This window comes from Roseibium sp. LAB1 (genome assembly GCF_054658235.1).
This window is the reverse complement of sequence record NZ_BAAGIB010000001.1, coordinates 1,326,496-1,439,384: the sequence shown is the minus strand read 5'-3', so window position 1 is coordinate 1,439,384 and position 112,889 is coordinate 1,326,496. Positions and strand designations below refer to the sequence as shown.

Below are 112,889 nucleotides of genomic sequence, written 5' to 3'. Positions count from 1 at the left end.
GCTTTGTCAGCGCCTCACTGCGGTTTCAGCTTGACGTTTTGACGTGCCAGGAAAGCAGGTCATCGCCCCGGCTTTTCGGAGGCGACTGATCGATCATGCGCCCTCTCGAAGGGTCGATTGGCGCTTGGAGTAGGAGGAGCGAGGTGCTGAAACTTTGCAGACGAAAATCACATCGATCATTAGGCAAGTGAGAAGCAACGCTCACACGGTGACGGCCATGCGTGAGGAAACAACCAGCAGACTGACATTGCGCAGAAGAAACCCGAAGAACTGAGCTAAACGCTCTTCACCAACCCCGGGCAATTCCAAAATGAGGTTCACCGAACCCGATTGAATTGCGTGGTGTCAGATCAAGTTGGATTTGGTAGCGGAGGAGGGACTCGAACCCCCGACACGCGGATTATGATTCCGCTGCTCTAACCGGCTGAGCTACTCCGCCATCCTGTGCGATCCGGGCCTGGGCGGCCCGCGCAACGTGGGGTGCTTATAGTGAGGCGGCGGGCGGGCGTCAAGCGTTGAATTGGCGTCCGGCCGCAAAGTTTTTTGTTTGGCTTCAAGCCGCAGAAACCGGGGTTTTAGCCTGTGGAAAATCGAGCGCCCAGTCGCCCGTGCGTTCGGTCTTGTGGATCCAGCCGCCGCCCAGAACGCGGGCCGTATCGTCGTCCGTATCGAAGAAGACGCAGGCCTGGCCCGGGGCGACGCCGGTTTCGCCATTGGCGAGATCCACGAAGCCCTTGCCGTTCAAAATGCGCAAGGTGGCTGATGCCGGCGGGCGCGTGGAGCGGACCTTGGCGAACAGCTCGATCTCGTCGCCTTCATCCAGCGGCTGGTCGCCGATCCAGTTCATCTCGCGCAACAGGATGGTGCGGGTGGCCAGGGCCTCGCGCGGGCCGACGACGACACGGCGCTCGTCCGGATCAAGGCGCACCACATAAAGCGGGTCACCGGTCGCAACGCCAAGGCCGCGACGCTGGCCGATGGTGTAGTGGATGATGCCGTCGTGCGTGCCCAGCACGCGTCCGTCCATATGAACGATCTCGCCCGGTTCGGCCGCATTGGGGCGCAGCTTGCGGATGACCTCTGCATAATCGCCGTTGGGTACGAAGCAGATGTCCTGGCTGTCCGGCTTGTTGGCGACGGTCAGGCCGAATTCGGCCGCAAGCTCACGCACCTTCGACTTGGGCATGCCGCCCAGCGGAAAACGGATGAAATCGAGCTGGTCCTGCGTGGTGGCGAACAGGAAATAACTCTGGTCGCGGTCGAGATCGGCCGGACGGAAAAGCGCGCGCTTGTTGCCCTGCTGGGCAGAGCGGACATAGTGCCCGGTCGCCAGTGCATCCGCACCGAGATCCTTGGCGGTCTTCAGAAGATCGGTGAACTTGACCGTCTGGTTGCAGGAAACGCATGGGATCGGTGTTTCGCCGGCGATGTAGCTGTCGGCGAAACGGTCCATGACCTGTTCCTTGAACCGGCTTTCATAATCCAGCACATAATGGGGAATGCCGATCATTTCCGCCGCACGGCGGGCATCGTGAATGTCGACGCCTGCGCAGCAGGACTTTGCCTTGCTGACGGCTGCGCCATGATCGTAAAGCTGCAGGGTGACCCCGATGACGTCGTAGCCTTCCGCCTTCATCAGGGCGGCCACGACCGAGCTGTCGACGCCGCCTGACATGGCGACGACAACGCGAGTGTCTTCCGGGCGGCCGGGCAGATCCAGACTGTTTCGCATCCAGTGTACTTCCAGAAGTTTTCGGCCGATCGCGCAGGCGGGGCGGTTGTCCGTCCCATGCCATCCGCGCCCCGTCGGGCGGGCGGCGATCAAGGGCCCAATTCAAAGTTGGCGGCACTATACAGATAAGGCGAGCTGCTGCCAATTGCTTCCCCTGCATGGCAGGCACGCTTTGCCTGACCGGCAAAGCTTGCCGCCCAGATGCCGGATAAATCCGCGTTGGATTGGGAGAAAGGCCAATGGTTTCAATGAGTTTTTCCGGTTTCTGCATTTGGCCCGATGTTTGCTTTCAATCTCGGTGACGTAATGTGCCCGCCGCTGCGGGCCAGGAGCTGGGGGCAAACGTGCTGCCATTTGGACTTACAACGGATGTATCTGCCGGGGCGCTGGCGGCAGGCGCGGGCAGCGCGCTTGCTGGTGGGCAGGCGTCTGCCGGTGCCGCGGGTGCCTCAATCGGGGGCAAGGCAAACGGATTTGCCGAGGAACTGAGTTCGGTTGCCGGGCAGGGTAAGGCGCAGGTCAGTGCTGTGGTTTCCGTCAAGGGGAGGCGGGCAGCCGAACCAGTGACGCCGGGCGCCGTTGCCGCGCAGACCCAGGCCAATGTTGTTACCGGCGAACTCGTGCCGCCTGTTTCAGCGGAATCGGCTGTTCAGGCAGTTGGTTCGGTTGTCACCAGCGACGTGGAGACCGGAACCCTCCCGGTGACCCTGCCGGTGAACGACGCGCAACCGGGCGAGGCCGAGACAGATCCGCTTCTTGCTGATGGTGAGGATACGGCGGAAGCGGGTGACGCTGCCCTGGGGGCTGAACTTGCACCGGTCGCGGCTGCTGTGCCGCCCGTTCCGGTCGTGACCGGAGACGGCGCTGTGGTTGCTTCCGTGTCGGCTGATGGTGTGCTTTCCGGTGCCGGGCCTGCTACAGGCGGCGCGCCATCGGCTCCGTTGTCTGGCACTGCAAACGGGACTGCGCCTGTACCGGCAGCCGATGCCGACGCCAATGCAAATTCCAGTTCGGCTTTGCCGGCGGCAGGGTCGAATCTGGGCGGAACCGCAACCGGAGCAGAGGCAGGCGCCACGCAGCCGGCAACGGCCGGAGATCAGAAACCGGCAGTCGGCGCTGAGCTTCAGGCGGCCGGGACCCGGCCAGCGCCCGTGACGACTGAGCGCCGCTGGCAAAGCGAACTGCCGAAAGAGTTTCGGGCGCAGGGAACGCCATTCATACAGCCGAAGGGTCCGCAATCAGCCACAGGGCTGCCGAACCAGGCTGCGGCCCAGACGGGTGCTCCAGGTGCTGCTCAGGCGGCAGCTAACGCACCGGGCCTTCAGGTGGCCGCGGCCACACCTGCCGGAACTGTTGCAGCTTCCGTTTCTGCTGTTGCCGCGACTGTTGCTTCGGCTGACAGTGCCGGGACATCCACAGCTCCCGCCACAGTTGTGACGGAGGGGCAGGTCTCCGTTCAGCCGGCTGAAACGCCGGTGACAGTGAATGCGGAAACAGGTGGGGCGGCAGCACAGGCAGGCAACACCACGGGCGCCTCAACGACACAAAGTACGGCAGCCGCGAATGCGGGAACCGTGCCCGTGCCGCAGGCAGCTCCGGCAACGCCTCAGCCGGTTCCGGCCGAGCAGCTGCTTTCCGGTGACGGGGCAGATGAAGCCGGGGTGGGTCCTCTAAAGGTAAACACTGAGACTGCTGCCGGCCCGCAGACGACCGGAAATACCCAGAACCTTGCCGAAGGACCGACTGCGAACGGTCCTGAGCGGGCAGGGCCGGAACCGCGCGGAGCTGTGTTGGCGGCCCCTGTTGCGGCGGCAGCGCTTTCGAATATCGCCGCGGAAGACGCGGAACTGCCGGCAGATCTGCCGGAGACAAGTATCTCCGGTGAATTCGGCACGGCCACGGTGCGGGGTGGCGATCTTGCCGGAGCGATGCGGACCGAGAGCCTGCAAGCGCCCAGCCAGAGCCAGTCCGGTCAAGTTGCAACCCAGGTGGCTGCCGAAATTGCACGTAATCTGAAGGACGGTCAGACCCGTTTCCAGATGCGTTTCGACCCCCCGGAGCTAGGCCGGGTAGACGTCGAGATGAAGGTATCTCACGACGGCAAGGTGCAGGCCCATCTGCGGGTCGACCGCCCGGAGACGCTGGACATGTTCCTGCGCGACCAGCGCGGTCTGGAGCGGGCACTGGAAGCGGCCGGTCTCAACCCGGATTCAGACAATCTGCAATTTTCCCTGAGGCAGGACGGTGGCCAGCAGTTCGGCTCCCAGCAGGGTGAAGGCGGCCATCAGCCGGCTTCCAATGGTGGCGGAGGCACGGTTTCCGCGGAAGCCGATCCGATGCTTGAAGACATTGTCAGAATGACCATCGCCGAACAACGCGGCGGTCTGGACATGAAAGTTTAACGGGGCGGGTTGCCGCCTCAGGAGTGAAAAATGACAACTGTTTCTCCAGCTTCCTCGGCATCGTCGCAGACCGGTTCGGCTAACAGCCAGGCTGGGCTTATCGCGGATTACGAACTGTTCCTGAGCATCCTGACGACGCAGATTCAGAACCAGGATCCGCTGGATCCGCTGGACTCGGCCGAATACACCAATCAGCTGGTCCAGTATTCGAGCGTCGAACAGGCCATCAAGCAGAACCAGAACCTGGAAGAGATCATTGCCTCGCTGACCAGCAATCAGAGCATGGGCTACGTCAGCTACATCGGCAATGAAGTCACCGCAGATGCCTCGACCACGACCCTGTCGGGCAGCAAGGCAAGCTGGAGCTACAATGTGGCGGAAGATGCGACAGGCACCTTCGAGATTCGCAACACAAGCGGCTCCATCGTCTTCAGCGGCGATATCGAACTGGCTGCGGGCGAGGGCACCTTCTTATGGAACGGCCAGACCGATTCTGGCCAGCAGGCGGTCAACGGGCTCTATACCATCTCGTTCGACGTGAAGGACGCGTCCAGCCGCCCTGAAACCGTCAAGACAACCGTTTCCGGTATCGTCGACAGCGTGGACTGGTCGAGCGGCGAGGCGGTGCTGAAGGTCGGAAGCCAGGAATTTCCGGTCAGTTCCGTGGTGTCGGTCGCTCGTCCGTCCTGAATTCCGCGTCAATTGAATTTTCTTCAAACCGCTTCGGAGCTGTTCCGGGGCGGTTTTCTGCGTTTTGGGATCATTGTTTCGACCGTTTTCCGCAGACCGGATGTTTGCCGGCACATAAATTACACGATTTAGGTGTTCATGCAGATCTCTGCAATTTTCAATTTAATCGAATTGCCTTGCAAATTGCACGGTCAGGTAAATATGGTTAACGAATTCATATAATACTATTTAGAATTGGACCCTTTATCTTTGCCAAATCCTAAATATCATTCACTAAATTTAGATTTTATAGTTAATAAAAACACAATTTTGCTTTAGGCGTTTGTTAAGCGTCATCTTGTAGTCTCAATTGAGCCTTGGTCATGGTTAGTGTGAGAGTACAATGACCGAACACATTCGTTCGCGTGTAAAATATGTCATCGGACCGGACGGGAGCCCGCTAACCATTGCGGACCTGCCTCCGACTTCGACAAAGCGGTGGGTTATCCGCCGCAAGGCAGAGGTGGTTGCCGCAGTTCGCGGCGGCTTGTTGTCCCTTGAAGAAGCTTGCCAGAGGTACACTCTGACAGTTGAGGAGTTTCTCTCCTGGCAAAGCTCGATCGAAAAGCACGGTCTTGCCGGGCTTCGAGCTACCCGGATCCAACAATATCGAAATTGATCCGGAATACAGTTTCTGCACCGCGCTCAAAAGGCGCAATCAAAGGGTCGGCTCTGCCGGCCTTTTTATTTGTCTTGCTGTCCGTACGGAACTTATCCAAAAATTAATGAGGTAGGCAGTTTTTCCCCACCTCAGTTGCAGTTTGCATTAATGAAAACGGCGGAAACCCGCCAATCCACCCCTATTGGAAAGGTTTTGTTAACCACTTGTTAACCACCTGGGCGGCAAATTTTGCCCATCGAAGGTGTGGCGTGCCCGGCCGACTCCAATAATAACGGCAAGGGCATGTTTCAGATGCGGGCGGGCATTCGTGAACGGACTTGTTGAATTCATAAGAACATTGGGGGCGGCGCGCATTGCCGCAATGGGGGCGGTTGCCGCCATCCTCGTTGGTGTCTTCGCGTTTATCATCTTCCGGGTGACAGCCCCGCAGATGACGACGCTCTACAATGAGCTGACGCTTGAAGATTCCGCGGCGATCGTGTCCCAGCTGGAGAGCCAGGGCGTGCAGTTCGAGATTGCACGTCAGGGAGCCTCCATTCTTGTTCCCAATGAACAGGTCGCCCGCCTGCGCATGCAACTGGCAGCCGAAGGCCTGCCGACCGGTGGGTCCATCGGCTACGAAATCTTCGACCGTTCCGATACGCTGGGGGCCACCAGCTTCGTTCAGAACATCAATCACCTGCGTGCCATGGAAGGTGAGCTGTCGCGCACGATCGGTTCCCTCGACCGCATCCGCGCCGCCCGCGTTCACCTGGTGATTCCGGAGCGCCAGCTTTTCCAGAAGGATCGCCGTCCCCCGTCCGCCTCCATCGTGCTGAATGTGCGTGGTGCGCTCGGGCCTGGTGAAATCCGGGCCGTGCAGCACCTGGTTGCCACTGCGGTGGACGGACTGGACCCGGACCGGGTTTCCATCGTGGATGAAAGCGGCCGCCTTCTGGCCTCCGGCGTGGGCAATGATGAAGACGGTCTGATGTCGAATTCGTTGCAGGAGCGGACTGTCGAAGTCGAAGGACGGCTGCGCAACCAGATCGAGGAAATCCTGAACTCCGTCGTGGGGCCGGGCCGGGCAAGGGTTCGCGTCAACGCGGAAGTCGACTACAATCGTCTGACGGAAACCACCGAGACCTTCGATCCGGACGGGCAGGTGGTGCGTTCGACACAGTCCAAGGAAGAAGCGTCTTCCGCTGTTTCCCGGAACGGGCAGGTCACCGTCGCCAACCAGCTTCCGAACGCGGATGCCGGTCAGGGCGGCGCGGAACGCGACACCTCGTCCATCACAGAGGAAATCGTCAACTACGAGATTTCCCATTCAACCCGCACCGAAGTGGTCGAGGCGGGCAATATCAAGCGGCTGTCCGTTGCTGTGCTGGTCGACGGCACCTATCAGCCGGACGACAATGGCGGCAGCACCTACACGCCGCGGTCGCAGGAAACCCTGGACCGGATAGCGGTTCTGGTGCGGTCCGCCGTCGGGTTCAATGCCGAGCGCGGTGACGTCGTTGAAGTGGTGAACCTGCAGTTCGCCTTGCCGCCGCAGGACGACCTTCTGGTCGAAAGCGACAGCCTGTTCGACTTCACCCGCAACGACATAATTCGCTTTGCGGAGCTTGGCGTGTTGTTCCTGATCGCGGTGATGCTGCTGCTCTTTGTGGTTCGTCCGCTTCTTCGCCGCATCGTGACACCGGAAGAAAAGCAGCCGCAGGAGCTGATGATCGGCCCGGACGGTACTCTGGTGGTGGAAACGGAAGTTCCGCAGGAAGAGTCAGCCGAAGACGAATTCGTGATCGAATGGCTGGAACAGGCCAAGCAGGAAGGCGCAATGCAGGCAAGCTCGATTGCCAAAGTGGGCGACATGATCAAGGACCATCCGACCGAAGCGGTGACCATCGTTCGCGGTTGGCTGGATGAACAGGCGGCCTGACGGTGAGCGATCAACTCCAGAAACAGCTGCAGGTCAGCGCGGACGAAGAAGAGCGCGAGCTGAAGGGAGCGGAACGGGCAGCCGTTCTGCTTCTCGCGCTTGGCGAGTCCCATGGCGCGCCGATCTGGGCAAAGCTTGACGAGATCGAAGTGCGCCAGGTTTCGGCTGCGATGGCCAACCTCGGCCCGGTCACGCCGAACATGCTGGAGAACCTGTTCAAGGATTTCGTGCGCCGTGTCAGTTCCAAGGGGTCGCTGACAGGGAACGTCGATGCGACCGAGCGGCTGCTCGCCAGCTTCCTGCCGGGCGAGAAGGTTTCCATCATCATGGAGGAAATCCGCGGTCCGGCCGGGCGTAACATGTGGGAGAAGCTCTCCAACGTGCAGGAGAACGTTCTCGCCAACTATCTGAAGAACGAATATCCGCAGACGGTCGCGGTGGTGCTGTCGAAGATCAATTCCGACCACGCCGCACGGGTGCTGGGCATCCTGCCGGAAGAACTGGCGCTGGAAGTGGTCAGCCGCATGCTGCGCATGGACGCTGTCCAGAAGGAAGTTCTGGAAAAAGTGGAGCAGACGCTGCGCGTTGAATTCATGTCGAACCTCACCAACACCTCGCGGCGCGACAGCCACGAGATGATGGCGGAGATCTTCAACAACTTCGACCGGCAGACCGAAGCCCGTTTCCTGGCGGCGCTGGAAGAGGACAACCGCGAAGCCGCCGACCGCATCAAGACGCTGATGTTCACCTTCGACGACCTTCTCAAGCTCGACGCGGCAAGTGCCCAGACGCTGCTGCGCCACGTGGAGAAGGATCAGCTTGCGATCGCGCTCAAGGGCTCCACGGATACCGCGCGCGAATTCTTCTTCGGCAACATGTCCTCGCGCGCTGCCAAGCTCCTGCAGGACGACATGGATGCACTCGGACCGGTGCGGTTGCGCGACGTGGACGAAGCGCAGACAAGCATGGTGAACAAGGCCAAGGACCTGGCGGCCAAGGGCGAGATCATGATCTCCAAGTCCAAGGGCGAGGATGAAATTATCTACTGATGCGGCAAGCGGCAGGCACTTACAGCAGAATGGGAAGCATGACCAACCCGTCGAAATTTCTGTTCAACGTTGACTTCTCCGAGCCTGAAGAGCCGGAAGAGGTCGCTCCAGTCGAGCCCGAAATTCCGATGATTCCCGTCGCCCAGCATGAAGAGCTGCTGAAGAAGGCCAGGGCTCAGGCGTTCGAGGAAGGCCGGGTGAAGGCGTTGCAGGACCTGCAGACCAAGCAGGAAACCTTGCTGACGGCGGAGGTCAACAATCTGGTCGGCGCTGTCTCGCGGGTCCTGGATACTCTGGACGGCCAAGTGGCTGATCGCGAGAAAGATGCCATCAGCCTCGCTTTTCTTGTGGCTAGACGCCTGTGTGCCCATCTCATCGCACGCCAGCCGCTGGCCGAGACGGTGGCTTTGGTGTCAGAATGCCTGGGACCGCTGCGCAAGGCGCCGCATCTTGTCATCCGTATCGCCGAGAAGGATGTAGAGGTGCTGAAGGCCCAGGTGGATCCGATCATTCACGAAAAGGGCTTCGAAGGGCGGCTGGTTATCCTCGGCGAGCCGGAAATCGGTCGAGGCGATTGCCATATAGAGTGGGCCGACGGCGGCATCAGACGAGATCGCAAGGCCATCGAAGCCGAAATCGATGCCAGCATTCGCTCCTACCTGCGGGGGCGCAGCGCCGAAAGACGAAGCAAAACCTCCGACACGTCGGCGGAAAAGGAAACTGACGCATGAGCGACGAGCAAGATCACAACATTCCGCTCGACGAGCTCGAGGCGCCTCAGCGCCGGCTCGACGACGGCGAAATGCATGTCCCGCAGTCCGCGGCTGACCTTGAGGCCGTGTTCGACGTTCCCGTGCGCATCTCCGCCGTCCTGGGACATTCCAGAATGCATGTCGCGGACCTTTTGAAGCTGGCCTCCGGAACGGTCCTGGAACTCGACCGGAAGGTGGGGGAAGCCATCGATATCTACGTGAACGACCGGTTGGTTGCCCGCGGCGAAGTCGTCCTGGTGGAAGACAAGCTCGGCGTGACCATGACTGAAATCATCAAGACGGATCGATAGGGAAAGTAACGGATGCGGCTGTTAATTGTCGGAACGCTCGGCGGTCAGCTGACGACGGCTTCCAAGATCGCGATGCAGGGGGGAGCCCAGGTTACCCATGCGGACGATATCGAAGGCGCCCTGAAGGTTCTTCGGTCCGGGCGCGGGGCGGACCTCCTGATGGTCGAGGTTCACCTCGACATTGCAGGATTGATCCAGAAACTCCAGAACGAGCGCGTTCATGTGCCCGTGGTGGCCTGCGGCGTAGAAACGGACGCGCAGGCTGCTGTCTCCGCAATTCGGGCCGGCGCGAAGGAATATATTCCGCTGCCACCCGATCCGGAGCTGATTGCTGCCGTTCTGGCGGCCGTTGCCCAGGAACGCGGCGACCTGATCTACCGCGACGACGCCATGGCGTCGGTGGTCAAACTGGCCGAACAGATTGCTCCCTCGGACGCCTCTGTGCTGATCACCGGCGAATCCGGCACGGGTAAGGAAGTCATCGCCCGCCATGTGCACAAATGTTCGAACCGAGCCTCCAAGCCGTTTATCTCGATCAACTGTGCGGCCATTCCCGAGCACCTTCTGGAATCAGAACTCTTCGGCCACGAAAAGGGTGCCTTTACGGGTGCCGTTGCCCGCCGGATCGGCAAGTTCGAGGAAGCCGACGGCGGCACGTTGCTGCTCGATGAAATCTCGGAAATGGATGTCCGCCTGCAGGCAAAGCTGCTGCGCGCAATCCAGGAGCGGGTGATCGACCGCGTCGGTGGTACGCGCCCGGTGCCGGTCAATATCCGCATTCTGGCAACGTCCAACCGCGATCTTGCAGAGAGCGTGCGCCAAGGACATTTCCGGGAAGATCTGCTGTTCCGCCTCAATGTGGTGAACCTGAAACTGCCGGCGTTGCGCGAGCGACCGGCGGACATCATGGAACTGGCCCTTTTCTTCATCAAGCATTACTCGGAAGCCAACGGTGTGCCGGTGCGGCCGCTGTCCGTCGAAGCACGCCAGGCGCTGATGTCCAACCCGTGGCCGGGAAACGTGCGCGAGCTGGAAAACACCATGCACCGCGCCGTGCTGTTGGCTTCTGGCGGTGATATCGGCGTTGAGGCAATCCGCATGCCGGATGGCTCGCCGTTGACCGTTTCCAAGGGTGCTGCGGAGCGGGCGGCGCTGACCGCGGAAGCCGTGACGCGATCCTTCGTCGGCAGGACTGTTGCCGATGTCGAGCGCGACCTCATTCTCGACACGCTCGATCATTGCCTGGGCAACCGGACCCATGCTGCAAAAATTCTGGGTATTTCAATCCGGACGCTGCGCAACAAGCTGAATCAATATACCGATGAAGGGATCAGCGTTCCCGGACCGGGTGAAGCCCGGGCCTGAATGGGCCGGCAGGACACATAACGGAAGACAGCCCGCGCACTGACCCGGGCGGTGGCCACAGGAAACCAGAATACAAATGTCGGACACGGCAGCAGGCGAACAAGGCAGAACGGAACGCCCGGCAGGGGAGCCGCAGACGGCTGCGCCCGCGGCGGCCACCGGTCTTGCGGGTTATCCTGTTCTCCAGGAGATCGTAGATACCCTTCGCCGGGGGGACGTCGGTCTTGCGACCGGCATCCTTGTCATTCTGACACTCCTGATCCTGCCGATGCCGCCCATGATGCTGGACGCGTTCCTGGCGGTATCCATCATCTTTTCCGTCATGATCCTCATGACGGGCCTGTTCATCCAGCGGCCGCTGGAATTCTCGTCTTTCCCGACGGTGCTGCTGATCGCAACCATGCTGCGGCTTGGTCTGAACATTTCCTCCACACGGCTGATCCTGGCAAACGGGCATGAAGGCACTGCGGCGGCGGGCAACGTCATCCAGTCCTTCGGCAATCTCGTCATGGGCGGGAACTTCGTCATCGGGATCATCGTGTTCGCGATCCTGGTGATCGTGAACTTCGTCGTCATCACCAAGGGTTCCGGCCGTATCGCGGAAGTCGCGGCGCGCTTCACCCTGGATGCCATGCCCGGCAAGCAGATGGCGATCGACGCAGATCTTTCCGCAGGTCTCATCGATGAAGCGGAAGCAAAGTCTCGCCGTAAGGCGCTGGAGGACGAAAGCGCCTTCTTCGGTGCCATGGACGGTGCATCCAAATTCGTGCGCGGCGATGCCATCGCCGGCCTTCTGATCACCTTCATCAATATTCTCGGCGGCATCTTCATCGGTGTGGCGCAGATGGAGCTGACCTTCACCGAGGCCGCCAACAACTACACGCTCCTGACCATCGGCGACGGGCTCGTCTCCCAGATTCCGGCGCTGATCGTGTCCACGGCCGCAGGTCTTCTGGTGTCCAAGGCAGGGGTACATGGTGCTGCCGACAAGGCTCTGACCAGCCAGTTCACCGGCTATCCCAAGGCGCTTGGCATGTCCGCGGCGGTGATGATGATCCTGGCGCTGCTGCCCGGCATGCCGATGGTCCCGTTCTTCGGTCTTGCCGGCCTTGCTGGCTATCTGGCCTTTTCCGTCGGCTCGAAAAAGAAGAAGGAAGCTGCCAAGGCCGAAATGGTCAAGGCCGTGGAAGCTGCGCCGAAGCCGCCGCCCGAGCCGCCGATTACCGATGCCCTGAAGATGGATGAACTGCGCATCGAACTCGGCTATGCCCTGTTGCCGCTGATCAACGGCAAGGCGACGGGCGACAACGACGTTCTGACCGAGCAGATCAAGGCCCTGCGCCGCCAGATTGCGGGCGACATGGGCGTGATCATGCCGCCGGTGCGCATCCTCGACAACATTCAGCTCGGCGCGAACGACTACGTCATCAAGGTGAAGGAGGTCGAAGCCGGCCGCGGCGTGCTTTACCCGAACCACTTCATGGTGATGGATCCTGCCGGAGGGCAGGTCAAGCTGCCGGGCACACATACCACCGAGCCGACTTTCGGATTGCCCGCGACCTGGGTGGAAGCCCAATACCGCGAGGATGCTTCCTTGCGTGGTTACACGGTGGTGGATCCGGCAACCGTTCTCTCCACCCACCTGACCGAGACGATCAAGGGCAACATCAGCGAACTGTTGACCTATGGCGACGTTCAGAAACTGCTGAAGGAACTGAGGGGCGAGCAGGCCAAGCTGGTCGAGGACCTGATCCCCTCCCAGATCACCGTTTCCGGTGTCCAGCGCGTGCTGCAGACCCTGTTGGGCGAGCGGATATCGGTTCGCGATCTAGGCACCATTCTGGAAGGCGTTTCCGAGGCGACCGGCATGACCCGGAACACGGATACCATCGCCGAGCATGTCCGCACCCGGCTCGGCAGGCAGATCTGTGCCGCCAATCTGGCGCCGGGTGGATACCTGCCGCTAATCGCGCTGTCGCCGCAATGGGAGCAGGCATTCCTGGAATCGATCATAGGTGAGGGGGACGACCGTCAGCTCGCCATGCAGCCGAGCAAGCTGCAGGAATTCGTCGGCAGGGTGCGTGATGCGTTCGAGCAGGCTGCCCAGCAGGGCGAGGTTCCCGTTCTGCTGACGTCACCGCAGACCAGGCCGTTCGTACGCTCCATCGTGGAGCGCTTTCGCGCCCACACGACGATCATGAGCCAGGCGGAAGTTCATCCGCGGATCAAGCTGAAGACAATCGGTTCGATCTGAGGTGGCGTAGTCGCCGAAGCGCTCAACAGGGGCTGTTGAGCGCCTGCGCTCTTGTCACTCTGTGCTTCAGACCACCACGTTGATCCTGGCCATGGCCGCCGTCTGGCTGGCGTAAGTACCGAGCCGTCCCTGGTTCTGCATGACGAACAGCGTATTGGCCTGCGAGGCCTGCGTGTTGATCGATTGCATCACGTAAGCAAGATTGTTCAGCTGATCAATGCGCTTCGCGGCCATCTGACGCCGCTTCATCCAGGCCTTGTTGTAGTCAGCCAGGGTTGGCTTGCGATTTGAGCCGAAACGTTTGGAATAGTCCCTTTGGAAGTAGTTCCCGATCTTCGCCATGCGATTGCCTTTTCAAAAGACCACATCAGCATTGCTCCTCGAGGAATTAACAACTTCTTAATGCCAAGAAGCCGCGTAATACGCGGCGTAACTTTTCTTGAAAATAACTTTCGCCGAGGCATTCGCCCGGCGGTCCATAAGGGAAAATCTAGACGAGAACGTTGATGCGGGCCATCGTCGCCGTCTGATTGCCGTAGCCACCCAGCCGGCCCTGGTTCTGCATGACATACAGGGTGTTGGTCTGAGAAGCCTGCGTGTTGATGGATGCGAACGTGGACGCCAGATTGCGAAGCTGCTGCATTTTCTGCGTGGACGCCTGGCGACGCCCGTTCCAGGCCTTGTTGTAGTCAGACCACGTCGACTTCCGCTTGGTGCTGAAGGTTTTGTGGTACTCCCGCTGGACGTAGTTTCCGACCTTTGCCATGGCAGCTCCTTTCTGGAGATCTGAACAGACTGTGTGCCAAGATGGTTAACAGGCTCTTAAACGAACGCATTCTGCACAGAGCGTCTTGGCGATGAGCGCTCCAGCTGTTAAGCCCGTGCAGATACGCGAAATTCTGGAGTTTTCATGTCGACTCAAGCGCTTAACCTCGATGGCTACACGGATATCCCGGATGGCAAGATTGCCTTCGTCGTGACCTATCTGGAGATGCTTCAGGCTCCCGAACAGCCACTTGCACCGTCCCGCGGCGACGTGATGCTGGAACGATGGACGACACCGGATGTAGATGGCTACCGCAAGCTGTTCCGGCAGGTCGGCGAGGACTGGATCTGGTTTGGCCGGCTGGTTCATGACGATGCGGAACTGGCACAGTTGCTTGCCGAACCGACTCGCGAGAATTACCTGCCAATGATCGACGGCAAGCCCGTCGGGACACTGGAACTCGACTTTGCCAACCCGGAAGAGCCGGAACTTTCCTATTTCGGCCTGGTGCCGGGCGCTATCGGAGGTGGCCTGGGGCGCTGGCTGATGGCCCAGGCGCTGGACATCGTCTGGTCCCGCCCGGAAACAAAGCGCCTGTGGGTGCATACCTGCACCGGCGACAGCCCTCAGGCGTTGATCTTCTACCAGGCCTGCGGCTTCAAGCCCTACAAGCGCGCTATCGAAGTTGCCGAAGATCCGCGTCTGTCAGGGCTTCTCGGCCGGGAAAAGGCCTTGCATGTGCCGGTAATCGAGTAAACACAGGATCATCCAGGCCTTGAATTGTGATGCGGTGTCGCGAGGGATCAAACGCTCGCGCGAACCCTTTCCGGAAAAGCATCTGAGATGGCCTTGCGGTTTGGTTCCAGCACGCCGCGTTCGGTGATGAGACCGGTGACGAGGCGCGCAGGGGTAACGTCGAAGGCCGGATTGCCGACAGGGGAGCCGTCCGCGACGATATCCACCGTTTCGATTTCGCCGGTGCTGGTGCGGCCGGTGATCCGGCTGACCTCTTCGCCGCCACGCTCTTCAATGGGGATCTGCCTGAGGCCGTCCGACAGGGAGAAGTCGATGGTCGGCGACGGCAGCGCGACGTAGAAGGGCACGCTGTTGTCCTTTGCCGCCAGCGCTTTCAGGTAGGTGCCGATCTTGTTGCAGACATCGCCAGTGGCCGTGGTGCGGTCCGTTCCGGTGATGACGATATCAACCTCGCCATGCTGCATCAGGTGACCACCCGCATTGTCGACGACGACCGTGTGGGGCACACCGTGATGGCCGAGTTCCCAGGCCGTCAGGAAAGCCCCCTGGTTGCGCGGCCGGGTTTCATCGACCCAGACATGAACGGGTATGCCGCCGTCGTGGGACATGTAGATAGGCGCCGTGGCGGTGCCCCAGTCGACGGTGGCAAGCCAGCCTGCATTGCAATGGGTCAGGATATTGACCGGCTCACCGGCCCGCTTCAGCCGGGATATCGCGGCGATCAGCTCCATGCCATGCATGCCGATGGCCATGTTGATGGCGATATCCTCGTCGCAAATATCGTTTGCCAGTTTGAAGGCGGCTTCCTCACGTATCTCGGGCGCCACCCGGACCAGCGTCCTGCGGGCCTTGTCGAGGGCCCATTGAAGGTTGACGGCTGTCGGCCGGGTTTCCAGAAGAGCCGAGCAGGCGGCATGCAGGTTGTCGTCCGACGGATCGTTTCGCATGGCCAGCGCGACGCCATAGGCGGCCGTGGCACCTATCAGCGGTGCGCCGCGTACCTGCATGGTGCGGATCGCATGGGCGGCGTCTTCCATGGTGTGGAGACGCGCGATCTCGAATGTGTGCGGAAACCTCGTCTGATCGATGATCTCGACCGAGCCGCCATCTTCCGCCAGCCAGATCGTGCGATATTTCTTGCCGTCCACGTTCATGAGCGAAACTCCGCAATCGCAATTTGTTTTTGCATAACCCATGAACAGGTCTCAGGCCAGCAGTGCGTTACTGGCACCGGCATCAAAAATACCTTAATCTTCGTTAACCATGTTTGGATCATTGCCAGTGGATAGCTCGCAGGTGAAGGCCATGCAGCTGTTTCACTCACGACAGAGTCAGTTAAGACTTGATTCACCAACGGCAGTACAACGGAGTCACGTGTACCCCATGTCTGAAATGCAGGATAACGTCGTCCCACATACGCGCATGCGGTCCTTGCGCGATGCGATCCGTAAGGTCCAGCTTGGCGAAGTTGAACGGTCGGACGTGGTTGTTGAGCTGCAGGAGACCGAGCGCGCCCGGCTGGACATGCTTGCAGACGAGCTGAAGGATGTTTTCAGGGAAATACCGGAAGACGACGACCAGTTCTCCCTTCAGATCATCTCAGGATCGACGCCGCGTCTGTGGATCGATGCGACCAGTCATGTGGCTGTCGGCGGTGACCGGCGCACCTACCGCTTTCTGAAGGATACCCGCCTTGGCCGGGTGGTCATTCTGGAAACGGCCAACATCGATGACATGGCAGACTGCCTGACCGAATATATCGCAGAGCGCGTGCTGGAGCGGGAAAAGGCGCTGGAAGGCGACTGGCTCAACAATCGTCTGCGTCAGGTTGCGCTCGACAGCAAGGTTGTGCGCGTCAAGGAAAGCCGTACGCCCTGGATGGCGGTTGCCGGCGCATTCGGCATCGGTCTTGCCGCCGGCGTCGTTAGCCTGATCGCCTTTGCCTGGTTCGCCAATCCTCTTTAAGCCAGCCTTGCGGCCGTTTCGCTCCCGCCGGATGACCTGGTTGATTGTCTCGGGTTGCTGTTGAGGCGCATGTGTCCGTCTGTAGCCTTGCAAAAGGCTTGAGATACCGGCGTCAACGTTTGCGTGCCGGTATCTCCACTTTCCTCTCTGCCAACAGTTTCACCGGCTCGTCCGGTGCCGCGAAGCCGTGCTCTTCCATCCGGCAGGACCAGCCTTCGCCGGTCTTTTCGATCCGGAACAGATTGTAACGGGCCGCCGGCTTCTTTCCGCCGGGCGCGCTGGTGGCCGAGGGGACGCCGACAACGGGAACCGGACCAGCCGGCCCCTCGATATGCTCGAAGCTGTCGACATGTGTGTGGCCGTGCAGGATCAGTTCCGCACCGGCTCTCTTGACCACCGCGCGGACTCGCGAAGCATCGGACAGGCGCTTGTGCCAGTGGGTGGCATGCCGAAACGGCGGGTGGTGCAGCATCACGACGCGAAAGAGGCCGTCGCGGCCAAGATCGTCGAGGATGGCTCGCAGCCGTTTGCTCTGCTTGCTGCCGACCCGTCCGGTGGCAAACCACGGCCCGCTGGCACGGCCGGTCGTCACGCCGACCAGCGCAATGCCATCTCGCTTGCGAACATATGGAAAGGTTGCTTCCGATTTGGTGCCGTTGGATGGCTGGCTGCCTGCGCCGTCACCGTTCATGTATGGCCACCAGGCAGCGCGAGCCCTGCGCACGGCGCCAGGCACATAGGCGTCGTGATTTCCTGGAACGACGGAGACATCCTCCGGGGCGCCAATTTCTTCAAGCCAGGTTCGAGCACCGGTAATTTCAATGGGCAGGGCGATGTTCACCAGGTCGCCGGTGACGGCAATATGATCGGGTGCCTGCGCCTTCATGTCCTCGACGAGCTGTTCCAGGTAATTGGCACCCATGATCCTGGACCGGTTGCGATGCCAGTTGAGATAACCAAGGATGCGCTTGGAAAAGAGCTGTAACAGCTTGGGGTCCGGCAGTGGGCCAAGGTGCGGATCGGAAAGATGAGCGAGCGTGAATGAGGACATGGTCGCGCATCTTCAAAACCAAAGGCGCCGCGTCAAGAGGAAATGACGCGGCGCCTTCAAGTGAGTTTCGGAACTGTGCCGGGAAACCGGTTACTTGACCGGCTTGACTGCCTTAGCGGCTTTCGGCGCCTTCTGGGTGTTATTGTCTGCGGAGCGCGTGGTTTCGCGCAGCGTCGCGCCAACAACATTCACGAATCCGAACATGGGTCTTCTCCGTACAGGTCCTTCAACCGGCCTTAGTTGGTCGGGAAAGTGGTCAGGGTTGCGACGATGCGCGGGTTTGTCAGGTCAATAGCCGGCTTCCACTGGTAGTGGCTGGGGTTACGGCGGCGTTTTCCAAACAGAGCGTTCAACATAATCTTTTCCTTCAGGTTCGGGCGGTCAGAAGGGCTGCCCTCGAATTCATCAACTTGCCCGATATATATGCATGCACTGCACAAAGGAGGAGCGTTATTCTCACGGGGCAGCCCTGCGGGGATTGCATGGGTTAAAAAAGTTCTACTCCGCGTTTAGATCCGGTAACGTTCTGAGAATGCTGAAGATATTATCAATCTTGCCGACGTCGGTGACCACGCGCCTGATCCAGGGAATTGGACTGGTTCGAAATCCGTTCACGCTTGGCGTCCGAGTGATCGTCGAAGACGAAGGCAGTCGGGTCCTTTTGGTGAGGCACAGTTATGTCAGTGGCTGGTACCTGCCGGGGGGCGGCGTGGACAAGGGCGAGACCATGGAAGAGGCGGCTTGCCGGGAGGTTCTGGAGGAGGCGGGTGTCTTGTCAGCCACCAGGCCCCAGCTCATCAATGTGTTCCTGAACGAGGAAGCAACCGGCCGGGATCATGTCGGCCTTTATCACATGCCAGAGTGGCACGAAGCCGACAGCTTTCTCCAGCCCAATGCGGAGATTGAGGAAGCAGCCTTCTTTGCCCTGGAAGCCCTGCCGGAGGGGCTTACCCGGTCGACTGCTCGAAGGCTTGAGGAATTTCGGTCGGGGAATGCGTCGGACGGCAGCAGATGGTGAAATCTGCCAACCGCCCGTGTCGGTCACGTCACGTCCCGGGTGAACCGGATCCGGCCAGAACCAGGACCTCGCACCAGATCAGGCCGCAGCCTTGAACCGCTCGCGATCGTGTGGACGAGTAAAGTCCAGGTCAGGTCCGACAGGTACGATGCGGGTCGGGTTCACGCTTTCATGTGAGCCGTAGTAGTGCTGCTTGATGGTTGTCATATCGACAGTCTCGGCAACGCCGGGGACCTGATAGAGCTCCCGCAGATAGTTCGACAGGTTCGGATAGTCGTCGATCCGGCGAATGTTGCATTTGAAATGCCCGACATAGACCGCATCGAAGCGCACCAGCGTCGTGAACAGCCGCCAGTCGGCTTCCGTGAGCCGGTCTCCCGCCAGATAGCGCTGGTGAGACAGGCGATCTTCCAGTTCGTCGAGCGCCTTGAACAGCTCTGTCACGGCTTCTTCGTAGGCTTCCTGGGTGGTCGCAAAACCGGATTTGTAAACGCCGTTGTTGACGGCGTGGTAGACGCGTTCGTTGATGCTGTCGATCTCGCTCCGCAGGGCGGACGGATAAAAATCCAGTTGTGAGCCGGTCAGGCCGTCGAACGCGGAATTGAACATCCGGATGATCTCGGAAGATTCGTTACTCACGATGGTGTTCTGCTGCTTGTCCCACAGGATCGGCACGGTGGCGCGGCCGCTGTAGTGCGGATCTGCCTTGGTATAGACGTGCCAGGCATATTTCGCGCCGGTCAGCGGATCGATTTCCGGGAATTCCCAGCCGTTTTCCAGCATGAGCGGCTGCACGGCGGAAACGGAGATCAGGTCTTCAAGTTTCTTGAGCTTGCGGAATACCAGGGTGCGATGCGCCCAGGGGCAGGCGTAGGAGACGAACAGATGATAGCGTCCGGCTTCCGCCTTGAAACCGCCGTCGCCGGATGGGCCCGCAGACCCGTCTGACGTAACCCAGTTCCGGAAGGCCGCGTCCTTGCGGACGAACCGTCCGCCGGTGGATTTCGTGTCGTACCATTTGTCTTTCCAGACGCCGTCGACCAGCAGTCCCATGATGCGCTCCCTTGTTGTGCTTCGTCTGCATAGGTTGTGCACACAGGCGGAAAATCAATCAATTGAATGCTCTGTTCCGGCTCGGTGAACAATCAGCAGCCTTGTGCGAAACAGGTAAAAAACGCTGGACCGAAGCGGCCATTGCGTGGTAACCGCTTCTCCTCTTTCAGGAAATATCGGCTTTCGAACAGGCCGATATAGCAATGAGACTGGGATAGATGACCGCAGGTCTTACGCTTCGACGACGAACCAGCCGACGAGAAAGCTCTCGTCCGCACCGTCGCGGCTGACCTGATCCTGGATTTCCCTTACGTTTCATCCAGGCACTGGCAGGCGCGCATTTCTCCAAAGACTGCATGCTTGCTGGAACCAGCCAAATGAAACAGACCACATGGGTCATCCGGCCCGAAGACGCGACCGACACCTCCGCAATTGACGACCTGCAGGCCGAAGCTTTCGGCCCCGGACGGTTCGCGAGAACCGCGTTCCGTATCCGCGAAGGCGTGCCGCATCGCCCGGACGTTTCTTTCGTCGGCCTTGCGGGCGAGCACGTGGCAGGGTCCATCAGGTTGACCCCGATCACCATCGGCGAGACAGATGCGCTGTTGCTTGGTCCGTTGACTGTCTCTCCCGACTTCAAGAACCGGGGTCTCGGCAAGGCCTTGATGCGCACGGCGATGGAAGCGGCCGCGGCGGCCGGGGACAAGGTCGTGCTGCTGGTCGGCGATGCTCCCTACTACAGCCCCTTCGGTTTTCAGCAGGTGCCGCTCGGACGCATCACGCTACCCGGGCCCGTCGATCCTGCAAGGCTGCTTGTCGCTCTTTTGAACGACGGCGACATTCCTGGCGGGATGGTGCATGGCGGGACCTCTGCTGCGGCAGTTTCCTGAGCTTCTGTTCTTACGCGGCCCTGTATCCTTGAACAATACGGACGGGATTGCTCCTGTCTGAAGCGGATCAAATTGACGGTGCAAGTGGCCCATCCTTCGAGACGGGCCGCAATGCCTGATGGCCACGAGGGAGGTAGCTCAAGAAGCTACCGACCTTCGCGATACCAGGTGAGAGACAGGGCGCCAAGCAGGAGCGCAAGACCCAGGAGGCCGATCATCAGCGGGTAGCGGTCGATGCCGTTCAGAACACTTGCCTCGGTTGCCTTCAGCCCAAGCCAGCCGTTGCCGGCATAGCTCGCCGAAGGGCGCATGGAGACGATCCTGGGGACGGTCAGATCGCCGCCGACATCACGCAATCGCTCGGACGCTCCGCCCGTTGCTTCGCTGAGCGGGGCCAAAGGCTCGGTAGTGGACAGGACGTCTGTGTATTCACGCGGATTCTGCGGCCCGACGTGAATGAGCGCGCTCATGTCGCCTTCGCTGACGGAGAAGAGACCGGTTTCGCCCGCCGGCATGCCGCCGCGCCACAGGCCCGGTTCCTGTTCGGTCAGGACGATTTGGGACCGGTCACCCGTCGGCGACACGACAGTGACTTCCCCGACGGTCTCGCCCAGGGTCTGGCGTTCTATGACCAGCTCCGGTCCGCGCATGGAAACAGTAAGCGCTTCTTCTTCCAGATCCGGTTCTTTCATCAGCCAATGGGCAAGCCGACGGAGAAGCGGAACATGCGGGCCGCCACCTTCGTAACCGCGTGCCCAGAGCCAGACGTGATCGGACAGCAGCATGGCCACACGGCCTTCGCCTTCCCGGTTGAGAACCAGTAGCGGCGTGTCGCTCGGTCCGGACATCAGCGTCTGACCGGCGTCGAGTTCGGTATCCACCACGCGGAACCAGCGGCTCCATGCCGGCGGGTCCTGCTCGGAGCCGGGTAGCCCCCGGGTCACCGGGTGACGCTTGCCGAGTTCGGCGAGGGTGGCATGGTAGGGTTGTTCGAGAATGGTTCCGGTGGGACGAGCCGGCAGGATCGGCGCCAGCGGCGTGCGATAAAGGCTGCCGCCCTCCGCGTAGTCAGGACCGCCGGCCAGCAGCATTGCGCCGCCATCGCGCACGTAGCGGGCGATATTGTCGAAATAGAGCATCGGCAACACGCCACGGCGTACATAGCGGTCGAAGATGATCAGGTCGAATTCGTCGATCTTGACCGAAAACAGTTCCCGGGTCGGAAAGGCGATCAGCGACAGCTGGTTGATCGGTGTGCCGTCCTGTTTTTCCGGTGGGCGCAAAATGGTGAAGTGGACCAGATCGACCGAAGCATCGGATTTCAGAAGATTGCGCCAGGTGCGTTCGCCGGCATGCGGCGAGCCGGAGACCAGCAGCACCCGCAGATTTTCACGGATGCCATCGATGGTGACGACAGCCCGGTTGTTGAGCGTGGTGAGTTCATCGGTCAGCGGTTCGGCATCGAATTCGAAGATGTTGTTGCCGCCATGGGCGATCTCGACCGGAATGTCGATCTTCTCGCCGGTTCGGGCGGTTCGCTCGCTGATGACGTCGCCGTCACGTTTGATCGTCAGGCGCACCTGATCGCCAGGCCCGGTACCTCGACCCTGATCGACGACAGTCAGGCTGACGATCTGCTCGGAATCAACAAGGCCGAAGCGTGGGGCCTTGTCGAGAACAATGCGCCGGTCGCGCTCGTCAACAGTGCCGGTGATGAGGCCGTGCACAGGGGCGTCGAAGCCCAGCGCGCCGGCGTTGCCGGGGATATCGTGGATCTGACCATCGGTGACGATGATCGCGCCGCCGACCCGGTCAGGTGGGACGTCCGCAAGGCCGTTGGCAAGGGTCTGGAATGCTTCCGTGCCATCGCCTGACCCCGAATTTCGGGCTTCCAGAACACGCAGGTCGAAGCCATCGAGCGAGCCGATGCGGCGTTTCAGTTCCTCAACAGCCTCATCGGTTGTCGACTGGCGATCGGAGAGACGCTGGCTCTGGCTCTTGTCGACCACCAGGGCAACAACGCTGGAAAGCGGTTCCCTGTCTTCCCGCTCGACAGCGGGATTGGCCAAAGCCAGCAACAGCAAGGCCATCGTCAACGTGCGCAGCAACCATCCACGCAGGTTCAGGAAGCCGGAAAAGGCAGTGAGAAGAAGGGCGATGATGCCGCCTGCCACAAGGGCCCAGAGCGGAACGAGGGGATCGAAGGCGAGTGACCAGACCATCTAGTCTCCTATTGTCCCAAACGCTCAAGCAGAGCGGGAATATGCACCTGGTCGGCCTTGTAGTTGCCGGTCAGGCTGTACATGACGATGTTCACCCCGGAACGGAACGCGTAGTCGCGCTGCATGGGGTTGTTGGGCACCGTCGGATACATGAATTCACCCGCCTCGGTGATCGCCCAGGCAGCGGCGAAATCGTTGCCGGTGATCAGGATTGGCGACACGCCGTCGCCTGCACGCACCGGACGGTCGCCGCGGGCTGCAACCTCTTCCAGACTTTCCACCCAAAGCGGGCTGGTGGCGTATCGCCCGGGAAAGGCGTCCAGAAGATAGAAGGCTTTCGTCAGAACGTGATCGGGCGGCACCGGCTCAAGCGGGGGAACGTCCAGATCTTCCAGGATCTCGCGCAGCTTCAGGGTTGCCGGTGTCGAGGCAAAGCTGTTGGCTGACGCGTTGATGTGATCGCGCGTATCGAACAGGATGGTGCCGCCATTGCGCATGAAGGTATCTATGCGGGCGATCGTCTGGTCATTCGGCTTGTCGGCAGCTGCATCGATCGGCCAGTAGAGCAGGGAGTAGAAGGCCAGCTCGTCGCGTTCGATGTCGATGGCAATCGGCGCGCCAGGTTCCAGCGCGGTCCGCTCTGACAGGAATTGTGTCAGGCCCGACAGGCCGGCAGCACTGGCATCGTCTATTTCCGGGTTGCCGGTCAGCACATAGGCCAGGCGGGTTTCCAGGGTCGATTCCAGCGCCAGCAGATCATCGGACGATGATTGTGCCCGGGCCTGTTCGACGCCGTTCGGAGCCAAAAGGCCGGCACCGAAGGCCAGAACAAGCGCAATGGAGGCGGTTCGGCTGCGCAGCCCGAGGCGGCTGAGGCCGCCGGCCAGCAGGAAAACGGCAATCGTGTCCAGGATCATCAGCAGGAATGCCAGCGTGAAGAAAAGGGCTCTCAGGTCGAAGGGATCGGAGGTCGGGTAAGCGGTGCGCACCGTCCTGTCACCCAATGCCGAGAGGTCGAGCGGCAGCAATTCGTCGTCCTGCCGCATGAGATTGAGCGCACGAAAGCCGTCTTCCGTGCCGTAGAGGCCCGGAGGTGTTCTGCGGCTGGCTTCCGCGTCGCGGAAATCAGAGGCACTCACAGGCGTGACTTCCACGGGTGGCGGGCCGAAGCGGCCAAAGCCATCGAGCAGGCGCAAGGGAGGCAACACGCTTTTGGCCGGCGTGCCGTCTTCAGCGGTTTCGGAGGCTGCGGCCACGTTGGAAACCGACAGGATCCGCCGCAACATGTTCAGGAATACCCCCGACAGCGGCAGATTGGACCAGGAGGAGTCCGCCGTCACGTGGAACAGCACCACCGAGCCTGCGCCGATGGGGGCTGCGGTCACCAGCGGCGTGCCGTCTTCCAGCATCGCCCAGGTCCGTTCAGGCAGATCCGATGTCGGCTCGGCCAGCACCTGCCGGGTCACGGTGACTTCCTCCGGCACTCTGAGGCCGGAAAACGGCGAGCCTTCCGGAAAGTCTGCCAGATGCTGCGGCTGTTTCCAGCTGAGCGATCCTCCGAGGGACCGGTCGCCCGCGCGTAGACGCACGGGAATGAGATCGTCGCTGCCACCAGCGGTGCGCGGGCCGGCAAAACGGACCAGCGTGCCGCCGTTCTCGATCCAGTCGCGTAGCGTTTGGGTGGTGGTTTCCGGCAGCCGGCCGACATCGGCCAGAACCAGCACGGAAATGCCTTGTTCGATGAGCGAAGGCACCGCTTCGGCAATGTCCGCATCGCGTGGTCGGCGGATGTCGGAGAAGGGAGCAAGCGCGCGCTCCAGATAGTAGAGTGGAGAAAGCAGCGGCTGATCGAGATCGCCCGACTGGCCGGAAATCAGGCCGACCGTGCGCCGGCGCCAGCTGTCATCCACCAGTTGGACGGCACCTGCGGCAGCCTCACCGGTTATTTCGACCCGGGCGATGTCGTTACGCAATTCGCTTGGCAGTTCAAAACGGGCCTGCGTTTCGGTTTCTCCGGCGTTGAAACTTGCCTGTACTTCGCCCAGGACCAGCCCTTTCAGATCCAGGGCCTGAAGCGTCGCCGATGCCAGTTTCTGGTCGGGATGGCGAACAACCTTCAATGACAGGGCATCGGTATCGTTGTTCAGGTCCTTCAAACCCATTGGAATGTCCAGCCCGGTCAGTACGGTAATCGGAGCCGTGCCGGTGATCTGTGCGAGATCGGTCAGGAACGATCCCCTGGTACTGGTGTTGTCCGACAGCCAGATCACGGCTCCGGGCGGAGTTGCCTGGGCGGCCTTGCGCAGGCCGATGCTCAGCTCGGGCCGCTGCGGCGGATAGGGGCGTGGTTCCAGGGCACGCAGCTTTTCCAGGGCCGTGGTGGCGGCCTCCGGTGTGAAACTCTGACCGGGACCTTCTGCTGACGCTGCAAAGAGGATTGGCTGACCGCTCTGTTCGGCTTCGGTCAGGATCTGCTCGGCGGCGTTGACCTGTGCGGCCCAGCCCTTGGCGGACGTCCAGCCGTTGTCGACAAGAACCCAAAGGACACCTTCACCGGTATCAAGGGGCTCGCTGGAGCGCCAGATCGGCCCGGCCAGGGCGATGATCAGGATCGCCGCCATCAGCAGTCGGAGCAGTGTCAGCCACCACGGGCTGCGCTGCGGCGTTTCCTCATGCTGATCGATGCCGATCAGCAGCCGGGTTGGCGGAAACCGGATCTCGCGCGGACGCGGCGGTGTCAGACGCAGCAGCCACCAGATAACCGGAAGCAATGCCAGGGCGGTCAGGATCCAGGGAGCGGTGAAGGTCAGGGGCAATCCTGCGAACACGGGTCAGATGCCTCCCTTTGGCAACACGTCCAGCGCGCCGGACAGTGCACTGTGAAGCACCAGCAATGGCTCGGATGCCGGGCGGTCTGTGTGGTGCAGGACATATGTCCAGCCGGCCCGTCTTGCGATGTCGCGAATTTCCGCTCGATGGGCGTCCAGCCTGTTGCGGTAATCCTCGCGCCACTTTTCGGCCCGACCGGCCGTCAGCCGGACGCCCTGTTCCGGATCGGTAAATTCGACCCTGCCGTCGAAGGGGAAGGTTTCCTCGATAGGATCGAGCACCTGCACCAGATGACCGCGCGCGCCGGTGCCGGCAACTCGGGCAACCCATGCGGCGATCTCTTCGACCGGATCCAGGAAGTCGGACACCAGAACAACGTCGGCGAAGCGCTGCACGGCGATCGTGTCCGGATAGGCAATTGGCTTGGACAGATGCGTGAGAGCATCCGCCAGCCGCTCGGCGGCGCGCCGGTCAGAGAAGGGTCTTGTCAGGCCCGGTAACCCGATGCGCTCGCCCGTTTCCGCCAGCATGTCGGCCAGCGCCAGCATCAGGACAATGGAGCGGTCGCGCTTGGACACGTCGGCCAGGCGAGAACGAAACACCATGGAAGGCGAAAGGTCCGCCCAGAGCCAGACCGTGTGCGCGGCCTCCCATTCGCGTTCGCGTACATAAAGATGATCATCGCGCGCCGAACGGCGCCAATCGATGCGTTTTGCGGGTTCGCCCATGTTGAACGGGCGGAACTGCCAGAAGCTTTCGCCAGGTCCCGCGCGGCGCCGGCCATGCCAGCCGGCGATGATGGAGCTGGCAACATGGCTTGCCTCGACCAGCAGGTCCGGCAGGGCGTCCGCTACCGAGCGGGCCTCGCCGATGACATTCGGCCAGGTATCTGCATCGATACCTGCCAGCTTGCTGCCCTGAGTACTGCTCGAATCCATGCGGTCGGCTTCCTGGGTGGTAGGGGGGGCGGATCAGGCGATCAGTTCTTTGACCCGGCGGATGATATCGCGGACGGTGTGGCCGTCAGCTCTTGCGGCAAATGTCAGTGCCATGCGGTGCTGCAGGACGGGTTCGGCAAGGGCCAGCACGTCATCGACGGAAGGCGCAAGACGTCCGTCGACCAGCGCACGGGCCCGCACGGTCAGCATGAGCGCCTGACTGGCGCGTGGCCCGGGTCCCCAGGCGATCAGGTTGGCCAGATCGGACGGTGCGGCGCTGTCGTCCGGACGTGCGGAGCGCACCAGCTTCAGGATCGCTTCCACCACAGACTCGCCAACCGGCATCCGCCGCACGAGCTGCTGGTATTCCATCAGTTCTTCCGCGCGCATGGCAACCTGGGCCTTGGCCTGGTCTGCGCCGGTGGTTTCCAGAAGAATGCGGCGCTCGGCTTCAAGGTCCGGATAGTGCACGTCGATCTGCATCAGGAACCGGTCAAGCTGAGCTTCCGGCAGCGGGTAGGTGCCTTCCTGTTCAAGCGGGTTCTGGGTGGCCAGCACGTGGAAGGGCCGCGGCAGGTCGTGGGGGTGGCCGGCAACGGTCACATGGTATTCCTGCATGGCCTGCAGCAGCGCCGACTGCGTGCGCGGGCTGGCACGGTTGATTTCGTCCGCCATCAGCAGCTGCGAGAAAACCGGGCCGGGAATGAAGCGGAACGAGCGGCCGCCATCGGCGCTTTGCTCCATCACTTCCGCACCGAGAATGTCGGACGGCATCAGGTCCGGCGTGAACTGGATGCGTCGGGCGTCGAGCCCCAGAACGGTTCCGAGCGTTTCCACCAGCTTGGTCTTGGCAAGGCCGGGCACGCCGACCAGAAGGCCGTGGCCACCAGCCAATATGGTCACGAGCGACTGCTCCACCACATTTTCCTGACCGAAGATGATCCGGGCGATATCGACCTTGGCATCGCTGATCCGGCTGACGGCGCGTTCGGCTTGTTCGGCGACGGCGGCGAGGTCTTCTTCACTTGGGCTGGAGGGAGAAACAACGCTCATGGATCACCTTTCCCGTAATCTGCGATTGGACTGCCTGTCCGGCCTTCGGGCGATCAGCGCCCCCGACCTTTGTTGCTGCGACTCAAGCAGTCTGACACCATATAAATCAGTAGATAAGGCGCAATTGTGCGCCATACAGTGGAAAGGTCCAAGAATCTTTCCATGCTTTGGGGAAAAGACCGGGCCCGCCGGAACCGGCCGTCGGGCGAACGAGATCCGGGCGGCGGCGGAATTGTCAAAAATTCCGGTGCCTTGATGAAGACGACAAGGGCGAGACATTCATGGCGGAGGAAACCGCAAAAAAGGACGGAACATTACCTGAAGGTCTGAAGGCGCTGATGAGCCGGGCGGATGCAGGCGGCAAGGGACCGCCTCCGGTGGAGAAGTGGAATCCGCCATTTTGCGGGGATCTGGACATCCGGATCGCCCGTGATGGCACATGGTTTTATCTCGGCTCGCCAATCGGCCGGTTGCCTCTGGTGAAGCTGTTCGCCTCGGTACTGCGCAAGGACGAGGACGGCCGGCATTATCTGGTCACCCCGCTCGAAAAGATCGGCATCACCGTGGACGATGCACCGCTCCTGGCCGTCGAGATGGCGGTTGAAGGCGAGGCGGGTGAGCAGCAGCTCACGCTGCGGACAAATCTCGGTGATCTGATTGCCGTCGGAGCGGACCATCCGCTTCGATTTGAAAAAGAACCGGACAGCGGCGGCCTTAAACCCTATGTTCACGTCAGAGGGCGCCTGGAGGCACTGTTTACCAGAGCGCTGATGTATCAACTGGCGGATCTTATGGAAGAACGGGAAACAGATGACGGCACCCGAATGGGCGTCTGGAGCGGTGGCCGGTTCTTTTCGGTCGATCCCGCCCTCCTGAACGTTCAGGACTGACCGAATGACCTGTTGCGAACGACCGGATAGCCTGATTGCATGACTGCCTTCCTGACCAAAACCCCTGCCGATCCATCGGATTGGGCAACGCTGTTCAGGTCGCGGCTGGAGGATGCGGCGATCCGCGATATCGACCGCGACACCGGCGACCATATACTCAATCCCGATCTCGGCCCTTACGCGAGATGGGAGGGCCCGCCACGTGATGCCGCAGTTCTGATCGGGATCGTGGAGCGCGGCGACGGGCCGAATGTGGTGCTTACACAGCGGACCGGTCACCTGAAATCCCACGCCGGCCAGGTGGCCTTTCCCGGAGGCAAGATCGATCCGACGGACAATGGCCCCATCGAGGCGGCGCTGCGCGAGGCGGACGAGGAAATAGGTCTGGCTCCGGACCGTGTCGAGACGATCGGCAATCTGGCACCTTATCTTACGGGATCGGGTTACCGGGTCGTGCCGGTGGTTGGAACCATTCGGGACGGGGTGGCATTCCAGCCCAACCCCGGCGAAGTTGAAAGTGTCTTTGAAGTGCCGTTGGGTTTTTTGATGGATCCCGCGAACCATCAGAAGCTCAGCCGCGAGTGGCAGGGAAAACGCCGCTACTTCTACGCAATGCCCTTTGGAGAACGTTATATCTGGGGCGTCACCGCGGGCATTATCCGCTCCTTATATGAAACGGTCTACCGCTGATGGTTCGTGTGTTCATTCTACATCTTTTATTGTTTCTGCTGCCTTTCATCACCTACGGGCTCTGGCTGTGGCTGAGCAAGCGCAACACCGATCCCGGCCGTTGGGCGGCCAAGCCAATGGCGTGGCTCACACTCGCCGGTCTGGTGCTGGTGATCGGCGGCCTGATCGGCATGGCTTCCTTCGACCATGCACCTGACGGGGCCAACTGGCGACCGTCGGAAATGCGGGACGGGGTGTTTGTTCCAGGCCGGTACGAATAAACTCATGACAGCCAATGCCGATCAGATCCTGCAACAGGCGGACTGGCTGAAGACGCCGGGCATCCAGGCAGTGTTCGCGGCGATCGAGCAGGACGGCGACGAAGCCCGTGTCGTCGGCGGCGCGGTTCGCAACACGCTGCTCGGCCATCCGGTTCCGGATGTTGATATCGCGACGACGGCAACCCCGGAAACGGTGATGGCGCGTGCGCAAGCCGCCGGTCTGAAACCTGTCGGCACCGGTCTGGACCACGGCACGGTGACGGTGGTCAGCAGTGGCTATCCCTATGAAGTCACGACGCTGCGCGAGGACGTGGAAACCTTCGGACGCCAGGCAAGGGTTGTCTTCGGCCAAAACTGGACGCGCGATGCCGAACGCCGTGATTTCACTCTCAATGCTCTTTATGTCGATCGCCATGGACAATTGCATGATCCGCTCGGCGGATTGGATGACTGTCTCAACAGGCGTGTGCGTTTCATCGGCGAGCCGGACAGGCGCATTCGCGAGGATTATCTGCGCATCCTAAGGTTCTTCAGAATTTACGCGGCCTATGGGGCCGGCGAAATGGACGCGGAAGGTCTCGGAGCGTGTCTGCGCCAGCGCGATGGCTTGCGGCATCTTTCGGCCGAACGCATCGGCCACGAGATGCGGCGGTTGCTGCGTGCACCCCTTGCCGCGCCTGCGCTGAAAATGATGAACGACTGCGGCCTGTGGGAAATCGCGACGGGCGGACTGGCCCGGATCGAGGATTACATGGCCTTGCGCAGCCTTGAGGGGACCGCTTCGGATGTCACCGATCCGGAACTGGGGCTGGTGGTGCTTGCCGGCTTCGTGCGTGAGGACGTGGAGCGCGTGTGCGACCGTCTCCGCCTGTCGAATGCCGAGCGCGACCGGATGCGTACCGCCTGGGCGGCGATGAGATGCCTTCGCCAGGCCGGCACCCTGCCGGAAGCCGACCTTATGGTGTATCAGTTTGGCCGCCGGGGCGCGGTCGACGGGCTTCTGGGGCGCTGGGCAGGATTGCGCGCCCAGGGCAAGGATCCCGGCGATACTTTTGCTGTTCTGTTGGAGCGGTTGAGGCAAGTTCCCATGCCGGAATTTCCGCTCAAGGGAGCTGACCTGATTGCCGCCGGCCACACACCCGGACGAGCGCTTGGCGACCGCCTCAAGACGCTGGAAGCCGACTGGCGCGATAGCGGTTTTTCCCTCACCCGGCAGGATCTGCTGACGCGAGCCGGAGCCGCGATTTAAGGAAATTTTAGGTGAGCCACGTCACAACGTGAGCGTAGTTCCTCCTGGGCAAGTTTTCCGGTTAAATTGTCGTGTGAAGGCGTGTGCGGAATATAATGAGGCGATGAATGGAAATAATTCTGATCTCAGACGGCCCGCTTCCACTTGATTCCCCGGTCAGAAAACTGCCGTTCTTCTTTCCGGCGCGCCTGATCGACATGTCCAAGGTGTCTCCGAGAACGGTTGGAGAGGGGCGTGTCGCCGTGGTGGAGTTGCTCGATGCAACGGATGCCGGGCTGACGGCCCTCAAGACATCATGGGCCAGCATTGCCGAGATCCCAGTGATCTGCCTGGCTTCCAGGAAGAACCGGCGCGAAGTGATTCAGGCGTCGGCGCTTGGCAAAACCGAAATCATGGAACGCGACACGCCGCTTGCACTGCTGGTGCGCAAGCTCAAGACGATCCTGAAGAATGATCCTCTTGCCTCCGTTCCGGCCGGTGTTCCGGCAGCGACGCTTGCGGCCTACAAGAAGGGCAATGCCTTTCTGGAAAGCCTCGCCCTGTCCGCCACGGAAGGGTCGAGCATCCAGGTCAGTCTGATGAACGAGAGTGCGGGAGAAATTCTGTCGTCGCTGTCGCTCGACGGGCTGTCCCCCTGGCTCGAAGCTGTACAGACGCACCATAGCGGAACCTATTGTCATTCCCTGATGGTTGCCGGTCTTGCCGGCTCCTTTGCGGAGTATCTCGGTTGGAGCAAGGCTGACTGCCAGGAAGTGATCGCAGGTGGATTGCTGCATGACATCGGCAAGATGCGGATCCCGCTGACGATCCTGGACAAGGCCAACAAGCTGACGGATGCCGAGCGTGCCATCATCGACAAACACCCCATGTTCGGCCGGGAGATCCTGAAGCCGAGGCTGGAAGTGTCGATCGACATCAAGAAAATGGCCATCCAGCATCACGAGTATCTGGATGGCTCGGGGTATCCCGACAGGCTGAAGGGGGAGAGGATCTCGCCCAAGGTCCGCCTGATGACCATTTGCGATATTTTCACGGCGCTGACCGAGACACGATCCTACAAGGAAGGCATGCCGGTTCGCGCGGCCATCGGCGTGATGCTGGAAATGGCCAAAAAGCTTGATCAGACCATGCTGAAACAATTCGCCCAGATGGTCCTGGACCGGGATTTCGGCGAAGTCAGCCGCCAACCGCGGAAGGTGAAAGGCTCCACCACCGCGGTTTAAGTCACGGCCATTTCACCACGGGCGGCATGGACGACAGGATCGAGGCGACGTTGCCACCGGTCTTCAGGCCGAAAATCGTGCCGCGGTCGTAGAGCAGATTGTATTCCACATAACGGCCCCGGCGGATCAGTTGTTCTTCACGCTCCGCATCGTTCCAGGATTTCTGGAAATTGCGGCGGACCAGTTCCGGATAGATGTTCAGGAACGCCAGGCCGACGTCCCTGGTGAAGGCAAAATCGTCTTCCCAGGTTCCGCTGTTGAGGTAATCGTAGAAGATGCCGCCGATGCCGCGCGCTTCGTTGCGGTGCTTCAGAAAGAAATAGTCGTCGCACCAGGCCTTGTAGGCGTCATAATCGGCAACGTCATGTGCGTTGCAGGCCGCGCGCATGGCGTCGTGAAACGCGATGGTGTCCGGGTCGTCCTGCGTCCGCCGTGCGTCGAGCACCGGCGTCAGGTCCGCGCCGCCGCCGAACCACTGGCGGGTGGTGACCACCATGCGGGTGTTCATGTGAACGGCAGGCACATGCGGGTCGTGCGGATGGGCAATCAGGCTGATACCGGAGGCCCAGAAGCGGGGGTCTTCGTTGGCGCCTGGGATCTGCCCGCGGAATTCCGGCGAGAATTCGCCATGGACAGTGGAAATGTGCACGCCAACCTTCTCAAAGACACGGCCATGCATCATCGACATCACGCCGCCGCCACCTTTTGCACCGGTGCTGTCGGTACGCTCCCAAGGTGTGCGCTCGAAGCGGCCGGCCGGCTGATCGGCCAGGGGGCCTTCCAGAGTGCCGATCTCGTCTTCCAGGTCCTCGAAAGCCTTGCAGATCCGGTCGCGCAGCTCCTTGAACCAGGCTGGTGCGGTTGCCTTCTTGTCCTCGATGCCGTCCGGGATGGGACCGCCGCGGTTTTCAGGTTTGGGTGCGTTCATGTGACTGCCTGGACTGGTTGGAGACCCGCAGCTGGCGGGCACGCAAATGATTGCTATCCCTGGCTTTTAGGAAATGTGCCTGATTGCCGCAAGGCTTCACCCAGCACCATGCCGGTTGAGACGGCAACATTGAGCGAACGCATGCCGACGGCCATGGGGATGGTCAGCCGGGCATCGGCAAGCGTGTGCACGTCTTCCGGCACGCCCGAACTTTCCCGGCCCATCATCAGGATATCGTCAGTTTGATAAGCGAAATCCGCGTAGGGCATGTCCGATTTCGTCGTCAGAAGGATCAACCTGCGCTGCTGCGACCGTCGCCAGTCATCGAACGCAGCGAACGAGATATGACGGACCATTGCAGCCCGCTCCAGATAATCCATGCCGGCCCGCTTGAGCGCGCTGTCGGAGATCGGGAAGCCTGCGGGCTCGATCAGATGCACGGTAACACCCATGCAGGCTGCAAGACGCAGGATCGTGCCGGTGTTCTGAGGGATGTCCGGCTGGTAGAGGGCGATATCTGGCATGGTCGTCCGCATTCGGGTTGGAAGTTCGGCTCAATAGCAGCAGGCACGCCATTTGTCACAGGCGGACGGTTTCATCCTCCTGGCATGACTCCGAAGGCTACGAATTGGAAGCAAATCGTTACATATTTTCACTGGGCCAATTTCACGCCCGGCGCGTAGGATGATGTGAAGAATCGCTCCAGCCCCCATGGAGACGCCCCGTGTCCCCGCTCTTTCGCGCTTTTGAAACCTGGATAAATCCTTTCCGGGAACCGCCCAAATCCGACATGCCCCGAGGCGGCTTTGCCTTCCTCATGTATTTTGTTACCCAGGTGCGCTGGCCATTTGTTGCCATGCTTGCGCTCGGCGGTGCTGCTGCTTTTGTCGAGGTGACGATCTTCAACTTTCTTGGCCGGATTGTGGATCTCCTTGACGGAGGCAATCGCGAGACGTTCTTCCAGGACCATTTCTGGACCCTCATGACCATGGCCTTCGTGGTGCTGGTCGTCCGCACGCTCACCAACTCGCTGATGGCGCTGGTGGAGGAGCAGACCATTGTCCCCGGGTTCTTCAACCTGGTGCGCTGGCAGTGCCATCAGCAGGTCATGAAACAGAGCCTTGCCTATTTTCAGGACGATCTTGCCGGTCGCCTGTCACAGAAGGTGATGCAATCGGGCATGTCTGCGGGCGATTTCATGACCAACCTTCTGCAGGTGGTCTGGTTCATCGTCGTCTATGCCATCACGACCCTCGTGCTGATCGCCGATCTGGATCTCTGGCTGGGTGCAATTGTGGCGGTCTGGCTGCTCTGCTTCACGGCAACGGCCGTCATCTTCGTGCCGCGGGTCCGCGCCGCGGCAAAGGACACGGCAAATGCCTATTCGGGTGTAACCGGACGCCTGGTGGATACCTACACCAACATCCAGTCGGTCAAGCTGTTCGGCTCGTCGAAGGAAGAGAGCCGGGGGGCGCGGGTCTCGGTGGAGGCCATGATTGCGAAACTTCATGTCTTCACCAGGCTTTTGACCACCATCCGCATGATCATGACAATGATCAACGGGGTGATGATCGTCACCATCGCGGGCACGGCACTGTCCATCTGGCAGGATGGCGGCATCAGTACCGGTCACGTTGCCTTCGCGCTCAGCCTGATCTTGCGCCTGAATATCCTGCTGAACCGGTTGTTCAATCAGCTCAACGGATTGTTCCGCCACTTCGGCTCCCTGCAGGACAGCATGGAAACCATCGTCAAGCCGGTCTCTCTCTCAGACAAGCCGGAGGCCCCGGATCTGCAGGTGGCTGCCGGAGAGGTCCGGTTCGAAAAGATCCGGTTCCATTATGGCAAGGCAGGAGGCGTTATCGATCATCTCGACCTGACGATCCAGCCCGGCGAACGTGTCGGCATCGTCGGCCCGTCCGGGGCAGGCAAGACCACGCTGACGAGCCTGATGCTCCGGTTCTTCGACGTGGAGTCAGGCCGTATTCTCATCGATGGTCAGGACGTCAGGGATGTGAACCAGGAATCCCTGCGCCGGTCGGTCGGCATGGTGACGCAGGATCCGTCCCTGCTGCATCGTTCGATCCGCGAAAACATCCTCTACGGGCGAACGTCGGCCAGCGAGGAGGAGCTGTTGGATGCTACGCGCAAGGCCCATGCGTCCGGGTTCATCCAGAAGCTTGAAGACAGGCGAGGACGCAAGGGGTTCGATGCCTTTGTCGGCGAACGCGGTGTCAAACTGTCCGGTGGTCAGCGTCAGCGCATCGCCATCGCCAGGGTGCTGCTGAAGGATGCTCCGATCCTCGTTCTGGACGAAGCGACATCGGCTCTCGATTCCGAAGTCGAAGCTGCGATCCAGGAGAACCTGCAAGGTCTGATGACGGGCAAGACAGTGATCGCAATTGCCCACCGCCTGTCGACCATCGCCGCCATGGACCGCCTGATCGTCATGGACAGGGGCAGGATCGTTCAGCAAGGCACTCACGAAACACTGCTGGAAGATGCGGACGGTCTTTACGCACAGCTCTGGCACCGCCAGTCCGGCGGGTTTCTGGAGGCGGAAAAAGAACTTGTCTAAGCGATCACGCGACCTTGCACCGGCGGCATTTCTTGCTGATCCACCTCGGTTTCCATGGCGTAGAACCGTGGAAACCAGTCAGGCATGAAGTCAGGGGGCCAGTCTTGAAATTCGTCACGGCATATATCGCTACAGTGCTCGTTTTCCTTGCCGTGGACTATGTCTGGCTGACCCAGGTGTCCACCAGGTTCTATATCGACCGCATTGGCCATCTGATGATGGAGCGGCCAAACATTGCCGCGGCCAGCGTTTTCTATCTGTTTTACGTCGTCGGTATCGTGATCTTTGCCGTGCTGCCCGCGCTCAAGGCCGAAAGTTTGGCAACTGCCATTCTCATGGGGGCTCTGTTCGGGCTTTTCACTTACGGCACATATGATGTAACCAACTATGCAACGCTCCGGGACTGGCCGATTTCTGTCGTTCTTGTCGACGTTGCCTGGGGAACGGTCCTGTCGGCGGTCTCGGCGACCGCGGGCTTCACGATCACGCGGCTGATGTCCTGAACGGATACATGCGAGCTACAGCGGGTGAAAAGCTCGTAAAAAATATCAAGACTAAGTATTTCCCCGAAGACCGGCCGTTACTGAATTTTTACGTGCAGAGCGGTAATGTTTCGCCTCCCGATAACGGCGCCTTGAAAGGTGCCCGTCGCGGGGGCTGAAACTACTGTCGGGGTTTTCACGTGACGCTTTCAATCAAGGGCCGGTTCGTCGCCATGGTTCTGACGGCTGCTGCCATCATGATGGCTGGTACCGCATTTGCTTTCTATACGTTCCGCCAGGCCTTCATGGAGAAGATCGGCACGCCTTCGGGCGCGCAGGAATTTCTGACCGGGAATGTCGCAGGCAAGATCGACGGCCTTATCATGGATCAGATGATCACCATCGGTCTCGTGGTGTCGCCCGTCGGGCTGGCCTTCCTGGCTTTCGCGCTCATTCTGGCCGTAGGGCTGGCACGGCCGATGACCCGGCTTCAGAACGGCCTCGACATGTTGTCAGAAGGCAATCTCGACATCCAGATCGAAGGCGCTCAGCGCAGCGACGAGATCGGAGCCATCGCGCGGTCCGTGACCGCCTTTCGGGCCAATCTTGCCGAGCGTGCCAAGGAGCAGGCCAGGCAGGAGCTGGCCCACCAGGAAGCACTCAGCGATGAGCGCAAGGCGCTGATGCAGGATGTCGCGGATGATTTCGAAAAATCCGTCATCGGTGTGGTGTCCGCTCTGTCGAACGCGGCCAAAAGCGTCGAAGGCAATTCTGCCGATCTCAACAAGGCGGTTAATTCCTCCATGCAGGCTGTGCGGGAAGTGCATGAGGCAACATCGGAAGCGAGCAGTTCCGTCGCTTTCGTGACGAATTCGGCGGACCGGCTGTCCGGTTCGCTGAGCCGTGTGCGCGAAGATGTCGACCAGGCAACGGACATTGCCAGCACCGCGGTCGCGGAAGCCCGGAAAACCGACGAGATTGTCGGCCGTCTTGCGGAAACGGGCCGGGCCATTGGCGAAATCGTTGAGCTGATCAGCCAGATCGCGAGCCAGACCAATCTGCTTGCGCTCAATGCGACCATCGAGGCTGCACGTGCCGGTGAGGCCGGGCGCGGATTTGCCGTCGTTGCCAATGAGGTCAAGGCTCTGGCGGAACAGACGACCCGTGCCACCGAGGACATATCGGCACAGGTGACCGCCGTGCAGGAGGTGGCCGAACTTTCCGAAACCGCCATCCGTTCGATCGCCGAAACGATTGGTCGTGTCAGCGAGATTTCCGGGAAAATCCGCGAAGCGGTCGAGGAACAGACGACGGCCACTCGCGAGATCAGCAGCAATGCCCTGACGGCACGGTCCAGTTCCGACCAGGTCGCTGAAAACGTCGACACCTTGAGCGACGTAATGGAAACCAGCCGGACGGCAACGGAAGAGATGAACGGGGCCGCCGCAGAACTGGGCCAGTTGTCCAACAGCCTTCAGGAACAGGTGCGTCAATTCCTTCAAAGCGTGCGGGCTGCCTGACGGAGAGGCTCGGCATGCTTAGATTATCGTCATAAATACCAATGCACTAATAAAATAATTTGCAGTTTAGAGTTTGGTTCAGCTTTGCTCTCGTAGAGTAAGAGCAACTAAATATCTGGGCTGCAGACAAGACATGGCGGAATTCTTAGCGAATGTGCCGGAGCAACATCTACTGTTCGTACTGGGAATCGGTCTGGCTTTCCTGGCCGCGGCGTATTTTTGTGGGCGGAAACTGAGCGGAAATGCCACCTCCTCCAACGTTTCCAGGTTCGGCAACGACGCTGCGATCCTTCAACTTGTTGTGGAGCACGCCCACGAAGGCCTGGTCATGCAGGACATCGACGGGCGCATCGAATGGACCAATCCGGCCTATTCCCGGATTACTGGTTTCAGTGCGGAGGAGATTCGCGGTCGACGGCCCCAGGAATTTATCTTGCCGCCGGAAAGCCAGCTGTCCCCGGAGGAGATTGAAACCTTCCGCTTCGATTTGACGAAATTCCGGTCCGGAACGGAAGAGCTGATCCTCAACCGTCGCAAGAACGGCGAGTATTTCTGGAACCAGCTCACGTTCGCTGTCGTTGAAGGGAAGACGCCGGAAGAGACAAAGATCATTCTCATTTGCCGGGATGTGACCAGCCAGGTTGAACATGTGAAGGAGCTGGAAGAGGCGCGCACCCGGTTGAAGCACCAGGCGGAACACGATGACCTGACCGGCGTTGCCAACCGGGCCAAGCTGAATTCCTACCTGAAAGAACGCATTGCGGCAGGCACGGCGGGCGACACCCGTATCGGTATCATTCATTTCGATCTCGACCACTTCAAGGATATCAACGATAGCCACGGCCACGGCGCCGGAGATAGCGTGCTGCGCCATGCGGCAATGGTGATGAGCTGCGTTCTGGGCGAGAAGGGACTGGTTGCACGTATCGGCGGAGACGAATTCGTTGCTGTGGTCGCAGATCCGTCCGGCCCGGGGGAAATGGAAGATCTGGGCAACCGGATTCTGGAAGGGCTGTCCAATCCCGTCCGGGTGGATCGTGACGAATTGCGCGTTGCCGGCAGTGTCGGGCTTGTGCTGGCCGACGCTTCCACCGCGAGCGCGTCCGAGCTTATGAATTGCGCGGATATCGCGCTTTACGCAGCCAAGCGTTCCGGCCGCAGCCAGATCTCCTGGTATACAGACGCGCTCGGCGCGGCGCATCGCCACCGGCGCATGATCCAGGCACAGCTCGATGAGGATCTCGAAAACGGCGGTCTGTCGCTGATGATGATACCGCAATACGATCTGGAGAACCGGCGGATCGTCGGATACGAGGTGGCTACCTGCTGGCTTCACCCTTCCGAGGGCCTTGTCGACCCGGTCAACCTTCTCTCAACGCAGGAAGATGCCAAGAGGATTGCCCAGATCGAGTGTTTTGCGCTGCGCGAGGGCCTTGCGCAGGTCAAGCGCCTCAGGGAATTGTCGAATACGGGGTTCTTCCTGTCGCTGAACCTGAGCGGTGCCAGCCTGAAAAAGGACGGTTTCGTCGAGCAGCTTCGGGACGCCGCCGTTGACGCGGGTTTCGCAACCAGCGACATCGTGGTCGAGCTGGACGAAAAAATCATTCGTTTCGATGAGCCGGACGGACTGGCCGGAGCCGTCGACCTTCTGAAAGGAATCGGCTGCCGCGTCGCGCTGGACAAGTTCGGTAGCGGGCATGGCGGTGCCGGTCAGCTCATTTACCTGAACGTGGATCAATTGAAGCTGTGTCCGTTGCTCATAGCCGGCCTGGAAGACAACGAGGAAAAACGGAAACTGGTACAGTCCGTGATCAGGCTTTCCGGCAATCTGGGCGTGAAGATTTCGGCGGCGGGGGTCGATACCGCAAAGCAGGTCGATCTGCTCAAGCAATTCGGATGCACAACAGTGCAGGGCAAGGTGATTGCCGACCCGCTATCGCCGCATCAGGCGGAAATTCATATGCGCGAGTTCGAACTGCTGGAACATCAGTCGTAAGCCGTCTGCGGTGAGGGGCGTATGCCGATCTGTGGCGAATGGGCAACAGATGGTATTTCGTGCTGCAAATTGACGCATTTTTGCTTTTCAAGTTCTCCGAAAGCAGGTACCAACATTGCCAGTCAACTCATGGTGGTTGACTTTGTTTCCCCAGCAGCCGCCCGGCTGCGCAACCAGGAGGGCACTAAATGACAGATCGTTGCATGATCCACCCATATGCCGCTCTCCAGGGTTGCCGAGGTGTCACTGTCTGCTTCCGCTAGGAAGCCACAGCCCTTCTTCAATTTCCTGACTTTGCGGTGATCGGCTGAAGCCGTTCCACTCGAGCTGCATGCGCTGCCGCGCGTGTCTGCCGTCACCACGTTCACGATCCCATTTCGGAGATGATCCGATGTCATTCCATTTCACGCCGGACCTGTCCCCAGCGACAGGCCGTCCGGATATTGAGGTGTCTTTACCGGAAGAGCCGCGACAGGCTTTCTCGCGCCGTGTGATGCGGGCCACTCTGGCCGCCGGCGTCTTTCTGGGAACCACCTTCGCTATTGCCGTTCTGTTCTTCATTCCGGTGATTGTCTTCAATCTGAGCCGGATCGAGGCTCTGGAAATCGCCGGACGTCATATCCCGGTGACGCAGTTTGCCGATGAACTTGGCGCACTCTTCTGGGGCACCTTCATTGTGGCTCTGGCCTTTACAAGCTTCGTTGCCAGTCTTCTGCTGTTTGCGACTGGCAAGATCATTCGCCCGCACAGCAAACCCGTTCACACCGACGATGCCTTGGTGCATCTCAATGTGCTGCGGTTGAGCGGGGCCGAGAGGTAATCATGTTCGAGCGTTTCGAAAAACTTGTAGACCCCTTCGAGAAAACGGTTCTGGAAGTGCCTCCGAAGGGCTTCTGGGCATTCTGTTGGTACTATACCAAACCTGTCTGGCCGATCCTGGCTGGTGTCTCTGTTCTGGGGGCGCTGGTCGCCATCACGGAGGTGTATATCTTCACCTTCCTGGGCGATCTCGTCACCTGGCTGGAGAGGTCCGATCCGGACACCTTCGTCAGCGACAACTGGCGTATGCTTGTGTTCATGCTGGTCATACTGCTGGTGTTCCGCCCGCTGCTGGAGGTCGCCTGGCAGTTGCTGTTCCACCAGGGACTGATGGGCAACTATCCGATGTCCATTCGCTGGCGCGTGCATCGTTATCTGCTGCGCCAGAGCGTGTCTTTCTATCAGAACGACTTCGCCGGCCGGATCGCCACCAAACTGATGCAGACCGCGCTCGGTGTCAGGGAGGTGGTTTCCCGGATGGCCGATATCATGGTCTATGTCGCCGTGTACTTCACGGCGGCGGTGGTTGTGGTGGCCGGGGCTAATCTGTGGCTGAGCCTGCCGTTCCTGGTCTGGATCTGTGCCTATCTGCTGACGATCCGCGTCTTCATTCCCAGGCTCCGGGATGTCTCGAAGCGACAGGCAGATGCGCGGTCGGTGATGACCGGTCACGTGGTTGATGCCTATACCAACATCACCACGGTGAAACTGTTCTCCCATGCGGAGCGTGAAGAAGCCTATGCACGCGATTCCATGCTGGGTTTCCTCAAGACCGTCTTTCTGCAGATGCGGCTGGTGACAGGGCTGAATATCGTCCTGGTGTTCATCAACATGCTGCTGCTGACCTCCATCGGCGGTCTCGCAATCATTCTGTGGCAGGCCGGAACGGTGACTATCGGCGAAGTCACGATTGCCATCGCCTTCGTGCTGCGTCTTCAGGGGATGTCCCACTGGATCCTCTGGGAACTTGCAGGTCTGTTCGAGAACATCGGCACCGTGCAGGACGGCATCTCGACCATTTCGCGCGAACGAGAGGTGATGGATGTCAAGAACGCAAAGACGCTGACGGTCGACAAGGGGGAGATCCGTTTCGACGGCATCCGGTTCCACTACGGCAAGGAAGCCGGGGTCATCGACGATCTCAGCCTGACGATCAAGCCGGGAGAGAAGATCGGTCTGATCGGCCGTTCGGGTGCCGGCAAGTCGACGCTGGTCAATCTGCTGCTGCGTTTCTACGACCTGGAAGGCGGCCGGATCCTGATTGACGGGCAGGACATTGCCAATGTCCGCCAGGATGACATCCGGACAGAAGTTGGGGTCGTGACGCAGGATACGTCGCTGCTGCACCGCTCGATCTTCGATAACGTGGCCTATGGCCGTCCGGACGCGACGCGGGAAGAGGCGCTGGCCGCACTTGAAAAGGCGCATGCCCTGACCTTCGTCGACGACCTGGAGGATATGGAGGGCCGCAAGGGTCTCGATGCCCACGTCGGTGAACGGGGTGTGAAGCTGTCCGGTGGTCAGCGCCAGAGGGTGGCCATTGCACGGACCCTGCTCAAGGACGCGCCGATCCTGGCTCTCGACGAGGCGACATCCGCGCTCGATTCCGAGGTGGAACTGGCCATTCAGGAAAGCCTGTTCGATCTGATGCAAGGCAAGACGGTGATTGCGATCGCACACCGGCTGTCCACGATCGCAGCCATGGACAGGCTGATCGTGATGGACAAGGGTCGAATCATCGAGGAGGGGTCCCATCAGGAGCTTCTGGAGCGTGGCGGGCTTTACGCACAGCTCTGGGAGCACCAGTCCGGAGGCTTTCTGTCTTCGGTTCAGGCCGCCTAAATCCAAAGACCAATGGCAAGAGCGGGATTCAATCGCATTCCGCTCTTGCACTCATTCCCCAAAAAAGGGCAGAAAAGCGGCGCGGCGGTGGATTTGCCTGCGACATATGCGTTTTGAGGCGTTTGTTGAACTGGACAAGCGTTTCGAAGGGTGCAAAAAGACAAGCCGCTTGGCCGGTGCGGAATAGCCCGTACCCGGCCCCCGATGAGCCCGGCATGGTTCCGTTCCCTTCTTGGGCAAGAAGGGGCCTCGGACGTGATGCGGGCTTTCGGTACAGGTTGAACAGGTTTCGAGAGGACGCGACCTTGGCACATACGGATCAGGCGGAACCGACCCGCCGCGATTTCCTCTATATTGCGACCGGCGCCATGGGCGTCGTTGGCGCTGGCGCGCTGGCATGGCCGTTCATCGATCAGATGAACCCGGATGCCTCCGCATTGGCTCTGGCTTCCATCGAGGTGGATATCTCTGCCGTGGAAGAGGGGCAGTCTATTACAGTCAAATGGCGCGGGAAGCCGGTATTCATCCGCAACCGTACCGAAACGGAAGTGGAAGAAGCCAAGGCTGTTCCGCTGGACGAGTTGAAGGATCCGCTTGCGCGGAACTCCAACCTGCCGCCAGATGCCGAGGCTTCCGATGCCAACCGTGGCGTTGAGGGAGACGAAAAATGGCTCGTCCAGGTTGGTATCTGTACCCACCTCGGCTGCGTGCCGATCGGCAGCTCCGGCGACTTCGGTGGCTGGTTCTGCCCGTGCCACGGCTCTCACTACGACACTGCCGGCCGTATCCGTAAGGGCCCGGCTCCCGAGAATTTGCTGATTCCGCCGCTCGAGTTCGTCAGCGACTCGACGATCAAGATCGGCTAACGGCATAGATTTTTAGGAGACAGCCATGGCTGGACATTCAAACTATGTACCGCAGAGCGCTGCGGCAAAGTGGCTGGAAAGCCGCCTGCCGGTGATTTCGCTCGTACGCGGCTCTTTCGTTGATTTCCCGACGCCGAAGAACCTGAACTACTGGTGGACCTTCGGTGGCATCCTGTTCTTCGTGCTGATCTCGCAGATCATCACCGGTATTGTTCTGGCGATGCATTATACGCCGAGCACCGAAGCAGCCTTCAACAGCGTTGAGCACATCATGCGCGACGTGAATTTCGGCTGGATGCTGCGTTACCTGCACTCCAACGGCGCGTCGATGTTCTTCATCGCCGTCTACATCCACATTTTCCGGGGTCTCTACTACGGCTCCTACAAGGCACCGCGCGAGATCTCCTGGATTCTCGGCGTGATCATCTTCCTGATCATGATGGGCACCGCCTTCATGGGTTACGTGCTGCCGTGGGGCCAGATGTCCTTCTGGGGCGCGACGGTTATCACCAACCTGTTCTCGGCCATTCCGCTGGTCGGCGAAGAAATCCGCACCTGGCTGTGGGGTGGTTTCGCGGTCGACAATCCGACCCTGAACCGCTTCTTCTCGCTGCACTATCTGCTGCCGTTCATGATCTTCGGTGTCGTTATCCTGCACGTGTGGGCCTTCCACACCACGGGCAACAACAACCCGACGGGCGTGCAGCCGAAGACGAAGCAGGACACGGTTCCGTTCCACCCGTACTACACGATCAAGGACCTGTTCGCGATCGTCGTGTTCATGGTCCTGTTCGCATGGTTCGCCTTCTACGTGCCGAACTACATGGGCCATCCGGACAACTACATCGAAGCAAACCCGCTCGTGACGCCGGCGCACATCGTTCCGGAATGGTACTTCCTGCCGTTCTACGCGATCCTGCGTGCTATCCCGGACAAGCTCGGTGGTGTTGTCGCCATGTTCGGTGCAATCGCGGTCCTGTTCGTCCTGCCCTGGCTGGATACGTCCAAGGTTCGCTCCGGCACCTATCGCCCGCTGTTCAAGCAGTTCTTCTGGATCTTCGCAGCCAACGCCGTTGCGCTTGGCTACCTCGGTGCAATGCCGGCTGAAGGTACCTACGTTCTGCTCGCCCGGGTCTGCACCGCCTACTACTTCGCCCACTTCCTGATCATCCTGCCGATGCTCGGGTTCCTGGAAAAACCGCGGCCCCTGCCGGCCTCGATTTCCGAAGCGGTTCTGAAGGGCGGAGCCGGCAAACCGGCTGGTGCCACTGCAGCACCGGACACGAAGTAACGCGGCCCGGATCAGGAGTTAATTGAGACAATGAGCACCATGATCAAAATGGTTCGTTCCTTCGCTGCGGTGGCGGCTGTCGCCATCGCGACCCCGGCCTTCGCGGCAGGTAACGCTCCGCACATCGAGCGGCAGCAGTGGTCCTTCTCTGGTCCCTTCGGTTTCTATGACCGTGGCCAGTTGCAGCGCGGCTTCAAGGTCTACCGGGAAGTCTGTTCTTCCTGCCATGGCCTGAAGCAGGTTGCTTTCCGCAACCTCGCCGATGAAGGTGGTCCGAGCTTCACCGAAGAGCAGGCCAAGCAGATTGCTTCGGAGTATACGGTCGAGGACGGCCCGAACGACGACGGCGACATGTACGAGCGTCCGGGTATCCTGGCGGACAAGTTCCCGTCTCCGTTCCCGAACGAGCAGGCAGCCCGCGCGTCCAACGGTGGAGCTTACCCGCCGGACTTCTCGCTGCTGGCAAAGGCCCGTGCGGGACACCGCGGTTTCCCGTGGTTCGTGTTCGATGCCTTTACCCAGTATCAGGAGCAGGGCCCGGATTACATTTATGCGCTTCTCACCAGCTATCCGGAAGAAAACCCGGAATGTCTGGGCGAGGACTTTTCCGGCAACTTCAACCCGGCATTCCTGGGTGGATCCGTAACGGCTGAAGCCTGTGCACATGAGCACCTGACCGGTGGCCCGATCGGCATGGCTCCGCCGCTGTCCGACGAGCTTGTGGAATACACAGACGGCACGCCGATGACGGTCGACCAGTATGCGCATGACGTTTCCGCATTCATGATGTGGGCCGCCGAGCCGCATCTGGAAGAGCGCAAGAAGATCGGCTTCCGGGTCATGATCTTCCTGATCGTCTTCGCCGGTATGCTCTACTTCACGAAGAAGAAACTGTGGCGCAACGTTGAGCATTGATTGATTGCCGCCTAAGTGCATGATGAAAGCCGCCGGACATTCCGGCGGCTTTTTCTTTGAGGGGTAATGCAATGCGCCGTGCATTGATGTTTCTGGCAATCCTCCATCTTCCTCTCCCCGCAAATTCGCAATCGGCCGCAACCCATATGGTCGAAGTTCTGGACATGCAGATTGCCATGCGCGCGGCGCTGCGCGCGGTCGAGGTCTGCAGCGAAGCCGGCTTTCAGGCCGGGGCGTCCGTGGTCGACCGCTTCGGTGTCGAACAGGTCACTTTGCGCAGCAACATGGGCGGTGCGCATGTTGCCGAAACCGCTCGCCGCAAGGCCTGGACCGCCGCATCCTTCAATCTGCCCAGTTCGGATCTTGGTTCGCTCGCCGGACCGGGCGGAGAGGCCAGTCTTGCAGCTATTCCCGGGGCGTTGCCTCTGGGTGGGGGGCTGCCCATCGTCTCGGCGTCAGGAATACTGCTCGGAGGGATTGGCGTTGCCGGAGGCGGTGGCGGTGAGAACGAGGCGAAATGCGCCAAGGCCGGGCTTGACGCTATCGCGGATCAATTGAAATAAACCACGCTGACGCGGGCCGATGTCCGCCGGAATTGATTTTTCAACCTGTTTGGAGCGGTTATGGCAGACGCAGTATTGGGCATTATCGGCGGGTCCGGCATTTATGACCTTCCCGGGCTGGAAAACTCCGAGTGGATCGCCGTCAGCAGCCCGTGGGGCACACCGTCCGACGACGTGCGCATCGGTACCATCGACGGTCTCAAGGTGGTGTTCCTGCCCCGGCATGGCCGCGGTCACGTCTATTCGCCGACCACGATCAACTACCGCGCTAATATCGACGTCATGAAACGGTGCGGTGTCACCGACCTTCTGTCCGTATCCGCGTGCGGGTCTCTCAAGGAAGAGCATGCGCCCGGCACCTTTGTTCTGGTCGATCAGTTCATCGACAGAACCTTTGCGCGGGAAAAGAGCTTTTTCGGCACCGGCTGCGTTGCTCATGTGTCGATGGCGACCCCGGTCAGTCCGAAGCTGGTTGACGCTGTTGCCGCCGCGGCGCAGGCGGAAGGCCTCGCCTATGCTAAGGGCGGAACCTATCTGGCCATGGAAGGCCCGCAGTTTTCTTCGCTGGCGGAAAGCCGGCTCTATCGCTCCTGGGGGTGCGACGTCATCGGCATGACCAACATGCCGGAAGCAAAGCTTGCTCGTGAAGCAGAGATTTCCTACGCGACCATTGCGATGGTCACGGATTACGACAGCTGGCATGCGGACCACGGTGAAGTCGATATCCAGGCAATTATCAAGGTTCTGCATGACAACGCGGAAAACGCGCAGCGGCTTGTCGCCCGTGTGGCGCGGGATCTGCCGCGGGAGCATCAGTCCTGTCCGGCCGGGTCCGACACGGCACTGGAATTCGCGATGATGACAGCCCCGGACAAACGCGATCCGGCGCTGGTCGCCAAGCTTGATGCCGTCGCAGGACGTATCCTGAAACGGACCTAACCTCGTGCAGGCCGCGAAAGTGGCTGGCATAACCCCTTGAGACAAAGCGAAATTGCTTCGACCGGCAGGTCAAACTTGCTATAACCACCGGCCGGGGCTGATGCCCGGAACGAATTTAACAGAGAGATATCCCGATGACCGCACAGACCATCCAGGATGAACTTGTCAGTGCTATCCGCACGATCAAGGACTATCCGAAAGAGGGCATCCTGTTCCGGGATATCACGACCCTGCTCGGCGATGCCCGTGCATTTCGCCGGGCTGTCGATGCGCTGGTCCAACCCTGGGCCGGCTCAAAGGTCGATCAGATTGCCGGCATCGAGGCCCGCGGTTTCATTCTCGGTGGCGCGGTTGCGCACCAGGTGTCCGCCGGTTTCGTTCCTATCCGCAAGAAAGGCAAGCTGCCGCACGAAACCGTCCGGATAGCCTATTCCCTGGAATACGGCCTCGACGAGATGGAAATGCACAAGGACGCGATCAAGCCGGGCGATCGGGTGATCCTTGTCGATGACCTGATTGCGACCGGCGGGACCGCCGAGGCGGCCTGCAAGCTGCTGCGGTCCATGGGCGCCAATATCGAGGCAGCGTGTTTTATCGTCGACCTGCCGGACCTGGGCGGTCGCAAGAAGCTGGAAGCCATGAACGTTCCCGTGCGTACGCTCGTGGAATTTCCGGGTCATTAGGTCTGTCATGGCGGGAGGAGCCGAGGGCAGGGACGTGACACCGGACTTTTCAGCAAAATTTCAGAAGGACTTTGAAACCCTTCTGAAGTGGCGACGGGACGTGCGCCGTTTCAAGCGCGAGCCGTTGCCGGACGGGGCGCTTGATCATCTGCTGCAACTGGCCGACCTGGCGCCCTCCGTCGGCAACAGCCAACCCTGGCGGATCGTGGTCGTGGACAGCCCCTCGGCTCGTGCGGGGATCATCACGAGCTTCGAAGCCGAGAATGAAGAGGCTGCGAAGACCTATACCGACGACAAGGCGCTTAGCTACCGCCAGCTGAAGCTGGCCGGGCTGAAGGAAGCACCGGTCCACCTCGCAATCTTCTGTGACGACGACCCGGAACAGGGGCACGGACTTGGCCGCATGACCATGCCGGAGACACTCGCCTATTCCACGGTCAGCATGATCCACACTTTCTGGTTGGCCGCGCGCGCGGAAGGAATTGGTGTCGGCTGGGTGTCGATCCTCGATCCGGACGCTGTCACCGAAGCCCTTCAGGTTGACGCAGGCTGGCGCCTCGTGGCTTATCTATGCGTCGGTTATCCGGAAGAAGAGCATATCGATCCGGAGCTGGAGCGAGCGCGTTGGCAGGCACGCACGCCACTGGCATCCCGTGTCATTCACCGCTAGAGCATCCTGCGTTCCGATGATCGCAGAAAAGATGTTTGCAATCTATGGAATCGATCAGCGTCTGGCTGTTCAGTTGGTTCCGATTGAACAGCCACTGATCTGGAGGCAGGGCAGACCATGAGCGTGATCATCCGACGGATCAACGAGGAAGACAAGGAAGCTGTGTTCCAGCTTCTGGCAGACCGGTGGGCAGGTCCGGAAATGCTTCTGGACGGCGAGATCGTCGACGCATCGAGCTTGCCGGGGTATGTCGCCTACGCGGGCGACGACCTTGTGGGGCTCGTCACGCTGATCAAGCGGGAAACCGAATGGGAAATCCTGACGCTGGATTCGCTCAGCCGTTGGGGGGGAACCGGAACGCTGCTGCTGAATGCGGTGGTTGACGAGGCAAAGGCGTCCGGCATCAACCGGTTGACCGTCCGTACATCCAACGACAACCTCGACGCCTTCCGCTTCTATCAACGCCGCGGATTCCGTCTGGAACGGGTTGCGCAGGGTGTCATCGATGCGGAGCGCGAAAAGAAGCCGGAAATCCCGCTGCGCGGCGACTACGGCATCGAAATCCGCGACGAGGTCCTGTTCGCCCGCAGCCTCTGAGGGGCAGGCATAATCTCTCCCTGTTCATCTATTCATCCGTCAGTGATGGTCAGCGGGACGCAGGGCAGCTTTGTGCTTATTCCTGCCGCACGATGGCGCCGAGGGCATTGACCACGAGCCTTGAGGCCGTCAGGGCGGTCAGGCCGTCGATATCGTTCGGCGGATAGAATTCGACCAGGTCAAACCCCGCGATCTTTGCCCGCCTGCCCAGACCTGCAATCAGATCGATCACCTGTGTGTAGGTGAGCCCACCGGGCGTGCGTGCCGCGACGCCCGGCATAACGGCGGGGTCGAGACCGTCGCAGTCCAGTGTGACGACGCAGCGCGCGCCTTGCGGGATATGCTTCAAGGCGGCAGCAGCGCCCTCGGCGTGGATGTCTCGGGCGGTGACGAAGCGGCTGCCATAGCGCTGTGCTTCCTCTATTTCGTTGCGGCCGGCACTACCGACCGCACGCAGACCAACCTGCACCAAGCCCGCCACATGCGGCATTTCGCTGATCCGGCGCATCGGGCTGGAATAGCCATAGCGCTCCCCGTCAACTTCGTCGCGCCAGTCGATATGGGCATCGATCTGAAGGACCCAGACGGGCGGCTGTCCGCCAAAGGCCGTGAGAAAGGGGATGGGGACGGAATCGTCACCGCCAAGCAGAATCGGTACGGCGGGCAGGGCCAGGATCGAGCGCGTCTGTGCCTCGATCCGTGCCCGGTTGCCCGCGTTGTCATGCATCACGGTTTCGACATTGCCGATGTCTGTGCAGCAGGCCGGAGTGCCGGCAAACAGCGGTCCGCCCAGATCAAAATCCCAACGATCGACAAGGGCGGCATCTTCCTGACTGGCCACGCGGATGGCGTCGGCTGCCCCGGCATACCCCTTGCTGTCCCTGCCGGGGTAAGTGCTGCCGTGCCCGGCGCCGAAGATGACTGCACGTGGCGTCCGGTTTTCTGCAAGATGTGCGGGAAAGTCGAGAAAAGGCACTCGGTCGGTCCTGTTCGGTTTCCAGAGGGTGGCACAAGGCGGAAAGAGCTGTTTCCGGGACGGGCGAGAACGCCGCTCGATGCCTGGCGGCATCGGCACCAGCTTACCTCAAGACCGGTTCCGGCCAAAGATGCCGGACGAGAAACCGGCTCCCGCTTGAGGAACTGAGGATAGGTGTCGAAATTTGCATTGCGGCGCACAATAGTTATACTTGGTCATTCCCAAGTTCATTTTTCCTGAACGGAAAAATTCCGCACGTTTGTGCTCAGAATTCCTGAGGAGGATAATTTATGCCTGTAGCCAGGTCCTTGGAAACGGCTGAGGAAATTTCAGATATTGCTTTCGGTTTTATGGGCTCCAAAGCTCTTTTTTCTGCACTTCATGTAGATTTGTTTTCGCTTCTTTCCGAAAAGACCTTGTCTCCAGACGAAGTTGCTCGGAAAAGCGCACTTGATCTTGATCGCGCTACAACCCTTCTGACCGCTCTTGCCAGCCTGGGGCTGGTGCGCCGGGATGGAACGGGCTTCACCAATTCCCCCGCTGCCGAGGCGTTTCTGGTGAAGGGCCGTAAATATGATTTCGGCGACTATCTGCGGTTTCAGATCGACAAGCAGATGTATCCTTTCATGACGCAGCTCAACGACGCCTTGACCGACAGTCTGGAGGACGACCAGGTCGCCTCTTACGAGGCCTGGTTCAGCGACCCGGAAGAGGCACGGCTTTATTCCAGGTCCCAGCATGCCGGGTCGCTCGGACCGGGACGCGGGCTTGCCAAGCTAGTTGATCTGTCCGCTGCCAAGCAGTTGCTGGATGTCGGCGGAGGCACCGGGGCCTTCTCGATCTCGCTTTGCAAGGCGTATCCGGGGCTGCGATCAACCGTTCTGGATTTTCCGAATGTCGCCAAGGTGGGCGAAGAGTTCATTGCCGAAGAAGGCCTGCAGGATCGCATCCGCTATGCGCCGGGCAATGCCCTGAAGGACACGTGGCCGGACAGTGCAGACGCAGTGCTGATGTCCTATCTTTTTTCCGGCGTGCCGGGCGCGGCCATTCCCGGGCTTGTGCGCAAGGCGTTCGAGGTTCTGACGCCGGGCGGCGACTTCATGGTGCATGACTTCATGGTCGACGAAAACCGCGACGGACCGAAGCTGGCAGCGCTCTGGCAGTTGCAGCACACCGCCTTCAACCCGGAGGCACGGTCGATCACGAGTTCCTACGTTGCCGGCTTGATGGAAGCCGCCGGCTTCACGGATATCGCGGTTGAAGTGATGATCCCGGGAATGACGATGCTGGTGCACGGGCGCAAGCCGGAATAGCATCGCGCGGCAAACTGCGGCAAATGGGCATGATGTCCGTTTGCCGCAGTGCCTGCAGCAGCCAAACGGATTAGGGACAAAGTCTACGTGTTTTCCCTAAGATCCGGAGACGAGATGTCTGCTTCATCTGCCCCCAAGGAAGTCCTGGTGCTACGGCTGCTTCTGGCCGTGCCCATCTTGAACCTGTTTCTCAAGGAAGCGCTTTATGGCGCGGAAGATGCCAAATACTGGTTCATCGCCAATCTCGCGATGATCTGGGCGGTGTCGATCTATGCCTTCGGATACCCGGCCATTATCCTGCCCGCGCTGACCCTGGTGCCGATGGCGTTCCTGTGGATCCTGGACGTCTGCCGCTAAACATGCCGAGTGTGCGACGCACGGCGGCACAGGACTGCCAACCGCAAAGCGTGCTGCCGTCTTGAAAGACGCAGCACGCTTTTGTGTTTCAACAAGGCTGGTTGACGACCAGGCTAGCCCTTGCGGCGTTCGACGAACACTGTGCCCTTGAAGGAGAACACCAGCGTGCCATCCTGATTGAAGGCCTGCATGTCGGAATGAACGAGGCCCCAGTCCGGACGGCTGCGGCTTTCGGTCTTGCCGGTCACGACGCGCTGGTATCGCAGTGTATCGCCGACGAACACCGGTCTGATCCACTTGAGATCTTCGAAACCGGGTGAGGGGCCAAGTTTGGCCGGTGTGTGCCCGGCGGCGAGGGCTTCTTCCTGAAGAGCCTGGTGACGGGTAACCCAGAGCTTCATGAACACGGCTGCCGTGTGCCAACCGGAGGCGCACAGTCGTCCGAAATGGGTTTTTGCCGCAGCCTCCTCGCTGAGGTGGAAAGCCTGCGGGTCGTATTTTTCCGCAAATCGCACGATGTCTTCCCGGGTGAATGTGTATTCCCCCAGTTCAAGCGTGTCGCCGGCTTTAATATCTTCAAAAAAGGCACTCACCGGGAGACCTCCCGTCTTGCGAACAGGTTCGGGTTTTCCCACACGAGCACTTCAGAGCCGTCCTGGTTGTTTGCCGTCACGCGGATGTTGACGAGGCCAAGGTCCGGTCTCGAGCGCAAGTCTCTTGTGTCGAGCACTTCGACCCTGGCTGTCAGGCAGTCACCGGGATATACAGGGCGCTTCCACTGCAACTTGCTGATGCCCGGAGAACCGCGGCCGCTTGTCTTGTTCAGGAGGTTTTCCGCAAGCAGGCGCATCACCATCGAGCCGGTATGCCAGCCGGATGCGGCGAGACCGCCGAGGATGGATGCTTTTCCCGCTTCTTCGTCGAGGTGAAACGGCTGTGGGTCGAACTCGGAGGCGAAATCGATGATTTCGTCCCTGCTGACGGTAAGGGAGCCTAGCTCGAAGACCTGACCTGGTTCGAAGTCTTCAAAATAAAGGAGATCAGTCATGAATTCCGGTGGGGTTGGCATCTCGCGGAAACGCGATGAGCCGCGTTTCCGCCTCGAGATTGGATCGGTGAGATCAGTCGTAATAGATCTCGTTATCGTCCATGTAGACATTGCTGGCTTCGCAGATGTCGATGTCGATCGGATCGTCGAGCACTTCGGTATCGTCATCCACCAGCCAGCCGACCTGGAAGGTCTGCTCGCAGTTGCCGGTGTCTGCCGTGAACTCGGCTTTCGCATTTTCGCCGGGCGAGAGCGGACCGGACAGCCAGTTGTCCGACCAGCCGTCGCCGTCGTTGGTGTAGAAGCCAACGACAACGTTGTCTTCAGTGTTGTTGTAGATCTGGAAGTACCCTTGCGAGCCGGTTCCTTGCGCGAGGGCGGCGGTCGCCGACGCCAGAACGGCAAGGCCAAAAGCGGCAGATTTCAGTAGCTTCATAGCACGTTTCCCCGGTGGGCAGCCCGGCTGCCCGACAGTATTGCGCTCAGAAGCTAGTCGCAGCCGTATCGGAAGTAAAACGAAATCCACCGGTCTCGGGCCATGTGCGAAGAGCCGGTCAGACCTTCACGTATTTGCGCCAGTTGTGCTCCTCCTCGAACCCCAGAACCTCGCGGATCTTGCGGTTGGAAAAGAGGGCTTCATGCTCGCCAAGTTCCCGGCTCAGCGGCACGTTGGGGAAGAAACGCTTGAGGATTTCCGCGTTTGGAATATCAACGGAATTCGTGTCGTTGCCGGCATTGAAGACCTGAAAACCGAGGCCGTCCTTTTTCAGGCAGCGGTCGACGATCTGGCCGAGGTCGCGGGCGTCGATATAGCAGAAGATGTTTCTGCGGCGCTGCGCGGGATTAGCGAAGAAATCCGGGAACCGGTCATATTCGTGCGGCTCGATGACGTTGCCGATCCTGAGGGCGTAGATGTCGAACCCGGAGCGGCGCTGGAAAGCGCGAGCGGTCTGTTCGTTGACCACCTTGGAAAGACCATAGCTGTCCATCGGGTCGACATCGTAGTCCTCTTCCACGGGAAGCACCTTCGGGTCGACCACGCCATCGGCGAAACAGACGCCGTAGGTGGTTTCCGACGAGGCAACCACGATCTTGCGGATGCCGAGTTTCACCGCGGCTTCGATGACATTGTACGTGCCGATCGTATTGACTTCGAACGTCCTGTTATCCGGATGAATGAGAATGCGCGGCACGGCGGCGAAATGCACCACGGCATCGAAGGACGGCACGCCATTGCCCGGTTCCAGCTCGTCGAAATTGGCGTAGCTGGTCATGACGTTGAACATCTCACCGGAGGAGGTGATGTCGGCAATGAGGTTGTCGACACCGGGGTGGTCGAGCGGCGTGAGGTCGACGTTGACGACACGATGTCCCTGCGCCAGCAGATAGGGAATGACGTGCCGTCCGGCCTTGCCCGAACCGCCGGTAAACAGAATGCGCTTTTGGGTGGTCATGGTTCGATTCCTCCAGTTTTTGAGTTGCGTACATCATGGCCAAACCGGCACGGGAAACCAGTGCCTGTTTTGTTTTTCTGAAAGAAAGACCTTCTCCGTTTCAAGCAACCTGGTGAGGCGCAGCCAAGTCAGCAAGATTTATCAAAAAACATGGTGCTAGGGTCCCTTCAATCGAACGGGGCCAAGACATGACCAATCACGAAAAGCTCACACTCTCACTGCGGGACAACGGCTACGTCCGTCGCTTCACACGGGTGATCGAATACATCTATGCGAACCTCGACCATGATCCCGACCTTGCAACCCTTGCCGAGGTCGCAGCGCTGTCGCCCTCACATTGGCACAGGGTCTGGCAGTCGACCTATGGCGAATCCATCTTCGCGACGGTCAAGCGCCTGCGCCTTCACCGGGCCGCTGGTGACCTTGCGTACACGGATCTTGCCTTGCCGGTTGTCGCAAGACGGGCCGGTTACGGCAGTCTGGAGGCCTTCTCGCGCAGTTTCAAACAATCCTACGGCCAGACGCCGAGCACATATCGCACCTCCGTATCGTCGCGCCGGTTCCAGCCGGCTCATGGCGGTGCGTCTCTCCCCAAACAGAAAGGACCTGCCCAGATGCATGACGTAGCCATCAAATCCCTTCCGTCGGAGACCCTGGCGGTGTTGCCGCACCGGGGCGCCTACATGGAAATCGGCAAGGCCTTCGAAAAGCTTGTCGGCATTCTGGTGAGTCGTCAGTTGATCGGCCAGACCGGTGCGATGAAGGCGCTTTACTACTCCGACCCGACCCACGTTGCGGAAGATGATCTGCAATCGGCTGCCGGGGTCGTCGTCGGCGACGGGTTTCCAGACGTCAGCCCGCTGGAGAAACGGAAAACACGGGCTGGCGACTATGCGGTGCTTCGCTACAAGGGCCCCTATGCCGACATGAAGTGGGCCTATGAGTGGTTATACGGCGAATGGCTGACGCAGTCGGGCCGCGAGCCGGACGATGCGCCTTGTGTGGAGATTTATCTCAACAACCCGCGCGACACAGCCCCGGCCGATCTCCTGACCGATATCTGCCTGCCGTTGAAACCGGCGGCCTGAGACGAGCGGTTCTGCCCAAACGCATCCAGGGTTCACGGCTTCGCCCTTCGGAACAGCGCTTAACGCTTCCTCGGGGGAGGTCGTGAGACCGCCCGTGCGCTCTGGGTGCTTTCGGCCTCAAAGAGGCCAGAACAGCAGGATGGCCGGGATGCTGACGGACAGGACAAGGATCTCGAGTGGCAGGCCCATGCGCCAGTAGTCGCCAAAGCGATAGCCGCCCGGTCCCATGATGATGGTGTTGTTCTTGTGGCCGATCGGTGTCAGGAACGCGCAGGAGGAAGCCACGGCCACCGCCATCAGGAACGGATCGGAGTTCACCTCAAGTGAATTGGCAATTTGAACAGAGATCGGTGCGGCGATCAGGCAGGTTGCCACGTTGTTCAGAAAATCCGAGAGCGTCATCGTCACCACCATCAGGACAGCGAGGGTAACCCAGGCCGGAGCTGTTGAGGTGAGGGAGAGAATGCCGTCGGCAATCAGCTGGGCGTTGCCGGCTTCCTCGAAGGCCTGCCCGAGCGGGATCAGTGAGCCGAGCAGCACGATCACCTTCCACTCCACGGACTGGTAAACCTCCGAACCGCTTATCAGGCCTGTGGCGGCATAGAAAACCACGCAGGCAGCCAGTGCGACAGGAAGATAGGCAAGGCCGGCAACGGCTGCGGCAATCGCTACGGCAAAGCCGGCAATCGCCAGCCAGGCCTTGTTGCGCTGGATGACGCCGGTCTTGCGTCCTTCCAGTGGCAGAACGCCAAGCCATGTGCACGCATTTTCAAGCCGTTCCGGGGTGCCCAGCAGCAGGAGTACGTCACCCGGGCGTATCTGTTCGTGCCGGACGCGTTTCTGCACGCGGCGGCCCTGCCTGGAAATGCCGAGCAAGGTGACGCTGTGGCCGTAGAGGAGGCGCATGTCGAAGCTTGACCGGCCGATGACACGGGCGTTGTCCGGCGCGATGGCCTCGATCAGGGACAGCGCGTCGTTGTTGAGACCACCCTTATGCTGTTCGGATCCGGCGAATTCCAGCTTGGCGGCCCCCATGAAGGCCTCGATGGCCTTGGGGTCACCTTCCACGAAAAGATAGTCGCCGGTCTTGATCGCTTCACGGCGGGCAAACCCGCGAACGCGCCGGCCGTTGCGAATGAGACCAATGATGGCAACATCCTTCTCGTCGGCCACGGGGTAAAGGTCGCCCACTGTCAGAGGCTTGTCCTCCGAGATTTCTCCGACCTTCAGTTCCGCCGCATAGAGGCTTTCGGCCAAGGCGTCCTGCTTCGGCTTGTCGCGGAAATGGCGCGGCAGCAGACGCCAGCCGAAGAGGGCGACAAACGCAATGCCGGTGACCGCGACCACGAGGCCGACCGGGGCAAAATCGAACATGGAAAAGGGCGCGCCGAAGGCATCCGAACGGTACTGCGCAATGACGATATTGGGCGGGGTACCGATCAAGGTGATCATGCCGCCGAGAATGGTGGCAAAGGACAGCGGCATCAGGGAAAGACCGGGTGAACGTTCCGCTTTCTTGGCCGCTTCCACATCGAGCGGCATGAGCAGCGCCAGCGCAGCGACATTGTTGATGATCGCCGACAGGCTGGCTCCAACAATGGCCATGAGGCCTATGTGTCGTGACAGGCCCCGCGAAGCGGAAATCACGACACCTGCAATCAGTTCCACAGCCCCCGAGTTCATCAGACCGCGCGAGACGACCAGCACGAGGGCAATGATCATGACGGCTGAATGGCCGAAGCCGGAAAAGATCTCTTCGGATGGCACCAGACCCAGAAACGCCCCCAGGATCAGTGCGCCGAAGGCAACAAGGTCGAAGCGGATACGGCCCCAGACCAGCAATGCGAAGACGGCGCCGAACAGGACAAACAGGGCAATCTGGTCAAATGTCACGAACAGGCTCCGGCAAAGACTTCAAAATCCGGGTTCGACCTGAACATGGCGGACCCGCAATCTCAAGACCACTTAAAGGACTTGGTCCGTCTTCCTTTGCATTTCCGGCCGAACGGAACTGGACAGTTCCGTCACCGGAGAAACCGGGACCACGACTTCTAAACACGGAATGCCGCAAAAAGGTTCCGCAACATTCAGGAGTATAAGAAGACCTGCATGCAGAGATAGTGACCAGGTCCGGGAGACGGCTGGTCTCCGAGCCTCGTCAATGCGGTGTTGCTGGTGACGTCAGGAAGAGCGGGCACACGCCCGCCGGGGCCTGTCAGACGACCCTGACGGTCAGCTCCGGCAAGCCGTCGATGGTCGCCAGCATGAGATCGCCGCGCTGGACGGAGCCGACACCCGCGGGGGTTCCGGTCAGGATGACGTCACCCGCGCCTAGCTGGAATAGTTCGGACAGCTTGGCGATGATTTCCGGTATTTTCCAGATCAACTGGTTGAGATCGCCTTCCTGACGAAGCTCTCCGTTTACCCTGAGTGCAATCCGACCCTGGTCGAGGAAACCGCTGTCCGCTGCCGGCATGATCTTGCCTATGGGGGCGGAGTGTTCAAACGCCTTGGCGGCTTCCCATGGACGCCCGGCTTTCTTGGCTTCCGCCTGAAGGTCGCGGCGGGTCATGTCGAGGGCGACCGCATAGCCGTAAACATGTTCCAGTGCGCTGGTAGCGGGAATGTTGCGCTTGCCAGATTTCAGAACGACCGCCAGTTCGACCTCGTGATGCACGTCGCTGGAGAGGGGCGGATAGGGAAATTCACCGGAAGGATCAAGGTTGTCCGAGTTCTTCTGGAAGAAGAATGGTGCTTCCCGGTCAGGGTCGTGGCCCATCTCGACGGCGTGGGCAGCGTAGTTGCGGCCAACGCAATAGACCCGGCGAACTGGAAAACCCTTCTGGCTTTCGCTGACAGGCAGGATCGTGGGAAAGGGGGCCGGAATGACGGTCGACATCGCAGACACTTTCGAGAATTGACGAAAGCCTGCTTGTACCGGGTTCGGGATCGGCCTGTCGAGCGCGACTTGCGACACCGGCCCGTTTGTTAGCGCCGGGGCGAACGATGCCGGTCAGATCTGTAGCCGGGCTGACACCGGATCGTCGATATCCACCCGATGGGCAACCAGGGCCGCCAATGCCAGGCGCAGTCCTTGCGCTGCGGTTTCCGCCGACATGCTCGGAGTTCCGAGATTGGCTTCCAGCGCGGCAACTTCCGGCAATTGCGGCAGGTGGATCCAGCCGGCAGGAAGGGAACTTCCGGTGACCGCCAGATGGTGCAGGATACCGTAGAAAAGGTGGTTGCAGCAGAAGGTTCCAGCCGCGTCTGAAATATCCGCCGGAATGCCGCCCGCACGCATGGCCTTGACCATGGCGCGAATCGGCAAGGTGCTGTGGTAGGCCAGTGGGCCGTCTGCAGCTGTCGGCTGTCCCTGCAGGTAGACGCCCGCGTTGTCTTCAAGGCCGTAGTGGGTGGAATCGTTGAAATTCTGCGCCAGCCGTTCGACGGTCACTGTCGCCCTGCCACCATATTCGCCCAGCATGACGACAGCATCCGCCTGCGTTTCGGCGAGCGCCGCCTTCACCGTGTCGATGCAGACGAAGAAGGTGTTTGGAACGACCCGGGAGACGATCCTGGCGCCCGCCACCATCTCGCCGTCGAGACGCAGGGCGACCTGTTCGGCAGGATTGACCGGGGTCGCACCGAAGGCTTCGAAACCGGTTAGCAGGATGGTCTTCATGCCCTGGGTCGCGCGGGTTCCAGCTCCGGTTGGCATTCCTCGGCACTGCCGGCATCAACCGTGGGCATGAACCAGATGACCACGAAGGCCAGAAGGCCAGCAGCGATCATGTAGAAGGCCGGTGCGAGCTGCAGGTGGGTCTTGTCGATCAGGTAGGTCGCGATCAGCGGCGCTGTGCCGCCAAAAAGCGCCAGTGGGATGTTGTAGCCGATGGAATAGCCGGTCACGCGCACTGACTCCGGAAACTGTCCGACCATGGCGGCCATGAGCGGCGCGAAGTAGGTGGACAGGATAACGGCCATCCCGAGCTGACCAAGGACGACCATGACGGGGTCGGGATGATGGATCAGCCAGAACATCGGCAGCGCAAAGACAGCCACACCTCCCGACCCGAAAAGCAAAAAGGTTCTTCGATCGAACCTGTCTGCCAGGTAGCCGACAAGGGGCAGCAGCAGCATGAACACCACCATGACGCTGGTGTTGATCGTCAAGGCACGGCTTTCCGTGAACTTGACGTAATCGACCAGATAGGAAGTGAGATAGACGAATGTCAGATAGAAACCGACGCCGTTCAGGATATTGCAGGCAATCGTCCGCAGCAGGGCCGGCCGGTGATTGCGCATAATTTCGCCAACGGGTGTGCTTACGGGGTCGTGCGGGGAAGGTGGCTGATCCCTTTCCTCCGCCTTGGTGCCGCTGCGGATCATGAAACCGGTCAGACCAACCAACAGGCCGAAGGCGAAGGGGAGGCGCCATCCCCAGCTTCCCAGATCGTCCGCCGGCAACAGGCCCGTTGCCAGTGCCGCTACGCCGGACCCGAGCAGAATGCCGAATGTTGCTCCGACCAGCGCCCAGGAAACGGTGAAACAGCGATGTTTCGGCGGTGCGATTTCGTAGAGATAGACCGTCGATCCGGTGTATTCGCCGCCGACGGAAAGACCCTGCAGCAACCGGAGCAGCGTCAGCAGTACGGGTGCGGCAACGCCGATCTGGTCATAAGTCGGCAAGAATGCAATGAGCGTCGTGGGAATGGCCATCAGGGCGACGGACAGCAGAAGAGCCCGGCTTCGACCTGCCCTGTCGGCGACATGTCCGAGAACCAGACTGCCGATGGGGCGCATCAGGAAGCCCGCTGCAAACACACCGAAGGTGCTGATCAGGCTAACGGTCGGATTGTCGCTCGGGAAAAACTGCTGTGCAAGGATCGGGGCAAGATAGCCGTAGACGGCAAAATCGTACCATTCCAGCGTATTGCCCACAGTCCCCGCAACAAGTTTGCGGATCCTGGTGTCGCTACGTCCCCCCATCGGGCCCTCCTTCAGGTCGATTACCCGTCAATCCGGGCAATCCTAGAGGAGATGTCTTTATCTTCCGTTTCGGTGGCGTTGCCGAAGAAAGTGGCCGGGTGGTGGAGGATCGAAGGCGGGAACGCGCAGGCAGCTTCAGGCAGCCTGCGCACAGGTTTCGTCAGGTGTTGAACTTGAACAAGAGGACGTCGCCGTCCTTGACCACATATTCCTTGCCTTCGTCGCGGGCCTTGCCTGCTTCCTTGGCCGCGGTTTCGCCGCCAAGGCCGACGTAGTCGTCATAGGCGATGGTCTGTGCACGAATGAAACCGCGTTCGAAATCCGTGTGAATGACGCCGGCAGCTCCCGGGGCCTTGGTGCCCTCGGTGATGGTCCAGGCGCGCGTTTCCTTCGGGCCAGCGGTGAAATAGGTGATCAGCCCCAGCAGGCCGTAGCCTGCGCGGATCAGCCGGTCGAGGCCGGGTTCTTCCAGGCCGATGGTCTCCAGAAACTCTTCCTGCTCTTCCTTGTCGAGCTGAGAGATTTCGGCCTCGATGGCAGCGGAGATGACAACAGCGGCAGCGCCTTCCGCCTTCGCCTTTTCAGCCACCTTGGCGGAGAGGGCATTGCCTTCTCCCGCAGAAGCTTCATCGACGTTGCAGACGTAGAGCACAGGTTTGGCTGTGAGCAGGTTCAGGCCTTGAAGGATCTTGGCTTCATCCGCACCGGAAACTTCCAGCATGCGGGCGGGCTTGCCATCCTGCAGCAGCGCCAGCGCGGCTTCCATCACCGGCAACACGGCCTTGGCTTCCTTGTCGCCGCCAGTGGCTTTTTTCTTCAGCGGCGCGATGCGGCGCTCAAGGCTTTCCATGTCGGCGACCATGAGTTCGGTCTCGACCGTCTCGGCATCGGCGATCGGGTCTACAGTGCCTTCCACATGGGTGATGTCGTCATCTTCAAAGCAGCGCAGCACGTGGGCGATGGCATCAACTTCGCGGATGTTGGCCAGGAACTGGTTGCCCAGGCCTTCGCCCTTGGACGCGCCGCGCACAAGGCCGGCAATGTCGACAAAGGTAATGCGCGTCGGAATGACTTCCTTGGAGCCCGCAACGTTGCGGATCGCATAGAGGCGCGGATCAGGAACGGCAACTTCGCCCGTGTTCGGCTCGATGGTGCAGAACGGATAGTTGGCAGCTTGTGCTGCCGCCGTTTTGGTAAGCGCGTTGAAGAGCGTGGACTTGCCGACATTCGGCAGTCCGACAATGCCGCACTGGAAACCCATGGGAGTTCGCTTTCGGTTGGTCTTGAGACTTTGCAGCGCTAAATGCCCGAGCCGGGTCACGAGGTCAAGGCTTTGGCGGAGTGCGGAGGGGTGTTTGTCAAGAGCGTGTCAGGATGAAGCTGTAAAAGGAAAGCCCTCAGCCAATGTGATCCGGCTGGAAGCTTCCCTCCGATTGTTTATCGGTTATAGTCGAAACCGTGTTTTGGGCGATTGTTTTAGGAATTGAGACGCGATGATATTCAGTCGCAGGAGACACGGGTTGCTGTGCGCGTTTTCCAGCCGCCTTTTTGCCGCTCTGGCCCTGGTGCCTCTGTGTGCCACCCTTCTGCCGGCGGGGCAGGCCACCGCGCAAAACTTCAATCCACGCGACCTGACCGGCCTTCTGGGTGACACGCCTATCGATCCCGCTCTGTTGGAGGGCGTCGGGCAGGTAAATGTCACGCGGGCTTATATTCCAGATGCCATCGACCTGTCGCCGATGATGCCGCCGCCCTTGCTGCAGACCTATGGCAGTTGCGTCTCCTATGCCATCGGCTATGCCATGCGGGGTTATTACGCGGCCCTGGAAAACAATGTCGAGCCGGGCAACCGCACCTTCACGCCGAGCCCGGCGTTTCTGCATTCGCAGATCCGCAACCGGAAGGAAGCCTGTGAAACCGCCGGAAGTCATGCGCTTCTGGCGATGTCCTATTTCAAGGGCAACGGCTCTCCCGACCAGGACGACATCCCTGACGCCGCAATGTGTTCGGAGCGGGTGGAATACGCAACGACGGCCCCCGACAGGTTCCGCATTCGCGACTTTCTGTTTGTGTTCGATAAGGGCCGCCAGCGCCGCAACGCAACTGACCGGGATCTCGATGCGATCAAGCAGCAACTTGCTGCAGGAAACCCCGTGGCGACCGGGTTCCTGATGGTCGGGGTGGTGCCGTCCTCGCAGACCCCGGACGGAGTGACGCTGCAATATCTGAAATCGGGCGAGATCTATCAGGGGTCTTTCGGACGTCACAGCGGAGCAGCCGGAGGCCATCAGATGGTGTTTGTCGGTTACGACGAACGGCGTCAGGCCTTCCTCGTCCAGAACTCCTGGGGGCCTTACTGGTCCGGCGATGGTTATGGCTGGATCAGCTACGAGGCGACGAAGGCGGACATGCACAACGCGTCGGTCATGCGGACAGCCATCGTGCCGCCACGTCCCGTCCCGGGGCTCCATAGAACCGACCGGGACAATGTGGTTGCCTTTGCCGGGGATAGCTGCAGCAGTCTTTATGTGAGCGAAGATACGCCGGACGGCATGCCGTTGCTGGCCGGTTTCGTGAGTACGCAGGAGGCGCTTCAGAAACTGGAGGCGGAGTTTCCACCAGAGCAGCTTCAGAAAATCGATGTCAGGCCGTGGCCGGTGTGCGAAGCGTTGAAGACGCTTGCCCGTCCGTTGGCGGAACCGTCACGCCCGCGCATCCGTCTTCTCGCAGGCAGCGCGGATCTCCGCTACGGGGATTCGCTGGCATTCGAGGTGACGGCGCCGGATTTCGCCTCGTTTCTCTACATCGTCTATCTGCAGGCGGACGGTACTGTGGTGAACCTGCTGCCGCGCCGCGGACCCGTACGCCAGCAGGTCCAGTTCGGTGACCGTTTCGTCTATGGCGACGGTCGCCATGGGCGTCAGAAATTCACGGTGCAACCGCCAGCGGGGTCTGAAGCCATTGTCGTGATTGCTGCTCATAGCCCCATTATCCAGCTGGAAGAGCTGGAAAACGGCGGTTCGGGGCAGTTCTCCATGCCGGTGAGTGCTGAAGGCGGCTCCGGTACCGCAGATGACAGATATTTCCTGACGGCGTTGCGGGCAGGGATGGCCGAGCGGCCGGATGAAATGAGCCTGCCGCGCGAGATATCAGCGGCCGTCCTTCATCTGACGATCCGGGAAGAGTGACACTCAAAGGTTTCGATATGCGATTTCTTGCTGAATTTGCGACTGCCCGCCTGACCCTGGCAACCATTCTGGCCTTTATGGTGGGGCTGATGCTGCCCGCAGGCGTTTCCGCCCAGAGCGTCACGCCGGATCAGATCATCGAGGCGCTTTTGCCCGGTGGCGGAGCGCCCAAGTCCAGATCCATGCGAAAGCAGGAACCGCACCCGTTCCGCGGGATCAGCATCGAGGGGCAATTGCCGCCGGAGGTCGTGCTGCCGCGTATCAATCTGACGGTCAATTTCGAGTTCGATTCCGCCTCGCTGACCAATGACGGGATCCTGACGCTGCAGGCGCTCGGCCAGGCCTTGCAGGATCCACGGCTCAAGAACATGCGCTTCCAGATTGCCGGTCACACGGACCTGCGCGGCACGGCGGCCTACAATCTGGACCTGTCGAAACGAAGGGCCTTCATGGTCGCGGAATTTCTGGCGGCCTTTTACACGATCCCCCGGGAACGGCTTGTGCCTGTTGGGTATGGCGAGAGCCGGCCCGTCGACCCGGGCAATCCGGCCAGCGGCCGCAACAGGCGTGTGGAGATCATCAACGTCCAACCGCTGTCGTAACCGGCAAAGACAGTCGGCCGGGCCACCAATCGTCTTGAACGACGTCAGAGGGACTGCGTTCAGTCACCGCCGCCGAGAAGTTTCTTCAGCATCTCGGCCATGGGACCCGACTTGGGAACATTGACTTGTTTGCCTTGCCGTGCCTGACGGATGTGGCTCTGGCCTTTGGGTTTGGTGGTGGCACCGTCCTTGGGGGCGGCGGCCGTGGCGGAGACGGCTTTTGCAGGTCCGGTCTTGCCATCGGGCGTCTTGCCCTTGCGCTGTGCCTTTTCCGGCTCCAGGGCCAGGGTCAGCTTGTTGGCGAACTGGCTGTCCTTGCCTTCGGCCAGCAGGGCAGCCTGGTCGGCAACTTCCATCAGCAGAGGTTCGAGCCAGTCCCGGTCGACCTTGGCGAAATCACCCAGCACGTAATTGGACACCAGCTTCTTGTCGCCCGGGTGACCGATGCCGAGTCGCAGGCGGCGATAGCTTTCACCGATATGGGCGGTGATCGACCTGAGGCCGTTGTGGCCGCCGTGGCCGCCGCCGACTTTCATGCGGAATTTCGCGGGAGGCAGGTCGAGTTCGTCATAGATGACGACGATGTCTTCCGGCCCGATCTTGTAAAAGCGCATGGCTTCGCCGACAGAGCGGCCGGATTCGTTCATGTAGGTGCTGGGTTTCAGCAGCAGCACCTTTTCCGAGCCGAGGCGGCCCTCGGACACCTGACCTTGAAAGCGGGCCTTCCACGGCTGGAAGCCCGAATGGCGGCGATGGATCTCATCGACGGCCATGAAACCGATATTGTGCCGGTTGCCTTCGTATTTGGCGCCCGGGTTGCCCAGGCCGACGATCAATTTCATGGTGCGCCTTTCAAGGTAGAGCATCCTGCATGTAACGGACTGCAGGCCGGCTGGCTAATCCTGAAACGAAAAAGCAGCCGATTTCGGCTGCTCTTCAAGTTTTCCCGCTGGGGGAAGGGAGGCGGAGACCGCCTCCCTATTTTTAAAGCAAGGCTTCAGCTTATTCAGCTTCGCCTTCACCTTCATTTTCTTCTTCAGTTTCGTCGTCGGTCTCTTTCATACCGGCCGGAGCAGCGATCGTGGCGATGGTGAAATCGCGATCGGTGATGGTCGGCTGGCAGCCTTCCGGCAGCTTCACTGCGGAAATGTGCAGGCTGTCGCCCGGCTGTGCCTTGGCCAGATCGATTTCGAGCGCTTCCGGAATGTTGTCGGCCGGAACGTTCATTTCGACGGTGTGACGAACGATGTTCAGGACGCCGCCCTTCTTGATGCCCGGGCAGGTTTCTTCGTTCAGGAAGTGCACCGGAACTTCAACCGTCAGCGTGGAGCCCTTGGCAACGCGCAGGAAGTCGACGTGCATGACGTCGTCGCGCACCGGGTGCAGCTGGAAATCCTTCGCGATAACCTGATGCTTTTCGCCGTCCACATCGATGATGCCGATGTGCGTAAGGAAACCGCCCTTGTGCAGGGTGATGGTGGTTTCTTTCACCGGAATGGTGATCGGCAGTGCCTGTTTCTTGTCGCCGTAGATCACGGCAGGGAGAAGGCCTTCGCGACGCAGTGCCCGTGCGGCCCCCTTGCCCACCCGGTCCCGTGCCGACGCCTTCAGCTCATAGCTGGCAGCCATGGCAAAACTCCTTCGAGTATATAGGTAACGGACCGGCGAACCACCGTGCCAGAAGACTCATGTTGTCCGGGATCGGTCCAGAAGCGCCTCCTCCAGGGGTGCAGGCGCGAGCGCGGATATACCCAAAGCGCGGGGAAAGTGCAAGTCCGCAGTCAGCCGTTTGTCGCAGGTTACTGCGGAAATCTCAAGCTGCTGGCCGGTTATCCTGTCTGTCACACAGAATTGCTGAACCTTTCGGTTGACCGATTGGCCGATCCGGCTGACGCTTCGGCCAACTGCGCCGGGTGTGAGGCCCGGTGTCTGAAGATAGCTATCGTGACCTGATCTACCTGAGAGAACCGACGTTATGGCCATCGATGAAGACCTCAATGACCGCTTGCGCGAAGCGCTTGGCTACAGGGCAGGTGTCAGCGAAAAAAGGATGATGGGTGCCATGTGCTTTCTTCTGCATGGCCACATGATCGCTGGGGCGGATCGCACCAGGGACGGAGAGCGGCGTTTCATCTTCCGCGTCGGCAAGCCCAATCATGCCACCGGTCTGGCGTTGCCGGGCGCGGAGCCAATGGTACAGGGCGGGCGGACCCTGAGCGGCCTGTTCTTCGTCGGTGAGGATTTCTGCACCGACGAAATGCTTCAAACCTGGCTGGATCTTGCCATCGCCAATGCCTTGACCCTCCCTCCGAAGGAGGCGGCGGTTAACCGTTGAGTCGTTTGGTTGTGTCTTCCTGAAATGCCGGGTCGGCTTTCTTGGCAAAGGAGATGCGCCAGGGTTCCGCCAGTTCTTCAAGCTCCGACAAGGCTTTTGCCACGGCCGGTTCCAGCCGCGGATTGAACCTTGCCAGGATGACCTCGCGCAGATTCCAGTCCGGGCAGGGGCGCTCGACCAGGGTCAGCTCGTCGCCTGCCTGAAACGAACCTTCCTGCAGCACCCGGAAATACCAGCCGGTGCGGCCTGATTTCTGGAAATGGGCCGCCTGGGCGGGGTTGTCCGTATGCATGTTCAGCTTCCAGCAGGGCTGCCGGCCCTGCGAAATCTGGACGCGGACGGTGCCTGCGGAAAAGATATCGCCGACGCACAGGTCTTCTTCGGTAAAACCGTCGGACGCAATGTTCTCGCCGAACCCGCCGGGTTGAAAGATGGCTGCCTTGTCCGGAAAGGCGTTCCGCCAATGGGCATAATGCTCCGACGGGTAGATATGCAGCGCCTTCTCCGGTCCACCATGAACGGAGAGATCCGCCTGACGGTCCCCGATGATTCCCGTCCTGGTGACCTCAAGAAAACCCTCCGCCAGCGTCTTGCGAATGGCGGACGGCTCCTTGCCGTCCCAGCGGTGCTCGGGTTCACCGGTGAAAAGTGAGGCAATGCGGGCTTTGGCGGTCATGATTGATGGCTTTCGGCTGGGGTGTGTTCGTGGCAGAGCTGGGCGGCGTCTATGGGCGAAAGCGGGACATTCAGCAGCCGGCAATAGCTGCCCGTGTCTGCGGCCTCATGATGACGGCAGGTGTGGCAGAGGCCAAAGGAGCGGCCGCCGCGCTGATGCAGCATGGTCAGGACAAGTGCCTTCAGGGACGACGCCAGCGACGCGGCGACCGCCGGCGGCAAGGCATCGATGACCTTCTCCAGCGACGAGGGATCCTCCAGCAGGGCCCGTCCGTCCGGAGTCACGTCGTAACGGATGCTGCGCTTGTCTTCGTCCGAGCGTGTTTCTGCAATCAGATCCTTGCGGGCAAGCGCCTTCAGGGTTTGCGAAGCCGTGCCGCGTGTCGTTGCCAGAAAATCGGCAACGTGGGAGGGCGCGCGTGAATAGCGGTTGGCCCGTGCCAGATAGCTGAGCGCGGCAAATTGCGACGGATTCAACGGCCCGTTCCACTCCTCGGCGGCGGCAAGGCGCGTCAACCGGTCGATCAGGTCCCGGATGGTCTGTGTGTCAGTGGAAGCGAACATGATGTCTATGTAGCGACTCGAAATTAAACTTGCAATAGTTTCGACTCGCTACTATTAAGGCTGCATCCTCAACCAAGGAGACTGCCGATGTCCAAATCCATATCCCAATCCCTGTTGATCGCCGGCGTGTGCGCCATTGCGCTGCCGGTTGCCGCTTTGGCTGACAGCAGCCATGCGCTGCACCAGACGGGAGCTGTCCTGTCGCCGGAAAATCAGGAAATCGACCCGAACTACGACATCCTCGCCGCCCATGTGCATCGCGAAGGCCGTGTCGTGACCTTCCATATGACGTTGAAAGGAACGGCAGGAGCCACCGTGCCGACAGCAAACGGCGCGCTTGCAGGCGCACCGGTGCAATCCTACGTCTGGCCGACGTCGCTGAAACCGGAAACGGTCGGCTTCGAAGGCGGAAACGGCATTCTGGCGCTTGTGGCCACCAGCCATCCGGATTTCGACGACACGCCACTGTTCGATGAAGATGGCGACGGCGATCTCTTGAACGACGGCGCTAAATGGCATTCGCACTGGGTCGTGCTGACGCCGAACGAGGTTTGCGGTGCCGGCGCTCTTTCCGTGCAGGACATCCCGGAGGGGGCCAGTCCGAAAATGCCGGCAACGTGGCCAGGTCTGCCCATCTACATCGACAGTCCCGGGTTTTCACCGGTGCTGGAGGCTGAGGAAATCACCCTCAACGTGGCCTTTGCCGATGAAAGCGCCATTGCAAGCTTCTCGTATGACGGCGTCACATCGGCGCTTCGGGTGAGCCAGAGCGTCCACGCCCCGCTGCTGTGTGTCGTCGATGTCTTCGACGTTGCCTCGGGTGACCTCAGCCTGCCGGGAAAAGTCACGGGGAACTGAGCCATTTCCAGAGCAAGGATGCGTTGGTGTCCTTCTCTGCAACAACTACTCCTCCGTCATTGCCGGGCATGACCCGGCAATCCATGCTGTGACCGGGCCTGATCCCAAGGACGTGACTGGGGCGGGGTAGCGGCATGGATGCCATGGTCGAGCCATGGCATGACGGGGGCAGTGGATTTGTCTGACGCCGGAAAGACCGTCAGCCCTCGTGCGGAGCGTAGGAGGCCGGGTCGACCTGGGCCGGACGTCCGGGGAGCGTGAGTTGCGCCTGCCGGGCCGGGGTTGTTGCGATCACCTTGCCGGACTTGACGACCGCAAGGCGCGTTGCCTTCAGGCGAATGGCCTCGATCGTGTCACGGGCCTGGAGCAGCACGAAGTCCGCCTTGCAGCCTTTCTCCAGACCGTAACCTTCCAGGTTCATGGCCCGGGCCGGGTGGGCGGTGACACAGTCAAAGCAGTAGCGGATGGCGTCGCGGCTGGTCATCTGGGCGACGTGAAGCCCCATGGAGGCAACCTCCAGCATGTCGCCGGAACCCATCGAATACCACGGGTCCATCACGCAGTCGTGGCCGAAGGCGACATTGATGCCGTAGGAGCGCATTTCCTGAACGCGGGTCTGGCCACGGCGCTTGGGATACGTGTCGTGGCGGCCTTGAAGCGTGATGTTGATCAGCGGGTTCGCAATCGCATGAACCTCGGCTTCCGCGATCAGCGGCAGCAGCTTGGAGACATAATAATTGTCCATGGAATGCATGGAGGTCAGGTGGGATCCGGCAACACGTCCCTGAAGCCCGAGGCGCTGGGTCTGATAGGCGAGTGTCTCGATGTGGCGTGACATTGGATCGTCGGTCTCGTCGCAATGCATGTCGACCATCAGTCCGCGCTCCGCCGCAATCTCGCATAGCCGCGCGACGGACCGGGCACCGTCGTCCATGGTACGCTCGAAATGCGGAATGCCACCGACAATGTCGACGCCCATGTCCAAAGCGGTCAGAAGGTTCTTCTCGGCAGTTGGCGAGCGGTAGAGCCCATCTTGCGGGAAGGCGACCAGTTGCAGGTCGATATAGTCCTTAACTTTTTCGCGCACTTCCAAGAGGCCTTTGACGCCGGTCAGCCTGTCGTCACAGACGTCGACATGGGTGCGGATTGCCAGCAGACCCTGTGAGACGGCCAGATCGCAATATCTCAGCGCCCGTTCGACAACGGCTTCGACTGTCAGGATCTCCTTCAATTCACCCCAAAGCGCGATGCCTTCAAGCAGCGTGCCGCTGCGGTTCATGCGCGGCAGGCCGAGCGACAGGGTGGCATCCATGTGGAAATGGCTGTCGACAAACGGGGGCGACACGAGCTTTCCGGCCGCATCGATCACCTGGCCGGCTTCCGCGGTGATCCCGGCTTCCACCGCTTCGATGCGGCCGTTCCGGCAGGCGATGTCAATGCCGTGACGTCCGTCGGGCAGGTTGGCGTTCTTGACGAGGAGATCGAAACTCATGGGACTGTCTCAGCGTTGACCACGGAAGTATGGCACAAGAAGCGCCCTTGGATAGTCTGCCCGGCGGGCAACGACTATCAGTGCGGCGATGGAAAGCAGATATGGCATCATCAGGAAGACCTGGCCGGGAATGAAACTGCCGACCTCGGTTTGCAGGCGCACCTGAAATGCGTCGAATGCGCCGAACAGCAGAGCACCGATCAGGGCTTTGCCAGGCCGCCAGGACGCGAACACCGTAAGCGCGATACAGATCCAGCCACGGCCGTTGACCATGCCGAAAAAGAACGCGTCGAAGGCCGACATGGTCAGGAAAGCGCCGCCGAGCGCCATGATCGCGGAGCCCGCAACAACCGTGCCGATGCGGATTGCATAGACCGACAGCCCTTGGGACTCCACGGCTGCCGGATTGTCGCCGACTGCCTGGATGGCCAGGCCGAGCGGCGTTCGGTAAAGCACATAGGCCGTGACCGCGACCAGGAACAGGGCGAGGAAGGTCAGCGGTGTCTGCTGGAACAGCGCCGGGCCAAGGAATGGCAAATCGCTCAGGACCGGGACATCGAGCGGCTTGAACGCCTCGATGCGCGGCGGGGAGGACACATCCGGCAGGGCCGTCCGGTAGATGAAATAACTGAGCGATGTGGCAAACAGCGTCACGCCAATGCCCGAGACATGTTGCGAGAGCCCGAGCGGTACTGTCAGGATCGCGTGGATCAGCCCGAAGAAAGCGCCCGCCATCGCGGCGACAAGAACGCCGCCCCACAGACCCGCGCCGAGCCAGACCGCCATCCAGCCGGCCATGGCGCCGGCGGTGAAGATGCCCTCGATGCCGAGATTGAGAACGCCGGCACGTTCGCACACAAGCGCGCCGATGACGCCGAAGATCAGCGGGGTCGCGATCCGGAGCGCGGCGGCCCAGAAGTTGGCGGAGATGAGAATGTCGAGGATCTCGGTCATTCTGCCGCCTCCGGGTTGGTTTGGCTGCCGACGAAGCGGATCTTGAAGCGCAGGAACAGGCCCGAGACAAGCACGCACAGCAGGGCCATGGCCACGATCAGATCTGCCAGATAGTTGGAGACACCGGTGGCGCGAGACATGGAATCGGCACCGACAAAGATGCTGGCGATGAAGAGAGCGGCCAGGACGACGCCGGCCGGAGACAGGCCGGCAAGCATGGCCACCACGATGCCGGAATAGCCGAACCCGGGTGAGAGATCGGCGGTCAGATAACCCTTCAGTCCGGCTACTTCACCGACACCTGCAAGCCCGGCGAGCGCGCCGGACAGGAGACCGACACGGATGAAGGTGGCGGTGACCGGAATGCCGGCATGGCGGGCTGCGGCGGCGTTTTCACCAACCGCGCGGATCTCGAAGCCCCAGACGGTGCGCTTCAAGAGGAAGTAGACGCCAAGCGAAGACACCAGGGCGATGACAAGACCCCAGTGAATGCGCATCCGGTCCATCAGCTTGGGCAGGGCGGCTGCGTCGAGAATAGGCTCGGACTGCGGCCAGCCCATGCCCATCGGATCCTTCATCGGGCCTTCCAGCATCATCTGGACAACCAGGAGGATAATGAAGTTCAGCAGCAAGGTGGTGACCACTTCATCGACGCCAAGCCGGGTTTTCAGAAGGGTCGGGCCAAGCATCACAAGGCCGCCCGCCAGCGCTCCGGCAAGAACCACCAGGGGAATGAGGATGTAGGGCGGTGCGGAAATGACCCCGGTGCCGACGGCAACCGCCGCCAGAGCGCCGGCATAAAGCTGGCCTTCGGCACCGATGTTCCAGAGCTTGGCACGGAAGGCGACCGCCGCCGCCAGACCTGTGAGGATCAGTGGTGTTGCTCTTGTCAGCATTTCGGTGAAGGCGAAGAGCGAACCGAAGGCGCCCTTGGCCATCAGGCCATAGGCTTCGAACACCGACAATCCGGCAAAAGCCATAGGGATGGCTGCAAGCAACAGGGCGGCCAGTGCAGCGGCAATCGACACGCCCAGCATTCGGGAAACGGAGGAGGGGCCGCGCGGTTCGAAGCGGATCATGCTGCGTCCTCCGCATTGTGGCCGGCCATTCTGAGGCCGAGCGAGCCGCGGTCCAGCGTTTCGCTCGCTTCTGCTGCGGACAGGTGCCCGCGGTGGATCACGGCGATCCTGTCGGAAAGGCGCATGAGTTCGTCGAGATCCTCCGATATCAGGATAACACCGGCCCCGCGGTCGCGGGCGGCCAGAAGCCGCTTGTGAACGTCGGACGTGGCGCCGACATCAAGCCCGCGCGACGGCTGGGCGGCCAGCACCACCTTTGGAACGGTTTCAAGGGTTCTGGCGAGCACGATCTTCTGGATATTGCCGCCAGACAGCAGCCGCGCCGGGCTGTCCTCGCTCTGGCAGCGGATGTCGTAGGCCTTGATCAGGCTGCGGGCCCGCTCGCGCATGGCGGAAAAACGCAGAAGGCCGAGGCGCTGGTTTTCCGGTTTGCGGATGGCTTCGATGGCAAGGTTCTCCGAAACGCTCATAGCGCCGACGATGCCGTCGTGATGGCGGTCCTCGGGAATGCGGGCAAGGCCGTTGTCGATCATCGCCCGTGCGCTGGCCTGGCCGATGGCCTTGCCTTCCAATGTCATCGAACCGTCGGTAATCGGCACCAGGCCGGAAATGACGCGCGCAAGCGTCGTCTGGCCATTGCCGGACACCCCGGCGATTCCGAGGATTTCTCCGGATTTGAGCGTCAGGTCGACCTCGTGCAAGGCGTCACGGCCATGTCCGGCAGAGGCCTTGTTCAGGACGAACAGCGGCGCGCCCGGAGTGCCGGGGGATCGCATCGTCTCGATGAGGGCATGGCCGACCATCAACTCGGCCAGCTTGCGCCGGTCACATTCGGCAGTTGGCAGATCGGCGACCTTGCGGCCACCGCGCAGCACCGCGACCCGATGCGAGGAAGCCAGAACTTCCGCCAGCTTGTGCGAGATGAAGATGATGCCGAGGCCATCGTCCGCCAGTTTTTTCAAGGTGGCGAACAGGGTGTCCGATTCCTGGGGCGTCAGCACAGCGGTCGGTTCGTCCAGAACCAGCACGCGGGCATCGCGGTAAAGGGCCTTCAGGATTTCCACCCGCTGCTTTTCGCCGACGGAAAGCTGGGAAATGCGCGCGTCGAGCGAGACCGTCAGGCCGGAGCGTGCCATCAGCTCTTCAAGCTTGCGCCGGGCCGGTGCACGGGAAGAAGAAAGCGCGGCCAGCCGCTCCGTGCCCAGAAGGATGTTGTCGAGGGCGCTGAGGTTCTCCGCAAGCGTGAAATGCTGATGCACCATGCCGATTCCGGCCTGCAGCGCGGCATGCGGGGAGCCTGGTTCCAGTTCGCTCAGGCCGGTTCCGTCCGGCGAGACCATGACCCGGCCCTCATCGGCCACGTAATGCCCGAACAGGATGTTCATCAAGGTGGTCTTGCCGGCGCCGTTCTCGCCAAGCAGGGCAAGGATCTCGCCCCGTTTCAAGTCGAGCGATACGTCGCCATTGGCCGTCAGAGCGCCGAAGCGCTTGGTGATGCCGTCCAATCGCAGCACGACACCAGCGTCCTGTGCCGGACCTGCCATGTGTTCCCCCCGGGAAAAGAATGAGTGCCGCGCTTGAGCCCCGCGGCCGGGATTCGCCGGCGGCCATTGTGGCCGCCGGGCGTTGCTGGCGAAAGCCTACATCGTGGATTTCGGTTCGCTGTCGTTCACATTGACGCGGAACAGGCCGTCGAGGATTTCCTGCTCCTTGGCCTTTGCCGCGGCAACCGCGTCGGCCGGGGCAAGGCTCTCGTCGACGACGAAGCTGCCGCCGCCATAGGACATGAAGCTGTACGGGCCGAAATCGGCCGGTTCGAAGCTGTCGCTGGCAACGAGGCCAATGGCCTTGTCGATGGTCGGCTCCATGTGCCACAGCGCGGAGGACAGGATGGTGCCCGGATAATCCCCAGCCGTGTCGATCACGTTGCCGATTGCAAGAATGCCTTTTTCCTTGGCGGCATCCGACACGCCGAAGCGCTCGGCGTAGAGGATGTCTGCACCCTTGTCGATCATCGCAAAGGCGGCTTCCTTGGCCTTGGGCGGATCGTACCAGGAGTTGATGAAGGTCACGAGGAACTTCACATCCGGATTGACGGAGGTTGCGCCTTCCATGAAGGCGTTCATCAGGCGGTTCACCTCCGGAATGGCGTAGCCGCCGACCATGCCGATGACGTTGGACTTGGTGGTCGCGCCGGCGATCATGCCGGAGAGATAGCTCGGTTCATGGATCCAGTTGTCGAAAACTGCGAAATTCGGCTGGGCCGGCCCGAAGGATGAGCCCATCAGGAAAGCGGTATCCGGATATTCGGCAGCGACCTTGCGGGCGGCACGCTCGACGGCGAATGCTTCACCAACCACCAGATCCATGCCCTGTTCGGCATATTCGCGCATGACACGCTCATAGTCGGTATTGGCGACGTTTTCGGAGAAGGTGTAGGTGATCTCGCCGCGTTCCTGGGCGGCTTTCAGCGCCTTGTCGATACGGCTGACCCACTGCTGTTCGACCGGAACGGTGTAGATCGCGGCGACCTTGACCGGGTCGGCGGCATTGGCGGCTGGAACGGACAGTCCAGCCGAGACTGTGACAGCCAGGGCGGCCGTCAGCATGGCCCTGCGGGCCCTGGAAAATGGTTTGGAAGTGAGCATCTGAAATCCCCTGGAAAAGACCTTGTGCAGAGTTAGATGATCACAAAATATGCGTGCTCACAAGCTGTGCAGGAGCTTCGGCGGCGTATTTTTTGAACAATTGGGAAAAATTCTGGGGGCGGATCCCGGTTATCCGATTTGCTCTGGTCTCAATTGCAATGAAGCGCTGTTGTCTGGCCTGGAGCGCTTGCGCGTGAGCGCTCTACTTACTGGGGCTTTTTGATTTTATGTTATCACAGGTAGTAAAAAGTGGTCCGCGATCCGAGTATTTTCCAAATCATATTGTAATAAATGACAGTCAGTAATTCTTTGCATTCGATAGATTTCGGTTTTAAATATGTTTTTGAATGCCATAAATACTATTTTAATTTCGATACTCGATCATTCCCCTGAGTAAATTAATGGGAGAGAATGATGAAAAATCTTGTTCGAACAGCTGCGGTTTTCTTTCTGCTCACGGGCGGTGCTGTCGCAAATGAATTCGAGAGCGAGTTGAAAGACCTGGCTTCCGGAAAGATCGCTGAAATTGCCGCTGCTGCGGAAGTCGTTTCGGCGGTCAAGGAGCAAAACGGTGTCACCGGCTCCTACGATCAGGCGAAAATCGATGAATTGGACGGCAAATGGCGTGAGGAAGCCGAGGCCGTTGATCAGCCGATGATCGATGAAGTGCTGGACAAGCCGCTCTCCGTCTATCTTGCGAACGTCCAGGAATCGAGCGGCGGACTTTTCACCGAAATTTTCGTCATGGATGCCAAGGGGCTCAATGTGGGCCAAAGCGACGTCACTTCAGATTTCTGGCAGGGCGACGAAGCAAAGTGGCAAGAGACCTTTCTCGTCGGCAAGGGGGCTGTTCACATCTCCGAGCTGGAGCAGGATGACAGCACGCAGACGCTGCAGAGCCAGGTGAGCATTCCGGTTCTTGATCCCGACAGCGGCGCAGTCATTGGCGCGGTGACCTTTGGCGTGAACGTCGACAATCTCTGACAGGCAAGTACCGGCTCCAACGTAAGGTACTGACTCTAGCAACCAAGAACCGGCGGGAAGGTTGAACCTTCCCGCGTCTTCCGGGGGGAAACCTTGAAAGTATCCGTAAAGCTTCCAGCACTCGTCCTCGGTATCGCACTTCTTTGTTCAGGAGGCGTCGGTATCGCAAGCTATGTCTCCGGAGCCAATACCGTGCGTGGTCAGGCAGAGCAGCGTCTCATGGCACTGGTGGAGAGCCGCCGGGACAGCCTGCTGGAGTTTTACCGCAGCAAGGAACTGACAATCGGCGGGCACCTGAACGGTCAGGCGCTCCGATCCGCATACAGTGATTTCGATGCCGCCTGGGCAAAATACGAAGACAAGGCGGCTGCAACCTTGACCAAGATCTACGTAACCGACAACCCGCATCCGCTTGAGGAAAGGGATCAGCTCGTCAAGGCAGGCCGCAAACCCTATGACAAGGTGCATGCGAAACATCACACCTCGCTCAGGGACTATGCCGACGCCAACGACCATCCGGACATTTTGCTCATCAACCTTGCAGGAGATGTGATCTACACAGCCCGCAAGCATTCGGATTTCGCCGTCAATCTCAGGGACCCGGCCTGGTCCCAGACACCTCTGGCGAGTGCTTTCGAGCGGATTGTGTCCGGCAACGACGAGACGCTTCTGGGTTTCGATCCGGTTCATTATGCCGGCAGGGACGGCGCTCCGACCGGTTTCTGGGTCGCCCCGGTGAAGGTGGGGTCCAAGACCATCGGCGCGATTGCCTACGAAACCCCGATAAGCAAGATCGATTCCCTGCTCGGCAACTATGCCGGCCTCGGGGAGACCGGCAATATCTATCTTGTCAACGAAAACGGGCTGGCCATCAACGACAGCCAGCGCACGCCTGATGCTGATGAAATGCTCAGCGATGCTTTCGCGACACCTGAAGTGATGTCGGTGATGGACGGTGAGGCGACCTTCAAGCGTCTGCCGGACTATAACGGCCGGGATGTATTTGCTGCGATGATGCCTATCACGGCGCTAGGCAACAAATACACGCTTGTCGTGGTACAGGACGCCGACGAAGTGCTGGCACCCCTGACTTCGCTGAAGTTCTGGATCTTCAGCATCTCGTTTGCCTGTGCATTCACGGCCGGAGTGACCGGTCTACTGATGGCAAGAAGCCTCTCTGGACGCATCACCCGGCTCGGGGCCGTGATGAACAGGCTCGCCGGTGGAGATACGGCTGTGGAAGTGCCGGCACAGACTGCCTCTGACGAAATTTCAGATATGGCAGAAACGGTCGCGGTCTTCCGGGAAAACGCAATTTCCCGCGACAGGCTCGAAGCCGAGCAACATGACTCTGCCGCCACCCGGGAGAGGCAGGCAGAGGCAACCACCCGGCTTATTTCCGATTTCAGATCTGAAGTGACGGACATGCTGGATGCGGTTCGCAGCAATAGCGAACAGATGCGGCTGGCGGCGGAAGAACTGAACGGCGTTGCCGACGAGACCGCAAACGACGCCTCGAGCGCATCATCGACTTCGGAAGCGGCCTCAACCAACGTGCAGACTGTTGCCTCTGCTTCCGAGGAATTGTCGGCCTCCATCCAGGAGATCCGTCGGCAGGTTATATCGACGACCGAGATCGTTCGCGATGCGTCTCAAGCGGCAATCGACACCAACACCAAGATCGAAGGCCTTGCCGAAGCCGCACAGCGGATCGGGGATGTCGTGAACCTCATTTCCGCCATTGCCGAACAGACCAATCTTTTGGCGCTGAACGCGACGATCGAAGCCGCACGGGCGGGAGATGCAGGACGTGGATTTGCCGTCGTTGCTTCCGAAGTGAAAGAGCTCGCGACGCAGACCGCAAAGGCAACGGAAGAAATCGAGGGACAGATCGCCGAAGTGCAGGCAGCAACGAAGGACGCGGTATTGGCAATCGCCGGAATCACCGAAACGATGAGCCAGGTTGACGAATATACCGGATCGATCGCCTCCGCCGTCGAGCAGCAGGGCGCTGCAACCAATGAGATTTCCGGCAACGTTCAGGAGGCGGCGAAGGGCACGCGGGAGGTTGCGCTCACGGTCGAGACAATCTCTCAAAAGACGCTGGTCACGAGTTCTTCCGCAGGGCAGGTGCTGTCTGCATCAACGGATGTCAACAACCACGCCAATGCGCTGCGGGAAACGGTGGATCGCTTCCTGGCCGCGGTCGCGGCTGCCTGATCCCGGGCTTGGCTGAAACAAAAAACGCCCGGCCGCAAGGCCGGGCGTTTTTTTATGTGCCAACCGTCAGCCGGTTTAGCTGAACAGGCTGGAAACCGATTTTTCCAGGGCGGTGCGGTTGATGGCCTCGCCGATCAACGGGGCAATTGAGATTGCACGGATATTGGCAGCGGCGGTAATGGCGGCGGTCGGTTCGATGGAGTTGGTGATGACCAGCTCCTTCAGCTTTGACGAGGTTACGCGGGCAACCGCGCCGCCGGACAGAACGCCGTGGGTGATATAGGCCGTCACTGACTGGGCGCCCTTGGCCAGCAGGGCTTCTGCTGCGTTGCAGAGCGTGCCGCCACTGTCGACGATGTCGTCGACCAGGATGCAGTCGTAGCCTTTGACATCACCGATGATGTTCATGACTTCCGATTCCCCGGGTTTGTCGCGGCGCTTGTCGACGATGGAGAGCGGAGCTTCGATGCGTTTGGCAAGCGCGCGGGCGCGAACCACACCGCCGACATCCGGAGACACAACCATGACATTGTCGGTCGCGTAACGCTCCTTGATGTCGCGCGTCATCACTGGTGCGGCGAAGAGGTTGTCCGTCGGGATATCGAAAAAACCCTGGATCTGTCCGGCGTGGAGATCCAGGGTTAGAATGCGGTCAGCACCGGCTTCGGTGATGAGATTGGCCACCAGCTTTGCCGAGATCGGGGTTCGGCCGGAAGCGCGGCGGTCCTGCCGGGCGTAGCCGAAATAGGGAATGACCGCGGTGATGCGGCGGGCAGAGGACCGGCGGAGCGCATCAATGATGATGAGCAGTTCCATCAGGTGGTCGTTTGCCGGGTAGCTGGTCGGCTGAACGACGAAAACATCTTCGCCGCGTACGTTTTCCTGGATTTCTACGAAGATTTCCTGGTCGGCAAACCGCCGGACCTGGCATTTGGCAAGAGGGACATCCAGGTAATTGGAAATTTCCTCAGCCAGGGCTCGGTTGGAATTGCCCGCGACGATCTTCATGAGCCGCAAGTCCTTCTGGTGCGACGGCGGTTTTGCAGGCCGGTTGTGCTCTGCAAACACGCGGAAAGGCCTAGGTCTTAAGTCATGTGCCGGGTGCCAGGGGCCTCGCTCGGAAACCCTCGGCAGGCGGCGGCGTTGTAACAACCAAGCAACCGGACCACAACAGGCGTTCTTGTCTGACGCCCGCTTTTTTTTATTTTTTGTGACGCCGCGCCGGAATTACCCGGCAAAGCAATTCATTATCGGTTGAGCCAGGCCTTGATTTCCACCATCGAGCGATTGGCAATCCGCGACAGCGTGCCGGAGCTGACCGACTGCCACGGGTCGCCGGAGGCGCCGCCCGTATCTTCCGTGCCGGAGATTCGCTTCACGCGGCGGCCGCTGCTGTCGACAATGTCGAAGACGTAGAAAACGGTGCCGTTGGACGGCTGTCCGGTTGCCGACAGATATCCGTTGACCCGGTAGGTGGCGGAAGCGCCTATACGGCGCACCAGCGTGATGCCCTGCTTGCGGGCTTCCGAGCCGATCATTTCGGACAGCTCGTCGGCAATGTTGCCCGGCGCCCCTGTGAAGGGTTCGAAAGCAAAGGTGACGCCTTCGTCCTGATCGACCTGACCGGCAATCGTCGGCGCAGTGACAGTGGTCGAAATCGGTGTAGGTGGCTGCGGCGCAGCCTGACAGGCGGCAAGCCCGGCACCAAGCAGAAGAACCGCCAACAGGCGCCGGGGGGAAATGGATCGTTGGGTGGTCATGTCTGTCATTGAGACGCTTGGCTTTCGCGGTCGATATCGTCGTGGCAGCGGCCCCTGCCGGAAACGCGAAACGCGAACCGGGCCGCAAGGTTGAAACTGGTTTAGCCTGACTTGACCGGCAGGTCGAGAGGCAGCGTGGACAAGCATTCGGGTGCCCCGGTCGTGGTCAGATAGGTCTGGCCGAGCGTCATGGCGGTTCCGGAGATGGAATCCATCAGGATCATGTGCATGAAGATAACCATGTCCGGCTTCACCTCGGCAGGGTTGGCGCGATAGGCCATGGGCATGTCCATCCAGCTGGGCGTGAACCGGGCCCCCAGCGAATAGCCGCAGGCATTCAGCCGGTGCGGCATCAGGCCATGGGCGTCCACGCGTTCCGCATGAGCGTCGAAAACGTCGCCGAAGGTCCTGCCGGGAACCAGCTGGGTTTCAACGGCGGCCAGTGCTTCACGTGCGGCGGTGTACATTTCCAGGTGACGGTCCGTCGGCGTTCCGATCACCACCGTGCGCATCAGCGCTGCGTGGTAATGGCGGTAGGCGCCGGCCCATTCCAGGGTGAGCTGGTCCTGTTCGGACAGGTTCCTGCGGCCGGCCTTGTAGCGGCACAACAGAGCATCTCGGCCCGACCCGATAATGAACTCGTTGCCGGGATAATCGCCGCCGCCTTCGAAAATGGCACCCTGCATGGCTGCAAGGATGCGGCCTTCATCGGCGCCGGGGCGGATTTCATCCATCGCGGCATGATAGGCCTTGTCCGCAAGTTCCGACGCCTTGCGCACATAAACGATTTCCTCGGCGCTTTTCACTGCACGAAGCTCGGGTATCAGGGGCGAGGCATCGCTGACGTCAGCGAAACTGGCGAGTTCCTCGTTCAGCTTCAGGGCAATCTTCCCGGTCATGCCCTGTGTGTCGTATTCGACCCCCAGCCTGCAGCCGAGCAGGTCCATGTCGAACAGCAGTTCCTTCAACTGCAACACCGGGCTGGCGGAGCCGCGATCGATCCAGATGCGGATGTCCTCGATGTTGGACGTGTGCTTGGCCTGGCGTTCGTCGGCAGACCGCGTCAGGAGCACCTTGCGCCCGTCCTTCGTTACCACGAGGCACTGGAAGAAGCAGAAACCGAACGTGTCGTAACCGGTCAGCCAATACATGCTTTCCTGCGCAAACAGCAGCATGGCATCGAGCTTCTGCGCCTCCATGGCGGCCTTCAGCTTGTCGAAACGGCTTTCAAACTCGGCATCGGAAAAATGAAGTGCCATGGGTGGTCCTCACAAAAGTGCAATCGCGCTTATCTGGCGGCCGTAATCCGGCTCCTTGCGATGGGTGGTCCGGCGGTAGGAGAAGAAGCGGCCTTCGTCGGCATAGGTGCACAGCGCCAGATCGGCGACAGCGCCCAGCCCAAGGGCCTGAAGCTTGTCCGTGATGAAGGCGGGCAGATCGAACATGAAATGGTTCGTCCGGTTCGAAGGTCTGAAGTAGCGGGTGTTGTCCGGATGTTCCTGAAGGAACCGCTCCTTGAACTCCGGGCCGACCTCGTAGGCGCTCTGGGAAATCGTCGGTCCGAGCACCGCCGTGATGTTGCCTTTGGTGGCACCCAGGGCCTCCATCGCGGCAACCGTGTTCTGCAAGATGCCTGTGACAGCGCCCTTCCAGCCGGAGTGGGCCGCGCCGATGACACCTGCCTTGGGATCCGCAAACAGCAGCGGCCCGCAGTCGGCCGTAGCGATGCCGATGGCAAGGCCTGGTGTGGCGGTGACCAGTGCATCCGCCTTGCGGTCCGCATCCGGTGCGAAAGGCGCACTGACGGTGATCACGTTGGGAGAGTGGATTTGATAGGGGGAGACCAGGCGGTCAGTGCTGATGCCAAGCAGGCCGGCAACGCGCTCGCGGTTTTCCAGAACGCTGCCGCGGTCGTCATCCGAACCGAGACCGATATTGAGGCTGGCATAAATGCCGCCGGAGACGCCGCCCTGGCGGGTGAAGAAGCCGTGCCGAATACCATCCAGCTTCAAGACGTCTGCTTCAATTTTCATTCAGGGCTCCTGAGAGGAGGGAGATTCGCCGCGCCAGCGACTGATCCTTGGGGTGTTCAGGACGCGCTGTCAAACGGGGGAAACGAAATTCCAGAGTTCGTCACAGACAGCACCTTGAAAAGATTGCCCATCTGGTCGGGCGCAGCCAGCCGCTCGACAGCGTCGCGGAGTGCTTCCTGTTCGCTGTGGGATTTGCCCGCGCCAAGTGCTCCAGCCCGTTCCAGCAGGCCGGATCGCAGCAGGAATTCGCCCTGAGTGAGCGGTGGCAACGCCTGGGCGCCTGCCCTGACCGATGCTGCCGCCAGCGCCTCGAAATTCACATGCGCCGTCAAATCCGCTTCGCCCGGGTGGGCAAGGACATCATCATGGGCGTGCTTGTACAGCGCTTGCAGTGTGTCGCCCGCAGCTGTCTTCAGGTAGCCATAATCGATGAAGATCGCAGCGCCGCCATGTTCGGCAAGCCGGTGTCCGATTTCCTCGGCAATCGCGTTGGCGGCAGGCTGGGTTTCGAAGATCGCGCCTTCAGGGGCAGTTGAAAGACCGGCGAGGATGGCGTCATCCGGCAGGCGGGCAGTCCCGACGCCGAACATCAGCTCTCCGTCTTGCGAAAGTCCGACCTGGCGTTCCCGCCAGCCCGTGTCGGTCTTGACGAACTGGTGGATCGGCAGGGCGTCGAAAAACTCGTTGGCAACCAGGATCAGCGGACCGCCGGGAACATCCTGGAACCGGTCACGAAAGTGCGGTGTCAGAGGACTGCGCGCCAGCGTCGCTGTCTGTATCTCCCTGAGCCGCGGACTGGTCTCGACCAGGTTCAGGCGTGCCGCTTCGACGAAGGCCGGGCGGAGCGCAGCCATCCGCAGGAGGTCAGCCATCAGTGTGCCGCGTCCAGGCCCAAGTTCGACAAGCTGCAACTCCGCCGGTGCTCCAATCGCCTGCCAGGCTGACAGGCAGGCCGCGCCGATGAGTTCGCCGAACATCTGGCTGACTTCAGGCGCGGTGATGAAATCGCCCGCCGCGCCGAAGGGTTCGCGCGTCATGTAGTAACCGGCATCCGGATCGCCGAGACAGACGGACATGTATTGTGCGACCGAAAGCGGCCCTTCGGTTTCGATCCGTGCCTTGATCCTGTCTTTCAGGCCCGTCACGCCGCGCTTGCTCCGGAGCTGCGCCGGGCTGCCCAGATCATTGTGGCCAGGCCTGCCAGGATCATTGGCAGGGACAGCAGGATGCCCATGGTCAGAAAGCCGCTCAGATAGCCGATTTGGGCGTCGGGAACGCGGTAGAGTTCTGAGATCGACCGGGCAATGCCGTAACCGAAGGCAAAGGCACCGGCAAGGAAACCGGGCTTTTGCAGAAGTTTGAACCGCCGGCTGAGCACCATCAGCACCAGAAACAGCACGATGCCTTCGAGCGCGGCTTCGTAGAGCTGGCTCGGATGACGCGGTTCCGGCCCGCCGTTCGGAAACACCACGGCCCAGGGCACATCCGTCGGCCGGCCCCAAAGCTCGGAATTGATGAAATTGGCGATGCGGCCGAAAAAGAGGCCGATGGGAGCCGCGCAACCGGCAAGGTCGAACAGGGTCCAGATCGACAGGCCCCGTTTCCAGGCAAACAGGATCATGGCGACGACCGTGCCGGCAAAACCGCCGTGAAAGGACATGCCGCCGGTCCAGATGGCGATCGCCTCGGCCGGGTTGGCGAAGTAATAGGCCGGATTGTACAGCAGCACGTAGCCGAGACGGCCGCCAATGATGATGCCGAGCGTACCCCACAGCACGAAGTCGTCGACTTCAAGCGGGGCGGGGCGGGGGACGCCACCCCACAGACGGTCGTCTGCCACCAGCAGCCTCATGTAGCGCCAGGCCAGCAGAATGCCGACAATATAGGCGAGCGCGTACCAGCGCAGGGCAAAGGGGCCGAATTCGACAAGAACCGGATCGATTGCGGGAAAGGGCATTACCAGAAGAGGCGGCACGGCAGGACCTTCAGACGGTGTGCAGGCGGGTTTCGGGCTGAACGCTTGCGCGATCTTGCCCGCCTCGTCAAGCCGAGGCCGGTTTGTTCGGCGGGCTGGAACAGCCTGACGGGCCTGGTGTCCCGAAAGGTGACCCGAAAAAGATGTTCGGGAGACGGGCTCTGCTCTCGACGAAACCGGCTGCGGCGGAATTGGTCCTTGAAGTTCCCGTCATTCCCTCATACCTGTCTCACATCGCATGTATTTCCGATCAAGGAGGGTCCAATGACCCAAGGCCCGAACCGTCTTCTCGATGATTTTGCCAAGCTGATGACCGACGCCGCCGGAGTTGCCCAGGGTGCACGCCGCGAAGTCGAGACCGCCTTCCGGGCGCAGGCCGAGCGTTTTCTGTCCGATATGGACGTTGTTTCGCGCGAAGAGCACGAAGCGGTGAAAGAGATGGCAGTGCGTGCTCTGGACCGGATCGATGAACTCGAATCGCGGCTTTCAAAACTCGAAAACCCGGAATCCGGCGACGCTGGAGACGCTTAACGCGATTTGTTGACGTCGATGTGAGCGTTTTCTGTTAATAGTTGATGACAGAAATACAACGCCTGAACATGGCGGGTTTGCGTTGAATTTGGGCAGTGTGATGAAAAATACCGCTGAGTCGTCCACAAGTTTCGGCTTTTTTCACTCAACTGGTATGTATCGCTTAAATCATTCCTGCTCCTATACTGAAAGATAACAGGGATTCGTCGGAGCAAGACGGAACCGGTTCCCTTCCAAAGGGCCGTAACAGGACGCGTTTTGCTCCTCCGGCATGGGACTTTTCCCGGCGGCCCGCCCGGTTATCGTGATCGGGTACCCGGCCCCCGGCTCAGAAGGGGAGTAGGCACATGAGCCTCATCGAGCTTGAACTCGAGCGACCTGGTAATCCCGTTGACACCATCGAGACGTTCGCCGCCTTGAACGACTGGACGTTCGAAAGGTCGGACGAGGACGAGATCACCATATCCCTTGAGGGGAGCTGGTGTGATTACCACGTCTCCTTCTCGTGGATGGAGGAAGTCGAAGCCCTTCATCTTGCTTGTGCTTTTGACCTCAAGGTCACCGAATTGCGCAAGACGGAAGTTGTCCGTCTGCTCGCTTTGGTCAATGAGCAGCTCTGGATGGGCCACTTCGATCTCTGGAACAAGGAGAACGTGGTGATGTTCCGGCAGTCGCTGCTTCTGGCCGGCGGCGCCGAAGCATCCTCGGCACAGATCGAGGGAATGCTGACAAATGCCCTTGAAAACTGCGAACGTTTCTATCAAGCCTTTCAATTCGTCGTCTGGGCCGGAAATTCGGCAGCCGAGGCGTTGAATACGGCCTTGTTTGAAACCGCAGGAGAAGCATGAGCTTTTCAAAGGAACGGCCTTTCCTTCTTGTCGGAGCCGGCAAGATGGGCGGGGCAATGTTATCAGGCTGGATGGCGGAAGGGATCAATCCCGCCGCCATCGTGGTCAATGATCCGCATCTGTCAGCAGAGATGGATGCCCTTCTCAAGAAACACGGTATCCGCCATGTGACCTCCGTGCCGGAGGATCTGACGGCCGGGATCGTGCTGGTTGCCGTCAAACCGCAGATGATGGATCAGGTTCTGCCCGGTCTGACATCAGCCGTTGCCCCCGACACGCTTGTGCTGTCGATTGCCGCTGGCACACCGGTTTCCAAATTCGAAGAATATTTCGGCCAGGTTCCGATCTGCCGCTGCATGCCAAACACTCCGGCCATGGTCAAGCGCGGCATCACGGCGGTCTACCCGACCGCAGCCGTCTCCGCGGCCCAGAAGGATGACGTCACCAATCTTCTGTCGTCGGTCGGCAAGGTGGTCTGGCTCGACAGTGAAGACCAGATCGACCTGGTGACCGGCGTCAGCGGATCGGGCCCTGCCTATGTTTTCTTTCTCGCCGAAGCCTTGAGCGAAGCCGGCCGTCAGGCCGGTTTGCCGGCAGAGATCGCTCACGAACTGGCTGTTGCCACGGTCTGCGGCGCGGGCGAGCTGATGCACCAGTCCGGCGAACATCCTTCGATTCTTCGCCAGAACGTCACCAGCCCGAACGGCACGACAGCAGCCGCGCTCGAGGTGCTGATGCATGCCGAGGGATTGCAGCCGGTAATGACCGAAGCAGTCGCCGCTGCCGTCAAACGCGCGCGGGAACTGGCCGGTTGAGGTCGTCCCGTCGACATGGGTTTAATCAGACAGAAGGCCGCCGGAACTCCGGCGGCCTTCTGTTTGTCTTGCCTGAAAGTTGCAGGGCTATCGAGCAGTGCAGCGCGATTACTGCTCGTTGATAGTGGAAACAGCGAGGTTGGTGAGCTTGCTGTTTGCAGCCTTTTCCTGGTCGAGAATACCGGTCAGCAGGTCGTGCGCTTCGTCGTGGCCGAGCACCTTGGCCCACTCGCGCAAGGTGCCGTAGCGGGCGATTTCATAGTGCTCGACAGCCTGACATGCGGCAAGCAGCGCGGCGTTCCTGGCCGCTCCTGAGGCATCACGGATGATGCCGTCGGTTTCCTTGATCAATCCCTCGATGGCGTCGCATTTTTCGCCTGCCGGCTTCTTGCCGAGCGACTTGAAGACCTGCTCCAGTACCTTGACCTGCGACTTGGTCTCTTCCAGGTGTTCGCCAATCGCATCCTTGAGTTTCCTGCCATTGGCGGCATCCTGCAGCTTCGGCATGGTCTTGGCCATGGACTGTTCGGCGTAGTAGATGTCCTGAAGCGTATGCTCGAAAGCATCGGCAAGGGTTTTCATGGTCGTTCCTTTCAAAAAATGCGGGTATCGCGGGGCCGGGGGGACGGCAGTGGTCAATTCAAACCGTCAGCAGGAATCACACGGAAAAGCCGGGAAAACCGGAGTTTCGCGCGGGGGCAAGGACCGCTGCTGAGGGACGTTGCATGGAAGGCCGCGTTGGAACCGCTCGTTTTCGGCGGACCGTCTAAGTCTTCATGCCCGTCTGATCAGCAAACGTTTCCTCACCTGTTTGGTTCCGGATCCGGGAAGTCTTCAGACAAAGTTCCGGTGGCTGCATCCGGTTTGCCGGGGCCGCAACCATCCTGCGTCAGCGGGCCGCCCTTTTCTGCGGGCCTTTGTGTTCCTATGTTCAGGGAAGAAAAGACACCGGAGGCCGTGCAATGGCGAGTGTGAAAACCAAGCAGAAGATCCTGAAGACGTTTCTCGATCTGTTGTCTGAACATCCCTATGAAGACGTCTCGCTGCCGCTCATCGCAGAAACGGCGAAGGTCAAGCTTTCCGAAATGCGCAGCGCCTATGCCTCCAAGCTGAAGCTGGTTGCTGCCTTTCTGGAACAGATCGACACGGCTGTTCTGGACGGACGCGATGAGGAAATGGGCGACCAGCCCCCGCGCGACCGCCTGTTCGACATTCTGATGAGCCGGATCGATGCGATGGCGGAACACAAGCAGGCCGTGCGAGCCCTCCACAAGGCTGCCCGGAAAGATCCCGCGCTTGCGCTCGATTTCAACGCGCTTGAGGTGCGGTCGCAGAAATGGATGCTGATCGCTGCCGGCATCGATGTCTCCGGCGTCAAGGCAACCGTCGTCGCCCAGGGCTTGTCCATCGCCTTTGCCCGGGTAGTCGATGTCTGGCTGGACGAGGAAGACGAGGGCATGCCGCGCACCATGGCACGCCTCGACAAGGAACTGGACAAGGGCACGTCCTTCATGAAGCGCCTGAACAAGCTGGATCGTGTCGCAAAAGGCATTCGGTCGTTCTTCCGCAAGGCTTCAGAACAGTCGGGCCACCGGCGTGACCGGGAGCAAAGTGGCGGGGAAGACACAGATCTCGGCGGAGAAGCCCCGGCAGGCGCCTGAGCGTCCCCAAACCCTTGCGAACGGTCATTTGACCGTTCATGGTCGCTCGCAGAACAAGAGGATTGTTTTCGTGAGCGACCAGATCAGTTTTGACGATTTCCTGAAAGTGGATGTGCGCGTCGGCCGGGTTATCAAGGCCGAGGAATTTCCTGAAGCGCGCAAACCCGCGTACAAGATGCAGATCGATTTCGGCCCGGAAATCGGCATCAAGAAAACCTCAGCGCAGATTACCAAGCACTACACGCCGGAAACCCTGATCGGAAAACTGGTGATGGCGGTGGTGAATTTCCCGCCGCGCCAGATCGGTCCGGTCATGTCGGAAGTGCTGACGCTCGGTGTTCCCGACGAGGAGGGCGAAGTGGTGCTGCTGTCGCCATCCAGGGAAGTACCGCTCGGCGGGCGGCTTTACTGACCTCAGTCCCAGCTTCCCCGCCTGCGAAGCGTAATTGTCTCAGGCGTTCAGTTTTCGTGCGAGCCGGTTCTGGCGTTCGATGACCTTCGGCAGGTCGATCGTGGTGATCTGGCTGTCACAGACGACCTGACGGCCGTCCACGAACAGGTGCTTGACGCGCGTCGGCCCGGCGAGCAGCAAGGCTGCCGGGTCCCAGCTGCCCGCACTCTCGACGCCGGAGACATCCCACAGAGCGATATCGGCGCGTTTGCCGACGGCAAGCCGGCCGCAATCGGGACGGTTCAGAACATCGGCGCCGCCACGCGTGGCGATTTCCAGGGCTTCGCGGGCGGACATCGCGTCCGCGCCGTTTGCCACCCGCTGCAGCAGCATCGACTGGCGCGCTTCCAGCACAAGGTTGCCCGCATCATTGCTGGCCGACCCGTCAACGCCGAGGCCAACCTTCACACCGGCATCGCGCATCGCTCGCACAGGAGCGATTCCGCTGCCGAGGCGGCAGTTGGAGCAGGGGCAATGAGCAATGCCGGTGCCGCTGCCCGCGAACAGTCGGATCTCCCGATCGTTCAGCTTGACGCAATGGGCGTGCCAGACATCCGGGCCCGTCCAGCCGAGGTCCTCGGCATATTGTCCCGGGCGGCAACCGAATTTTTCCTGAGAATAGGAAATGTCCTCATCGTTTTCCGCAAGATGGGTATGCAGCATAACCTTCTTGTCGCGCGCCAGCAGAGCCGCGTCGCGCATCAGGTCGCGGCTGACCGAAAAGGGAGAGCAGGGGGCCAGACCGACACGGATCATCGCACCGTCCGACGGATCGTGAAAGGCGTCGACGACACGGATGGCATCTTCCAGAATGCTGGCTTCCCGTTCGACAAGACTGTCGGGCGGCAGGCCGCCGTCGCTTTCGCCGATGCTCATGGCACCGCGGGTCGGGTGGAAGCGGAGGCCGATCTCTTTTGCGGCGGCAATGGTGTCGTCGAGCCGCGATCCGTTGGGATAGAGATAGAGATGATCGGAGCTGAGCGTGCATCCGGACAGCGCCAGTTCGGCAAGGCCGGTCTGCGCGGACACGAACATTTCCTCCGGCCCGAAGCGTGACCAGATCGGATAAAGGGTCTGCAGCCAGCCGAAAAGCAGCGCGTCCTGGCCTCCGGGAACGGCTCTGGTCAGGCTCTGGTAAAGATGGTGGTGAGTGTTCACCAGGCCCGGCGTCACGACGCATCCGCTGGCGGACAAGGTCTCGCCCGATGTCTCCAGGTTCGCGCCGATCTCGGCGATCACGCCATCGCGCAGACGGATATCTACGGCCGAAAGCTCCCGGCGGTCGTCATCCATCGTGAGGACGGTATCGGCATTTTTCAGAAGAATTTCAGGCATCGCGCATTCCCTGGGTCCCCGTCTCATCGGAATGCGTTCGGCTGGTGGAAAACGGGGGCAAGAACCAGCAGGCTATTTGGTAGAAAATTGATGTCTGGTCAGTCAACCGGAAATCGGGTTGCGATTGTATCGCCTAGACTTGAAAGACTTTCAATGGATGCAGTTTGATGGATAAAAAACCAGGCTTTTCGGCTGGATCAGTCAAAGCGTCCAGAGCTGGAAAGACGTTGATTTCCTAAGCCGGGATACGCAACCTTGCTCTCAATCCACCCATCGGGCTGTCTTCCAGGTAGAGGTCGCCGCCATGGGCGCGGGCAATGTCGCGGGCAATGGCAAGGCCGAGACCGCTGCCGGTTTCATCCATGTTGCGGGCAAGGTCCAGCCGGTGGAATGCCCTGAAGGCCATCTCACGCTGGTCTTCGGGAATGCCCGGGCCGTCGTCATCGACCGTAATGGTGAGCCAGCCATTGTCGATCCGGCCCAGAACCTCGACCCGGTTGCCGTATTTGCAGCCGTTGGTCACGAGGTTGGATAGGCTTCTCTTCATGGAGAGGCGGCGTATCTCCACTTCCGGCGGTCCCTCGAAGCAGGTCTTCACGTCGTGGCCGGAGATCTCGGCTTCTTCTTCCAGCTCTTCCAGCAGAAGAGACAGGTCGGTTTTCTGGATGTCCTCGTCGCCATCGCCGCTGGCAAAGGCGAGGTAGTCCTCCAGCATGTGACTCATCTCGTCGACATCCTTGCGCATTGCTTCGCTTTCCGGCGTGCCGCCAAGGAATGCGAGCTGCAGCCTGAGGCGCGTCAGAATGGTTCTGAGATCGTGGCTGACGCCGGCAAGCATTGTGGTGCGTTGCTCGATCTGCCGCTCGATGCGCCGTCGCATGTCGATGAAGGCAAGGCTCGCCTGACGGACCTCGCGCGCGCCGCTGGCCCTGAAGTTCTCAACGGGACGGCCCCTGCCAAAAGCTTCCGCCGCATTGGCCAGCCGGACGATGGGGCGGATCTGATTGCGCAGGAACAACAGCGCGATGATCACCAGCACAAGCGATGTCGAAAACATCCAGACCAGGAAAATATGCGAGTTGGAAGCGTAGGTCTGGCTGCGTCTTGTGAAGACACGCAGGATGGAGTCCTTGAGCTGGATACGGATCTCTACGAAGCGGGATCTGCCGACCGTGTCGATCCAGAAGGGTTTGCCGATGCGTTGGCTGATTGCCTGGCTCAGTTCCTGGTCGATGACGTCGAAGAACGGTTTGGGCGTAGGCGGCGGCAAGGGCTCCAGCGGCGTCACCGTCATGGACATGCCGAGCGCGCGTGAGGCCAGTTCCTCGATGTTGGCGTAGTCCGGATCCTGCGGATAGTTCTCCAGCACATAGACCACGGCCGCGATCTCGCGCACGACCGCTTCCGACATTCTGCGCGAGACCAGCTGGTAGTGCCGCTCCATGAACACGAAGACAAGCACCGACTGGAGGATCACGATCGGGGCGACGATGATCAGGAAGGTCCGGGTGAACAGGCCCTTGGGCATGACCCGGTACATCAACCGGGACACCAGTCGATAGACCGCCAGCAGCGGTTTCAATGGCACCGTCAGGGGAAAGCGCCGGAGGAAGCTATTGAACCTGGCCATACGATCCGGCTCAGTCGCACGCAAGCCTGTAGCCGATGCCGCGCACCGTCTGCAGGTAGATCGGGTTTCCCGGATCGGTTTCGATCTTGCGCCGCAGCCGATTGATCTGAACGTCCACCGTGCGCTCACCCAGACCGCTGTCGTCACCGACGATCTTGTGGCGGGGGACGGTTGCGCCCGGCTGCTCGGCGAAAATCGACAGGATCTGTTTTTCCCGGTCGGTCAGCCGGACCATCGCGTCGCCGTTCTTGAGCTCGCCTCGTGCCGCATTGTATGAAAACGGGCCGAACCGGATCTCTTCACTGACGACGACCGGCTGCTGGTTGCCACGGCGCAGGATGGCGGCGATACGCAACATCAGCTCGCGCGGTTCGAACGGCTTGGACAAATAGTCGTCAACGCCGGCTTCAAGTCCTGCGATCCTGTCCGGTGTTTCGGACCGCGCCGTCAGCATCAGGATCGGCACCGAGGAGTCCTGCCGAAGCGAAACGGCAAGTTCCAGGCCGGTTTCACCCGGCATCATGACGTCGAGAATGATCAGGTCGAATTCCAGACCGGAGAGGCACGTGCGGGCTTCGGCCGCATGGGCGGCGGCGGTCACACGGTAGCCATTCTCCTTGAGCAACCTGGACAAAAGGTCCCTGATGCGCTTGTCATCGTCGACCAGGAGAATGTGGTTGGCGTTGTCGTCAGGCACCTGGGCATTCATGTCGGCTTTGTTGTCCTTCTGTGACCGCTTGCCGGTCAATCCTTCAGGTCGTACAGACTGCGTATCAGTTGCAGGATCTGCGGCCGCGCCTCGGGATCGATCATTTGAAGCAGAAACCTGCGGATAATCTCGTCGCTGCCATCTGGCAATCCAATTAGGGCGCGTTCAAGGCGCTTTTGCTGCAGGCGGGTCAGGTCCACAGCCAGGGCGTGTCCACGTTCGGTGGTGTAAAGCAGTCTTTGCCGCCGGTCGTGATGGCCTTCGCGCTGTTCGATGATGCCGGCGTCCACCAGCTGCTTCAGCACCCGGCCAAGGCTCTGCTTGGTGATCCGCAGGATCCCGAGAAGGTCGGTGACCATGATCCCGGGATTGCGATCCACGAAATGCAAGACGCGGTGGTGGGCACGGCCGAACTCGTACTTGGCAAGGACGTCGTCCGGGTCACCGGTGAAGTCGCGATACGCGAAAAACAGGAGCTCGATCAGATCGTAGGACAGCGCGTCAGCACCATCCATATCGGACCCTTCGGGCTGCTGGGGCCGGGCCTGATCCGCATCCTGTCTGAGGGGCGGCTGCTCCGGTTTGAAATTTACGTCAGTCATATTGACTTAATTCTGATCGATTGTTACTTCTATCCGGTCGCGGACGAAATGATCGGTCTTTTTGATGCATTTTCACGCATCAGATGATAAACGAATCCAATCAACGTCGCCGCGGCCATCAGGATACCGATAGTTGGCGTGCTGTGCAAAAAATACAGCGGTAAAAAAGGCGCAAGTCTTTGGCGTCATTTGCCTCTGTTGAAGAGAAAACAAAACAACGCTCATAGAGCGAGCGGGAGATGAAGATGGCTGGAACGCCTTTTGATCAGCTCAGTGGTGATATCTGGTACGACGGCACTTTCGTGCCTTGGTCGGAAGCCAAACTGCATGTTCTCAGCCACGGACTGCATTACGGCAGCAGCGTGTTCGAAGGCGAGCGTGCCTATGGCGGCCGGATCTTCAAGTCCGAAGAGCATACGGAGCGCCTGCTTGCGTCGGCGCGCATGCTCGGTTTCGAGATTCCCTACACTGCCGAGCAAATCAACGCCGCCAAGGAAGAAACCCTGGCGCGCATGAACCTGACCGATGCCTACATTCGCCCCGTCGCCTGGCGTGGCAGCGAGATGATGGGCATTTCGGCTCAGCACAACACCATTCACCTGGCGATCGCCACCTGGGAATGGCCGAGCTATTTCAAACCGGAAGAACGGCTGAAGGGCATTCGCCTGGACATGGCCGAATACCGCCGCCCGGCGCCTGCCACGGCGCCTTACAAGGCGAAGGCCGCCGGCCTCTACATGATCTGCACCATCTCCAAGCATGCCGCGGAAGCCAAGGGCTACACCGATGCGCTGATGCTTGACTGGCGCGGCCAGGTGGCTGAGGCGACCGGTGCCAATGTGTTCTTCGTCAAGGACGGCAAGATCCATACACCGACCCCGGACTGCTTCCTGAACGGCATTACCCGTCAGACGGTGATTGGCCTGGCCAAGGACCGCGGTATCGAGGTGGTTGAGCGTGTGATCATGCCGGAAGAGCTGCCGGAGTTCGAACAGTGCTTCGTCACCGGAACGGCTGCAGAAGTGACCCCGGTCTCCGAGATTGCCGGGAACACCTTCGAAGTCGGCGACATCATCAAGACCCTGATGCAGGACTATGACGCTGCCGTGCGCCCGCAATCGCCGGCCCTGCAGGCAGCTGCCGGCTGACCCTTCCTGGCGAGGAACAATTCAGAAGAAAGGCGGGTCTTGGCCCGCCTTTCTTGTTTTGCGGTGTTGTTCTTTCGCGAACTCATCAGCATCCGGCCCGGTTGTCTCTTGGTTTCCACCCGTCGATCGCCGTGAAACGGCCAGGCTGGCATCATATCTTCCAGAAAGAGAAAGTGACGATTTCACAGCCCGAAAGCGCTCCTGGTCATCGTATCCATCATGCTTGACGAGGTAGAATGATCGCTCTACCCAAGTTGGTAGAATGATCATTTTACCAGAGGGAAGCTTATGTCGATCCCCGAGACCATGAACGGTGTGGTGCTGACGGGGCACGGTGGACTTGAGAAACTGGTGTGGCGCACGGATCTGCCGGTTCCCGTTCCCGCAAAGGACGAGGTTCTGATCCGCGTCGGTGCGTCTTCGGTCAACAATACAGACGTCAACACCCGTACGGGATGGTATTCCAAGGCCGTGCGCGGTGACACCGCGTCCGGAGCCGTCGGTGGATATTCGTCCGCTGCCGGGGCAGAAGGCAGTTGGTCGGGAACGCCCCTGCCATTCCCTCGTATTCAGGGCGCTGATTGCTGCGGCGAAATCGTTGCGGCCGGAGCAAATGTCCCGGCCAGCCGGGTCGGCGAACGTGTGCTGGTGCGGGCCCTTCAATCCGTGGACGCCGGTGGCTCCCTTCCCGCAATCTGGACCTTCGGATCTGAATGCGACGGCGGATTTGCACAATATGCGGCGGCAAGATCTCGTGATGCGCTTGCGGTCAATTCCGGTTTGAGCGATGTCGAACTGGCGTCGTTTCCCTGCGCCTTTTCCACCGCTGAGGGGATGATACAGCGGGCCGGCGTCAAGGCGGAGCGTGTGCTGATCACCGGGGCATCCGGTGGTGTCGGGTCTGCTGCGATCCAGCTAGCCAAACGCCGCGGCGCTCATGTCACGGCAGTGACGAGCCCGGAAAAAGCCGCCGATTTGCGGCTTCTGGGGGCTGATGAAACGCTGGACCGGGATGCCGTTCCGCCCGAACAGTCTTTCGACGTGGTGCTTGATCTCGTCGGTGGCGCGAACTGGGGCAATCTGATCGATGCGCTTTGCAGCGGCGGCCGCTATGTCACGTCCGGTGCAATTGCCGGTCCAATCGTGGAGCTGGACCTGAGAACGCTTTACCTGCGAGACCTGACGCTTCTCGGAAGCACTTACCAGCCGGACAGTGTCTTTCAGGACCTTGTCAGTTACATCGAGGCCGGAGAGATCCGTCCCGTCGTTGCAAAAACCTACCCCTTGCACGAGTTGCAGGCTGCTCAGAAAAAGTTCCTCGAAAAATCCTTTGTCGGAAAGATCGGCATAGATGTCGGCGCGTGAAGCGCCGACATATTACCTCAATGCTGTGACTGCTTGTCGTGGAGGGCGTGGAACATGCGCCCGCGCTCGGCATAGAGAATGCAGCCGATGGCACACAGGCCATAGACCGTATAGGCGAGGCCGAGCGGCTGGGTGGTTCCGTCGAAAAGCTGGCCCATGATGTAGCCCAGGATCGCGCCACCAAGTGTCGAAATGGTGCCGATGACAGAGGACGCGGTTCCCGCAATGGCACCGAGAGGCTCCATGGCCATGGCGTTGAAATTCGCCCCGAGGAAACCGAAGCTGGTCATGATCAGCGTGGCCAGGATCATGAAGGCCCAGAAATTCTCAAGACCGAGCGCCGCCAGAAGCCAGACGAGAAAACCGAGCGCGGTGTAGACCACCGCAGCGCCGTGAGACAGCCGGCGCATGCCGATGGCTTCCACCAGTTGCGCGTTGGTGAAGGACGCTCCGGCCATGGTGATGGCAATGGCGGCGAAGACGATCGGGAACAGGGTTCCAAGACCGAAAATATCGACGAAGATCTGCTGCGACATGGCGAGGAACGAGAACAGGCCTCCGAAAATGAAGGCTGTTCCTACAGTGTACCCAAGGCTTACCCGCGTGGTCAGCGCTGTCATGTAGGCACTGATGATGGTCGAGACCTCCATCGGACGGCGATTTTCGACCGCAAGAGTTTCAGGCATCCTGAGAGCGGACCAGATCATCATCGTGACACCGGAGATCAGAAGAAGCGCGAAGATCCAGTGCCAGCCTGCGATCAGCAACACTGCCTGGCCGATGGAGGGAGCGACCACTGGAACGGCCATGAAGACCATCATCACCAGTGACATGACCTTGCCCATGCGCCTGCCGGTGTAGCAATCGCGCACGACGGACAGCGCGGTGACACGGGCGGCTGCGCAACCGATGCCTTGAAGCACGCGGGCGATCAGCAGCGTGTTGAGATCCATCGCGAAGATCGCACCGATGCTGGCCAGACTATAGAGCGCAAGACCGCCGACAAGGATACCGCGCCGGCCGAGTGCATCGGTCACGGGGCCGAAGAACAGTTGCGCTCCACCGAAGCCAACCAGATAGGACAGAAGCACCAGTTGACGGTTGTTCTCTTCGACGATGTTGAGCGCGTCGCCTATGGCGGGCAATGCCGGCAGCATTACGTCGATGGCCATGGCATTGAGTGCCATGATCATGGCGATGATGGCCACAAACTCGGCAAAGGGAATGCCGGGTTCCCGAAGAACTTCGGAAGAAGAGCCGGAAGCACCCTTTTCTGCCGCCGGCGTCGCGGCGGCTGCGTCGGAGGGTTCACTATCGTGTTTCACGGGGTCGGACCAATTCAAATGGGCGGATTGCCGGGGCAACCGCAAAGCTTGAGAATGGGAAAGGGGCGGCAGAGCGGCCTTGAATCGATAGCAGACTATTCGCTTGCGCGGCTCAGGTCCAGCGGGCGGCGTCCGTGTCGTCTTCAGTTTTTGCTTCGACCCAGGCTCCTGTGCCACCTTCCGCAGGGTGTTCCTTCTTCCAGAACGGGGCGCGGGTCTTCAGGTAATCCATCAGGAAGTCGGCGGCCTCGAACGCGGCCCTGCGGTGGGACGATGCCGCGATCACAAGCACGATGTTGTGACCCGGTGCAATCTTGCCGAAACGATGGATCACGGTCAGGCCCGTCAGCGGCCAGCGGGCTGCTGCTTCCCCGGCGATCCGGGTCAGTTCGGCTTCGGCCATGCCGGGATAATGTTCCAGTTCCAGGGCTGCCAGGGTTCCAGCTTCATCCCGGCACAGGCCGGTAAACGTGACCAGGGCGCCGACATCCTTGCGGCCTTCGGTCAGGCGCAAGCTTTCCTCCTGAAGGTCGAAGTCTTCCGCCTGGACGCGGACCAGCGGTTTCACGGGCATCGTTCAGCCGCCTGTCATCGGGGGAAAGAAAGCGACTTCCCGCGCGTCGCCGAGCGCAGCGTCTGTTTCCACGTGCATCTGGTCGAGGGCGACACGGATGGCATCTTCTTCCTCGAAGGCTGCGGCGTGATTGTCATCGAGCGTTTTCAGATGGGTGATCAGATCGGCCACGGTGGCGACCGACGCCGGAAGCTCGATGGTTTCTTCCTCGACGCCGACCCGTTCGCGAACCCAGGCGAAATAGCGGATGTTCATGAGATCTCCCGGTGGTGTGCGGTCAGGGCCGGAGCGGAGGCATCTATTCCGTAATCAGATGGCCGATGCCGGCCCGGAAATAATCGTACCCCGTATATAGGGTGAGTAACGCCGCGAGCCAAAGCGCGACAAGCCCGGTTTGCGTCGTATAGGCGAACACGGTGTCTCCGGCCGGGCCCGCCAGCAGAAAGGCGACGGCAATCAGCTGGACAGTGGTTTTCCACTTGGCGAGCTTTGTGACGGGCACACTGACCTGAAGTTCGGCCAGGAACTCGCGCAGTCCCGACACCAGGATCTCGCGGCACAGGATGATGATCGCCGCGATCATGGTCCAGCCGTAGATGGTGCCATCACCGGCCAGCATCAGCAGGCTGACGGATACCAGGAGCTTGTCGGCGATCGGGTCGAGCATGCGTCCGAGAGCGGATTGCTGTTGCCAGGCCCGCGCCAGATAACCGTCGAAGAAGTCGGTGATTGCCGCCAGAACGAAAATGGCAAGCGCGACCCAGCGGGGCGTGTTGCCTTCGAAATAGAAACAGACCGCAACCGCAGGAACCGCCAAAATGCGCCCATAGGTCAGGAGATTGGGCAGGCTCAGGACTATATTTCGTTTCATGTCGGCTTTCAGATTTCGGGGAGACCCCGGCGCCAAGGCCCTGCAATGCTGTGTGCGGCTGCGCCTGGAACGTCTGTCCCCAAAGATGGTCCGGTTTTCAGGTCAATCGAATATGCTATCGCCAACCTGGTCAATCATCATTTTGGCTTTGCGGATCATCTCGTTGGCCGCGGCTTCTTCATCGGGCAGTGTGTCGGCACGAATGAAGGTGTGCACCTTGGTCGTCTCGCCGACCTGTTTTTCAATGCGCCCGCTGACCTGCCACTGGCCGTTCGACAGCTGGGGCTGTGCGACGATCAGGTAACCGTCATAGTCCACTGTCGTTGCCTTCGAGGCGCCTTTGCTACCGTCTCCGGAAGTACCGAAAAGGGATTTGAACATCTTACCGAGCATCTGAGGCCTCAATCCGTTTCATTTGCTCCCTTTTACGAGGGGCGGAGAAGGGCTTCAAGGGCAGAGGCGGGACAAGCTTGCGGGAAATTGCATTCTCTAGGCGCGCTGCCACGGTGCCGGGGCGCTCCGCACGCTCCACTTGCGGGATCGGCCGCCGGGTTTTCCTGCCGCTGCTACCCTGTAAAACTAGCGCTCGAGCACGACGAAGCCCTGACGCTCGAATGCCTCGCGGGCCTCTGGTCCCTGAAGATAGGCGAAAAACTCTGCTTCAGCCGGAACATCGCGATTGGCAAGATCTGCCACGGGGTACACGATGGGCGGGTGGCTTTCAGCAGGAAAGGTACCGACGACAGAAACGTCGTCCTCCGCCACGGCATCCGACGCATAGACGATGCCATAGGGCGCTTCGCCAGTGGCCACCAGGGCGAGGGCGGAGCGGACGTTGTCCGATTGCGCCAGCCTTGGCTCCACATCGTTCCACAGTCCGAGGCTTTGAAGTGCAGCCTTTCCGTAGATGCCGGCGGGAACCGCGTCGACCAGAGCCATGGCGAGACGGTTGTCGCCCAGGAGGGTTTCAAGGTCCAGGTCCGGTGCAATCTCCAGCGGCTGGGCCTCACGGCCATGCGCGATCAGGACAAGGGAATTGTTGAGAAGATCGAACCGGGTACCGGCTTCCAGCAGGCCGTCCTTTTCGACAACATCCATCCAGTCGGGATTGGCCGAAATGAAGATATCCGCGGGAGCGCCTTGCTGGATCTGGCGTGCGAGAGCCGAGGAGCCGGCAAGCGAAATCACCAGATCGTGTCCTGTGGCGGCCTCGAAGCGTTGTTCGATCTCGCCCAGGGCGTCGGCAAGGCTTGCGGCTGCGAAAACGGTGATCTCGTCTGCTGCCGCGGCGGTCGGTTGGGTTGCAAGTCCGGCAAGAACGGCTGCACCAGCCAGGGAGCGCAGGCAGGCAATGAGACGGGATTTGGACATGCGGCAGGGTCCTTGACGGGCGATATGTTTTTTCGGGAATATCGCAGGCGAGCTCGCCGAAAGGCAAGCGTTATTTTCCTTTGGATATATCGCTCAGCATCGCTTTCAGTTTTTCGATATGCGGAGCTCCGGCCGCGCGCGCCTTCAGTTCGATCGCACGATACTCCTCAAGAACGGCCAGTCCGGTCTCTGTAATCTGTGCCCCTCCGCCTTTCGCGCCGCCGCGAGAGCGTTCCACCAGGGGGGATCGAAACATGACATTCAGGGTTTCCACCAGCTGCCAGGCCCGCTTGTAGCTCATGCCCATTTCACGGCCCGCTGCCGCTATCGATCCGGTGCGCTGAATGCGTTCCAGCAACTCGGCCTTGCCTGGCCCCATCATTTCGTCCGGGCCGAATGCAAGCCGGATGCGGAACCGGGGGCTGCTGTCTTCGTCTTTCATGAAACGATATTGGCCCTGTCAACCACACCTGGACAAGGCGCAATATCCGGTTTTGCCGGATTGTCCCAACTTGTCGCGGATCAGAGCCGGGAAGGACCGGACCGGTGCGGGATCCTGTTACACCGGTCCGCGTGCGGTTTACTCCGCGGCCTCGTCCGTCAGGTTCCGTGGTCCTGCCACAGCCTCGCCGGCGTCTTCCCAACCGGGTGCATCGTCGAAGGCGACAACGGGGCGCTGTTTCCTGCGGTTGATCAGCAGCCTGGTGGAATCCCGCTTTGCATAGTGTCCAGCCGGATCGGCGGCGGTCTTGGCGAAGGCGATCATGCCAAGGTCGATCTCCGCGTAGACAATGCCTTCCTCATCCTGAGCGATCTGAGTGCCGATGTCCTGTCCGTCGGGCGCATAGATGCGGGTGTAGCCGCCGCCTAGCGGGCATAGGGCTTCCTTTTCCGGATCACCCTGGCAGAGCTCGTCCTGGATGTTCTTGGTGACCAGCGAGCAGGGTGCCAGCACGAAACAACTGCCTTCGACGGCATAGATCATCGACGCCGCGTTATTGACTTCGTGGCCAAGGGCGTAGGCCGTGCCCTTGTAGAGATGGAGATTGGGCCAGGCGGCACAGTGGATCTGCTCGTTCTGGGCATACATGGCGTATTTCGACAGCGGCTGCAGGTGCTCCCAGCAGGCCAGTTGGCCGATGCGGCCGAGAGACGTTTCGACCACGGCAAGATCGGAGCCGTCGCCCTCGCCATAGACCGTGCGTTCCACGTGGGTGGGCTTCAGCTTGCGCCGGCGGTTCACGACAGTCCCGGTCTCGTCGAAATGCCACTGGGCAATATAAAGCGAGCCGCCGTCCCGTTCCGAGCAGCCCATGGAAACCTGGACGTTGTGTTTCCGGCAGGCGTCGGCAAGGCGCCTTTCGTGATCCGATCCGGCGACGATGGAGTTTTCGTAATAGCGTCCGGCAAACTGCATCTGCCAGGCGACGGGCCCAAGCCAGATGTAGTTGGGATAACCGGGTAGCCAGGTTTCGCTGAAGGCGATCAGTCTGGCTCCTGCGGAAGCGGCCTCCTCGATCAGGTGGACGGCTTTTTCGATGCCGGCGTCCAGATCAAGAAAACAGGGAGCAGCCTGGACGGCGGCAACTTTGAATTTCTGGGTCATGTGATGTCCTCCTAGGCCAGTCAGCCTGCCGGAACGAGGGCGAGATTACTTTTGTGCCTGAGCCAAAAAACTTGCGTTTTTGGGCAGACTGCCGAAAATCGTTCCGTCGAACACGGATACGGATATGAGCGGCAAGGCCTCATACAGCACAGCGGAGATCGCACAGCGCGACCGCTTCGCCTATTGGCGGGAAGCGGTCTGTGCCTCCTATGTGCAGCTTGGCTGTGAAGCCGGGCAGGACCCCGGCTTCACGGGCAGTCTGGATGTCGAACATCATTCCGCCCTGTCCATCTCCAGGGTGGCGGGAACGTCCCACAAGGTGGTGCGGCGTCCGAGCGATATCCGGGCGGCGTCCGAGGCCGATTTCCTCGTCAGCCTGCAGACCGCAAATTCGTCGCGTCTGACGCAGTTCGGAAAAACATCCTTGCTGCGTCCCGGTGACATGGTGGTCTACGACAGCACTCAGCCTTACTGTCTGGATCTGACGGAACCCTTTTCGCAAACGGTCCTGCAGTTTTCGAAGGCACGCCTGCTGTGCCGCCTGCCGTTCGCGGAGACGCTGGGTGGAACCTGGATCGATGGGCAAAGCGACATCGGCCGTCTGGTGCGGGAGAGCATCCTGGCATTTTCGGTTCACCTGAAAGGCGGGACACCGGCCTTTACCGCCACGCTTCAGGAAACGCTGCTCGATCTGGTCGCGACCGGGCTGGCAGGCGGGTGGAAGAGCGATCTGGAGCTTTCCTCATTCGACCGGCAGGTGCTGCTCAGGGCGCGCAGTTTCATCGCAAGCCATATTCGCGATCCCGAGCTGGACCGGAACCGTGTGGCGCTGGCCACCGGACTGTCGGTGCGGCGCCTCAATGCGATCTTTCAGTGCGAAGGCTCGTCGATAGCAGGAGAAATCCGGCAGAAGCGGCTGGACGTCGTTGCCGCGGCATTGCGTGACCCGAGATTTGCGGGGCTGTCGATCAGCGAAATCGCGATGCGCTGCGGATACAACAATCTTCAGCATTTCTCGACGCTGTTCCGCAAGGCATTCGGCCGTTCGCCCCGGGGATACCGGGACGAAGACTCGTAACGGCAACGCAGCGGCGCTGCGAAGGCGCAGTCAGGCCGGTGATTTGGCTGATTTCAGTTCATCGCGAATTTCGATCAGGACGTCGATCTCCGACGGACCGGTCTTGACCTCCGGTTCGACATCGTCCGGCTTTTCGGCAATCGACTTGACCCGGTTTACCGCCTTCACCAGCATGAAGACGACATAGGCGATGATCAGGAAGTTGATGCAGGCGGTCAGGAACGCCCCATAGGCGAACACGGCAGCACCGCTCTCGCGCGCGGCGGCGAGGCCTGTCCCGGCAGGCACGTCTCCGGACAGCACGACATACATCGACGTGAAATCGATGCCGCCGAGTATGAGGCCAATGACAGGGTTGATCAGATCGTTGACCAGACTGCTGACGATGGCTGTGAAAGCGGCACCGATGATGATGCCGACGGCAAGGTCCATGACGTTGCCCTTGGCGATAAAGTCGCGAAATTCCTTAATCATATGCGCACCCCATAAGTCTTTAGAGAACTTACCCCAGTGTGTGCGGCAGCAGTCTCAATGCTTGGGGCTGCGACCGGACTCTCATCAGAAAAACTGATAATCCCGCTCTGGTGGCCTTTGTCCATCACAAAGTGAAGGATGGGGTGTTGGCAAGGGAAACGGGCCCCACTTGGCAGTGCCCCGGTGGAACGAAGCGCTCAGCCCAGTTCCCGGTCGCTCCAGTGGCGGCGGCAAAGCGACACGTATTTGTCGTTGCCGCCGATGACGACCTGATCGCCCTCCTCGACGATCCTTCCATCCGCGTCGAGGCGGGCAACCATGGTTGCCTTGCGGCCGCACCAGCAGATGGTCTTGATTTCCTTCAGATTGTCGGCAAGAGCCAGCAGGGCGGCGCTGCCGGGGAAAAGCTTTCCCTGGAAATCGGTTCTGAGACCGAAGCACATCACCGGAATGCGCATGGTGTCGGCAACGCGTGCCAACTGCCAGACTTGAGACTCCGTCAGAAATTGCGCTTCGTCGACCAGGACCGCATCGACCTTCTGCGCATCGTTGGAGCGTGAGATGTGCTCGTAGATATTGTCCGAGGCGTTGAAGATATCGGCGTCCGCACCAAGTCCGATGCGCGAGGCGATCCGGCCCTTGCCGGCCCGGTCGTCAAAGGCGGCAATCAGGAGCAGCGTGTTCATTCCGCGCTCCTCGTAGTTATAGGCGGCCTGCAACAGCACGGTCGACTTGCCAGCGTTCATCGAGGAGTAGTTGAAGTAGAGTTTGGCCATGCGGAACTTTGGGAATCGATCTTGAAGTTGCGGGCAGTTTTCAGGAAACGGCCCGAAGCCTCAAACACTTTCCGGTTGAAGTCACAACCAATATCCCAACTTTTGGTGCAGGGTTCAGTTCGCCGGTGTCTGGGCGACTTCCACGATCAACGGCAAATGGTCGGAACCGATATCCGGTCCAAGCGAAACATTGACGATCTGCATGTCCCTGGAGACGGCGAACTGGTCGACGGGAGCGCCGAGGATCCAGTGCAGGCTGTAATCGAAGAAGAAGCGTGTCGTCTGCGGCCAGCCGCCCGGATAGGCGGTCTTCAGTCCGTTGCGTTCCAGTGTCTGCTGGAACCTGGTTGACCAGGGAGAGCTGTTCCAGTCGCCGATCGCCAGGATGTTGCTGCCGTTGCTGGCTTTCAATGTGTCGATTATCTTGTCCGCCTCATCGAAATAGCGGCGCTTGTTCTCCCAGCGGGCTTTCGAACGCGGGCTGTCCGGATGAATGACCAGCAGGTGCAAGGGCGCCGCCCCCGTGTCGAGGGAAAGTGACAGAAGCTCCCTGTCACCGTCGTAAAAGACGTTGGCCCCGGGAGGTACATCGCCGGAGACGACGCGGGTTTCTTCCTCCGACAAAGGAAAGCGGGAATAGACGGCAAGACCGCCCAGGTCACCGACCTTCATGTATTCGGGAAAACCGTTCTGCCCGGCGCCGCCGACCGGAAGACCTAGACGCTGCCAGCGGCGCTCCTGCAGCCACCACAAAACCTCCTGGAAGACCACGACGTCCGGCTGTTCCTTTTCCAGGAAGGCCTGCAAGACCTTGTCGCCCAGAAACAGATGTTCAAGGTTGATGGAGACGATTTTCAGCGGCTGATCACCCGGCGCCGCAGGGCCGAGGGGCTTGGTATTGGCAAGCGTTCGAGCACCTGTCAGCCCGGCAAGGCTGAGAAACGCAATCACGGCCAGGAACCAGGTCAACCGGTACATCAGACGAAGCCGGTGCCGGACCAGGAAACCGACGGCACCGCCCAGGCAACCTGCCAGGCCAGCAGCCAGATACTGCCGCAGAAAGAAGCTCATATTGTCGGCGATCCACACGTCCGGCGCCAGAAATGCAAGCAGGCCCAGTACACTGACGGCAATGGCGCCAAGACTGCCACACCAGCCTATCAGCGAAAATGCGCTGTGGATCAGGGAAGGTGATTTAGCCTGGGGCTTTCGAAACATTGCAGCCTGGGTCCGATTTCATGAGAAGGCGGCTGTGCTTACCACGGACAGCACGGAAGGTGTGACCTGTTTTGCCGCCAAATCAGTTCCCCTTGGCCTCAAGCACTGCCAGAAGCGGCTCAATTTGCGCCTGATAGGCCTTCCAGCGGCCGACGGAAGTACCATAGACAGGACGGCGTGCCTGCTCGCGGCTGAAGGTGTAGATCTGGGTGGTCTCCTCAGGAGGCTTCAGGCAATCGTCTGTCCAGTCAAGGCCGGTATGGGCGATCAGTGCGCGGCTTTCCGGTTCAGTGTCGTTCACCAGGCTTTCATAGGATTGATGCCTCAGGTCAACCGGCAGGGCCTCCGACCAATGCGCCATGAGATCCCGGTAGAGATTGAAATAGTGGCCCAGGGAGGCCTGGCTCTCATTGTAGGAATGGTGCGGCGGCAGTGGTGTCATGTAGATCGAAAGACAGGTGTCTTCGGCGGTCCGCGTCACGTGCACGAAACTGGCTTTCGGAAAAAGAAGGGCGAGAAGCCAGAGGTTTTCGAAATTGTGAGGCATCTTGTCAACCACGCGGTGCGCTCTCTTGTCGATGTCCTCCAGATGCGCGAGATAGCGGCGGCCGATGCGCTGGGCGTCCTGCCGCGTCATCTGACGGGCCGCCTCGAACAGGTGCGGGCTGTGTATTCGGCCAGATGTCAGATCGTGAATCCGGTCGGGGATGAACTGAAGTTCCCCGGCGGCCCGGGCTGCCGGGTGCCGGCCTATGATCCTCTCGACCAGGGTCGTGCCTGTGCGAGGCATGCCGAAAACGAAAATCGGTCTGTCGCTTGACAGCGCCCAGTCCTCCCGTTGTTCGAAGAAGTCCTTTGTGAAGATGGTTTTGCAGGTCTCCACAAAGACCTTTTGCAGCTCCGGGTCGTGAGCGGGATAAAGGCCGGTCCGGTAACCGTTGAAATAGGAAAATGCCCTGTCGATGTCACCGGCCGCGTCACAGATCCTGCCTGCCGCAAAGGCTAGGCGAGTTACGTCCGGGCTTGCTGTGCCTTCGGGCAATTCCGAAAGTTGCCGTTCGATGCCGGCAAGAACGTTGGCTCTCAAGCTTTCGTCCTGAACGCCTGCGGCTGCAGTCAGGATTGCCGGATCGGAAGGGGCCTGGGAAAGAGCGGCGCGAATATGGACTTCGGCCAGATCCCGTTTGCCAAGCGTCATTTCCAGTTCGAACAGGCCGAGATGCGCGCGCGGTGAATGCGGATCGGCCTTGAGAGCCTGGTCAAAGGCCTGCCGGGCAGGAGCGGGGCGCCTGAGATCGGCATAGACTTCGCCGAGGACACGTTGCGCATATTCCGAACCCGGGGCAAGAGACGCGCCTTTTCGTGCGTGTGGCAGGGCCTCCTCGCTGCGCCTTTCGATGTTGAGAGCGCTTGCAAGCGTGGTGTGGACCACTGCTTCCTTTTTCGCAAATTTTGCCGCCTTTTCCAGATGATGGATCGCCTGTGCTGTCTGGCCGAAGGAAAGGCAGGCGATGCCCATGCCGTAGTGTGCGCGGGCATTGCGCGGGTCTTTCTCGATCAACGCCTGCAGCAAAGGCTGTGCTTGGGTAAACTGTCCGGATTGAAGAAGGGCAAAAGCCTGATCGGCTGGATCTGGGTGCATCTCGGTCCGGTGGTCTTCACCGCGCAGGCGGCTGGTCTCGCGAACACACCCGTTTCCTTTACGGCATAGAAGACGTGCGGGGTGCGGCTTTTCCTGCCAGCTTGTGATAAAATGACCGGAAAATGCAACCCCTTGGTGTCAGGCTTCCAGCCCGGACAACCCTTCCAGCAGCGGGCCAATGTGGTCCCGGTATTTTTCGAAGCGGTTCATGGCTCCGGTATGAATGGGCTGTCTGACCTGGGTCATGGAGAAGGTGAAGACCTGCGCTTCGTTGGTTTCGTGATGGCGGCAGGCATCGTCCCAGGCCAGCCCGGTGTCGGCGATCAGGGCCGGGCGTTCGTGTTCAGGGTCACTCACCAGGGCCTCATAGGACTGGTCGCGCATTGCAACTGGCAGCACATCGCACCAATGCGTCATCAGTCTCCTGTACTGCCCGTAATAGTGGGCGAGTGATTGCTGGCTTTCACAGTAACCGTGCTTGCCCGGAAGGGGCGTCATGTAGATCGAGACGCAGGTATCGGCCGGGTTGCGGCTGACGTGGTAGAAATGCGCGTTTGGAAACAGCAGGGCGATCAACCACAGGTGCTCGAAATTCTGAGGCATCTTGTCGATCACGCGGGCACTTTTCTTGCTGAAGCCGTCGAGCAGCGTCAGATATTTGCGGCCGATGCGCTGGGCGGTCTTGCGGTCGAGCGCCCTGGCGGTGTCGAAAAAGGCGGTCTCACCTGTGTGGCCCTCTGTCAGGCCGTCGATCTGCTCGTCAAAGAAGCTGAGTTCCCCCGCGGCCGTTGCCTTTGGGTGGGCAGAGAGGATGGCCTCCACCAGCGAGGTGCCCGAGCGTGGCATGCCGAAGACAAAGACGGGCCTGTCGCTGGTGAGGGCGAAGTCCTTGCGGTCCTCGAAGAACTGTTTCGAGAAAACCTCGCGGCACTTGTCGACATGGCGTTCCTGCCGGGCAGCATCATAGTGGCCATAAAGGTCGCTGCGATGCAGGCCGAGATAGTGAAAGGCCTGGGGTAGATCGCCGGTGTCGTCGCAGATCTTGCCGGCGGTGAACGCGAGCCTTGCGCGTTCGACCTTCGACAGAGGCCGGTCCGCATCGTTCAGCAAAGGCTCGATCTTTTCCAGCGCCTCCTGTTTCAGGCCAATGTCGGAGAGGTCCCTTGCGCTGATCAGAACAGATGGTTCTTCGGGAGCAAGCTCCAGCGCGCGGCGAAAGTGGGTTTCCGCCTCGTCCATCTTGCCGAGCGAGACTTTCAGTCGCGAGAGTGCCAGATGCGCGATCGCCGATGCTTCGTTGATGGCAAGCGCGTTTTGAAACGCGTGTTCGGCCATGACGGGTCGCCGCAGCCGTGCGTAGATTTCACCCAGGGTGCGGTGGGCGAATTCGGACTTGCCATCGAGGGCTACGGCCTTGCGCGCATGGGGGAGGGCTTCTTCGAAACGATTGTCAAGCGTGAGGGCGTCCGCCAGCGTGGCGAAGATAACCGCTTCCTTCTTGGCGACTTTCGCGGCGGCCTGAAGGTGATCGATTGCCCGGACCGCGTGTCCGTGGGTCAGATAGATGACACCGAGCCAGTGGTTCACCTGCGGGTCGCGCGGATTGGCTGCATTGAGATCGGTCAGGATTTCCAGCGCCATGCCGTAGTCCTTTGCGTCGATGCACCGAAGCGCGGCTTCCAACGGGTTTGACACTCTCACAACTCCTTGGTTTTGCGCTTCGCTTGTCCCGTCAGGCCAACAGGCAAGACGTCCTACTCATGAAAATGGTCATAGACCAGCTTGGCAATCGCTTCGGAGATGCCGGGGACGGCTGCCAGATCATCGACGCCTGCCTTGGAGACGGCCTTGGCCGTGCCGAAGTGGCGCAGCAGGGCCTTCTTCCGTGTCGGGCCGACACCCGCGATCTCATCCAGCGGGTTCCTGGTAATGTCCTTCTTGCGGCGAGCCCGGTGGCTGCCGATGGCAAAGCGGTGGGCTTCGTCGCGCAGGCGCTGAACAAAATAGAGGACCGGGTCGCGCTCGGGAAGCATGAAGGATTGCCGTCCGGGGATGAAGAATTTCTCGCGCCCGGCATCCCGGTCCGGCCCCTTGGCGATGCCGACGAGCGGCACATCGGTGATGCCGAGGCTTTCCAGCGTCTCGCGCGCGGCGGTCAACTGGCCCTGGCCGCCGTCGATCAGGACGAGTTCTGGCCAGGCCGGTACGCCAGTGTCGGCCGGTGCCGCCTCAAGCTCACTGTCTTCTTCATTTTCGAGATCCGGATCGAGCACCTCCGGCTTGCTGTCTTCGCGAGCGTGTTCCTTCAATAGCCGGGAGAACCGCCGCGTCAGCACTTCGCGCATCATGCCGTAGTCGTCGCCGGGGACGAGATCTTCCGACTTGATGTTGAACTTTCTGTACTGACCCTTTGCGAAGCCTTCCATACCGGCGACGATCATGCCGCCGACGGCATTCGTGCCCATGATGTGGGAGTTGTCGTAGACCTCGATCCGGCGCGGAGGTTGGGCCAGGCCGAAGGCTTCGGCGACGCCTTTCAGCAAGCGTGCCTGGCTGGAGGTTTCTGCCAGCCTGCGGCCGAGCGCTTCGCGCGCATTGGTGAGTGCGTGGTCGACAAGTTCCTTCTTTTCCCCGCGTTTGGGGCAGGCGACGTCGACTTTACGGCCTGTGCGTTCGGTGAGTGCCTGTGCGAGCAGGTCCTGTTCGCTCAGTTCGTGGGAGAGCAGAATCTGCCGCGGCGCGGGCTTGTCGTCGTAGAACTGGGCCAGGAAGCTTTCCAGAATGTCGGCTTCCTCAAAGGACTTGTCTGCTTTCGGGAAATAGGCCCGGTTGCCCCAGTTCTGGCCGGTGCGGAAGAAGAACACCTGCACGCAGGTCTGGCCGCCCTCCTGGTGGATGGCGAAGACATCGGCTTCCTCGACCGATTGCGGGTTGATGCCCTGATGCGCCTGTATGTGCGACAGCGCCGACAGGCGGTCGCGGTAGATGGCGGCGCGCTCGAATTCCAGATCGGCGGATGCTGTTTCCATCTGCCTGGCAAGCTGGGTCTTGATCAACTGGCTGCGGCCGGACAGGAACGCCTTGGCCTCCGACACCAGACCGGCGTAATCCGCCGGATCGATTTCACCGGTGCAGGGCCCGGCACAGCGCTTGATCTGGTATTGCAGGCAGGGCCTGCTGCGGTTCTCGTAATAGCTGTCCGAGCAGGTCCGGATCAGGAAGGCCTTCTGAAGCGCATTGATGGTGCGGTCGACCGCGCCAGCGGAGGCAAAGGGGCCGAAATAGTCGCCCTTGCGCTTGCGTGCGCCGCGATGCTTGACGATCGCGGGGGATTCATGATCGCCGGTCACCAGAATATAGGGGAAGGATTTGTCGTCGCGCAGCAGCACGTTGAACCGTGGCCGCAGACGCTTGATCAGGTTGGCTTCCAGAAGCAGGGCTTCAGGTTCTGTCTGGGTGACGACGAATTCCATCGACGCTGTCGCCAGGATCATGCGCATGATCCGGTTGGACTGACCCTGAAGCCGCGTGTAACTGGTAACCCGTTTCTTGAGGCTGCGAGCCTTGCCGACGTAGAGAACCTCTCCGTTTTCGTCCAGCATCCGGTAGACGCCCGGCCCGTTGGGCAGGCGCTTGACCTCGTCGGCGATGACCTCGACGCCCTTGCGTGTGGAGGCAGCATCGGTCTCCGGCGCGGATTCGGCCTTATTTTCAGAATCAGTGTCGTCCTGCATGCCAGACATTTAAGCCGCGCAAGGCAATAGGGAAAGAGGCGGGCGAAGCGTAGCGGCTCTCTGCTGCCAAAAGGGCACTCAGGACGTGTGCCCCAGCACATAGACGGTAGCGATGTAGGCACAATAGGCTGTGGTCATGACCGCGCCGGACACACGGCCGAGACAGATGCGCATTCCGGCCAGGATTGTCAGAAGAATTGCACAGGCCAGCATCACCCAGATGTCCAGTTTCAGCACTTCCTGCGGCACGTCGATCGGCACGATGACGGCGGTGATGCCGATGATGGCAAGCAGGTTGAAGACATTGGAGCCGATGACGTTACCGATGGCGACGGCGCCATGCTGGCGTATGGCGGCCATGACGGTGGTGGCAAGTTCCGGCAGGGACGTGCCGAGCGCGATGACAGTCAGGCCGATGACGGCTTCACTGACGCCCCAGGAAGTTGCGATTGACGTTGCACCGCTGATCGTGAAATGCGCGCCGAGCGGCAGGCCGACCAAGCCGAGCAGAATATAGGCAAGCGCGATCCAGACGGAATCGGGAACGTCCTCGACCTCGTCCAAGGCGTTGTCGTCGTCCAGCTGGATCTCGGCAGCGGCCGCACCCGCAGATGCGGCGGCAATGGCTTTTTGTTCTTTCCTGTGCTTCTGCGCCATCATGGTGGAAGCAGCAAGGAAGACACCCAGCAGAGCCAGAAGAATGAGCCCTGCGGTCAGGCCGATGGGTGTGAAGAAACAAAGCGCCATGAAAACAATTGTGACGGCGACCATGAACAGCGCATTGCGCGTCGCGCCGGTTTCGCCGCATGGCGTTGCCGCGATCAGCGCGGGCATGCCGAGCACCAGAAGCACATTGGCGATATTGGATCCGACCACGTTGCCGATGGCGATGCCGCCGGCGCCTTCCAGGGCGGCTTTCAGGGAAATGACCAGCTCGGGGGCGGATGTGCCGAAGGCGACGATGGTCAGGCCGATGACTAGATTGGGAATTCCGAGACGCTGCGCAATACCAACCGAACCCCTGACCAAGACATCGCCTGCGATAATCAGAACAACAAGTCCGCCAGCGAGGCTGATGTAGTCAAAGAGCATTTACGAAATTCCGGTTCGGGTCGGTTTCAATCGTTGAAGGCGGTTTCATTCTGGCGGCGCCAAAGTTCAACTTGGCGCCTTATACGCAATAGATTGGTGAGGGGAAAGCCGCGGACAAGGATCTTTCTACCGGCCAAATGGGGTTGCTGAATGCAAATTGCAATTGTTTTTACAAGTCTTTCATCCTGTCAGAATGTTGCCTCCATTTGTCATCAAAACTCCCCATTCTCAATCCTGATCCGCCACAAACGATCCCCATATCTCATTACTGGGGGAGAGTGAGGACGCGGCTTAATACCCGTCCAACTCGCAAATGGCCGGCAATTTCCGGCCAAAGCACTAATGGATAATGTGGATCTGGAGTACTCAAATGAAACGTCTTGCACTTGCTGGCATGGCCCTGACAGCCGCGACGGCCGCATCGGCGCCGGTCCTGGCTGCGGATCTGCCGCAGTCGCCGGCACCGGCCTATGAGGCGGTTCCGGCTCCGCAGCAAAGCATCGATTGGACCGGCCTTTACGTCGGTGGCAATCTCGGCTGGGCTTTTGGTCATTTCGACAACAAGGCCGGCAACAACACCGGGCTCGGCACCAATGCCAATGGCATCGCCGGCGGTCTTTACACCGGTTACAACTTCCAGGTAACGCCGAACGTCGTCGTTGGCGCGGAAGCTGACTTCAGCCTGACCGACCTGGAAAAATCCAAGTCCAACAGCGGCCTGACCCTTCGGTCCAAGTCCGACTGGAACTCCAACTTCCGCGGCCGTATCGGTTACGCGTTCGACCGTTACCTGGTCTACGGTGCCGGCGGTCTGGCGATTGCCGACCTGGAAGTTTCCGGCAATGGCGACACCGACAGCAAAACGGCTCTCGGTTGGACCCTTGGCGCCGGTGGCGAAGCAGCCATCACCAACAACATCAGCGCCAAGCTGGAATACGTCTACCAGGATTTCGGCGAACAGGACTTCAATCTGAACGGAACGGGTGTGAGCTCGGATTTCAACAATTCGCAGGTTCGCATGGGTATTGGCTACAAGTTCTAAGCCTGACATCGTCCCGATACGGAAAACCCGGTACCGAAAGGTGCCGGGTTTTTTCTTGCCTGGGTTCGGGGCTCTGCAGTGGGCTGCGGCAAAGCGAAGCGGCTGACGGGCGGATAAGCCGGCGGGCTGCGGGAACCGAAACAAGTGGTTACAAGCTTTTCTGAATTTCGCCCCAGTAGCGTGATAGTTAAAGGACATGACGTTAAGTGCCGGTGCCCGGGGACGTGCCTTCTCGCCCCCTAATCCGGCCTTCAGGTGGAGAGGCGAATGCGGTTTGTGATGCGCGGACTTGTCGGTCTGGCATTGATGGCAATCATGATCGGGTTTGCCGGCTTTGGCGGCTACCGTCTCTATAGCGCGATGACGGCCGAAGAGACCGCACAGCGCCGGCCCGCCAGTGAACGCAGCTATTCGGTCAATGTCGCCGAGCTGGCACCACGAACTGTGGCGCCGGTCACGACCGCCTATGGCCAGGTGGAAAGCTGGCGAACGCTGGAGCTGAGGGCAAGCTCCGAAGGCAGACTAGTTGAAGTTGCTTCCAAGTTCCGCGATGGGGCTGCTGTCGCCAAGGGCGAACTGCTGCTCAGGATCGATCCGGCCAATGCGGAGTTCCTGGTGCTGGACGCGGAAGCGGCGCTCGCCGACGCCGAGGCCCAGAAGGCGGAAGCCACGGAAGCAATTGTCGGGGCGGAGCAGGAGCTGGAAGCCGCCCGGCGCCAGCTTGACCTGCGCAAACAGGCGCTGGAACGCCAGCAGCAACTGAGGGACAAGGGCTATTCCACGGCCGTGCAGGTTGAAACGGAAGAACTGGCAGTCGCCTCACTTGAACAATCGCTCAGCAACCGCCTGCAATCGGTCATCACGGCGCGCAAACGTGTCGAGCGCATGGAGCTGACAGTCAAGCGCGCCAGGCTCGCTCTGGACGACGCCAGGCGCACCCTTGAGGAAATCACGCTGACAGCACCGTTCAGCGGTTACCTGTCGGAGGTCAACGCAACGCTGGGACGCCGGGTCGGTTCTTCCGAAACCCTTGCTCTTTTGATCGATCCGGCGGCGCTGGAGGTCAGGTTCTCGTTGTCGACCGACGAATTCTCCCGGCTGCTGGATGCCAGCGGCACCCTCATCAAGGCCCCCGTCACAGTGATCCTGCAATTGGGTGGACGGTCCATCGAGGTGCCGGGCTCGATCGACAGGGCAGCGGCTGTCGTTTCCGAGGGCGAAGCCGGGCGAACGCTGTTTGCGATGCTGGATCTTGAGCCCGGCACAGTTCTGCGGCCCGGCGATTTCGTGAAAGTGGAGGTTCAGGAACCGGAGCTGACCCGCGTTGCGCTGGTGCCTTCTTCAGCGGTGACGGAAGACGGCCGCATGCTGATTGTCGGCGACGGCGAGCGGATCGAGGAAATCAAGGCGACGATCCTGCGCCGGATGGGCAATGAAGTGATTGTGGCCAATGTTCCCTTCGGCGCCGATTATGTGCGCGAGCGCCTGCCGCAACTCGGCACCGGGGTGAAGGTGTCGCCAAGGCGCGGCAACGACGCGCCGGAAGCTCCCCTGGCGGACAAACCGGCAACAGTGCAGGCACCGGAGGCGGGGGAAACACGCCTTTCCGGTGATCTTGTGGCGCTTGAACCGGAGCGGCGCGCGGCCCTGATCGATCAGTTGAACAGGTCGGACATGCCGGAAACCCGCAAGGCCAGGTTGCTTGCCCTTCTGAACAAGC

The 112,889-nt window shown here is 60.4% G+C and carries 109 protein-coding genes and 1 tRNA gene (1 of these 110 running past the window's edge); 52 read left to right on the top strand and 58 right to left on the bottom strand.

Features of this window, described 5'->3' with window-relative positions; translation table 11 throughout:
• Positions 1-362 precede the first annotated feature (362 nt).
• Both ACYQ54_RS06835 and mnmA read right to left on the bottom strand, forming a co-directional pair.
• A tRNA-Met gene (locus tag ACYQ54_RS06835) sits at positions 363-439 on the bottom strand.
• A gap of 114 nt (positions 440-553) precedes the next feature.
• Complete coding sequence (gene mnmA / locus ACYQ54_RS06830; RefSeq protein ID WP_460080540.1) at positions 554-1,732, bottom strand: tRNA 2-thiouridine(34) synthase MnmA; 1,179 nt, start codon at positions 1,730-1,732, stop codon at positions 554-556.
• 308 nt (positions 1,733-2,040) lie between these two features.
• On the opposite strand from mnmA, the gene ACYQ54_RS06825 reads away from it, so the two are divergent.
• The 9 genes from ACYQ54_RS06825 to flhA all read left to right on the top strand — a co-directional run bounded on the left by ACYQ54_RS06825 (position 2,041) and on the right by flhA (position 13,137).
• Positions 2,041-4,134, top strand: a complete 2,094-nt coding sequence (locus ACYQ54_RS06825) for a flagellar hook-length control protein FliK (RefSeq protein WP_460080539.1) — start codon at positions 2,041-2,043, stop codon at positions 4,132-4,134.
• Between the two features lie 30 nt (positions 4,135-4,164).
• Positions 4,165-4,824, top strand: coding sequence for a flagellar hook assembly protein FlgD (locus ACYQ54_RS06820; RefSeq protein ID WP_460080536.1), 660 nt, complete (start codon positions 4,165-4,167; stop codon positions 4,822-4,824).
• A gap of 382 nt (positions 4,825-5,206) precedes the next feature.
• Positions 5,207-5,482 carry a CtrA inhibitor SciP gene (sciP, locus tag ACYQ54_RS06815; protein ID WP_006940094.1) on the top strand — a complete coding sequence of 92 codons (276 nt, stop codon included), beginning with the start codon at positions 5,207-5,209 and terminating at the stop codon, positions 5,480-5,482.
• Positions 5,483-5,792: 310 nt separating this feature from the next.
• The gene (gene fliF / locus ACYQ54_RS06810; protein WP_460080534.1) at positions 5,793-7,406 is read left to right on the top strand and encodes a flagellar basal-body MS-ring/collar protein FliF; all 1,614 of its coding nucleotides are present in this window, start codon (positions 5,793-5,795) and stop codon (positions 7,404-7,406) included.
• Positions 7,407-7,408: 2 nt separating this feature from the next.
• On the top strand, positions 7,409-8,455 hold the full coding sequence (gene fliG, locus ACYQ54_RS06805) for a flagellar motor switch protein FliG (RefSeq protein WP_460080532.1): 1,047 nt from the start codon (positions 7,409-7,411) through the stop codon (positions 8,453-8,455).
• Positions 8,456-8,493: 38 nt separating this feature from the next.
• Positions 8,494-9,186 (top strand): FliH/SctL family protein, encoded by a 693-nt coding sequence (locus ACYQ54_RS06800; RefSeq protein WP_460080530.1) that lies wholly within the window; start codon positions 8,494-8,496, stop codon positions 9,184-9,186.
• A complete protein-coding gene (gene fliN / locus ACYQ54_RS06795; RefSeq protein ID WP_460080529.1) occupies positions 9,183-9,518 on the top strand; it encodes a flagellar motor switch protein FliN in 336 nt (111 codons plus the stop codon). Before ACYQ54_RS06800 ends, fliN begins: the two co-directional genes overlap by 4 nt.
• Before the next feature lie 12 nt (positions 9,519-9,530).
• On the top strand, positions 9,531-10,883 hold the full coding sequence (gene flbD / locus ACYQ54_RS06790) for a sigma-54-dependent transcriptional regulator FlbD (protein WP_460080527.1): 1,353 nt from the start codon (positions 9,531-9,533) through the stop codon (positions 10,881-10,883).
• A 76-nt stretch (positions 10,884-10,959) separates the two neighbouring features.
• Entirely contained in the window at positions 10,960-13,137 is a 2,178-nt protein-coding gene (flhA, locus tag ACYQ54_RS06785; RefSeq protein ID WP_460080525.1) for a flagellar biosynthesis protein FlhA, read from the top strand.
• A 66-nt stretch (positions 13,138-13,203) separates the two neighbouring features.
• On the opposite strand, the gene ACYQ54_RS06780 is transcribed toward flhA, so the two are convergent.
• Positions 13,204-13,479 (bottom strand): flagellar biosynthesis protein, encoded by a 276-nt coding sequence (locus tag ACYQ54_RS06780; RefSeq protein WP_460080523.1) that lies wholly within the window; start codon positions 13,477-13,479, stop codon positions 13,204-13,206.
• A gap of 148 nt (positions 13,480-13,627) precedes the next feature.
• Positions 13,628-13,903: a flagellar biosynthesis protein gene (locus tag ACYQ54_RS06775; RefSeq protein WP_460080521.1), complete on the bottom strand. Its 276-nt coding sequence runs from the start codon at positions 13,901-13,903 to the stop codon at positions 13,628-13,630.
• Between the two features lie 144 nt (positions 13,904-14,047).
• Here ACYQ54_RS06775 and ACYQ54_RS06770 point away from each other — a divergent pair, with 144 nt between their 5' ends.
• Positions 14,048-14,659 (top strand): GNAT family N-acetyltransferase, encoded by a 612-nt coding sequence (locus ACYQ54_RS06770; RefSeq protein ID WP_460080520.1) that lies wholly within the window; start codon positions 14,048-14,050, stop codon positions 14,657-14,659.
• Positions 14,660-14,706: 47 nt separating this feature from the next.
• Here ACYQ54_RS06770 and mtnA read toward each other — a convergent pair whose 3' ends face one another.
• A complete protein-coding gene (mtnA, locus tag ACYQ54_RS06765) occupies positions 14,707-15,813 on the bottom strand; it encodes an S-methyl-5-thioribose-1-phosphate isomerase (protein ID WP_460080519.1) in 1,107 nt (368 codons plus the stop codon).
• 229 nt (positions 15,814-16,042) lie between these two features.
• Between mtnA and ACYQ54_RS06760 the strand changes: the two genes are divergently transcribed.
• Complete coding sequence (locus tag ACYQ54_RS06760; RefSeq protein WP_460080517.1) at positions 16,043-16,624, top strand: hypothetical protein; 582 nt, start codon at positions 16,043-16,045, stop codon at positions 16,622-16,624.
• Between the two features lie 112 nt (positions 16,625-16,736).
• Here the strand turns inward: ACYQ54_RS06760 and ACYQ54_RS06755 are convergent, their stop codons facing one another.
• Positions 16,737-17,675: a metallophosphoesterase family protein gene (locus tag ACYQ54_RS06755; RefSeq protein WP_460080516.1), complete on the bottom strand. Its 939-nt coding sequence runs from the start codon at positions 17,673-17,675 to the stop codon at positions 16,737-16,739.
• A 532-nt stretch (positions 17,676-18,207) separates the two neighbouring features.
• On the opposite strand from ACYQ54_RS06755, the gene ACYQ54_RS06750 reads away from it, so the two are divergent.
• Entirely contained in the window at positions 18,208-18,693 is a 486-nt protein-coding gene (locus ACYQ54_RS06750) for an NUDIX domain-containing protein (protein WP_460080514.1), read from the top strand.
• Between the two features lie 78 nt (positions 18,694-18,771).
• Here ACYQ54_RS06750 and ACYQ54_RS06745 read toward each other — a convergent pair whose 3' ends face one another.
• Positions 18,772-19,746 (bottom strand): glutathione S-transferase family protein, encoded by a 975-nt coding sequence (locus ACYQ54_RS06745; RefSeq protein WP_460080513.1) that lies wholly within the window; start codon positions 19,744-19,746, stop codon positions 18,772-18,774.
• 377 nt (positions 19,747-20,123) lie between these two features.
• On the opposite strand from ACYQ54_RS06745, the gene ACYQ54_RS06740 reads away from it, so the two are divergent.
• On the top strand, positions 20,124-20,636 hold the full coding sequence (locus tag ACYQ54_RS06740; protein ID WP_460080511.1) for a GNAT family N-acetyltransferase: 513 nt from the start codon (positions 20,124-20,126) through the stop codon (positions 20,634-20,636).
• Positions 20,637-20,782: 146 nt separating this feature from the next.
• On the opposite strand, the gene ACYQ54_RS06735 is transcribed toward ACYQ54_RS06740, so the two are convergent.
• Genes ACYQ54_RS06735 through ACYQ54_RS06720 form a run of 4 tightly spaced genes read right to left on the bottom strand, consistent with a single transcriptional unit; the run spans position 20,783 to position 27,678 of the window.
• Positions 20,783-22,858, bottom strand: a complete 2,076-nt coding sequence (locus ACYQ54_RS06735; RefSeq protein WP_460080509.1) for a hypothetical protein — start codon at positions 22,856-22,858, stop codon at positions 20,783-20,785.
• An 8-nt stretch (positions 22,859-22,866) separates the two neighbouring features.
• On the bottom strand, positions 22,867-25,686 hold the full coding sequence (locus ACYQ54_RS06730) for a DUF4159 domain-containing protein (RefSeq protein ID WP_460080508.1): 2,820 nt from the start codon (positions 25,684-25,686) through the stop codon (positions 22,867-22,869).
• 3 nt (positions 25,687-25,689) lie between these two features.
• The gene (locus ACYQ54_RS06725; protein ID WP_460080506.1) at positions 25,690-26,625 is read right to left on the bottom strand and encodes a DUF58 domain-containing protein; all 936 of its coding nucleotides are present in this window, start codon (positions 26,623-26,625) and stop codon (positions 25,690-25,692) included.
• A gap of 33 nt (positions 26,626-26,658) precedes the next feature.
• On the bottom strand, positions 26,659-27,678 hold the full coding sequence (locus tag ACYQ54_RS06720; RefSeq protein ID WP_460080504.1) for an AAA family ATPase: 1,020 nt from the start codon (positions 27,676-27,678) through the stop codon (positions 26,659-26,661).
• Positions 27,679-27,959: 281 nt separating this feature from the next.
• Between ACYQ54_RS06720 and ACYQ54_RS06715 the strand changes: the two genes are divergently transcribed.
• The 5 genes from ACYQ54_RS06715 (at position 27,960) to ACYQ54_RS06695 (ending at position 31,990) form a co-directional block, all read left to right on the top strand.
• Positions 27,960-28,568 carry a DUF1285 domain-containing protein gene (locus tag ACYQ54_RS06715; RefSeq protein WP_460080502.1) on the top strand — a complete coding sequence of 203 codons (609 nt, stop codon included), beginning with the start codon at positions 27,960-27,962 and terminating at the stop codon, positions 28,566-28,568.
• 39 nt (positions 28,569-28,607) lie between these two features.
• Positions 28,608-29,258 carry a CoA pyrophosphatase gene (locus ACYQ54_RS06710; protein WP_460080501.1) on the top strand — a complete coding sequence of 217 codons (651 nt, stop codon included), beginning with the start codon at positions 28,608-28,610 and terminating at the stop codon, positions 29,256-29,258.
• Complete coding sequence (locus tag ACYQ54_RS06705; RefSeq protein ID WP_460080499.1) at positions 29,258-29,518, top strand: DUF6111 family protein; 261 nt, start codon at positions 29,258-29,260, stop codon at positions 29,516-29,518. Before ACYQ54_RS06710 ends, ACYQ54_RS06705 begins: the two co-directional genes overlap by 1 nt.
• A gap of 4 nt (positions 29,519-29,522) precedes the next feature.
• Positions 29,523-30,767: a CCA tRNA nucleotidyltransferase gene (locus ACYQ54_RS06700; protein ID WP_460080497.1), complete on the top strand. Its 1,245-nt coding sequence runs from the start codon at positions 29,523-29,525 to the stop codon at positions 30,765-30,767.
• Positions 30,768-30,874: 107 nt separating this feature from the next.
• Positions 30,875-31,990 (top strand): HD-GYP domain-containing protein, encoded by a 1,116-nt coding sequence (locus tag ACYQ54_RS06695; RefSeq protein WP_460080496.1) that lies wholly within the window; start codon positions 30,875-30,877, stop codon positions 31,988-31,990.
• Between the two features lies 1 nt (position 31,991).
• Here the strand turns inward: ACYQ54_RS06695 and hemF are convergent, their stop codons facing one another.
• Together hemF and ACYQ54_RS06685 are read right to left on the bottom strand one after the other, a co-directional pair.
• Complete coding sequence (gene hemF, locus ACYQ54_RS06690; protein WP_460080494.1) at positions 31,992-32,918, bottom strand: oxygen-dependent coproporphyrinogen oxidase; 927 nt, start codon at positions 32,916-32,918, stop codon at positions 31,992-31,994.
• A gap of 53 nt (positions 32,919-32,971) precedes the next feature.
• Positions 32,972-33,442 (bottom strand): tRNA (cytidine(34)-2'-O)-methyltransferase, encoded by a 471-nt coding sequence (locus tag ACYQ54_RS06685; protein ID WP_460080491.1) that lies wholly within the window; start codon positions 33,440-33,442, stop codon positions 32,972-32,974.
• 266 nt (positions 33,443-33,708) lie between these two features.
• On the opposite strand from ACYQ54_RS06685, the gene ACYQ54_RS06680 reads away from it, so the two are divergent.
• From ACYQ54_RS06680 to ACYQ54_RS06615, 14 genes are all read left to right on the top strand, one after another.
• Positions 33,709-35,496: an ABC transporter ATP-binding protein gene (locus ACYQ54_RS06680; protein ID WP_460081696.1), complete on the top strand. Its 1,788-nt coding sequence runs from the start codon at positions 33,709-33,711 to the stop codon at positions 35,494-35,496.
• Positions 35,497-35,600: 104 nt separating this feature from the next.
• Positions 35,601-35,999, top strand: coding sequence for a DUF2177 family protein (locus ACYQ54_RS06675; RefSeq protein WP_460080489.1), 399 nt, complete (start codon positions 35,601-35,603; stop codon positions 35,997-35,999).
• Positions 36,000-36,178: 179 nt separating this feature from the next.
• Positions 36,179-37,498: a methyl-accepting chemotaxis protein gene (locus tag ACYQ54_RS06670; protein WP_460080488.1), complete on the top strand. Its 1,320-nt coding sequence runs from the start codon at positions 36,179-36,181 to the stop codon at positions 37,496-37,498.
• Positions 37,499-37,631: 133 nt separating this feature from the next.
• Positions 37,632-39,494, top strand: a complete 1,863-nt coding sequence (locus ACYQ54_RS06665; protein WP_460080486.1) for a putative bifunctional diguanylate cyclase/phosphodiesterase — start codon at positions 37,632-37,634, stop codon at positions 39,492-39,494.
• A 391-nt stretch (positions 39,495-39,885) separates the two neighbouring features.
• The gene (locus ACYQ54_RS06660) at positions 39,886-40,314 is read left to right on the top strand and encodes a hypothetical protein (RefSeq protein ID WP_460080484.1); all 429 of its coding nucleotides are present in this window, start codon (positions 39,886-39,888) and stop codon (positions 40,312-40,314) included.
• Between the two features lie 2 nt (positions 40,315-40,316).
• Positions 40,317-42,155, top strand: a complete 1,839-nt coding sequence (locus tag ACYQ54_RS06655; RefSeq protein WP_460080482.1) for an ABC transporter ATP-binding protein — start codon at positions 40,317-40,319, stop codon at positions 42,153-42,155.
• Positions 42,156-42,460: 305 nt separating this feature from the next.
• The gene (petA, locus tag ACYQ54_RS06650) at positions 42,461-43,021 is read left to right on the top strand and encodes a ubiquinol-cytochrome c reductase iron-sulfur subunit (RefSeq protein WP_460080481.1); all 561 of its coding nucleotides are present in this window, start codon (positions 42,461-42,463) and stop codon (positions 43,019-43,021) included.
• A gap of 25 nt (positions 43,022-43,046) precedes the next feature.
• On the top strand, positions 43,047-44,312 hold the full coding sequence (locus tag ACYQ54_RS06645; protein WP_460080479.1) for a cytochrome b: 1,266 nt from the start codon (positions 43,047-43,049) through the stop codon (positions 44,310-44,312).
• Positions 44,313-44,342: 30 nt separating this feature from the next.
• Positions 44,343-45,227: a cytochrome c1 gene (locus tag ACYQ54_RS06640; protein WP_460080476.1), complete on the top strand. Its 885-nt coding sequence runs from the start codon at positions 44,343-44,345 to the stop codon at positions 45,225-45,227.
• Between the two features lie 71 nt (positions 45,228-45,298).
• Positions 45,299-45,790: a GlcG/HbpS family heme-binding protein gene (locus ACYQ54_RS06635; RefSeq protein WP_460080474.1), complete on the top strand. Its 492-nt coding sequence runs from the start codon at positions 45,299-45,301 to the stop codon at positions 45,788-45,790.
• A 60-nt stretch (positions 45,791-45,850) separates the two neighbouring features.
• Positions 45,851-46,729: an S-methyl-5'-thioadenosine phosphorylase gene (locus ACYQ54_RS06630; protein WP_460080471.1), complete on the top strand. Its 879-nt coding sequence runs from the start codon at positions 45,851-45,853 to the stop codon at positions 46,727-46,729.
• Positions 46,730-46,863: 134 nt separating this feature from the next.
• On the top strand, positions 46,864-47,412 hold the full coding sequence (locus ACYQ54_RS06625) for an adenine phosphoribosyltransferase (RefSeq protein ID WP_460080469.1): 549 nt from the start codon (positions 46,864-46,866) through the stop codon (positions 47,410-47,412).
• A 7-nt stretch (positions 47,413-47,419) separates the two neighbouring features.
• Positions 47,420-48,082 carry a 5,6-dimethylbenzimidazole synthase gene (gene bluB / locus ACYQ54_RS06620; RefSeq protein WP_460080468.1) on the top strand — a complete coding sequence of 221 codons (663 nt, stop codon included), beginning with the start codon at positions 47,420-47,422 and terminating at the stop codon, positions 48,080-48,082.
• A gap of 117 nt (positions 48,083-48,199) precedes the next feature.
• On the top strand, positions 48,200-48,679 hold the full coding sequence (locus tag ACYQ54_RS06615) for a GNAT family N-acetyltransferase (protein WP_460080467.1): 480 nt from the start codon (positions 48,200-48,202) through the stop codon (positions 48,677-48,679).
• Between the two features lie 76 nt (positions 48,680-48,755).
• Here the strand turns inward: ACYQ54_RS06615 and ACYQ54_RS06610 are convergent, their stop codons facing one another.
• Entirely contained in the window at positions 48,756-49,655 is a 900-nt protein-coding gene (locus tag ACYQ54_RS06610) for an agmatinase (RefSeq protein ID WP_460080464.1), read from the bottom strand.
• A gap of 290 nt (positions 49,656-49,945) precedes the next feature.
• Between ACYQ54_RS06610 and ACYQ54_RS06605 the strand changes: the two genes are divergently transcribed.
• A complete protein-coding gene (locus ACYQ54_RS06605; protein ID WP_460080462.1) occupies positions 49,946-50,968 on the top strand; it encodes a methyltransferase in 1,023 nt (340 codons plus the stop codon).
• A 114-nt stretch (positions 50,969-51,082) separates the two neighbouring features.
• The gene (locus ACYQ54_RS06600; protein WP_460080459.1) at positions 51,083-51,325 is read left to right on the top strand and encodes a hypothetical protein; all 243 of its coding nucleotides are present in this window, start codon (positions 51,083-51,085) and stop codon (positions 51,323-51,325) included.
• A gap of 113 nt (positions 51,326-51,438) precedes the next feature.
• On the opposite strand, the gene ACYQ54_RS06595 is transcribed toward ACYQ54_RS06600, so the two are convergent.
• From ACYQ54_RS06595 to ACYQ54_RS06580, 4 genes are all read right to left on the bottom strand, one after another.
• Complete coding sequence (locus ACYQ54_RS06595; protein ID WP_460080457.1) at positions 51,439-51,918, bottom strand: MaoC family dehydratase; 480 nt, start codon at positions 51,916-51,918, stop codon at positions 51,439-51,441.
• A complete protein-coding gene (locus ACYQ54_RS06590) occupies positions 51,915-52,373 on the bottom strand; it encodes a MaoC family dehydratase (protein WP_460080455.1) in 459 nt (152 codons plus the stop codon). Before ACYQ54_RS06590 ends, ACYQ54_RS06595 begins: the two co-directional genes overlap by 4 nt.
• A 73-nt stretch (positions 52,374-52,446) precedes the next feature.
• Positions 52,447-52,809 (bottom strand): hypothetical protein, encoded by a 363-nt coding sequence (locus ACYQ54_RS06585; RefSeq protein WP_460080453.1) that lies wholly within the window; start codon positions 52,807-52,809, stop codon positions 52,447-52,449.
• A gap of 118 nt (positions 52,810-52,927) precedes the next feature.
• Positions 52,928-53,827, bottom strand: a complete 900-nt coding sequence (locus ACYQ54_RS06580) for an NAD-dependent epimerase/dehydratase family protein (protein ID WP_460080450.1) — start codon at positions 53,825-53,827, stop codon at positions 52,928-52,930.
• Between the two features lie 188 nt (positions 53,828-54,015).
• On the opposite strand from ACYQ54_RS06580, the gene ACYQ54_RS06575 reads away from it, so the two are divergent.
• A complete protein-coding gene (locus ACYQ54_RS06575) occupies positions 54,016-54,915 on the top strand; it encodes an AraC family transcriptional regulator (RefSeq protein ID WP_460080448.1) in 900 nt (299 codons plus the stop codon).
• Between the two features lie 117 nt (positions 54,916-55,032).
• On the opposite strand, the gene ACYQ54_RS06570 is transcribed toward ACYQ54_RS06575, so the two are convergent.
• The 5 genes from ACYQ54_RS06570 to ychF all read right to left on the bottom strand — a co-directional run bounded on the left by ACYQ54_RS06570 (position 55,033) and on the right by ychF (position 61,165).
• A complete protein-coding gene (locus tag ACYQ54_RS06570) occupies positions 55,033-56,808 on the bottom strand; it encodes an SLC13 family permease (protein WP_460080445.1) in 1,776 nt (591 codons plus the stop codon).
• A 322-nt stretch (positions 56,809-57,130) separates the two neighbouring features.
• Positions 57,131-57,814 (bottom strand): fumarylacetoacetate hydrolase family protein, encoded by a 684-nt coding sequence (locus ACYQ54_RS06565; protein WP_460080443.1) that lies wholly within the window; start codon positions 57,812-57,814, stop codon positions 57,131-57,133.
• Positions 57,815-57,928: 114 nt separating this feature from the next.
• Positions 57,929-58,633 (bottom strand): pyroglutamyl-peptidase I, encoded by a 705-nt coding sequence (gene pcp, locus ACYQ54_RS06560; RefSeq protein WP_460080441.1) that lies wholly within the window; start codon positions 58,631-58,633, stop codon positions 57,929-57,931.
• Positions 58,594-59,904: an MFS transporter gene (locus ACYQ54_RS06555; RefSeq protein WP_460080440.1), complete on the bottom strand. Its 1,311-nt coding sequence runs from the start codon at positions 59,902-59,904 to the stop codon at positions 58,594-58,596. The genes pcp and ACYQ54_RS06555 overlap by 40 nt, the downstream gene beginning before the upstream one ends.
• Positions 59,905-60,064: 160 nt before the next feature.
• Entirely contained in the window at positions 60,065-61,165 is a 1,101-nt protein-coding gene (ychF, locus tag ACYQ54_RS06550) for a redox-regulated ATPase YchF (RefSeq protein WP_460080437.1), read from the bottom strand.
• A gap of 259 nt (positions 61,166-61,424) precedes the next feature.
• Between ychF and ACYQ54_RS06545 the strand changes: the two genes are divergently transcribed.
• Positions 61,425-63,092 carry a C1 family peptidase gene (locus ACYQ54_RS06545; protein WP_460080435.1) on the top strand — a complete coding sequence of 556 codons (1,668 nt, stop codon included), beginning with the start codon at positions 61,425-61,427 and terminating at the stop codon, positions 63,090-63,092.
• A 17-nt stretch (positions 63,093-63,109) separates the two neighbouring features.
• Positions 63,110-63,694, top strand: a complete 585-nt coding sequence (locus ACYQ54_RS06540) for an OmpA family protein (RefSeq protein ID WP_460080433.1) — start codon at positions 63,110-63,112, stop codon at positions 63,692-63,694.
• 59 nt (positions 63,695-63,753) lie between these two features.
• Here ACYQ54_RS06540 and pth read toward each other — a convergent pair whose 3' ends face one another.
• Together pth and ACYQ54_RS06530 are read right to left on the bottom strand one after the other, a co-directional pair.
• The gene (gene pth, locus ACYQ54_RS06535; RefSeq protein ID WP_460080431.1) at positions 63,754-64,536 is read right to left on the bottom strand and encodes an aminoacyl-tRNA hydrolase; all 783 of its coding nucleotides are present in this window, start codon (positions 64,534-64,536) and stop codon (positions 63,754-63,756) included.
• A 160-nt stretch (positions 64,537-64,696) separates the two neighbouring features.
• A complete protein-coding gene (locus ACYQ54_RS06530) occupies positions 64,697-65,323 on the bottom strand; it encodes a 50S ribosomal protein L25/general stress protein Ctc (protein WP_460080429.1) in 627 nt (208 codons plus the stop codon).
• A 346-nt stretch (positions 65,324-65,669) separates the two neighbouring features.
• Here ACYQ54_RS06530 and ACYQ54_RS06525 point away from each other — a divergent pair, with 346 nt between their 5' ends.
• Positions 65,670-66,029 (top strand): RNA methyltransferase, encoded by a 360-nt coding sequence (locus ACYQ54_RS06525; RefSeq protein ID WP_460080427.1) that lies wholly within the window; start codon positions 65,670-65,672, stop codon positions 66,027-66,029.
• Here the strand turns inward: ACYQ54_RS06525 and ACYQ54_RS06520 are convergent.
• Positions 66,019-66,705: an MOSC domain-containing protein gene (locus ACYQ54_RS06520; RefSeq protein WP_460080426.1), complete on the bottom strand. Its 687-nt coding sequence runs from the start codon at positions 66,703-66,705 to the stop codon at positions 66,019-66,021. The two genes, ACYQ54_RS06525 and ACYQ54_RS06520, sit on opposite strands and share 11 nt — an antisense overlap.
• Entirely contained in the window at positions 66,702-67,268 is a 567-nt protein-coding gene (locus ACYQ54_RS06515; RefSeq protein WP_460080424.1) for a MarR family transcriptional regulator, read from the bottom strand. Before ACYQ54_RS06515 ends, ACYQ54_RS06520 begins: the two co-directional genes overlap by 4 nt.
• Before the next feature lie 87 nt (positions 67,269-67,355).
• Here ACYQ54_RS06515 and ACYQ54_RS06510 point away from each other — a divergent pair, with 87 nt between their 5' ends.
• Positions 67,356-68,126 (top strand): hypothetical protein, encoded by a 771-nt coding sequence (locus ACYQ54_RS06510; protein WP_460080421.1) that lies wholly within the window; start codon positions 67,356-67,358, stop codon positions 68,124-68,126.
• A 199-nt stretch (positions 68,127-68,325) separates the two neighbouring features.
• Here the strand turns inward: ACYQ54_RS06510 and ACYQ54_RS06505 are convergent, their stop codons facing one another.
• From ACYQ54_RS06505 to ACYQ54_RS06485, 5 genes are all read right to left on the bottom strand, one after another.
• The gene (locus ACYQ54_RS06505) at positions 68,326-69,618 is read right to left on the bottom strand and encodes an amidohydrolase family protein (RefSeq protein ID WP_460080420.1); all 1,293 of its coding nucleotides are present in this window, start codon (positions 69,616-69,618) and stop codon (positions 68,326-68,328) included.
• Positions 69,619-69,627: 9 nt separating this feature from the next.
• On the bottom strand, positions 69,628-70,572 hold the full coding sequence (locus ACYQ54_RS06500) for an ABC transporter permease (RefSeq protein ID WP_460080419.1): 945 nt from the start codon (positions 70,570-70,572) through the stop codon (positions 69,628-69,630).
• Positions 70,569-71,651, bottom strand: coding sequence for an ABC transporter permease (locus tag ACYQ54_RS06495; protein ID WP_460080417.1), 1,083 nt, complete (start codon positions 71,649-71,651; stop codon positions 70,569-70,571). The genes ACYQ54_RS06500 and ACYQ54_RS06495 overlap by 4 nt, the downstream gene beginning before the upstream one ends.
• On the bottom strand, positions 71,648-73,195 hold the full coding sequence (locus ACYQ54_RS06490) for an ABC transporter ATP-binding protein (protein ID WP_460080416.1): 1,548 nt from the start codon (positions 73,193-73,195) through the stop codon (positions 71,648-71,650). The genes ACYQ54_RS06495 and ACYQ54_RS06490 overlap by 4 nt, the downstream gene beginning before the upstream one ends.
• Positions 73,196-73,291: 96 nt before the next feature.
• Positions 73,292-74,299 (bottom strand): BMP family protein, encoded by a 1,008-nt coding sequence (locus ACYQ54_RS06485; RefSeq protein ID WP_460080414.1) that lies wholly within the window; start codon positions 74,297-74,299, stop codon positions 73,292-73,294.
• A gap of 414 nt (positions 74,300-74,713) precedes the next feature.
• Here ACYQ54_RS06485 and ACYQ54_RS06480 point away from each other — a divergent pair, with 414 nt between their 5' ends.
• Together ACYQ54_RS06480 and ACYQ54_RS06475 are read left to right on the top strand one after the other, a co-directional pair.
• Entirely contained in the window at positions 74,714-75,283 is a 570-nt protein-coding gene (locus ACYQ54_RS06480) for a PDC sensor domain-containing protein (protein ID WP_460080412.1), read from the top strand.
• 93 nt (positions 75,284-75,376) lie between these two features.
• Complete coding sequence (locus tag ACYQ54_RS06475) at positions 75,377-77,503, top strand: methyl-accepting chemotaxis protein (protein WP_460080411.1); 2,127 nt, start codon at positions 75,377-75,379, stop codon at positions 77,501-77,503.
• A 75-nt stretch (positions 77,504-77,578) separates the two neighbouring features.
• Here ACYQ54_RS06475 and ACYQ54_RS06470 read toward each other — a convergent pair whose 3' ends face one another.
• From ACYQ54_RS06470 to lgt, 6 genes are all read right to left on the bottom strand, one after another.
• The gene (locus ACYQ54_RS06470; RefSeq protein WP_460080409.1) at positions 77,579-78,511 is read right to left on the bottom strand and encodes a ribose-phosphate pyrophosphokinase; all 933 of its coding nucleotides are present in this window, start codon (positions 78,509-78,511) and stop codon (positions 77,579-77,581) included.
• A gap of 239 nt (positions 78,512-78,750) precedes the next feature.
• Entirely contained in the window at positions 78,751-79,263 is a 513-nt protein-coding gene (locus tag ACYQ54_RS06465; protein ID WP_460080408.1) for a hypothetical protein, read from the bottom strand.
• Positions 79,264-79,364: 101 nt separating this feature from the next.
• Positions 79,365-80,522 carry a M24 family metallopeptidase gene (locus ACYQ54_RS06460; RefSeq protein WP_460080406.1) on the bottom strand — a complete coding sequence of 386 codons (1,158 nt, stop codon included), beginning with the start codon at positions 80,520-80,522 and terminating at the stop codon, positions 79,365-79,367.
• A gap of 9 nt (positions 80,523-80,531) precedes the next feature.
• The gene (pgeF, locus tag ACYQ54_RS06455; protein ID WP_460080403.1) at positions 80,532-81,296 is read right to left on the bottom strand and encodes a peptidoglycan editing factor PgeF; all 765 of its coding nucleotides are present in this window, start codon (positions 81,294-81,296) and stop codon (positions 80,532-80,534) included.
• Between the two features lie 56 nt (positions 81,297-81,352).
• On the bottom strand, positions 81,353-82,441 hold the full coding sequence (locus ACYQ54_RS06450; protein ID WP_460080401.1) for a class I SAM-dependent methyltransferase: 1,089 nt from the start codon (positions 82,439-82,441) through the stop codon (positions 81,353-81,355).
• On the bottom strand, positions 82,438-83,253 hold the full coding sequence (lgt, locus tag ACYQ54_RS06445) for a prolipoprotein diacylglyceryl transferase (RefSeq protein ID WP_460081693.1): 816 nt from the start codon (positions 83,251-83,253) through the stop codon (positions 82,438-82,440). The genes ACYQ54_RS06450 and lgt overlap by 4 nt, the downstream gene beginning before the upstream one ends.
• 282 nt (positions 83,254-83,535) lie before the next feature.
• Between lgt and ACYQ54_RS06440 the strand changes: the two genes are divergently transcribed.
• From ACYQ54_RS06440 to proC, 3 genes are all read left to right on the top strand, one after another.
• Positions 83,536-83,802, top strand: coding sequence for an accessory factor UbiK family protein (locus tag ACYQ54_RS06440; protein ID WP_460080398.1), 267 nt, complete (start codon positions 83,536-83,538; stop codon positions 83,800-83,802).
• 347 nt (positions 83,803-84,149) lie between these two features.
• Positions 84,150-84,650, top strand: a complete 501-nt coding sequence (locus ACYQ54_RS06435) for a type III secretion system chaperone family protein (protein WP_460080396.1) — start codon at positions 84,150-84,152, stop codon at positions 84,648-84,650.
• Entirely contained in the window at positions 84,647-85,465 is an 819-nt protein-coding gene (proC, locus tag ACYQ54_RS06430; protein WP_460080393.1) for a pyrroline-5-carboxylate reductase, read from the top strand. The genes ACYQ54_RS06435 and proC overlap by 4 nt, the downstream gene beginning before the upstream one ends.
• A gap of 108 nt (positions 85,466-85,573) precedes the next feature.
• Here proC and ACYQ54_RS06425 read toward each other — a convergent pair whose 3' ends face one another.
• Positions 85,574-86,047 carry a YciE/YciF ferroxidase family protein gene (locus ACYQ54_RS06425; RefSeq protein WP_460080391.1) on the bottom strand — a complete coding sequence of 158 codons (474 nt, stop codon included), beginning with the start codon at positions 86,045-86,047 and terminating at the stop codon, positions 85,574-85,576.
• Between the two features lie 380 nt (positions 86,048-86,427).
• Here ACYQ54_RS06425 and ACYQ54_RS06420 point away from each other — a divergent pair, with 380 nt between their 5' ends.
• Positions 86,428-87,126: a TetR/AcrR family transcriptional regulator gene (locus tag ACYQ54_RS06420; protein ID WP_460080389.1), complete on the top strand. Its 699-nt coding sequence runs from the start codon at positions 86,428-86,430 to the stop codon at positions 87,124-87,126.
• 70 nt (positions 87,127-87,196) lie between these two features.
• Positions 87,197-87,538 (top strand): tRNA-binding protein, encoded by a 342-nt coding sequence (locus ACYQ54_RS06415; RefSeq protein ID WP_460080386.1) that lies wholly within the window; start codon positions 87,197-87,199, stop codon positions 87,536-87,538.
• Positions 87,539-87,577: 39 nt separating this feature from the next.
• Here the strand turns inward: ACYQ54_RS06415 and ACYQ54_RS06410 are convergent, their stop codons facing one another.
• From ACYQ54_RS06410 to ACYQ54_RS06395, 4 genes are all read right to left on the bottom strand, one after another.
• Positions 87,578-88,912, bottom strand: coding sequence for an 8-oxoguanine deaminase (locus tag ACYQ54_RS06410; RefSeq protein ID WP_460080384.1), 1,335 nt, complete (start codon positions 88,910-88,912; stop codon positions 87,578-87,580).
• Positions 88,913-89,147: 235 nt separating this feature from the next.
• On the bottom strand, positions 89,148-90,542 hold the full coding sequence (locus tag ACYQ54_RS06405; protein WP_460080382.1) for an ATP-binding protein: 1,395 nt from the start codon (positions 90,540-90,542) through the stop codon (positions 89,148-89,150).
• A gap of 10 nt (positions 90,543-90,552) precedes the next feature.
• The gene (locus tag ACYQ54_RS06400) at positions 90,553-91,251 is read right to left on the bottom strand and encodes a response regulator (RefSeq protein ID WP_460080380.1); all 699 of its coding nucleotides are present in this window, start codon (positions 91,249-91,251) and stop codon (positions 90,553-90,555) included.
• Positions 91,252-91,286: 35 nt separating this feature from the next.
• A complete protein-coding gene (locus ACYQ54_RS06395) occupies positions 91,287-91,853 on the bottom strand; it encodes a MarR family winged helix-turn-helix transcriptional regulator (RefSeq protein ID WP_460080377.1) in 567 nt (188 codons plus the stop codon).
• A 245-nt stretch (positions 91,854-92,098) separates the two neighbouring features.
• Between ACYQ54_RS06395 and ACYQ54_RS06390 the strand changes: the two genes are divergently transcribed.
• A complete protein-coding gene (locus ACYQ54_RS06390; protein ID WP_460080375.1) occupies positions 92,099-93,001 on the top strand; it encodes a branched-chain amino acid aminotransferase in 903 nt (300 codons plus the stop codon).
• A 288-nt stretch (positions 93,002-93,289) separates the two neighbouring features.
• Complete coding sequence (locus tag ACYQ54_RS06385; protein WP_460080372.1) at positions 93,290-94,366, top strand: alcohol dehydrogenase family protein; 1,077 nt, start codon at positions 93,290-93,292, stop codon at positions 94,364-94,366.
• 17 nt (positions 94,367-94,383) lie between these two features.
• Here the strand turns inward: ACYQ54_RS06385 and ACYQ54_RS06380 are convergent, their stop codons facing one another.
• From ACYQ54_RS06380 to ACYQ54_RS06345, 8 genes are all read right to left on the bottom strand, one after another.
• Positions 94,384-95,691, bottom strand: coding sequence for a multidrug effflux MFS transporter (locus ACYQ54_RS06380; RefSeq protein WP_460080369.1), 1,308 nt, complete (start codon positions 95,689-95,691; stop codon positions 94,384-94,386).
• Between the two features lie 112 nt (positions 95,692-95,803).
• Positions 95,804-96,265 (bottom strand): molybdenum cofactor biosynthesis protein MoaE, encoded by a 462-nt coding sequence (locus ACYQ54_RS06375; protein ID WP_460080367.1) that lies wholly within the window; start codon positions 96,263-96,265, stop codon positions 95,804-95,806.
• Positions 96,266-96,268: 3 nt separating this feature from the next.
• The gene (gene moaD, locus ACYQ54_RS06370; protein WP_460080364.1) at positions 96,269-96,520 is read right to left on the bottom strand and encodes a molybdopterin converting factor subunit 1; all 252 of its coding nucleotides are present in this window, start codon (positions 96,518-96,520) and stop codon (positions 96,269-96,271) included.
• A 43-nt stretch (positions 96,521-96,563) separates the two neighbouring features.
• Complete coding sequence (pgsA, locus tag ACYQ54_RS06365; RefSeq protein ID WP_460080362.1) at positions 96,564-97,136, bottom strand: CDP-diacylglycerol--glycerol-3-phosphate 3-phosphatidyltransferase; 573 nt, start codon at positions 97,134-97,136, stop codon at positions 96,564-96,566.
• Positions 97,137-97,238: 102 nt separating this feature from the next.
• Positions 97,239-97,529, bottom strand: a complete 291-nt coding sequence (locus tag ACYQ54_RS06360; protein WP_460080360.1) for an HlyU family transcriptional regulator — start codon at positions 97,527-97,529, stop codon at positions 97,239-97,241.
• Between the two features lie 186 nt (positions 97,530-97,715).
• Positions 97,716-98,507, bottom strand: coding sequence for a molybdate ABC transporter substrate-binding protein (gene modA / locus ACYQ54_RS06355; protein WP_460080359.1), 792 nt, complete (start codon positions 98,505-98,507; stop codon positions 97,716-97,718).
• 70 nt (positions 98,508-98,577) lie between these two features.
• A complete protein-coding gene (locus ACYQ54_RS06350) occupies positions 98,578-98,949 on the bottom strand; it encodes a winged helix-turn-helix domain-containing protein (protein ID WP_460080358.1) in 372 nt (123 codons plus the stop codon).
• Between the two features lie 138 nt (positions 98,950-99,087).
• Positions 99,088-100,113 carry a carbon-nitrogen hydrolase family protein gene (locus ACYQ54_RS06345; protein WP_460080356.1) on the bottom strand — a complete coding sequence of 342 codons (1,026 nt, stop codon included), beginning with the start codon at positions 100,111-100,113 and terminating at the stop codon, positions 99,088-99,090.
• A 124-nt stretch (positions 100,114-100,237) separates the two neighbouring features.
• Between ACYQ54_RS06345 and ACYQ54_RS06340 the strand changes: the two genes are divergently transcribed.
• Entirely contained in the window at positions 100,238-101,191 is a 954-nt protein-coding gene (locus ACYQ54_RS06340) for an AraC-like ligand-binding domain-containing protein (RefSeq protein WP_460080354.1), read from the top strand.
• Positions 101,192-101,221: 30 nt separating this feature from the next.
• Here ACYQ54_RS06340 and mscL read toward each other — a convergent pair whose 3' ends face one another.
• The 4 genes from mscL to ACYQ54_RS06320 all read right to left on the bottom strand — a co-directional run bounded on the left by mscL (position 101,222) and on the right by ACYQ54_RS06320 (position 105,232).
• Positions 101,222-101,665 carry a large conductance mechanosensitive channel protein MscL gene (gene mscL, locus ACYQ54_RS06335; RefSeq protein WP_460080353.1) on the bottom strand — a complete coding sequence of 148 codons (444 nt, stop codon included), beginning with the start codon at positions 101,663-101,665 and terminating at the stop codon, positions 101,222-101,224.
• A gap of 197 nt (positions 101,666-101,862) precedes the next feature.
• Positions 101,863-102,441: a thymidine kinase gene (locus ACYQ54_RS06330; protein WP_460080350.1), complete on the bottom strand. Its 579-nt coding sequence runs from the start codon at positions 102,439-102,441 to the stop codon at positions 101,863-101,865.
• A 114-nt stretch (positions 102,442-102,555) separates the two neighbouring features.
• Positions 102,556-103,659 (bottom strand): endonuclease/exonuclease/phosphatase family protein, encoded by a 1,104-nt coding sequence (locus tag ACYQ54_RS06325; protein ID WP_460080348.1) that lies wholly within the window; start codon positions 103,657-103,659, stop codon positions 102,556-102,558.
• Positions 103,660-103,741: 82 nt separating this feature from the next.
• The gene (locus ACYQ54_RS06320) at positions 103,742-105,232 is read right to left on the bottom strand and encodes a tetratricopeptide repeat-containing sulfotransferase family protein (protein ID WP_460080347.1); all 1,491 of its coding nucleotides are present in this window, start codon (positions 105,230-105,232) and stop codon (positions 103,742-103,744) included.
• 9 nt (positions 105,233-105,241) lie between these two features.
• On the opposite strand from ACYQ54_RS06320, the gene ACYQ54_RS06315 reads away from it, so the two are divergent.
• On the top strand, positions 105,242-105,370 hold the full coding sequence (locus tag ACYQ54_RS06315) for a hypothetical protein (protein WP_460080346.1): 129 nt from the start codon (positions 105,242-105,244) through the stop codon (positions 105,368-105,370).
• Between the two features lie 69 nt (positions 105,371-105,439).
• On the opposite strand, the gene ACYQ54_RS06310 is transcribed toward ACYQ54_RS06315, so the two are convergent.
• The 3 genes from ACYQ54_RS06310 to ACYQ54_RS06300 form a co-directional block, all read right to left on the bottom strand.
• Positions 105,440-106,996 (bottom strand): tetratricopeptide repeat-containing sulfotransferase family protein, encoded by a 1,557-nt coding sequence (locus ACYQ54_RS06310; RefSeq protein ID WP_460080344.1) that lies wholly within the window; start codon positions 106,994-106,996, stop codon positions 105,440-105,442.
• A gap of 59 nt (positions 106,997-107,055) precedes the next feature.
• Positions 107,056-109,035, bottom strand: a complete 1,980-nt coding sequence (gene uvrC, locus ACYQ54_RS06305) for an excinuclease ABC subunit UvrC (protein ID WP_460080342.1) — start codon at positions 109,033-109,035, stop codon at positions 107,056-107,058.
• A 78-nt stretch (positions 109,036-109,113) separates the two neighbouring features.
• Entirely contained in the window at positions 109,114-110,127 is a 1,014-nt protein-coding gene (locus ACYQ54_RS06300; protein WP_460080341.1) for a calcium/sodium antiporter, read from the bottom strand.
• 370 nt (positions 110,128-110,497) lie between these two features.
• On the opposite strand from ACYQ54_RS06300, the gene ACYQ54_RS06295 reads away from it, so the two are divergent.
• Both ACYQ54_RS06295 and ACYQ54_RS06290 read left to right on the top strand, forming a co-directional pair.
• A complete protein-coding gene (locus tag ACYQ54_RS06295; protein WP_460080339.1) occupies positions 110,498-111,169 on the top strand; it encodes an outer membrane protein in 672 nt (223 codons plus the stop codon).
• 267 nt (positions 111,170-111,436) lie between these two features.
• Positions 111,437-112,889, top strand: the 5' portion of a protein-coding gene (locus tag ACYQ54_RS06290; protein WP_460080337.1) for an efflux RND transporter periplasmic adaptor subunit. The gene runs 59 nt beyond the window's last position; only the first 1,453 of its 1,512 coding nucleotides appear in the window; it begins with the start codon at positions 111,437-111,439; the stop codon falls past the right edge of the window.

Bases quoted from the DNA above. Each gene is read 5' to 3' on its own strand.
- proC (WP_460080393.1), top strand. From the start codon at position 84,647: ATGAGCTTTTCAAAGGAACGGCCTTTCCTTCTTGTCGGAGCCGGCAAG.
- pgeF (WP_460080403.1), bottom strand. From the start codon at position 81,296: ATGAAAATTGAAGCAGACGTCTTGAAGCTGGATGGTATTCGGCACGGC.
- ACYQ54_RS06525 (WP_460080427.1), top strand. From the start codon at position 65,670: ATGGCCATCGATGAAGACCTCAATGACCGCTTGCGCGAAGCGCTTGGC.
- ACYQ54_RS06695 (WP_460080496.1), top strand. From the start codon at position 30,875: ATGGAAATAATTCTGATCTCAGACGGCCCGCTTCCACTTGATTCCCCG.
- ACYQ54_RS06435 (WP_460080396.1), top strand. From the start codon at position 84,150: ATGAGCCTCATCGAGCTTGAACTCGAGCGACCTGGTAATCCCGTTGAC.
- ACYQ54_RS06530 (WP_460080429.1), bottom strand. From the start codon at position 65,323: ATGGCTGCCAGCTATGAGCTGAAGGCGTCGGCACGGGACCGGGTGGGC.
- ACYQ54_RS06470 (WP_460080409.1), bottom strand. From the start codon at position 78,511: ATGAAGATCGTCGCGGGCAATTCCAACCGAGCCCTGGCTGAGGAAATT.
- ACYQ54_RS06580 (WP_460080450.1), bottom strand. From the start codon at position 53,827: ATGACCACCCAAAAGCGCATTCTGTTTACCGGCGGTTCGGGCAAGGCC.
- mnmA (WP_460080540.1), bottom strand. From the start codon at position 1,732: ATGCGAAACAGTCTGGATCTGCCCGGCCGCCCGGAAGACACTCGCGTT.
- pth (WP_460080431.1), bottom strand. From the start codon at position 64,536: ATGAAATTGATCGTCGGCCTGGGCAACCCGGGCGCCAAATACGAAGGC.
- uvrC (WP_460080342.1), bottom strand. From the start codon at position 109,035: ATGCAGGACGACACTGATTCTGAAAATAAGGCCGAATCCGCGCCGGAG.
- ACYQ54_RS06520 (WP_460080426.1), bottom strand. From the start codon at position 66,705: ATGACCGCCAAAGCCCGCATTGCCTCACTTTTCACCGGTGAACCCGAG.
- sciP (WP_006940094.1), top strand. From the start codon at position 5,207: ATGACCGAACACATTCGTTCGCGTGTAAAATATGTCATCGGACCGGAC.
- ACYQ54_RS06750 (WP_460080514.1), top strand. From the start codon at position 18,208: ATGCTGAAGATATTATCAATCTTGCCGACGTCGGTGACCACGCGCCTG.
- ACYQ54_RS06325 (WP_460080348.1), bottom strand. From the start codon at position 103,659: ATGTTTCGAAAGCCCCAGGCTAAATCACCTTCCCTGATCCACAGCGCA.
- ACYQ54_RS06490 (WP_460080416.1), bottom strand. From the start codon at position 73,195: ATGGCAGGTCCGGCACAGGACGCTGGTGTCGTGCTGCGATTGGACGGC.
- ACYQ54_RS06585 (WP_460080453.1), bottom strand. From the start codon at position 52,809: ATGAAGCTACTGAAATCTGCCGCTTTTGGCCTTGCCGTTCTGGCGTCG.
- ACYQ54_RS06350 (WP_460080358.1), bottom strand. From the start codon at position 98,949: ATGAAAGACGAAGACAGCAGCCCCCGGTTCCGCATCCGGCTTGCATTC.
- ACYQ54_RS06480 (WP_460080412.1), top strand. From the start codon at position 74,714: ATGAAAAATCTTGTTCGAACAGCTGCGGTTTTCTTTCTGCTCACGGGC.
- ACYQ54_RS06740 (WP_460080511.1), top strand. From the start codon at position 20,124: ATGAAACAGACCACATGGGTCATCCGGCCCGAAGACGCGACCGACACC.
- ACYQ54_RS06345 (WP_460080356.1), bottom strand. From the start codon at position 100,113: ATGACCCAGAAATTCAAAGTTGCCGCCGTCCAGGCTGCTCCCTGTTTT.
- ACYQ54_RS06685 (WP_460080491.1), bottom strand. From the start codon at position 33,442: ATGCCAGATATCGCCCTCTACCAGCCGGACATCCCTCAGAACACCGGC.
- ACYQ54_RS06330 (WP_460080350.1), bottom strand. From the start codon at position 102,441: ATGGCCAAACTCTACTTCAACTACTCCTCGATGAACGCTGGCAAGTCG.
- ACYQ54_RS06555 (WP_460080440.1), bottom strand. From the start codon at position 59,904: ATGGGGGGACGTAGCGACACCAGGATCCGCAAACTTGTTGCGGGGACT.
- ACYQ54_RS06440 (WP_460080398.1), top strand. From the start codon at position 83,536: ATGACCCAAGGCCCGAACCGTCTTCTCGATGATTTTGCCAAGCTGATG.
- ACYQ54_RS06420 (WP_460080389.1), top strand. From the start codon at position 86,428: ATGGCGAGTGTGAAAACCAAGCAGAAGATCCTGAAGACGTTTCTCGAT.
- ACYQ54_RS06735 (WP_460080509.1), bottom strand. From the start codon at position 22,858: ATGGTCTGGTCACTCGCCTTCGATCCCCTCGTTCCGCTCTGGGCCCTT.
- ACYQ54_RS06605 (WP_460080462.1), top strand. From the start codon at position 49,946: ATGCCTGTAGCCAGGTCCTTGGAAACGGCTGAGGAAATTTCAGATATT.
- ACYQ54_RS06410 (WP_460080384.1), bottom strand. From the start codon at position 88,912: ATGCCTGAAATTCTTCTGAAAAATGCCGATACCGTCCTCACGATGGAT.
- ACYQ54_RS06425 (WP_460080391.1), bottom strand. From the start codon at position 86,047: ATGAAAACCCTTGCCGATGCTTTCGAGCATACGCTTCAGGACATCTAC.
- lgt (WP_460081693.1), bottom strand. From the start codon at position 83,253: ATGCCCTTTCCCGCAATCGATCCGGTTCTTGTCGAATTCGGCCCCTTT.
- ACYQ54_RS06680 (WP_460081696.1), top strand. From the start codon at position 33,709: ATGCCCCGAGGCGGCTTTGCCTTCCTCATGTATTTTGTTACCCAGGTG.
- pcp (WP_460080441.1), bottom strand. From the start codon at position 58,633: ATGCCAACCGGAGCTGGAACCCGCGCGACCCAGGGCATGAAGACCATC.
- ACYQ54_RS06575 (WP_460080448.1), top strand. From the start codon at position 54,016: ATGACCAATCACGAAAAGCTCACACTCTCACTGCGGGACAACGGCTAC.
- ACYQ54_RS06375 (WP_460080367.1), bottom strand. From the start codon at position 96,265: ATGCCCGTGAAACCGCTGGTCCGCGTCCAGGCGGAAGACTTCGACCTT.
- ychF (WP_460080437.1), bottom strand. From the start codon at position 61,165: ATGGGTTTCCAGTGCGGCATTGTCGGACTGCCGAATGTCGGCAAGTCC.
- ACYQ54_RS06510 (WP_460080421.1), top strand. From the start codon at position 67,356: ATGTCCAAATCCATATCCCAATCCCTGTTGATCGCCGGCGTGTGCGCC.
- ACYQ54_RS06565 (WP_460080443.1), bottom strand. From the start codon at position 57,814: ATGTCGACCGTCATTCCGGCCCCCTTTCCCACGATCCTGCCTGTCAGC.
- ACYQ54_RS06590 (WP_460080455.1), bottom strand. From the start codon at position 52,373: ATGACTGATCTCCTTTATTTTGAAGACTTCGAACCAGGTCAGGTCTTC.
- moaD (WP_460080364.1), bottom strand. From the start codon at position 96,520: ATGAACATCCGCTATTTCGCCTGGGTTCGCGAACGGGTCGGCGTCGAG.
- ACYQ54_RS06465 (WP_460080408.1), bottom strand. From the start codon at position 79,263: ATGACCACCCAACGATCCATTTCCCCCCGGCGCCTGTTGGCGGTTCTT.
- ACYQ54_RS06745 (WP_460080513.1), bottom strand. From the start codon at position 19,746: ATGGGACTGCTGGTCGACGGCGTCTGGAAAGACAAATGGTACGACACG.
- ACYQ54_RS06655 (WP_460080482.1), top strand. From the start codon at position 40,317: ATGTTCGAGCGTTTCGAAAAACTTGTAGACCCCTTCGAGAAAACGGTT.
- hemF (WP_460080494.1), bottom strand. From the start codon at position 32,918: ATGAACGCACCCAAACCTGAAAACCGCGGCGGTCCCATCCCGGACGGC.
- ACYQ54_RS06645 (WP_460080479.1), top strand. From the start codon at position 43,047: ATGGCTGGACATTCAAACTATGTACCGCAGAGCGCTGCGGCAAAGTGG.
- ACYQ54_RS06755 (WP_460080516.1), bottom strand. From the start codon at position 17,675: ATGTCCTCATTCACGCTCGCTCATCTTTCCGATCCGCACCTTGGCCCA.
- ACYQ54_RS06715 (WP_460080502.1), top strand. From the start codon at position 27,960: ATGGCGGAGGAAACCGCAAAAAAGGACGGAACATTACCTGAAGGTCTG.
- ACYQ54_RS06300 (WP_460080341.1), bottom strand. From the start codon at position 110,127: ATGCTCTTTGACTACATCAGCCTCGCTGGCGGACTTGTTGTTCTGATT.
- bluB (WP_460080468.1), top strand. From the start codon at position 47,420: ATGGCGGGAGGAGCCGAGGGCAGGGACGTGACACCGGACTTTTCAGCA.
- ACYQ54_RS06515 (WP_460080424.1), bottom strand. From the start codon at position 67,268: ATGTTCGCTTCCACTGACACACAGACCATCCGGGACCTGATCGACCGG.
- ACYQ54_RS06485 (WP_460080414.1), bottom strand. From the start codon at position 74,299: ATGCTCACTTCCAAACCATTTTCCAGGGCCCGCAGGGCCATGCTGACG.
- ACYQ54_RS06775 (WP_460080521.1), bottom strand. From the start codon at position 13,903: ATGGCAAAGGTCGGAAACTACGTCCAGCGGGAGTACCACAAAACCTTC.
- fliN (WP_460080529.1), top strand. From the start codon at position 9,183: ATGAGCGACGAGCAAGATCACAACATTCCGCTCGACGAGCTCGAGGCG.
- ACYQ54_RS06760 (WP_460080517.1), top strand. From the start codon at position 16,043: ATGTCTGAAATGCAGGATAACGTCGTCCCACATACGCGCATGCGGTCC.
- ACYQ54_RS06640 (WP_460080476.1), top strand. From the start codon at position 44,343: ATGAGCACCATGATCAAAATGGTTCGTTCCTTCGCTGCGGTGGCGGCT.
- flhA (WP_460080525.1), top strand. From the start codon at position 10,960: ATGTCGGACACGGCAGCAGGCGAACAAGGCAGAACGGAACGCCCGGCA.
- ACYQ54_RS06725 (WP_460080506.1), bottom strand. From the start codon at position 26,625: ATGGATTCGAGCAGTACTCAGGGCAGCAAGCTGGCAGGTATCGATGCA.
- ACYQ54_RS06720 (WP_460080504.1), bottom strand. From the start codon at position 27,678: ATGAGCGTTGTTTCTCCCTCCAGCCCAAGTGAAGAAGACCTCGCCGCC.
- ACYQ54_RS06400 (WP_460080380.1), bottom strand. From the start codon at position 91,251: ATGAATGCCCAGGTGCCTGACGACAACGCCAACCACATTCTCCTGGTC.
- modA (WP_460080359.1), bottom strand. From the start codon at position 98,507: ATGTCCAAATCCCGTCTCATTGCCTGCCTGCGCTCCCTGGCTGGTGCA.
- ACYQ54_RS06635 (WP_460080474.1), top strand. From the start codon at position 45,299: ATGCGCCGTGCATTGATGTTTCTGGCAATCCTCCATCTTCCTCTCCCC.
- ACYQ54_RS06505 (WP_460080420.1), bottom strand. From the start codon at position 69,618: ATGAGTTTCGATCTCCTCGTCAAGAACGCCAACCTGCCCGACGGACGT.
- ACYQ54_RS06395 (WP_460080377.1), bottom strand. From the start codon at position 91,853: ATGACTGACGTAAATTTCAAACCGGAGCAGCCGCCCCTCAGACAGGAT.
- ACYQ54_RS06780 (WP_460080523.1), bottom strand. From the start codon at position 13,479: ATGGCGAAGATCGGGAACTACTTCCAAAGGGACTATTCCAAACGTTTC.
- ACYQ54_RS06340 (WP_460080354.1), top strand. From the start codon at position 100,238: ATGAGCGGCAAGGCCTCATACAGCACAGCGGAGATCGCACAGCGCGAC.
- ACYQ54_RS06385 (WP_460080372.1), top strand. From the start codon at position 93,290: ATGTCGATCCCCGAGACCATGAACGGTGTGGTGCTGACGGGGCACGGT.
- ACYQ54_RS06615 (WP_460080467.1), top strand. From the start codon at position 48,200: ATGAGCGTGATCATCCGACGGATCAACGAGGAAGACAAGGAAGCTGTG.
- ACYQ54_RS06630 (WP_460080471.1), top strand. From the start codon at position 45,851: ATGGCAGACGCAGTATTGGGCATTATCGGCGGGTCCGGCATTTATGAC.
- flbD (WP_460080527.1), top strand. From the start codon at position 9,531: ATGCGGCTGTTAATTGTCGGAACGCTCGGCGGTCAGCTGACGACGGCT.
- ACYQ54_RS06800 (WP_460080530.1), top strand. From the start codon at position 8,494: ATGACCAACCCGTCGAAATTTCTGTTCAACGTTGACTTCTCCGAGCCT.
- ACYQ54_RS06405 (WP_460080382.1), bottom strand. From the start codon at position 90,542: ATGGCCAGGTTCAATAGCTTCCTCCGGCGCTTTCCCCTGACGGTGCCA.
- ACYQ54_RS06700 (WP_460080497.1), top strand. From the start codon at position 29,523: ATGACAGCCAATGCCGATCAGATCCTGCAACAGGCGGACTGGCTGAAG.
- ACYQ54_RS06295 (WP_460080339.1), top strand. From the start codon at position 110,498: ATGAAACGTCTTGCACTTGCTGGCATGGCCCTGACAGCCGCGACGGCC.
- ACYQ54_RS06660 (WP_460080484.1), top strand. From the start codon at position 39,886: ATGTCATTCCATTTCACGCCGGACCTGTCCCCAGCGACAGGCCGTCCG.
- ACYQ54_RS06770 (WP_460080520.1), top strand. From the start codon at position 14,048: ATGTCGACTCAAGCGCTTAACCTCGATGGCTACACGGATATCCCGGAT.
- ACYQ54_RS06705 (WP_460080499.1), top strand. From the start codon at position 29,258: ATGGTTCGTGTGTTCATTCTACATCTTTTATTGTTTCTGCTGCCTTTC.
- ACYQ54_RS06665 (WP_460080486.1), top strand. From the start codon at position 37,632: ATGGCGGAATTCTTAGCGAATGTGCCGGAGCAACATCTACTGTTCGTA.
- pgsA (WP_460080362.1), bottom strand. From the start codon at position 97,136: ATGAAACGAAATATAGTCCTGAGCCTGCCCAATCTCCTGACCTATGGG.
- ACYQ54_RS06820 (WP_460080536.1), top strand. From the start codon at position 4,165: ATGACAACTGTTTCTCCAGCTTCCTCGGCATCGTCGCAGACCGGTTCG.
- ACYQ54_RS06500 (WP_460080419.1), bottom strand. From the start codon at position 70,572: ATGACCGAGATCCTCGACATTCTCATCTCCGCCAACTTCTGGGCCGCC.
- ACYQ54_RS06360 (WP_460080360.1), bottom strand. From the start codon at position 97,529: ATGCTCGGTAAGATGTTCAAATCCCTTTTCGGTACTTCCGGAGACGGT.
- ACYQ54_RS06625 (WP_460080469.1), top strand. From the start codon at position 46,864: ATGACCGCACAGACCATCCAGGATGAACTTGTCAGTGCTATCCGCACG.
- ACYQ54_RS06460 (WP_460080406.1), bottom strand. From the start codon at position 80,522: ATGGCACTTCATTTTTCCGATGCCGAGTTTGAAAGCCGTTTCGACAAG.
- mscL (WP_460080353.1), bottom strand. From the start codon at position 101,665: ATGATTAAGGAATTTCGCGACTTTATCGCCAAGGGCAACGTCATGGAC.
- ACYQ54_RS06390 (WP_460080375.1), top strand. From the start codon at position 92,099: ATGGCTGGAACGCCTTTTGATCAGCTCAGTGGTGATATCTGGTACGAC.
- ACYQ54_RS06600 (WP_460080459.1), top strand. From the start codon at position 51,083: ATGTCTGCTTCATCTGCCCCCAAGGAAGTCCTGGTGCTACGGCTGCTT.
- ACYQ54_RS06495 (WP_460080417.1), bottom strand. From the start codon at position 71,651: ATGATCCGCTTCGAACCGCGCGGCCCCTCCTCCGTTTCCCGAATGCTG.
- ACYQ54_RS06540 (WP_460080433.1), top strand. From the start codon at position 63,110: ATGCGATTTCTTGCTGAATTTGCGACTGCCCGCCTGACCCTGGCAACC.
- mtnA (WP_460080519.1), bottom strand. From the start codon at position 15,813: ATGAACGTGGACGGCAAGAAATATCGCACGATCTGGCTGGCGGAAGAT.
- ACYQ54_RS06710 (WP_460080501.1), top strand. From the start codon at position 28,608: ATGACTGCCTTCCTGACCAAAACCCCTGCCGATCCATCGGATTGGGCA.